Here is a 115,343-nt window from a genome sequence, read left to right on the forward strand (position 1 = left end):
ACGTATGCCCAGTCACCTGCGGCGCATTTAGGAAATACCGCACTGCGCCCATAACATCCCCAGGTCCCAATCCCGGCCCCATGGGTGTCAGGGCCTGGCGGTCGTCAAAATTTTCTTGGGTCTGGTCGCTTGGGAGGATCAGGCCCGGGGCGATCGCGTTCACCCGGATCCCTTTGGGTCCCAGGTCGTAAGCGGCCAACCGGGTTGCTCCTTCTAATGCGTACTTGCCACAGAAATAGCTGAACCGCTCTGGGGCGGCCGACAGCATTTGGGTATCCAGCAAGTTAATGATGGCACCCTTTGACGGTGCAGGATCCTGATTGGCAAAAGCCTGCATAAGAAAGACGGGCGCAGCCGCATTCACGTTCATCAGAAACTGCCAGCTGTCCAAAGTCAGATCCGACAGCTTGTCCGTGTTGAAGGCAGATGCAGAGTTAACCAGAACGGATACCGGCCCTCCTAACGCAGCCGTTGTCTCCGATATCAATGTCCCCGCTATTTCCGGCTGACTCAGATCTTTTTGCAAGAGAATGGCCCGGCCGCCTTGGCTGGTGATCTTGTTGTAAAGATCTTCCGCACCTCCGATAGAAGCGTTGTAATGCAGGCCGACCGCAAATCCATCCTCGGCAAGGCCTTCGGCAATTGCCTTGCCAAGCCGTTTACCAGCACCGGTGACAAGGGCGATTTTCTGATCCGTCATAGTCAATGCTTCCTAGGCTGCTAGAACCCTTTCAATCTTAGGAATAGTCCTGCAAGTTCAAAACCGGCTGGACACGGGGCACTTCGTGGCTGCGCACCAAATTGGCTTTGGACAAAACTGCCAGCGTCGCCGCACTGGTCTGGGCAACACGCACTTCATCGCGAAACAAATAAACATGGCCCGTCAGCTGCACGGTTACCGGCCAGCCGAGTTCGCGCAAGCGGAAGGACTGCAGGATACTGTCGGTCTGATAGCGGATCCGGTCCGGGCCATCCGGCAAGTTCAGCGCAAAACCAAAGCCGGGATCAACCCACAGCCGCTCGATACCGGCGCCCGTTGCCATAGCCACCCGGTCTTTGAAGAACTCCAGCTGATGATCAAAGACCTGATCGACCGGCGGCAAATGATCGCTGGACCGGGCATTGTCGCCGGGCGTGTAACACAGGACCAGGCCAGCTTCATGTTTGGCAATCGCTTGATAAAAACCTGTATCGTCCACACGCCCGGTCAGGTTGACGACACCCGCGCCTGCTTCCAGAAGCGCAATGCCGACTTCGGGATGATAGGTCTCCACCGAAACCAGGATGTTTTCTTCCGAAAGAGCCTTGACGGCAGGCCGCATTCTATCGATTTGCCGCTCGATGGAGACAATGTCTGCGGTTTCGCCCGTGGACTCCGCCCCGATGTCGACCATCGCAGCCCCCTCAAGCGTCATCCGGCGCCCCCTGTAGAGAGCGGCTTCAAGTGTGTGGCAGACGGTTTCCCGGTAGGTGCTGTCTGGAGACAGGTTCAAGACGCCCATCTGGTAGGTTCGGTCTTCAAAGCGCCTCCCGAATTTCGGAAACTCGAAACTGCGGACCGGCGTCTCCAGCGCCTCTCTGTATTTCAGCCAAAGGGGAAGAACGCGGTCTGCAGAAATCATCTAAAACTGTCTCCTAAAAATCTTGGATCAATCCGGCGCATTTGGGCGCACATAGATCAGCGTGCCTTCCGGGCAAGGCTCATCACGAACGGCGGCGGGCAATTTGGATCCCAACTCCGGCAGCGTCTTCAAAAATATCTGGTTTGGTGACTTTCACGATCACCTGTTCCGCGAGAGGGTTCTCGAGGACAAAGGAGGCGACGGCCTCGGCCCATTCTTCCACCAGGTCTATATGCCCACCCGTCGCGGCCTTCTCTTTGATGAAAAAAACCGTATCGGCATAAGACACATAAGACCCCGTCTTGGCGACGATGTCCCGGTAGCCTGGTACGGTTTGAATTTCGACATCAAACCGCAAAGATTGGGTCCGCCCCTTCTCGCTGTCCAACACACCAATTTCGGCCGGAATGTTCAGTCCTTCAATCCGGATTTTGTCCTGACTGTCTTCGACGGTCTTTTGGTTGGATGAAGTGGCTGCGCCCATGATATCTTGGCCTTTGCGATTTGACGTCACACAGGCATGGCGCGTCGATACCACTCCGGTCAAGCTGAGATTTGCTGATTGAACCGCCGTGCGGCGTTCTATTGAGGCCGATCGAGCGCATCAATCGCGCGGGTGACACCGCGCAGTTCTGCCAGCCCCCGCAGCCGGCCGATCGCCGGATAGCCGGGCGTCGAATCTTCTTTCAAATCGCTCAGCATGCGGTGTCCATGATCGGGGCGCATTGGGATCGAAATCTCTGCGTTGCGCTCCAGCCGGCGCAAGGCGCGGATGATCGCCACCATATCAATGTCGCCGTCCAGGTGCGCATCTTCATAAAAGCTGCGTGGATCGGCTTCCCGCTTAGTCGCCCGCAAATGCACAAAATGAATCCGATCGCTGACGGCTTCGATAATTGCCTGTAAATCATTGTCCGGATGAACGCCGAGCGACCCAGCACAGACCGTAAACCCATTTGCCGGCGACGGGTTGAGATCTGCGATCCGGGTCAGGTCCTTTTGTGTGCCGACAATACGCGGCAATCCAAAAAGCGATCTCGGCGGATCGTCCGGATGGATTGCAAGACGGGCACCGGCTTCTTCAGCCGCCGGCACGACAATTTCCAGGAAATTCGCCAGGTTTTGAAAGAGCTGCTCCTGACCAACATCTTTGTAAGCGGCAAGCTGGTCCCGGAATGTGTCGAGCGTATAGCTTTCTTCTGATCCCGGAAGGCCTGCAATAATGTTGCGGACCAATCTTTCCTTCTCTTCCTCAGACCGCTCCGAAAGCCAAACCTCAGCCGCACCAATATCTGCTTGGCTGTAGTCTTTTTCTGCCCCGTCGCGTTTTAAGATAAAGAGATCGAACGCAGCATAGGCTGTAAATTCAAATCTCAGCGCCGTCGCACCACAAGGCAATTCATAGTCGAGATCCGTCCGGGTCCAGTCGAGCACCGGCATGAAGTTGTAACAGATGGTCCGGACATTTTCGCGCGCCAGCGCACGAACGGTTTCGGCCCAATTTTCTGCCCAGCGCTCCCATCCGGGAGCACCCGTCTTTATGTCTTCATGGACCGGGATGCTCTCGCAGACCTGCCAGGTCAGACCTTCCGCCTCAATCATCTGCCGGCGCAGAGCGATTTCTTCTTCCGGCCAGTAGGTGCCATTGGGGATCTGATGCAACGCCGTTACGATACCCGTGGCGCCAGTCTGCCTTACATCGCGCAAAGAAACCGGGTCATCTGGGCCGAACCAGCGCCAACATTCGATCATCGCACCTGTCTTTCTTTTTCTTCTGGGCCAGTCAGCACTGGGTTGTTTTAACTCGATGCCGCAGCAGGCTTGTACAAATATCCATCGAATTCAGGGTCGCCCACATCGGAGAGCTCCAGGAGCGTTTGGCGCACATTTTCAAGGTGCTGCCACATCGCCTTACGGGCCGCTTCCGAATTGCGGTGGCGCAGGGCTTCCAGGATTTCCGCGTGGTCGTCGAGCCATTTTTCCCGATAGCTCAAATCAAATATGCGGTCATGCAAGCGCGCCCACATGGGACTGGTTTCCCGCTTGGTCCAAAGTTCTTCGACCTGCGCCACCAGTGCACTGTTTTGCGTGGCTTCGGCGATTTGGAGGTGAAATTGGCGGTCCGCGGCATAATCTTCTTCGCCATTGTTGATGGCCTTGCGTTCCAACTCCAGTGTTTCGCGCAAGTTGATGATATCGCTCTTTGTAATGGTCTCAGCGGCAAATCCGGCAATTGAACTTTCCAGAAGCTGACGTGCCTGAAGGAGTTCAAACGGTCCAAAGTCCGGCTTCGGATTGTTTAGAGAGATTTTTTCGCCGGCCGCAACATAGCTGCCAGAGCCTTTACGAACATCCAGATATCCCTCGATCTCCAGCATGATGAAGGCTTCGCGCACCAACGACCGGCTGATACCGAGTTCCAGGGAAATCTGCCTCTCGGTTGGAAATTTGTCGCCCGGTTTATAACCTTGGTCTGCAATCCGCTGAACGAGGATCTGGGCGATTTCCTGATACCGGCGTTTTGGCGCGTCGCTGGTCATGAGGCCTTCCTTGTGTTCCCCTGGCCGGCCGCGATTTGACGGTAATAGTCGGCCAGGATGTGGAACGCTTTTTTCTTTGTCTTTTTATCGGCGGCGATAAGCCCCTTGTGATTGTAGCCGTTTTGAAAAATGTTCTGCCGGCGTTCGACGCGGAAATCGTACAAGATCCACGGCGACATACCTTTCACATACGCAAGCTGCCGCAAGGTGGCAATCTGCTTGGTGTAGACTTCCGCCATATAGTCTTCGCTGAAGAGCCCTTTGGTTGGCCCCTTTTCACCGATCACGCCATCAGCCCCGGTTTCGGAAATTACCACTGGCCGGTCCGGATCCGAGTTTTCGCCAATCGCGGCCAGGTCTTCAAAATCTTCTTCGTACCAGCCGTAATATTCATTCAGGCCGATAACATCGATGTGCGCGGCAAGCCGGTCTTCGATCCGGTTTTGCGCGTGATTGACCAGACAGGCGGCCGAAGTCAGCCGGGTCGGATCGAGCCTTTTTGCCGTATCGGCCAGGCCCTTCATAAACTCCAGACGTGCGTCCGTGTCCGGGTTTTCATTGCCGACGGACCAGATCACCACACTTGCCCGGTTCCGGTCGCGTTTGATCAGCTCACAGAGCTGATTTTCAGCGTCCCGGTACGTGGCCGGGTTTTCAAAGTCGATGGCCCAGTAGACAGGGATTTCTTCCCAAAGCAGAAATCCGAGTTCATCGGCGAGTTGGGCCGCCAATTCATGGTGCGGATAATGGGCAAGGCGCAGGTAATTGCAGCCAAGCTCACGGGCATGGTCAAACCGGCGGTGCAGATCCGCTTCGCTGGTGACTTTGCCCAGTACAGCATCGTCTTCGTGAACTGAAATTCCACGCAGAAAGAGCGGTTCGCCGTTGAGGACGATATCGGTACCGCGTCTTTCTATCTGGCGGAAGCCAACCCGGTCGCTGACCTGATCCTCTCCATAGGTGACAGTGACATCGTAAAGCACTGGTGTTTCCGGGCACCACAAGTCAGGCGCAGCGGCAAATTCGATCCGGGCCTTACCGGTTTCATCAAGTAGAACGGCAATGTCGATACCGAGTGACGGGATGTTTAGTTCAACAGCTTCCTCAATCAGAGGACCGTCTATCGTCACTTCGGCACAAAGTTTCGAATATGTGCCATCGGGTACCAAATAGAGGAAAAAATCCTTGATCAGGCTTTTGGGCGTCTGAAAGACAGAGACTTCCCGATACAGACCACCGTAATTGAACCAGTCGGTGTTGCGCATGGGGACCCGGTCTCGGGTCCGGGTGTTGTTGACGCACGCCATTATCCAATTGCGCCCCGGTTTCAGCTTCCCAGTCAGTTCGACGCAGAAGGGCGTTGAGGCACCGTAGTGGTTGCCAACAAATTCCCCGTTTAGGAAAATCTTGCAGTCATAGGCCGCTGCGCCGAAACGAAGAAACGTGCGCTTTGTTTCGGCGATTTCATCGACGTCAAGCGGGCGGGTGTACCAGGTACTGCCTTCAAAGAAATACCACTTCTCTTTCAGCATGGCCCAGTTGGAAGGCACCGGGACGGTGTCACCCATATAAGGGTCATAGTCCCAGGGTTCGGTCCGGTCTTCTGGCGCTTCCGGCAGCATGGCGAACCATTTCTGCCGGAGGCCGGTGTCGAGGAGGTCGACGCAGAAGGTCCACTCTCCATTCAGGCTCTCCGATACCCGGCCACCCATAAATATCAGGCCATCATGATTCAAAGACTGTGTGTTAAAGGGAACGTCATAGTCTTCGTCATGGAGCGCTTGAAGCGCATTGTCGGCCAGTTCAGAGCGTTCGAGCATCGGTTTTTCCCGTTCGTGGATTACTTCGGTGCGATTTCTTTGATGCGCTTGATGAGGTCAGCCACCTTTTCAGATTTCTTTGCAGCTTCCTCGTGCATCGGCAGAACCGCTTCGATGAACGGGCCCTTTTCTACTTCGACGAATTTTACGCCGAGTTCGCTCTTGGCCGTTTCGATGCCTTCAGCAACCATTGCATCCCACTGCTTGCGATGGAAATCCATGGATTCTTTGGCCGCTTTAGTCAAAGCGCCCTTATGCTCATCGCTCAGCTCACCCCAAGATTTGGTCGAAATCATCACAACAGACGGGATCATTGTGTGGCCGTCGTTGGAATAGACCTTGCTGACCTCGCCGTGACGGGCGGACGTCAGAGCCAATGGGTTGTTTTCAGCGCCATCAACAACACCTTGCTGCAGGGCGCTGTAGAGTTCACCCCAGGCGATCGGGGTCGGGTTACCGCCGAGCAACTCAACCATGCGGATCGCGGATGGGCTCGGCTGTACGCGGATCTTCATGCCCTGCAGATCGGCCGGGGAATTGATTTCCTTGTTGGCGTAGAAAGACCGGGCGCCTTCAACGTAGTAGGCAACACCGATGAAGCCCTTGTCTTCGGATGCAGAGAGAATGTCAGCACCGATGTCGCCGCTGAGAACGTCGTAATAGTGATCGTCGTTGACGAAAATATACGGCAGATTCAACGCGCCATAAGATTCTTCAAAAGCTTCCAATTCCGACGCATTGGAGCGCGCCATATCGAGCGCACCATTTTGCATGAGCTCCATGGATTCACGCTGCGTACCCAGCTGCGCATTGGCATAGATGCGGATCTTCAAATCACCACCGGTCATTTCTTCCAGGCGCTCAGCCATGAACTCCATGGACTTGTGCAGCGGATGATCTTCCGGATTGTTGTGATTGAGGCGCAATGTTTTTGCGTGGGCAGCTGAGCCCAGCGCAACGGCACCGACGGCCAAGAGAGCCGCGACCTTGATGAACTTCGACATGAATTCCTCCCAGATGCAGTCCGACCGGGGGGTATTCGCTTCCAATTGGAAGGCCCACGGCCCTGAGTGTCACGGCTGGATGCGCCGTTGAGGCCGAATTGTTCGTCCAATTTTGCAAATCAGTCAACCTTTTTTATAAAATTGGTTGACCAATTTAATTTCATGCCGCAAATGTTAGCGTGCCGAAGTAGCGGTGAAAGACTAAGCCGCACAGGCGCCAATGGGCAGGGAGGATAATCGTGACCGCATTAACCCGGGGAGTGGATTTTGTCCTGCGCCTCGTCATAACAACCGCCTTTGCCATTCTGGTGGTGTGTGTCGTTTGGCAGGTGTTCTCCCGCTATGTTTTGGAAAGCCCGAGCACCGTAACCGACGAAATGGCGCGGTTCCTGTTTATCTGGGTCGCTCTGTTGGGCGGAGCCTATACGCTCGGCCAGCGCCGGCATTTGGCCATCGACCTTCTGCCCGTTGTCACCAAAGGCGCCACCCGAATTGCTGTGAATGCGGGCATTATCGCCGCCATCGCGCTATTCGCGACCCTCATCATGATTTACGGTGGCACCGGATTGGTCAGCCGCACGTTGGAAACCGGCCAGGTGTCTCCGGCCCTACGCATCCCAATGGGCTTCATTTACATCGCGATCCCGTTTTCCGGGATTTGCATCCTCTACTACTGCCTGACCTTCTTTGCCGACCTTCTGCGTGAAGGACGCGGCCCCAATGATCAAGCCGAGACGCCGTCCCGTGGCGGACCGTTAAGCTAGGAGCTTTTCATGGATATCCAAGCTGTTGCGGTCCTGTTCGGGACCTTTGTGCTGCTCATGGTTCTGGGCGTTCCGATCGCCTTTTCCATTGGCCTGTCCGCCTTCGCCACATTCTTATTGTTCATGTCCTTCGACCAGTCGGTCTATATCGTCGCCCAGCAAGTGGCCTCCGGGCTGGACAGTTTCACACTTCTGGCGATTCCCTTCTTCATTCTAGCCGGCAACATCATGAACCGGGGCGGCATCGCGCTCCGCCTGATTGAATTTGCCAAGGTTCTCGGTGGCCGCCTTCCCGGTGCACTCGCTCACTGTAATGTGCTCGCAAATATGATGTTCGGCTCGATTTCCGGGTCTGCTGTGGCTTCGGCGGCGGCAGTCGGTGGTGTCATGTCTCCGCTGCAGAAGAAGGAAGGTTACGATCCGGCCTATAGTGCTGCGGTCAACATCGCCTCCTGCCCGACCGGGCTTTTGATCCCGCCGAGCGCGACCTTCATTGTCTACTCCCTGATCACCAATGGTACGTCGATCGCAGCCCTGTTCGTGGCCGGATATGTGCCTGGCATTCTGATGGGCCTTTGCCTCATGGTCGTGGCCGGCATTATCGCCAAGAAACGCGGCTATCCAATCGCTCCTCGGCCGAGCACGAAGGAAGTCCTCGACAAAACTCTCGGTGCGGTGCTGCCGCTTGGCCTGATCGTCATCGTTATGGGCGGGATTATTGGCGGTATTTTTACCGCAACCGAAGCCTCTGCGGTGGCAGTTGTCTATACTCTGTTTTTGGCCGTGATCTGGTACCGGGAGATCACGTGGCGCCAGCTTCCAAGTATCATCCTGGAGAGCGCGGTGACCACGTCCATCGTGCTTTTGATGATTGGCTGCTCTATCGCCATGTCGAAGGCCATGGCCTTTGCCGATATTCCGTATGCGATTTCAGATATTTTGCTCGGCCTGTCAGACAACCCGCTGGTGCTTTTGCTGATCATCAACATCGCGCTCTTGATCGTCGGCACCTTTATGGACATGACCCCCGCGCTGCTGATCTTTACGCCGATCTTCCTGCCGGTCGTCACAGATCTTGGTATGGATCCGGTGCACTTCGGGGTAATGATGACCTTCAACTTGTGTATCGGCATCTGTACGCCACCTGTGGGATCGGCACTCTTTGTCGGCTGCTCGGTCGGTGGGGTCAAGATCGGCGATGTCATCAAGCCGATGCTTCCCTTCTACGCAGTTCTTGTCGGCCTGCTTTTGGTTGTCACCTATGTGCCTGAAATCAGCCTGTTCCTGCCCCAACTGCTGCTCGGCTATTAGGAGCCCGATTCAGATATGAAAGCTCTGAAAACCTGGGCGCTGACTGAACAGACACCGACCGGTGTCGTTCTTCTGGTCGACGATAAGCATAAATTGGTCATCCGTGTCCTGGAGAACGCTCTTGTCCGTGTTTCGCTTCTCAAGGACGGAGTTCACCGGCTCGACCGGACGTGGGCTGTCGCCCCTGACGGCGACGCTCCCTGGGAAGGGCGCTCCCGGGATGATCTCAGCGGCTTTTCCTGTCCTGAGTTTTCCATTGATCAGCAAGAAAACCGGCTGCAACTCTGGACAGATACGCTTCGCCTAACTGTTGAAACACCCCTGGCTCTAACTTGGGAGTGCAGAGAAAAATCAGACGCCGCGTGGCAGGAAATTACCCGCGACCGGCCGCAGGATGCCTACATGCTCGGCCGGCGGGATCATCGCAAATCCCACTTCATGCGCCGGTTTGATGGCGAGCGCTATTTTGGTCTCGGCGAAAAGTCCGGGTCTTTGGAACGGTCCGGACGGCGCTATGAAATGCGCAATCTCGATGCCATGGGCTACGATGCCCGTACCACGGACCCGCTCTATAAACACGTGCCGTTCACAATTACCGACCGCGGCGCACTCGGCGCCTATGGCCTTTATTACGATACGCTCGCCCATTGCTGGTTCGATCTCGGCAATGAAAAAGACAATTATCACCCGGCCTTCCGCTCGTTCCGGGCCTCAGATGGCGAGCTAGACTATTATTTCTTCTGGGCTCCGTCAGTCCTCGACGTTGTCAAACGCCACCACTCTTTGACCGGCGGCACCGCCTTCATGCCACGCTGGGGGTTTGGTTATTCCGGCTCGACCATGGCCTATACGGATTCAGAAAACGCACAAGAGCGGCTGGAAGAGTTTTTACAAAAACTCTCCGACGAAGACATGCCCTGCGACAGTTTTCAGATGTCGTCGGGCTATACGGCGATCAAAGGCAAACGCTACGTGTTCCATTGGAACACCGACCGCTTTCCCAACATCCCAGCTTTCACCAAGGCGTATCAAGACGCGGACATTCATCTGATCGCAAACATCAAGCCGGTGCTTCTGGACGATCACCCGCTTTATCAAGACGCAGAGACGTCTGGCCTGTTCATCAAAGACAGCGAAACGGGCGCTCCGGAACAATCGCCTTTTTGGGACGGCAGCGGATCGCATCTCGATTTCACCAATCTGGCAACGGTCTCCTGGTGGAAGGCGAACCTTAAAGAGAAACTGTTCGACAAAGGCATTGCCAACACCTGGAACGACAATAACGAATATGAAGTTTGGGACGACGAAGCGGTTTGCGCCGGCTTCGGCAAGGAGATCCCGGTCGGATTGATCCGCCCCTTGCACAGCCAGCTGATGACCCGTGCTTCCTATGATGCGCAGGTTCAGGATCAACCGGACAAGCGGCCATATCTCATTTCCCGTTGTGCAGCTCCAGGAACTCAGCGCTATGCGCAGACCTGGACCGGGGACAATTACACCAGCTGGGAAACTCTGCGCTGGAACATTCCGATGGGCCTCGGGCTCAGCCTTTCCGGCTTTTACAACATCGGCCATGACGTTGGCGGCTTTGCCGGTCCGCGGCCAGAACCGGAACTCTTCCTACGCTGGGTTCAGAACGGGATTTTCCATCCCCGCTTCACCATCCATTCCTGGAATGATGATGGCACCGCCAATGAAGCCTGGATGTACCCGGAAATAACGCCTTTGATCCGTCAGGCTTTGAAATTCCGCGCGCAGCTGATCCCCTATCTCTATACGCTGCTATACCAGTCGGTCACCGACGGTGAACCAATGCTCCGGCCTCTGTGGTTGGACTTTCCGGAAGATCCTTTGGCGCGAACATCCGAGTTCGAATTTCTGCTTGGAAAAGATCTGCTGGTGGCTTCCGTGATCGAGAAAGGTGCGACCACAAGAACAGTGCCCTTGCCCGCATGCCCGGAAGGTTGGTGGGACTTTGACAGAAAATCCTGGTATCCGGGCGGTCAAGAAATCGAAGTTCCCGTCACGCAAGAGAGCATTCCGCTCTTTGTCCGCGGCGGTGCAGTTCTACCGATGGCAGCCCCCAACGCACGCAGTTCAGCCCGGTCTGACACCTACCGCTGCTGGCGCATCTACCCGCAGACAGCCGGCACTGCATCAAGAGAAAGCCTTGCCTATGACGATGACGGTGTCTCCTCGAGCGCTTTGGACATCGACCATTGTCTGACCCATATGACCCTGTCGCATTCCGGCGACTCGGTTATGCTGGATTGGAAGAAGGCTGGTTCCTACCGTCCTGCCTTCGACCAAATTGACCTCTGGCTAGCTGGTTCTGACCAGCTCATTGTCAACGGGTCTCCCGCCGGAACAGAAACACCACTTTCATTCGTTTGAGCATTTGTCATGACCGCAAACATTTCTCGTCCGCCCTATAACCGCGCTTCCTTGAAGGTCCGATTGTTTCATATCGGCTTTGGCGCTTTCGCAAAGGCGCATACCTCAGTCTTTCACGATGAAATGCTACGCCAAACCGGCAGTGATTGGGGCATGGCGGTTGCCCGGCTTAACTCCGGAGAAAGCGGTCTGACAGCCCTCGATGAGGCCGGTCATCTCTTTGCCGTCGGAGAAATGTCGGACGGCGATTTGGATCTTCGTCAGGTTGGTGCAGTAATCAAGACGCTTCACCCGAACCGGGACGGCATTGAAGCACTAATTGCGCAGATCGCAGACCCCGATCTTCAAGTAATCACCCTGACGATTACCGAAAAGGGCTATTGCCTGGCCCGAGAGGTGTTGGACCTTGAAAACCCGGACATTGCGGCAGATTTGGAGAATCCATCTGCTCCAAAATCAGCGATCGGATTGCTGGTCGAAGGGTTGTATCGGCGTAAAGAAGCTGGCTTGCCGGGATTGACGGTCCTGTCTTGCGACAATCTTCCGTCGAACGGCAAGCTCTGCCGGACTGCGGTTTTGGAGTTTGCCGGGCATCGCGATCCAGATCTGAAGACTTGGATCGCAGACACTTGCAGGTTTCCCTGCTCCATGGTCGACCGGATCACACCGGCCATGACCGAAGACTCCTTCAACAAACTTGAAGTGACTTTGGGCGCGCCTGACCCTAACGGCATCCTGTGTGAACCTTTCCGCCAGTGGGTGATCGAAGACAATTTTGCAGGCGCAAAACCGCATTGGGATTTGGCGGGTGCGAGCTTTGTTGACGATGTTGAGCCGTTTGAAGACATCAAACTCCGGATGTTGAACGGCAGTCACTCGTTTCTCGCCTATCTTGGCGCGCTGGCCGGCAAGGAGACGATAGCAGATTGCATGGCGGATCCTGTTTTCAAGAGTGCGGCCCACAAACTGATGATGAGCGAGCAGGCACCATCCCTGACGATCCCGGCAGGGTTCGACATTGAAGATTACGCTGGAATGCTGATTGACCGATACTCCAACCGCGCCCTTCATCACAAAACCACGCAGATCGCAGCGGATGGCAGTCAGAAACTGCCGCAGCGCATCCTGGCTCCAGTTAGGAGCCATCTGGATGCTGGCAGGCCCTGGCCGCTTGCCGCGCTCGCGATCGCCGGATGGATGCACTATTGCCGTGGTGTCTCAGAAGCTGGCACAAAACTTCCGGTCAATGACCCGCATGCAGACCGTGTCGCTGAGCTCGCATCTGGATCCGATGATGACGGCTATGTCTTGAACATGATGCTTCTGGCAGGCATTTTCGGATCTGACCTGCCGGCCAACCCCTCCTTTGTCGGTTTGGTGACCGGTGCCTACGAAACCCTGAAGACTGACGGCGTGAACAAAGCCCTGGCCGCTTGCCTCTAAGGATCTTTTCCAATGACCGCTCCCTTCCTCGGCCCGGATTTTCTGCTTGATACTCCGACTGGCCGTCGGCTGTACGATGAGGTCGCCAAAGATCTGCCGATCGTCGACTTTCATAATCACCTGGATCCAGCAGCCATTGCCGAGAACCGGTCCTGGGAGTCCATTGGTGAGATCTGGCTCGAGGGCGATCACTATAAATGGCGCGCGATGCGCTGGAATGGCATTTCCGAAAGCCTGGTGACGGGCGAAGCGGACTATCATCAGAAATTCAAAGCATTTGCCGAAACAGTCCCCCATTGTCTCGGCAACCCGCTCTACCATTGGACCCATCTGGAACTGCAACGTTATTTCGGCTGGGACGGCATTTTTGGCCCGGACACGGCCGATGAAGTCTGGGAACTCGCCAACGCAAAACTCACCCAGCCAAGCCACAGTGCGCGTGGGTTATTGACTGGAATGAATGTCCAATATGTCGGCACAACAGATGATCCAACCGATACATTGGAGTTTCATTCCGCTGTCCAGGAGGATCCGGATTGCCCGATCCGCATGGCCCCAAGTTTCCGGCCCGATAAGGCATTGGTTCCCACAACGCCGGGGTTTGCCGCCTACTGCCGTCGACTTGGTGAAGCCAGCGGTATTGCTATCGACAGCTATGAGACCCTGATTGCAGCCCTAATAAACCGGCTGGACTTTTTTGTGTCCCTCGGCTGCAAGGCCGCCGACCACGGATTGAACGATCTGCCGGCGTTCGAAAAACGCCCGCCCCGGGAATTGGACATAATCTTGCGCAGCGGGCAGAACGGCTGGCCGATGTCACCGCAAGACGTTGCCGATTTCAAAGCTGCCGTCCTGATCGAACTCGGCGAAGCCTATGCCGAACGTGGCATAGTCATGCAGTATCACGTCGGAGCTCTGCGCAATCAAAACAGCCGACTATACCGGGCTCTAGGGCCTGATGTTGGTGGCGACTGTATGTCAGATGTTGCCATCGGCGCGTCGCTCAATGCGATCCTGGATCAGATCAATTCCCGTAAAGGGCTTCCGCGTACCATTCTTTACGCCCTGAACCCCATTCACAACGAGATGCTGGTAACCATTGCCGGCAACTTCCAGGACGGGTCTGATCCCGGGAAAATCCAGGCTGGTCCGGGCTGGTGGTTCAACGATCAGCTCGACGGTATGGAACGGCAATTGAATCAAGTGGCGCAGATGGGGCTTTTATCCCGCTTCATTGGGATGCTGACCGATTCCCGTTCGTTCCTGTCTTTCCCGCGCCACGAGTACTACCGGCGCCTTGTTTGCCGCATGATCGGTCAATGGGTGGAGGATGGCGCTATTCCCGCAGATCCAAGGCTGAGCGACGGCCTCATCCGCCGCATTTGTTATGAAAACGCCCGGGACTGGTTCCTGCCGGAAAACTGAGACCCATCAGCCGATTTCGGCAGTCGCCTCGATTTCGACCAGCGCTTCATCCTCAATGAGCCCGGCTACCACAACCATGGACATTGCCGGGAAGTGCCGGCCCAGGACTTTGCGGTAGGTCTCGCCGATCTCGCGCTGTCGCGCCAGGTATTCTTTCTTGTCGGTAACAAACCAGGTCAGGCGGACAATATCTTCCGCTGACCCGCCGGCAGCCTCAACAACGCCAAGCACGTTTGTCAGCGCCTGTCCCATCTGGCCGATGAAGTCATGGGTCTCAAAAACCTGATCCTTATTCCAGCCGATCTGACCGCCGATATGCAGTACGCCTTTGCGGCTCAATACGCCATTGGCATAACCCTTTGCCGGGGCCCAACCGTCGGGATGAATAATTTTGTGGCTCATGGTGCGTCTTTCTTTTTTGTCCCGGAAGCAAAGTAAGGTCTTTAGATCCCGAGATATTTTTCTCCGGTCTCAGCATCAAGATCGGCCATTCGGCCCGACCAAACAGTCCGGCCACGTTCCAATATGACGCCCTGATCGGCGACCTGCTGCAGTTCTTTCAAGGACTTGTCGACAAGAAGGATCGACAAACCGCTGCTGTTTTTCAAATGACTGATAGCCGCCCAGATTTCCTGGCGGATGATCGGCGCAAGGCCTTCGGTTGCCTCATCCAGGATCATCAGGATCGGATTGGTCATCAAAGCCCGGCCAATGGCCAGCATCTGCTGCTCTCCGCCCGACAGTGATGCCGCCTTCTGATTCCGCCGTTCCGCGAGACGCGGAAACAGCTCCGCCACCTTGGCGAAGTCCCAAGCTCCGGACCGGGCCGCAGCCATTAGGTTCTCTTCGACTGTCAGGTCGGAAAAACACCGGCGGCCTTCAGGCACGAGGCCAACTCCGAGGCGGGCAACCTTGTGGCTCGGCATCCCGCCGATCACCTTGTCCTTGAACTGGATTTCACCACCTGATGGCAACATGCCGCAGATGGTTTTCACCGTCGTTGACTTGCCCATGCCATTGCGGCCCATCAGTGCTACGACTTCGCCTTGACCAATCGACAGTGAAACATCGAACAAGGCCTGGCTCGGACCATAACTGGCGGTGACATTTTTGAGAGCCAAAAGCGCACTCATGCCTCGTCTCCCAAATAAGCATCACGCACATCTTTGTTGGCGCGGATTTCGTCGACTGTGCCGGTCGCAATCACCTTTCCGTAGACCAGCACGCTGATCCGGTCGGCAAGGGCAAATACGGCATCCATATCGTGTTCCACCAGCAAAATCGGTGCTTGCTGGCGCAATCCGTCCAGGAACTCCGTTAGCCGTTTGGAGCCTTCTGTCCCCAGACCAGCCATAGGCTCGTCCATGACAAAGGCCTTTGGCTTCAACGTCAGCGCAACGGCAACTTCAAGCTGGCGGCGCTGGCCATGACTGAGTTCGGCGGTGCGCGTTTTGGCCTGTTTTTTAAGGCCAACGCGCTCCAGCGCTTCCATCGCCGTATCAAGCAGGTCCTTATCCTTCAGGACCGGTTTGAAGAACCGCCACGGATTTCCCTGTCCGCCCAGCGCGCCGAGGACAGCGTTTTGAAGAACGGTATCTTCCATTGCGAGTGCGGAGATCTGGAAGGTCCGCCCCAGCCCGGCTTGCGCCCGAAGTTCTGTCGGTAGATCGGTAACATCCTTGCCTAGCAGCTTGACGGTTCCGGTATCTGGCCGTAAGCCGCCGCAAATCTGTTTGATTAACGTCGATTTGCCAGCGCCATTCGGACCGATGATTGCGTGGATTTCTCCCGCTCTCAAATCAATGGACACATCATCGCTGGCTTTCAGAGCACCAAAGCTCTTGGAGATACCGTGAGTCGCGAGAATTGCCTCAGTCATGAGCCACCTCCCGGCCAACGAGCATGCCTATGATGCCTCCGCGGGCGAACAGAACCACCAGCAGCAGAAGGATTCCGAGATAGATGTGCCAGAAGTCGGAGAGATCGCCGAGGATATGCTCTAGTGCCACAAAGATCACCGCGCCAACAACCGGGCCATAGAGCCGGGCCACGCCTCCCAGAATGATGAAGATGATGATCTCGCCAGACATCTGCCAGGAGAACATCGTTGGGCTGACAAAGCGGTTGAGGTCGGCAAAGAGCGCTCCCGCCAGTCCTGTGATTGCGCCAGAGAGCACAAAGGCCACCAGCCGCAAACGCATTGGATTGAGCCCAACGGTTTCAACCCGGTCCGGCACCTGCCGCGCCGCGTTGAGCGCCAAGCCAAAGGGCGAGCGCTGCAATTTTGCAGAAAAGAACAGCACCGCGGCCAGGATCACAAAACACAGCCCGTAGAACTGGATCGGCACCAGCGTATTCAAACCCGGAAAGCCGTTGCGGACATAGATCGACAGACCATCCTCGCCGCCATATGCACTCCAGCTGATGGCAAAGAAGAAAAACATCTGCCCAAAAGCCAGCGTGATCATGATGAAATAAACACCGGACGTTCTGAGCGACAATAGGCCGATGAAAAACGCGGCGATTGACGAGAGCACCACCGCCACCAGCCAGATCACCGGCATGGACTTTGTGCCCTCAATGACAAACGGCCATTCCATCACCGGCGTATAGGTCTGCGCATGATGCGCGAGGATGCCCATGGCGTAGCCGCCGATGCCGAAGAACACCGCATGGCCAAGACTGACAAGACCGCCAAAACCAAGCGCAATGTTGAGCCCAACGGCCGCCAGCGCCAGGATGACGGCACGGGTTGCCAGTGTCACGGTGAACGGTTCGCCGGAGAAATGCGCCCAGAGCGGCACAATTGCCAGAGCGGCGAGCGTCACGGAATTGAAGATTGTTTCCCGGGTCATGCGCGCGCTCCGAACAGGCCCGTCGGGCGCAGCACAAGGACTGCGGCCATAAGGATGTAAATAGCCATGGACGCAATTGAAGATCCGATCGACGTCGCGGCGGCCGGGCTGACGAAGAGTTTCATGAGTTCCGGCAGGAAGATGCCGCCAAGGGTGTCGGTGAGGCCAACCAGGATTGCGCCAATGAGCGCTCCCTTGATCGACCCGATACCGCCAATGACGATGACAACGAAGGCAAGGATCAGAACAGGTTCGCCCATGCCGACTTGAACAGACTGGATTGCCCCAACAAGCGCCCCAGCCAAACCGGCCAAAGCAGCCCCAAGCGCAAAGACGATGGTGTAGAGCTTGGCAATGTCGACACCGAGCGCCGCGATCATTTCACGGTCGTTTTCCCCGGCGCGGATTTGGATACCCAGCCGAGTGCGGGAAATCAGGAGGAACAGGCCCGCTGCCACCAGAAGTCCGACAATGATCAACGCCAAACGGTAGAGCGGGTATTCAATGCCGCCTGGCAAGGTCACCGGCCCGGCCAGCGCTGGCGGAATGTCAAGAAAGAGCGGGAAGGATCCGAACACCCATCTTGTGCCTTCGGAAAAGATCAGGATCAGGGCAAATGTCGCCAGCACTTGATCCAGGTGATCCTTGGCATAAAGCCTCCGGATGACAACAAGTTCGACCAAGGCGCCGGCAAGAGCCGCACCGGCCAAGGCTGCGATCAATCCAAAGAAGAACGATCCGGTCGCGCCGGCAACAGCGGCTGCGCAGAACGCTCCAACCATATAGAGCGACCCATGGGCCAAGTTGATCAGCCCCATCACCCCGAATATCAGCGTCAGACCCGCGGCCATCAGGAACAACATGATCCCGAATTGAAGGCCGTTCAAAATCTGCTCGATGAGCAAAATAAAAGTCATGCAATCCCACCCGAAAGCTGACCCCGGTTCTAGAACCGAGGCCAAACAACACCTTACATATTACAGTCGGACCAATAAGCGTCTGAATGGCTGTTCAGAGCCTTGCCGATGATCTTGTTGGTGAAGACATCACCCTCTTTGATGACTTCCCGTACGTAGATATCCTGAATCGGATGGTTGTTGGGACCGAATTTGAATTCACCACGTGTGCTTTTGAAATCGGCGTCCTGAAGAGCGGCCCGGAACGCGTCTGCATCCTTCACATCGGCTTTTGCGATGGCGGACAGGAGCAGGTTAGCCGTGTCAAAGCCTTGTGAGGCATAGAGCGACGGCAAACGGCCGTATTCTGCCTGGAAGCTCTCTACAAAGGCATTGTTGACCGGTGTGTTGATGTCCTTGGACCACTGGCTGGTGTTGCGCACGCCAAGCGCCGCGTCGCCAACGGCCTGCAGAATGCCCTGATCAAACGAGAAAGCCGGACCGACAACCGGCAGATCAATCCCGCTGCCTGCATATTGCTTCAGGAAGGAAATTCCCATGCCGCCAGGCAGGAAGAAATAGACGCTGTCTGCGCCGGAAGCCCGGATTTGTGCCAGCTCAGCGGCATAATCCGTCTGGCCTAGCTTGGTGTAGATCTCGCCAGCAAGGTCCCCTTTATAGAGGCGTTTGTAACCAGTGAGCGCGTCTTTCCCGGCCGGATAGTTCGGTGCGAGAATGAAGCTGTTCTTGTAGCCTTCGACATTGGCAAAGGCACCGGCTGCTTCATGCAGGTTGTCATTCTGCCAGGCGACGTTGAAATAGTTTGGGTGACAGCCCTTACCCGCCAGTATGGATGGGCCAGCGTTCGGCGACAGGTAGAACTTACCCTGAGCTGTTACAGATGGGATCACGGCCATAGCAAGGTTCGACCAGATGATGCCGGTCAGGACATCAACCTTCTCGGACTGCACCAGTTTGTCGGCAAGCTGAACAGCGATGTCCGGTTTGCGCTGATCATCCTCGATGACCACTTCCAGATTATCGTTGCCGGACTGTTTGACCGCCAGCATGAAGCCGTCACGCACATCAATGCCAAGGCCGGCACCACCGCCGGACAAAGTAGTGATCATGCCAACTTTTACCGGTTCGGCTGCGAGCGGCGCTGCGCCAAGTGCCAGCGCGGCAACGGCCGCGAGCAAAATCTGTTTCATATCGGTCCTCCTAAACTACTGATCTGCTGTTCCCAATTCCGTCCGGGTATGGCGCCTTGTTTTTCCGCCTATAACCGATGGGCCATGCTTGTCCGTCTTCTGCAGGGCCCACTTGCAGAAGTATTTATCTGGTTAGTTGAGATCGTCCCGAAGCCGGAACCGCTGCACTTTGCCAGTCGCGGTTTTTGGCAAGGTTTCCGCGAAGATGATCGACCGTGGATATTTGAACGGCGCGATCACTGCCTTCACATGATCCTGCAAGACCTTGACCAGCGAGTCCGATGGTTCTGTGCCTTCAACCAACACGATATGCGCTTGAACGATCGACCCGCGCTCGGGGTTTGGCACACCGATGACGGCGCATTCCAGAACACTTTCGTGGGACAGAAGGGCCGCTTCCACCTCCGGACCGGCGATGTTGTAACCGGAGGAAATGATCATATCGTCGTTGCGCGCGGCAAAATGCAGATGGCCGTCTTCGCTCATGGAAAAACTGTCGCCCGTGATGTTCCAGCCATCGACGACATAGTCCTTTTGCCGTTCGTCTGCGAGATACCGGCATCCGGTCGGGCCACGCACGGCCAGACGTCCAACATCTCCCGGCGCCACCGGTTTTCCGTCCTGACCAACGATCTTGACCTCATAGCCCGAGACCGGTTTGCCGGTACAGGCCGGTTTGTGGTCATCAAACCGGTTAGAGACGAAGATATGCAGCATCTCGGTAGCACCAATGCCGTCGAGCATCGGTTTGCCGGTTTTTTCAATCCAGGCATCATAAACAGGCGACGGCAAGGTTTCACCGGCTGAGACAGCAGCCCGCAAGGAGGACAGATCCGCCCCTTCTTCCATCGCCTGCAACATCACCCGATAGGCGGTTGGCGCTGTGAAGCAAACCGTCGCCTTATAGGTCTGAATGATCTCAATCATATTGGGCGGCGACGCGTTTTCCAGCAAGGTCGCCGCCGCACCAAACCGCAGCGGGAACACTGCCAATCCACCAAGCCCAAAGGTAAAGGCAAGCGGCGGCGAGCCGACAAAGACATCGTCTGGCGTCACGCCCAGCACTTCCTTGGCATAACCATCGGCGATAATCAGAATATCCCGGTGAAAGTGCATGGTCGCCTTGGGCGAACCGGTGGAGCCAGAGGTGAAACCAAGCAGGGCAACATCGTCCCGGCCCGTTTGGACGGACTCAAACAATACGGACTTGGTCAGCGCGAGACGGTCCAGTTCAGCATCGTGATTGGACGTGCCATCAAAGCCAATAACCTTCTTCAGGTACGATGAGGTCTTGGCACAGGCGACCATCTCATCCATCAACCGGGTGTCGCACAGCGCGAATTCGATTTCCGCCTTATCGACGATCTTGCCCAGTTCACCGGCCCGCAACATGGGCATGGTGTTGACCACGACAGCACCGGCCTTGGTCGCCGCCAACCAGCAGGCGACCATTGCCGGATTATTGGCCGACCGGATCAGCACCCGATTGCCCGGTTTGACGCCCAAGTCTTCGACCAGCGCATGCGCCAGGCGGTTGGTCCAGTCGGAGAGTTCCTTGTAGGTCCGGCGGCGGCCATTACCAATTAGGGCCGTATGGTCGCCAAAACCTTTCTCAACCATCTTGTCGGTGAGTTCCACGCCGACGTTGATATGCTCGGGATAGTCGAACCCCTCCAGCAGAAAATCCGGCCATTGGTCTTCTGGTGGAAGATTGTCGCGGGCAAATGTATCGACATGGGCCGAGGGCGATAGTCCGCTAGCCATGGTCGGTCTCCTTATCCGGCGCGAAGCGCCTTAGTCGTTGGCTTCCGGCGGCAGGAAGTCCACATCATGTTCTGCAGAAACACGAACCACGGCTTCGACGTCGGTCATGTCATGCAATTCGTCAAAAAGTTCCTTGAGTTTGCCGGCTGGGGACACCCAGAAAAGCGCTCGGCAAGGTTTGTCCGACTTGTTGAAATATCCATGCGGAATGCCCTTGGGCATACGGACGAGGTCGCCAGCCTTTGCCTTCACCCAATTGCCATCAAGTTTCAGGTCCAACTCACCTTCTTGCACCAGAATGAACTCGTCCTGTGTCGGATGGATGTGCACCGGAACAAATTGGCCGGGCTCGGAATTCGTCTCAAAAGCAAACGTCGTTTCGCACCAGGCTTTCGGATAATAGGTTTGTCCGAGGATATTCAGCTTAACACCGTCAAACCCTTCACCGTTTGGCGTGATGCCACCTTCCAGTTCTTTAGACATGCTCATCCCTCCCTGTTGAATTTGCTTATGAAATTCCCTGGTTCGCGCCAGCGGCAGCAAAGGCACCAAGCGTCTGACGCGCGATGACGATTTTCTGGACGTCCGTGGCGCCCTCATAAATGCGTAGCGCGCGGATCTCGCGGTAGAGCTTTTCAACAGCCTCGCCTGAGCGCACGCCGTCACCCCCGTGTAGCTGAACGGCCTTGTCGATCACCTGCTGTGCCTGTTCGGTGGCAAAAAGCTTGGCCATAGCCGCTTCGCGGGTAACCCGCGGAGCGCCGCTGTCCTTGGCCCAAGCCGCGCGGTAAATCAGCAGGGCGGCAGCATCCACGTCCAGCGCCATATCGGCCAAATGTCCCTGCACCATCTGAAGATCGGCCAAAGGCGCGCCCTGGATCTGGCGCGTGGTGACCCGCTCAAGCGCCTCATCCAACGCCCTGCGGGCAAATCCGAGAGCCGCAGCGGCAACCGTGGAGCGGAAGATATCGAGCACAGACATGGCGATCTTGAAGCCTTCGCCGGGCTTGCCGATAAGGTCCGATTTTTTCACCCGGCAATCAGTGAAGCGCAGAGTCGCGAGCGGATGCGGAGCAATGGTGTCAAGCCGTTCAGCGACCTCAAAACCAGGAAGGTCCGGTGTAACGACAAAAGCAGATAGGCCCTTGGCGCCCGGCGCCTCGCCCGTGCGGGCGAACAGCGTATAGATATCGGCAATGCCACCGTTGGAAATCCAGGTTTTCTCGCCGTTCAGAACATAACTGTCGCCGTCGTCCGTCGCGGTCATAGTCGAGTTGGCGACATCTGATCCCGATTGAGGCTCGGTCAAGGCAAAGGCGGAAATCGCTTCTCCGGACCTTGTCTTCGGCAACCAGGCCGCTTTTTGTTCCGGCGTACCGAACAAGGATAGAGCACCTGTGCCGAGCCCCTGCATGGCAAAGGCGAAGTCGGCCAGCCCGTCATGACGCGCCAGGATCTCTCGTGACAGGCACAGAGTCCGGACATCCAGCGGTGCGCCGTTTTCAGATGCGGTCGGCTGCAGCCACCCGGCTTTACCCAGCTCCTTCACCAGAGACCGGCAGGCCTGATCGGTGTCGGAATGATCAACATGGAGATCGGCGGCAAAGGCCTCAAGCTCCTCTGCCATCTGGCGGTGCCGGTCATCGAGGAACGGCCAGGAAAGAAAGCTTTTGTCTGCCATCAGTTGCCCTCAAACACCGGTTTTTCCTTGTTGACGAAGGCGTTGTAGGCCCGTTCGAAATCACCGGTCTGCATGCAGATCGCCTGTGCCTGAGCTTCCGCCTCAATCGCCTGTTCGATGGACATGGACCATTCCTGAGCGAGCATGGTCTTGGTCATCATGTACGCAAAATTCGGCCCGGCCACGATCCGCTCGGCAAAAGTGACAGCTTCTGTTTCCAAAGCATCGGCAGCGACAAGACGGTTGAAGAAGCCCCAGCGCTCGCCTTCGTCCGCGCTCATGGAGCGGCCAGTATAAAGCAGTTCCGCTGCCCGGCCCTGGCCGATGATCCTGGGCAGGATCGCGCAAGCGCCCATGTCGCAACCGGCAAGGCCAACGCGGGTGAATAGAAATGCGGTCTTGGCTTCGGGCGTACCGATACGCAGATCCGACGCCATGGCAATGATTGCCCCGGCGCCGACACAGACACCGTCAATCGCTGCGATCACCGGTTTGCCGCAATTGATGATGGCTTTCACCAGATCTCCCGTCATCCGGGTAAAGGCGAGCAGCTCTTTCATCGTCATTTTGGTGAGCGGGCCGATGATGTCATGAACGTCGCCGCCGGAGGAGAAATTACCGCCGTTGGGCAGGAACACCACAGCATGAATTTCGTCGTTGTAGACAAGGTCCCGGAACCAGTCACGCAGCTCAGCGTAGCTGTCAAACGTGAGCGGGTTTTTCCGTTCTGGCCTGTTCAAGGACACCCGGGCAATGCCGCCTTCGACGGTCAGATTGAAGTGTTTCGGGGCGTCGGTCATTTGCTCATTGCCTTGTTAGAGGTTGCGCCCGCTTCCACTGACGAACCAAATTGCTCAAAAATGCCGTTGCAAGCGTCAATCGCCGGCCGGTCGAGGCCGCTCATCAACTCGTCGATCCAGCTTTCGTGTTTGGCCGCCAAATCGGCAAACATCGCGTGGCCCTCAGAAGTCAGCTTGACCCGGTTGGCACGTTTGTCGCCGGGAACGGCCAACCGCTCGGCATGACCATCATCCACCAGGCGCTCAACAATACCGGTTACATTGCCATTCGAGACTTTAAGCAAAACTGAGATTTCACTCATTTTCAGGCCGTCTGGATAGCGCGATAACGCAGATAGGACGTCGAAGCGCGGCAAGGTCGTGTCACATTCATCGCGCAGGCGGCGGCGGATTTCCGCTTCGATCCCTGAGGTTGCCTTGAGCAGTCGGAGCCAAAGCCGCAGCCGGGTTTTGGAGATTGGTTCCAGGGAAGTTTCTGTCTCAACCATCAGACTTCTCCCCCTGATAGGCTGAGCGCATGGCCGTTAATGCTGACTGCCCCATCCGAACAAAGCCAGAGAGCAGTCTCAGCAACTTCGCGGGGTTGAACAAAGCGGTTCTGCGGATTGATTTCCCGCAGTTTCCCTGCGGCCGTCTCCTGGTCCATACCCGTCTTTGCCATGATGTTTTCTATGGAGCGGTTCAGCATCGGCGTTTCCAGAAATCCTGGGCAGATTGCATTGACCGTGATGCCGGTGCGGGCCAGCTCCACCGACAAGGACTTTGTCAGACCGACAACACCATGTTTGGCGGCGCAATAACCGGTGACATAGGGATACCCTTTGAGGCCCGCCGTTGAGGCAATCGCGATCATTCGGCCCCAGCCGGCAGATTTCATATCGTTCAAAGCCGCCTGAAAGGAAAAGGCAACGCCAGTCAGATTGACGGCCAAGTTTGCGTTGAACGCTTTCGGCGTCATCTTGGAAAACGGCACACTTTCCGTTGCGCCCGCATTGGCAATGACAACCGAGATCGGGCCTTGTTCTTGGCGGGCCGCGTCAAAGGCCGCGAAGATGGCTGCAGGGTCCGACACATCACAGACCTGATAGGGCAGATTTTGCGCTTCGAGCTTTTCCGCATTCCGGCCCATGATGGTGACTTTCGCCCCGGCCTTGACGAAACCATGCGCGATCTCGGCGCCAGCCCCGGAGCCACCGCCGGTCACAACAACATGTTTGGCCCGCAAGCTCATACTTTACCCACCGTCTCGGCGTTCTTGTCAGCCAGCCGCCAAAGCTGATCGCGGCCCGCGAGATAAGGCAATGGCCAATCCGGCGCGGCCCGGTCACCAATCTTGGCGCCTTCATGCAGCGTCCAATAGGGATTGGTGAGATGCGGACGCCCAACAGCCACCAGATCGGCCCGGCCCGCCATCAGAATCGAGTTGGCGTGATCGGCTTCAAAGATGTTACCGACAGCCATGGTGGTCAGACCAGCTTCGTTGCGGATGCGGTCGGAGAACGGCGTCTGGAACATGCGGCCGTAGACCGGTTTGGCATCAACGGTTGTTTGACCTGCGGACACATCGATCAGATCTGCCCCGGCGTCCGAGAACATACGGGCGATCTCGATGGCTTCGTCCGGTGTGACCCCGTCGTCACCAATCCAGTCGTTGGCGGAAATGCGCACCGACATCGGTTTGTCCTCTGGCCAAACAGCGCGCATGGCTTTCAAGACTTCCAGCGGATAGCGCATGCGGTTTTCCAGGCTGCCGCCATATTCGTCTGTCCGCACGTTGGAGACCGGCGAGATGAAGGAGGACAGAAGATAGCCATGAGCGGCATGCAGTTCGATCATGTCGAAGCCGGCACGATCTGCCATTTGAGCAGACGCCACGAATTGATCGCGGATCTCATCCATTTCGGCGCGGGTAATTTCGCGCGGTGTCGCGTTGCGTGATGACCAGGCAATCGCGGAGGCGGACACAAGATCCCAGTTACCGCTCTCCAGCGGCAAGTCCATGCCTTCCCAGCCGAGATTGGTCGACCCCTTGCGGCCGGAATGGCCGATCTGGCAGGCGATCTTGGCGTCGGTGTGCTCATGGACGAAACCGGTCAATCGCCGCCAAGCGGCTTCATGTTCCGGTGCATAGAGCCCCGGACAGCCCGGCGTGATCCGGCCTTCCGGGCTGACGCAGGTCATTTCGACATAGACCAGACCGGCGCCACCTTTGGCACGCTCGCCGTAATGAGAAAAATGCCAGTCGGTCGGACAGCCGTCGACGGCTTTATATTGCGCCATCGGCGAGACCACGATCCGGCTTTTCAGCTCCATGCCGCGCAGCTTGAAAGGCGCAAACATTGGTGCACGCGGCGGTGTGTTTTCATTGTTCGCCACCGGCAGGTTTGCACCCTTGCGGGCCTGGTCCATAAACCAGCTTTCCGCGGCTTCCAGCCATTTCGGATCGCGCTCACGCAGGTTTTCGTGGCTGATCCGCTGTGAGCGGGTCAGCAGCGAATAGTTCAACTGAACCGGGTCGAGATGGAGATAACGTTCGACATTTTCGAACCACTCGAGCGAATTGCGCGCCGCCGATTGCAAGCGCAGCACTTCCAGGCGGCGCTGGTCTTCGTACTTCGCGAAGGCCGAGGCCAGATCCGGCTCGTTTTCAACGAGGTCGGCCAGCGATATGGCCGATTCCATTGCCAATTTCGAACCTGACCCGATGGAGAAATGGGCTGTGGCCGCCGCATCGCCCATCAGCACAACATTTTCGTGCGACCACTTCTCACAGAGCACACGCGGGAACTGGATCCAGGCAGATCCGCGCACGTGGTTGGCATTGGTCATCAGGCTGTGGCCATCCAGATGATCCTTGAAAATCTCCTCGCAGGTCTTAATGCTTTCCTGCTGGTTCATCTCACCAAAACCGAACGCCTCAAAGGTGTCCGGCATGCATTCAACAATGAATGTCGCCGTATCATCATCGAACTGATAGGCGTGGGCCCAGACCCAGCCGTGTTCGGTCTTTTCGAAGATAAAGGTGAAGGCGTCGGAGAAGGTTTGATGGGTGCCGAGCCAGACGAAGTGACACCTGCGCACATCAATGTCCGGCTTGAAGGTGTCGGCGAAAAGCGTGCGGGTCTTAGAGTTAAGGCCGTCGGCCGCAACAACCAGATCATAGTCCTTACGGTAGTCCTCGGCGCTACCGACTTCGGTTTCGAATTTCAGTTCAATGTCGAGTTCGCGGGCACGCTCCTGGAGCAAGAGGAGCAGTTGCTTGCGGCCAATGCCGCAGAACCCGTGTCCGCTGGAGAGCTGCTTGTCACTGCCGACATGCAGCGCAATATCGTCCCAATAAGCAAAATGCGCGCGAATTTTCTCCGCGCTGACCGGATCGTTGACCGCCAGGTTGTCGAGAGTTTCATCAGACAGCACGACACCCCAGCCAAAGGTGTCGTCCGCCTTGTTGCGTTCGATCACTGTGATCTCGTGAGAGCTGTCCCGCAGCTTCATCGAAATGGCGAAGTATAGACCGGCTGGCCCGCCTCCAAGACATACGATGCGCACGATATCCTCCCCGGATCTGATCTTTCCCAAAACGTGTGATGATGATCCTGCGCCTGTTTTTCAGATATTTCAAGTATGAAATTTTATATTTAAAATATATCGCAGCGCAACATGCGGTGAGATGGGCGTAAGCATGGATATACACGTCTGTGGATAGAGGCCGTACCACAACCCATGCGGTCATCCCCGCCCCCTGCGGGGATCTAAATATTTTCGAAAACTGAGAATAAACACGCTAAGCCTGCAGCAAGCGGACATGAGAGTGGATCCCCGCACAGAGGCGGGGACGACGGTGAGGAATCCTTCGCCCTCTATGGGCATCGTCCACCGGTAGCAGAAGCACCTGCGCCAATAGGCTTAAATACAGCGCCCGCCTTTGCCCATCGACATTGACCGCTTTGACTGGATTCACACGCAGTTCACACTTCCACAACCTCCGGCATTTATAGGACGAAAGACAATTTTTTTGGATTTCTGTATGCCCGTTCATCTATCGCTTGAGTACCAAGAACATACCACGCCCATGTTCGAGTTCGTTTCAGAACCGAAGAATATGGCGCTTATTGGTCTGAGTGTTGGCTATCCGTTAAATGCCGATCGTTTTGCAACGGTTGCCCGGCAACAGAAAAAGAAGAAGATCCACGACGTCTTTCCTCTGCCCGGCGTCAATGCGGTCAGCGAACGGTTCAAGGAAATTGTCGAGTCATACGAACCGGGGGTTCATCAGTTTTTTCCGGTAGAATTGTTCGACAAAGCGGGCAACCGTGTACCGACCAACTATTACATCTTCAATTGTACGGTTTGTGTAGATGCAGTGCTTGTTGAACACTCCGAGGTGCGCTGGAGCCAACGGCGAGTTGAGCCCTATGATCCTTTTCCGCGCATAGATCATTGGGACAAGGAAGTCCTCAGCGCTCAGGCGATTGCCGGACATCATGTCTGGTGCGGCGGCCTCCTTGAAACTGATGGCATCTATGTTTCGGATGCACTCTTTGACGATCTGAAACGCGCCAAGATCAAATACTTCAAGGAAAAGTCTTTGGAGGCGATCGATGTCGCCTGGCGCCCTGAAGACAACATCCAACCGATCCTTGACTGGGTAAAACAGAACGGCCTGCCAACCGAGGGCCGAGTATCCCGGTTTTTGAAAAACTACGTGTAGCGGTAGGCCTAAGCGGGATACCTTTTGATCATTCTCCCAGCAGGCTCTCTAGACCACTCCGCCGCCCTGCTTACTTTGCGGTCCGGTCGCCCTGGCCTTTGCCGATGAAGGTGCCCAGAATGATCTTCAGATCAAACAGCAGCCCACGGCGGGCGATGTACTCGGCATCCTTGCGGGCCAGGCGCACCGGATGGCTCATGTCGATGCCCTGGATCTGGGCAAAGCCGGTGATCCCAGGAAGAACATCCAGAACTCCGCGTTTTTTGCGCTCCTCCACCAGCTCTTCCTGAACCGGCAAGCACGGACGCGGGCCAACCAGGCTGAGTTCGCCTTTCAAGATGTTCCAAACCTGGGGCAGTTCATCGATCTTGGTCTTGCGCAAAAATGCGCCGATCGGCGTCACTGCGCTTTCGGAAATCTCGTGGGTTCCTGCCTGGCGCGTGTCCTTGCCCATGGTGCGGAATTTATAACACGTGAAGACCTTGCCGCCCTTGCCGACCCGCTCCTGCGCAAAGATCCCGGGACCGTCCGACCCGGTTTTAACCAGCATCCAGACGATCAACAGCAGCCACCAGAAAACCAGGATCACCGCAAGCGCAAAACCAACATCGATCAGCTTGCGGCCAAAGCGGTAAAGGCCGTTCTTATCCTGGTCATCGGCCAGCAAGACCGGCTCGTCCTCTGGCAGGTTCTCCTGGTCCTGTGTGACAAAACTCGCAATCCGGTCGGTGTGGACCGTAGGGGCCAGAGCGGACAGGACTTTGAAAAAAAGCGGCCGCAAAAACGCAGGCACCCGGTTTAAAACCGCCAGCTTGCCGGCATAGGAATCTCCATATACGGCTGGCAGATAAAGATTGCAGACGTTGATCCCGTCTCGAGCTGCCAGCGCCTCAGCTCCGGCCCGCTTGCTCGCCGCATAGGCCGTATCCGGACCCCCGTCCAGCGCATGAAAGCTGGAAAAATTGATGAACAGGGGAATACCCGCCGTCTTGGCCTCTTCAGCCAGTTTCACCGGCAGCTCCGCATTGACCTTGAAAAAGGTTTCTCTGCTTTCCTCCGAAGTCGTGTTCACCGCCGCCAAATGCAAAACCCGGTCATATCCACCGGCACTAGCTGGAAGATCCTCATAAGTGGCCCACTGCACCTTTGTGTTTTCAGAACCACGGGCCGGAGCCTTACGGCCGATGGCCAACACCTGGTGACCGGCTTCCGTCAACCGCTTGATAAGCTGACGCCCGACAAATCCGGACGCCCCAGTGAGGACAAGTTTCAAACCACTGCCTTTCCAGCCGCTTGCACTTTACCGAAGGTTTCAGGCACGGCGTTCAATCTCAAAATCAGCTGCTGACTATCAGCTTTCGCCTGTAGCCTCTACGGTTTCCTGCCTGCTTTTTAACTCAATCAGCCAAAGCAGACTCAACAGACCGAGCAGGCACCACCACCAGGCTTGCCAGGCGCCATGACTGACCACAGCCACAGTCCAAACCGCGGTTATGGTGCTGAGCAACGCCGGCAATACTCTGACGGGAACCGTTTTTAAGCCGCGGAAAAACAGGAAGATCAGCGCTGCGATGAGCGCCACGCCAAGCGCGCCAAGCTCGTACCAGACCTGCATCGCAAAATTATGCGGATGGCCCCAGCGGAGAAAGAGCTCAGGTATGTCTGTGTGTTTGTAGTCCTCTGCCGCCATCAAACTGGCGTCGACGCCGTGCCCCAATAGCGGAGCGTTGTGCAACAAGCTCGCGTGAGCCGTCCAGATATCGGCCCGGATACCGACAGACCCATACGGCAAATGTTGTTCGATGGCATCCGGCACCAAGGACATCACATGCGGCACCATAAGCGGCATCAAAACGAAGCTTGCAAGGACCAGGCTGCCCAGAACCCACGTGCCATTGCGTTTCAACAGCCAGAAGATAGGGAAGGAAACCAGCGTCACCATAAACGCCAGCTGCGCGGATTCACTTTCAGAGGAAAAAGCCGCAACTCCGACCACCAAGACCGAAGCAGCGCGCATCACAGCGGCCTGGCCGGATTTCAGGCAAACTAGCGCCAACGGCAAGAATAACACGATTGCAACCGCGGCCCGGTTCATCCGGAAGGCTTCGCTGGCTCCGCCCAAAAGACCTCTGATAGGCGCCTGGAAATAGATTTCTGACACAACAAAACCTGCGGTCGCAATCAAGACAGCGGGCAAAACCACTCTATTGAGACGGCGCGACGGTTCCAGGACCGCAAATGCCGACAAGGAAAGTGCAAACAGCAGCAAGTTTCCAGATAAATGGAGCGTTGAATCAATGCCCCTTTGAACCGAGGTGGTCCAAAGAATGCTCGCAACCATACAGAGAACCAGCAAAAAACAGATCACCGCTGCCTTGCTCGTGGCAATTCTCACCAATGATTGCCAGAGTATGTCCCAACCTTTGTCTTTCCACGCACAAGCAACCAGCAACACTGTGACTGCAACAAAGACAGGCGAGGCAATATTCCGTGACAAGACCATCAAGAACGGGGTCGCCATGATTAACGCGGCAACACTGTTTTGGACTAAATATCTGTCGAAATTCATATATCCGGTTTCAAAATAGTATCAGGGCCCGCGGCCCGATCACGCCTAATAATCCGGCCAACCGGAAAGCCACTCTTGATTAGCAAAATAAGCCGATTACACCAAGGCAAATTGCATTCTTTGCCGTATGGTGTTAGCCGACGCATATCCATTCACCAGTCAATCGCACGCAGGCGGTATGAAGTTTCTGAACAAAAGACTGATCGCAATCATTCATGACGCTTTCATGTCCGGCTTGGCATTGTTCATGGCGATCGTCGCCCGCTATGGAATTGACTATCTGCCGCCGTCACAAACGATCGCGGCCTGGATCGCCATTTTTGTTGTTATCTCCGCGATTGTCTTCAAGTTCATGGGCCTTGGCCGCGGCCTTTGGCGGTTCGCGTCCCTAGCGGATTTGCGCGCGATTGTCATCGCGTCATTGGCCAGCATTGTCATCTTTGTCCTCTGCCTGTTTTTGGTGACCCGGCTAGAAGCTTTGCCGAGATCCGTTCCGGTGATCACCTGGTTCATCATGGTGGTCTTGATCGGCGCCCCGCGCCTTGCCTACCGGGCCCATAAGGACGGTGGTCTGGGGCGGCTCGGCGGCATCGGAAAACCGGCAGAAGGCATCAAGCACGTGCTGCTGGCCGGACACGTGCGCGACGCCGAACAGGCCATTCGAACGCACCACTTGGAACGATCCGGCCTTTATAAGGTGCATGCATTGGTGTGCCCGAATGCTTCCAAGAGCGGCCACAGCATCCGCGGGATCCCGATCCTCGGCAATGTTAACGAACTCGCAGACCTGGCAAAAAGGCTGGAACGCTCCGGTGCAGCCGTTGAAGCGATTTTGTCGGTCACACCCCGCCCGCCGGCGGATTTTACGAAATCGCTCACTCAGTCAGCAGCGGAATTAGGCATTCCAGTGAAACGGGCAACGCCCCGGCCACTGGACCTCAGCGAACCGGATTTTTCCGAACTCACGATTGACGATCTACTCGGCCGACCGCCGGTCAAACTGGATACCAGCCGGATGAGCGATCTCATCAATGGCCGCACCATTTTGGTAACCGGAGCGGGCGGCAGCATCGGATCGGAGGTGGTGCGCCAGATCCTGAAATATAATCCGTCTCGTCTGGTGCTCATCGAAAACTCCGAATTTGCGCTTTACAAAATCGACCAGGAGGTTGAGCGGCGGGCTCCGGGGTTGCACCGCCGCGCTGTAATAGCCGATGTCCGTGACCGCGCCCGCATCCATGAGGTGGTTCAGTTCGAGCAACCAGCGATCATCTTTCATGCAGCCGCGCTCAAACACGTTCCGCTGGTCGAAGACAATCCGCTCGAAGCCATTCAGACAAACCTCATCGGCACCCGCAATGTGGCGGACGCGGCCGTTGCCGCTGGGGCGGAAGGGTTTGTGCTGATTTCCAGCGACAAGGCGGTTAAACCTACCTCCATCATGGGCGCGACCAAACGAGCGGCCGAAGCTTACTGCCAGGCGCTCGATGTCTCAGGTACAGACACCCGGTTCATCACCGTACGGTTTGGCAATGTTTTGGGGTCCAATGGCTCAGTGATCCCGCTGTTCCGACAACAGATTGAGGCCGGCGGCCCGGTGACCATCACCCACCCGGATATGCGCCGTTATTTCATGACCATTCCGGAGGCTTCCGAACTGGTTCTGCAAGCGGCCGCCTTCAGCGTCGACAATTCCAATCAGCGCGGCCGGATTTATGTTTTGGACATGGGCGACCCGGTGAAAATCACGGACCTTGCCAAGATCCTGATTTCGCTTGCTGGTTTGCGTCCGGAGAAGGACATCGAACTATCCTTTACCGGTTTGCGCCCGGGCGAGAAAATGTTCGAAGAACTGTTTGAAAGCGATGAGGAAAACCTGCCCTCAGGCGCCGACGGAGTGATCGTGGCCACCGCGAACCTGATGGAACTGGAGCGGATTGGCCATCTCGTCACGGACCTGCAAGCTTCAACGGCATCCGGCAACGTTCCGCTCAGCATTGCCCATCTGTCGGAAATCGTGCCGACACTGACCAACGAAAAGCTTGAAAAGAAACAGGCTTAGACACGCGGCGAAAGCGCGTTCGCTGTTCATTTGTGTAAGCAGGGTATTCGGAAGCAGGAAACGACGCGCTCTTTGAGAGCTTGGGCACATACGGGCGCTTGTCGAAAAATTAAGATAGCCAACAAAAAACCCATTAGGCATCTGGCCCGAAGGCCAGATGCCTAAGGTATCGTCTGTCTGATGACGTTTATCAGACGAAGTCGACGTAGTAGGCAACGCCTTCATCATTGAACTGCGGCAGAGTGGTGTTGATGCTGTCGCGTTCTTCCGGATTAGCGGTGTAAACATGCCCACCGGTATCCGTGTTGAAGAACCGGAACAGCTCGGTGTTGGCGCCGTTGTCTTCCGCATACGCGTAATATGCAATGCCTTCGTAGTTGAGCGACGGACTGTTTTCGATGAGGTTCAAACGCTCTTCTGCGCTTGCGGTGTAGAAGTGTGTGCCTGAGTCCGAATTGAAGAACCTGTAGACGGCGATGCCGGTATCGGCATTAGCGTTTGTGCTGAAAACGGCGCCTTCAAAGCTCAACAATTCGTTGTTGGCGATCACATTGTCCTTTTCTTCCGCGCTGGCGGTGAAAAAGTGTGTGCCGGTTTCGGTATTGAAGAAGCGGAAGACTTCCGTAGGTCCCGTGTCGGTAACCGGATCACAGCTGTAATCCGCAAGTGCAAACAGGCCATCTTCAAAGTTCACAAACTCGACATCGCGCAGAAGGTCGCGCTCACCGAAATCACCGACTGCAATCAGGTCATTGCATGTGTCGACATAGACGTCATTGACGGACCCTTGGGCGTAATAGATGTCATTGCCTTCACCGCCGACCACATAAGAGGCAACGCCGGTGTCATACAGTTTGTCGTGGCCGTTTGTGCCGGCTTGCTGATTCAAAATGCGCAGGCCGCCTTCGTTCGGAAGAACAACGATGGTGCCGCCAGTAACGCTATCAAGCCCAAGCTGCGTTTCGAACGTGCCGTCGTTATCAAGGTCCATCTCGAGGATTGATCCAGTGCCGTTGGCTGTCAGCTTGACCTGGTTCGCATTCGAGATCCCGCCGATATCGATTTTCTCGCCATATTCATAGTCTGTGATCTTTTCGCCTGCGGCGATATCTCCTGGCGAGAACACAAAGGTGTCGTCTCCTCCGCCGCCGGTCAGCGTATCGGCATCGGCGCCGCCGCGAAGGGTGTCATTGCCGGTGCCGCCGTTCAGCGTATCGGCCCCTTCCTCGCCGGCCAGGTAGTCATTGTCCGCGCCGCCGTTCAAGGTATCGTCGCCATCGCCGCCATGGAGCTGATCATCGCCGGCATCACCATTCAGCGTGTCATTGCCGGTCCCGCCGCTGAGGAGATCCGGTCCGTCGCCACCATTCAAGGTATCGTCACCATCGCCGCCGATGATCGTGTCGGCTCCTCCAGCAGCATAAACGACATCTGCTCCTGCAAGCGCAAAAATGATGTCGAGACCTTCGGTGCCTTCGTGAAAGCCGATATTTTCCAGGTCGATCATCGTCGCACTGGATTGATCAGGTTCGACGAACGTCACACTGGTTTGAGCGGCCTGATTGATCTTGATGGTCGTCGTCGGGGTCGCGCAACAATTGGCATCGACTTGCAGCTGACCGCGCTTGTCTCCGTCAAGAATGATGGTCCGGTCAACCGTCCCGTCTTGGTCGAGGTCAAGCTTGAGCCGTGTCTGATTGTTGGCAGCATCGTATTCAAGCGTAACGTCCCGGGATCCGAGCCGCACGCCAACGATGTCTATCTCCTCCTCAAATTCGTAATCTGTAATCCGGTCGCCATCATCTAGCGTGTCGCGATTAAAGTCATTCGGGTAATCGGTGTGAAATGAGAATTGATCTTTACCTGCCCCACCGGTAAGAACATCCGCACCCTTTGTGCCAGATACATAATCATCTTCATCCGTCGGTGTATTTGTGTTAGGCATTTTCTCCTCACTTTTCCGTAATACATGAAGAGAATACCTGAATACAGGTATAGTTCTGTGCCTTGGATCACGAAATTACTTCACGAAGCACTCGCAATTTTCGCAGAAGTCCTCGCGTTATGAAAACAACATCCGGTCCGATTGAACTGCCAGGCAAGCAATTGGCAGGGGAGGGAGCGATGCCAACAAGCCGCGAAAGCTGTTTGAGATGAACCCAAGCCGGGCCAGCTTACTGCCCGGATTGCTCTGCAACCATCAAGAGACCGAGGGCGGCAACAGTTGCGGCATCTTTGATCTCGCCAGACTGGATCATTCTGGTGATCTCTTCCCGGCTGAAAGCCGCGGTAAGCATGCCTTGCTCACCGGGGTCCCGGTTCACCTGGCCAACCTCAAGCTCAGTCGCCAAAAAGACATGCATTCCCTGGTTTGAATAACCATAGGCCTCAAACAGATGGCCAAGCTTGGTCAGGGACTTAGCCCGATAGCCGGTTTCTTCTTCAAGCTCTCCTAGAGCAACCTTTTCCGGATTCGTTCCCGGTTTCGTTTCCCAGGATCCTTGAGGAAACTCCCAATACCGGGCTTCGACCGGATACCTGTACTGCTGCACGAGTTGATACCGGCCGTCCGCATGACGCGGAATGATCAGCGCAAAATCTTCTTTATCGACGATCCCATAGATGCCGTTGGAACCATCGGGAAACTGAACCTGGTCCTCATGGACCTTCATCCATCTGTTTTCATAGACCGTTCGCCGGGAGAGTTTTTTGATCGTTTCCATCTGAAAACCCTGCCGTTAACCGGCGGAGCTCGTCAGCCGTTGCATCAGTTTCGATGCAGTGACTTCCAACGCAAATTTATCTTCAAACAGCGTGCGGGCCGAACGGCCATAGTCGCTGGCAAGAGCCGGATCGGTCAGAAGCTGTCCCAATGCCTCGGCCAATAGTTCTGGCTGGCGTGGCGGTACAAGACGACCGGTTTTGCCGTCCAGAATGGCTTCCCGGCAACCGTCCGCATCGGTCGAGACAATCGGCATGCCGAATGCCATGGCATTCAAAAGTGCCAGCGGTAGGCATTCCATGGTCGATGACTGCACATAGACAGAGGCAGATGCATAATGAGCGGCCAGCTCATCCGGTGACAGGTTCGGGATCAGCTGAACAGATCCGCGCAGATCGTCCTTCAAAATACGCACCAGAAGATCGCGGCTGAGCGCGTTCATCGCCGGTGGATGGGCGCCGATGATGTGCAGTTCCGCCTCCATCGGGATCCAGCCCTTCTTCCGGCCAAAGGCAAAGGCTTCGATCAGACTGCGCGTGCCTTTGCGCGGGCCGGTCGACTGAACCGACAGGATGACCGGCTTGCCGCCGGGTGCCTTGCCCTCTTCCGATCCCGCGGGACGGCCGCAGGATTTGTCAAATCCGCTCCAATAGAAGACTTCGCCGTCATAACCTTCCTCGGCCCATTTCTGTCGGGTCGCATCGGAGCCGAACAGGAAGGTCAGATTGCCGGCCTTTGCCCGGGCTTCCAATCGCGCCAGCATCTTACCGGAGCGCATAACGAGGGACGGTTCATAGGTCTCGTGGATGTACCAGAAGGCCGGTCCGGACCATTTTTCCAAAAGCGGCAGCGCCAGAGGCCAGCTGGCAAAGGAATTGATCAAAAGAGGGCCCTTGCCAGAGGTCTTGGACCGGTAGTGCCAGAGACGTAGCCGGGAGCCGACACCGGCAGATCCTTTCGCGGCAAATGAGAACAGCGGCTTCATGAAGCCGGGAATCCGGGGATCGCCGGCAAGGCGGGTCAGAAAATTGCCCGCCCGCCCCAAAAGACGCGATACTCGGCCTTCGGTGACAACGGGGCTGTGCATCTTGGTGTAATCATCAACCAAAGGTCCTGCGCCTAGGCTGATCACCCGGGTCGCAACACCCATGCCATGAAGCGCCGAGGCAACGTCTCGCAAAAGTACCGGCGCGCCGGTGCGGCTGAGTTCATGACTGATCAAGGTGACTGCGGATTGTTTCTTGTCGCCTTCGGGAGACAGCGACAGCGCTGGTGCGGACAAGCTCTTATCCGCATTGGCCTTCTGCGCTTCAACAATGTCCTTGTCGTACATCAGGCTCGCCGTTGCCTTTTCCAGATGCGGCGGCCATGGCGTGCTGGCGAGCGAATAACAATCGCGGTCTATAGCTGGAGCAATCGGATTCACCGGAGGATTTTCTGCCGCGTTTTTAAGGTATTTGGCGACAATTCCGGCAACTTCATTGGTAATGCGGTCGTCGCTCTCGCCAATCGTGTTGTTGGCATGCACCCGGTACGCATAGAGCTTGTCACGGATCAGAACCGGTTCTTCCAGAGCACTTGCTCGCAACATGAAGTCGAGATCATGCGCATAGCGGTAGTCCTCGAATGTGCCGATCTCTTCCATCAAGGAGCGATGAAACAGGAAGTTGCCGGTCGAAACGCCGATATTGTAGCGCAGGAGCAGGGACGAGATGTTCGGCGCGAGATCGAGCTCTTGCATCTTCAAATCCGCATACCAGTGCCGCCAGCGGTGATCGGCCGGCAATGGATTGCCATCGTCGTCAATTGGATCGACATAAGTGCAGACGAAACGCGCCTTGCGCGCCATCGCGGTCTCCACGCAGCGGCGGATCCGGCCAGGCAGGAAATAATCGTCCGAATTGAGGATCGCCAGATACTCGCCAGTGGCTTTTTCAAGACCCTCATTGATCGTGTTGTGAGCGCCCTTGTTCTCCCGGCCGCTGACATGGATGGTCAGGCCGTCTTCCTGCGGCAGCTCCGCGACCGTGCGTTTCAGGACTTCTAAGCTGTCATCCTTGGAGCCATCATCAATGACGATGATTTCCAGAGGGCGCCAATCCTGTTTGGCAATCGACAACAAAGCATCCGCCACATAGCGCGCATGGTTGTAGACCGGCATGACAACCGAGACCAAAGGAGTGGCGAAAGTGGAATTCGTCATTGATCGGCTGGGTCCAGCAGAGTTGAAAACAAGGTGGAGGACTGGCGCAAGTCAGACAGCATGCGCGCATATCCTTGGGAGAAAGTGAGGCTTGGTTGCCATTTCAAAACGGATTGTGCCTTGGAGATGTCCAGAACACTGACCGGGATATCGAAGCTGCGGCCGTCCTGATAGGTGACGGCCGGATTGAGATCCAGCTCGTTGCGCAAAACATCCAGGATCTCATTCAGGGACACGCCCGCGCCGCTGCCAATGTTGAATACTGGCTTGGCTAACGCCGAAATCTCTTCTTCAGGCGCATCTGTCAGCGCCACAAGGGCAGCAGTCAAATCAGCGATGTGGATGTAGTCCCGAACGACACTGCCATCCCCCCAGATGGATATCGGAGTTCCTTCCAGCGCCTGAAAAATGAACGTGCTGGCCGCGCCCTGGCGCTTGGCCGGATTTTGACCGGCGCCATAGGGATTGGAAATGCGGGCAATGCGGCAATCGATGCCGTGAGACTTGCGGTAGTAGCAGAGGTAAATCTCCGCCGATGCCTTAGAGACGCCATAAGCATTGGTCGGATTGAAGGGATGGTCTTCATCCACCGGTGTCCGGGTGATTGGACCATAGACCGTGCCGCCAGAAGAGGAGAAGATCACTTGAGCTGGTGTTCCAGCCGCCTTACGGGCACGGAGCACTTCCAGCAAGGACACCATTCCGCGCAAGTTGGCATCGAGATCGGCCACCGGATTGGCATCCGCAGAAGCTGGGACGGTCGTCCAGGCATAGTGATGGATCACATCGATGCCGTCGACCAACGTCGCCCAATCGACAGATCCGCTATCGACCTTGCGAAATTCGACCGGCAGCATTTCCGTTATGGCGCTGTTTGGTTCCACCACATCGGCCAGAACCACTGTATCGCCTCGCCGGTGAAGCGCCAGGGCGACATGGCGGCCAATAAACCCACACCCGCCGAGAACCAGATGCGTGCTCATCGCTGCACCTCAGGCAAATGGGTTGTCGCATAGCCAAAGCCTGCTTGTTCTGCGGCAAACAGCATGACCCGCTCTAGCGTATGGAGAAGCGTGCCGTCTTCCGGCAAAGGTTCAGCCGGATAATCGGCCCAGTCGAGACCAAGATCGAACATGGGTTTCAAGGCCTCCCGGCGGGCCCAGAACATCGTACCAACCGGCCAATCAAAGGCGTTCGGCAATGGTGCCGTCCTGCCCATTTTTGTCGCCAGTTCTTCTGCAATTTCGAGATTTGCATCCCAGCCGATCAGATGCGGGTCTTCAGGGAAGACAAGGCCCAGCTCCGGATCCGCTTTGAAGGCCGCGAGGCAGGCATCTGCAGCTGCATTCTGGCCGCCAATCAGATGCTCCCAAAGGAAAGTGCGCCAAGTGTCGCCCATAGCTGCTTCCACATGCGGCGATTTTTTGCCATGCACATGGCCAATAACGTCATATTGTTGCAGCTGATCCGGGTCGAGGCCGCTCAAGAACGGACCTATGTCCCGCCCGGCGTTGCGGACCACTTCGACTTTGACCGTGCCCGGCAGCACCACCCGGGACAGGGCCTGCATGGCATAATCGGCTTTTTGATCATCCGGGACGGTAATGATCACATCAATTGTGCTGGCGTTCGACTGGAGTTTATCCAAAAACTCATCAATCAGATCGACATAGAAAAAATGCCCGTGCAGCAGAGCCTTGATCTCAACGGGTTCGGATTTCCTGCCGGACAAAGCGATGACGTCATGGGTCCAGCGGCCATCTTTCTTACCGTTTTCCAGCCAATCCGCCAAAGGATCCCGAGCACTGTCCGATGTCATCAGGTCTTCGAAATAGATCAAGGGATTGAAGCCTGCAAGCGGACGGCGCAGATCGGTTGGTATCAGCTTCGATCCGGTGGTGCGGGAAACACGGGACCTCAAGAGATAAGTGTGCAGGAAGTCCTGCGGGTATTTGTCGGCTGAGTTGCTTCCGCCAAACACATTCTCGTTGAACGCAGGTGGTTCTGCAGCGCGGATCAGCTGATAATCATTGCCGATCAACTCAGCATCTTGTTTTGCTAGTGCCCCAATGCAGATCAGATTTTCGACAAAGGCTCCAAGGTCCAGGTGGCTGCTCACCAAGTCCGCGCTTGCTTTGGAGCGCGCTGCATACGCGTCTTTGTCATCGGCAAGCGTATGAATCGACGCCACCATAGGTTCCAGATCCAAGTAAGGTGAAACCAGGGTCTTCAAAGTAGCGTCAACGGCCAGAACGTCGGCAACGCTGCTGCCGTTTTCAAAGCAGAATACCGGTTTCCCGGCAGCGGCAGCTGACACCGCAAACCGGGACATTGCATCGAGCGGCGCGGTCAGAGCAAAAGCATCGGCTAGCCCGATACCTGCTTCAGCCGCGTTGTTTGCACTTACGATCTGGCAGTGGCCCTCGATTCCGGCTCTCCGGATCTGTTCAACGATCAGACGGTGATAGGCGTTTTCATCCCCGCTGTGCACGTCGCTGGTAAGCCAAACAAATTTCAACTGCCGGCCCGATTTCGTCGCAGCACCGGCTTTTACGGCGAGTGCCAGGAATGTCTCGATGCCTGATTGCGGCCCCAGGTCTCCAGCACCGGCTACAACAAAAGCATCTGCATCTCTTTCCGGCCGGATCCGGTTACGAAGCGCCGCATCTGCGATTGGCTCTTGCCCGTCGACATCCCCATAAGCCGGCGGTGCGATGATGTCCTTCTGCCGGCGGGACAGATAAGTATGCTCGGCCTCGAAAGAGGCGGCCACTGTCTGGGATGGGAAGACCAACCTATGCGCCCACGGCAGAAATTCGTAAGCGCTGCCGAACGGACGAACCGCGGAAGAAAACTCATCAACCAGCTGAACGATGCCAAGACCAGCTGCGGCTAGGCCGCGGACATTGATCCGGCTCTTGAGTGACAAGGAGATTGCAAACTCGGGATGAAGTTCGGCAACAATGCGCGCAAGAACTTCATTGCGGTCAATCGCCTCCATGTCGTTTTCATCCGGAAATTCCACGATTGCCGCATCCCGGCTGGTAAACACCTCAGCCTGGGCGTCGCCTGGTTGGAGCAGGACGATCACGTCTTTTGACGCCTGCAACTGCTTTATCACGTTCAACGTGAACGACATTTCCACGGCAGTCAGATCTGGCTCCACCAGGAGCAAAACCCTGGCTTGGTCCGTATCAGCCAGGTCCGGCATGGACATTCGTTTGGCTGGCGTCACGCAGGGCCGGTCTTCGGCTTGGCCGAACAGAATGAAATGGCGCAGAAGACCGAAACCAGACGTGTCCACGTCCGGATTGCGGCGAGCATAATAATCCGGGTCAAATCCGGCGGACGGCGCCTGGCGCTGCGCTTCGCCGGTCTGGAGATAATGCTCAAGCGGATCCTGATTGTCCGCGCGTGCCTGATCCATCAGCGCGTAGACATTTTCATCAAACAGACCACTTGTCCGAATTGCCTCAATGGCAGGATCCGTTTCGACTTCAGGTGCGCCTTTCAGCATCCGAGCCAGCTTCGCCTTGACGCGTTTGCCCGCCCGGGTGGCAAGTTCTTCATATCCGACATCCATTGTGCCGGTTTGTATAAGACTGGCGAACTGCCGCTTGAGCGTTGCCCGATCCTGAAGCGCCTGCGGATTGCCGCTGTTGTAAAGCACGTTCAGAGCTTCGTTGATCTCATCGAGGTCAAGACTGAAGGCACCGCCGGTGTTTACAGCGAGGCGGTCCCATTTCAGGGCCTTTGGCATTAGGCTTTCGCGCTCGTCCAAAAAGGCATCACGCTGCGCTGAGATTGCATCCCGGTCCCGAGTGACTGCACCGAGCTCCAGATTGACCTCGTGCAACCGGCTTAAGATATCCTCGCCCCAGCGTTGTTTATCGCCAAGCTGGACCGCGCGCATATGCGCGTCTCCCAATAGCGAGAAGTAACCCCGCACAGTTGCGACCGTTTCGTCTCCCTTGGCACTGCTGAAAAGAAGCGCCAGCAGTGGATCGAGGTTTTCGATCGGAGCACTGCCGGTGTAAGCGACACCCAGGCCGTTCGAATGAATGAATTCAAATGTTGGATATTTCGCCTTGATCTCCTGGAAGTACTGCCAAACACCAAAGTCTTCCCGGTACACATTGGTGTCATGGAAGAGCACGATGCAGCGGTCGCTCATCTTCGGCAGGTAGGTCTCGAAATCCTCGCGCACTGCCTCATAGGTGTGCAGGCCATCGATGTGCAACAGATCAACGCTGCCATCTTCTATCTGTTGGCGGCCGTCGGCAAAACTCATGCGCATCAGGCGGGAAAAATGGCCAAAACGCGGATCGTGCCAGGATTTCAGGTCCGCATAAACATCTTCGCCATAAAGACCGGCTTGCTCGTCTCCAAACCAATGATCTATGCCGAAACACTCCGTGTTGAGCTGATACTTGGCAACAGCCTGCGCGAAGGTGCAGTAGGAATTGCCAGTGTGAACACCAAGCTCAACAAACCGGCGCGGCTCGGAAACAGCCATAACCCAGGCAGCGAACGGCAAATGTCCGGCCCAGGAATCTGGATGCACAAGGCGGTCCGGGATCGACAGAGCCGGTTCCAATCCGCGTTTGCTGGCGCAAATCGCCTGCCAGAGGGTTGTGCTGTCTTCGGAGATCGGTCCGGCTGGTTTTGTCATTCTTTAGCTCAAATTCCATGCGCTCTGAAAATCCGTGCAAACCACAGCACAGCTTGAGATCTTATGCGCTTTTAAAGACTAATCGCCGGGATTGCCATTGGCAGAGGCCAAAGAAATATCCAGCATTGGAATCCCCATCAGGCCGCTGACAGTCTGGCTTGAGTGCGATTTGAAGATCAGTGCGTCATGCATCCAATGGTGCTGCACGTGTTCTTCTTGCGTTCCATCGGCCACTGCAACGGCAATCACATAAGAGCCCTTCGGCAGCGCCGGCATCGGGAAACGGAACTTTGCGGTAAATGTCGTACCGGCCTTGAAACTGACCTTGGACGTACCATCGTCCTGCGCCGTGGTTAGGTAGGTGTTGTCGCCAAACAGCGCCTGGCCGAGCCGGTCTTTGATGTAGAAACCGACGATGGGCTGATCCAGATCCTGTTCGGCCTTGATATCGCAGGACAGGATTGTCTCCTCACCGCCGACAATCCAACGGTAAGGCTTGCCGTCTGGATCGGTGAACCGGACATTTTTGATCCGGGCGCCACCTGCACCAAAGTCACCACCATTGTTTTCTTTAAAGGCAAAAACCTCAAGATCGTTTCGCAGATTGCTTCCGTTCACCCACTCACGCCGGCCATCAATCCAGTCTTCCGGCGGAACAATAATGCGGTCATCCCCGCCGGAGACGTCCGCTTCTTCGTCCCCCGCCTCTTCGGCGTCCTGGGTGTCGGACGGTTTCACATCATCCTGGAACATCTCGCCGAAATAGAGTTCGCACACCGCCTTGGCGCTGCCTTCAGCCTTGAGTTCACCGCCATCCAGCCATATCGCCCGGTCACACAGGCCGATCACCGCTGCTGTGTCATGGCTGACGAAGAGGATGGTGCCGTTTTCGCGGAATTTTCGCAAATACCGCATGCATTTCTGACCGAAAGCGACATCACCCACAGCAAGTGCTTCGTCGATCACCAGTATGTCGGCGTCCACATGGGCGATCACAGCAAAAGCGAGGCGGACAAACATGCCGCTCGAATAGGTCTTTACCGGCTGGTCGATAAACTGGCCGATATCAGCAAACGCAACGATATCGTCGAACCGCTCGTCGACCTCTGCTTTGCTCAGGCCATAAAGCGCCGCGTTGAGATAGACATTCTCCCGGCCAGTGAAATCCGGATTGAAACCGGCACCGAGCTCCAAAAGAGCAGCCACCCGGCCATGAGTTGTGACGGTGCCTTCGGTTGGTGTGAGCGTGCCGCAGATCAACTGAAGAAGTGTCGATTTCCCCGAGCCGTTTCTGCCGATGATGCCGACAGCTTCGCCTTTGACCACATTAAACGACACGTGATCGAGCGCCGTGAACGGCTGATGATATTGCCGCCTGCCAAAACTCACCAATTCAGCCAAGCGATGGATCTGGCGGTTGAACAGCCTGAATTTCTTCGTCAGACCGGAGACTTCGATGACGTTTGTGTTTTGAGCATCAGAGGACATCGGAAAACCCTCTTCTCATCCGCTGGAACGCAGCAAAACCAGCACCAGCGACCCCAAGCGCAATCACATAATAGATCAGCAACCCGGTCCAATCCGGCGGGTCTGTTGTGAACACGACAACGCGGGATTGCTCAATGATGAAGGTCAGTGGGTTGAACATGAAGACCGGCCACAGATGATCCGGAAGCATCGAGATCGGATAAAACACCGGCGACATGAACAATAGCACGGTCGCCGCCAATCCCATCAACTGGCCGATGTCGCGCAAGTAGACGGACGCACCGGCGATCAACCAGGAAATCCCGCACAGCAGAATGGTGAACGGCAGAATGATGAGCGGCAGCCACAGCGTTCCAATGGAAATCGATCCAGTCACGAACAACTGGAATCCCAGGAAGATAAAAAGACCTACGAAATACTGCAGCAGAGCTGTGGAGACGACCATCACCGGAAAGATTTCAAGCGGGAACACCAGCCGCTTTACCATATTGGCATTGGAAACAATAATGCTTGGCGCGCGGGTAATGACTTCGGAGATGAAGCTGTGCGTGATCAACCCGATAAACAGAGTCAGTGCAAACCCCAGGCTGCCGTTTGTTGCCGGCGCTGCTCCCTTGGCGGCCCATCGCATCTGGAACACAGTGCCGAACATGAAAGTAAAGATCGCCAGCATCAAAAGCGGAACGAAGAACGTCCACGCCAGCCCCATGACAGAGCCACGGTAACGAGCCAGCATATCCCGGCGGAACAAGGGCGCCGCTATGTTCATGTACTGCCCAAATTTGCTCGCTGGTGTGCTCCGATCAGCCAAGGTCATTCACCAGTTCCTGAAGTGCGATCATAATGCTTCATTTCAGACGGTTTTCTTTTCTCATGTTCCGCGCGGAATACGTTATCCAAGGGCCGATCTCAAGCATGTTGCGCCGGCCTGCTCGGTGAAACTGAAGTGCAAGCGCCTTTAGAGTTGCAAAATGGCGGAAGCATGATGCTTCCGCCACTCTGATTATATTGATTTTAGCCTCAGGCCTACTTCACCAATCCGAGGCGTTTACCTGAGTAGACTTTGTTGCGGAGCGGGCCCCACCACCAGTCGTTTTCCAGGTACCACTTGATGGTTTTTTCGATGCCGGTGTCGAAGTTTTCTTCTGCGCGCCAGCCGAGTTCGGTTTCCAGCTTGGTCGCATCGATCGCATAGCGGGCATCATGGCCTGGCCGGTCTTCCACATAGGTGATCAGACGCTCGTGCGGGCCTGTCTTCGGGCTATGCCGGTCGAGGATCGAACAGATCGTCTTGACGACGTCGAGGTTGGTGCGCTCGTTGCGCCCGCCGACATTATATTTCTCGCCGAGGCGGCCCTTGGAGACGATGGTGTAAAGCGCCTTGGCGTGATCATCGACATAGAGCCAGTCGCGCACGTTCATACCCGTGCCATAGATCGGCAGCGGCTGACCATCGAGCGCATTCAGGATCATCAGCGGAATGAGCTTTTCCGGGAAGTGGTACGGGCCATAGTTGTTGGAGCAGTTGGACAGAACCACCGGCAGACCGTAGGTTCGGTACCAGGCAATCGCCAGGTGATCACTGGCAGCCTTGGAAGCAGAATAAGGCGAGGATGGATCGTAAGGCGTCGTTTCCTTGAAGAGGCCCTCATCGCCGAGTGAGCCGTAGACTTCGTCGGTTGAGACATGCAGGAAGCGGAAGGTGTCTTTCTTCTCGCCTTCCAGGCCCGTCCAGTAGGCGCGGGCAGCTTCCAGCATCGCCATGGTGCCGACGACGTTGGTCTGGACGAATTCGGCTGCCCCGGTAATCGACCGGTCGACATGGCTTTCGGCCGCCAGATGCATGATGTAGTCCGGCTGGAACTCGGCCACCGCCTTGATCATCTCCGGCCCGGCGCAGATGTCTTCCTTTAGGAAGCGATGATTGGGTGCGTTGTCGACTTCCTTCAAAGATTCCAGATTGCCGGCATAGGTCAGCTTGTCGATGGTCAGAACATCTGCGCCAACATTGCGGACAAGATGGCGGACCAAAGCCGATCCGATGAAGCCGGCACCGCCGGTGACAATTACACGGGTCATATTGTTACCTGACTGCTTTCAACTTGTGTCTCGGCCTCAAAGGGCGCTCATTCCGTCATCCGCAACCTTCTTCAGGTAACGGCCATAGGCGGTCTTTTTGAACATCTCGGCAAACTTCAGAAGCTCGTCCTTCGACAGCCAGCCGTTGAGGTAGGAGATCTCCTCAATGCAGGCGACATTCATGCCTTGGCGATGCTGGATCGTGCGGACAAATTCGCCCGCTTCCAGAAGGCTGTCATGGGTGCCGGTGTCGAGCCAGGCGTAGCCGCGGGACATGCGCTCCACGAAAAGATTGCCCGCTTCCATGTAGATCCGGTTGAGATCAGTGATCTCATATTCACCGCGTGCAGACGGCTTCAGGTTCTTGGCGTAGTCGACGACCTTGTTGTCGTAGAAATATAGACCTGTCACCGCGAGGCGCGACTTCGGATTGGTCGGCTTTTCTTCCAGTGAGATCGCCCGGCCTTCACTGTCCAGTTCCGCCACGCCGTAGCGCTCCGGATCGTCCACTTCGTAGGCAAAGACAGTTGCGCCCTCTGAGCGGCTGTTCGCGCGCTCCAGAAGATTGGTCAGGCCGGCGCCGTAATAGATGTTGTCACCAAGGATCAGCGCGACATTGTCGTCGCCAATGAACTCTTCGCCCAGTGTAAAGGCCTGGGCCAGGCCATCCGGGCTCGGCTGAACCTTGTAAGAGATCTCCAGGCCAAGCTGGCTGCCATCGCCAAACAGGCGTTTGTAACTGTCGATGAACTCCGGTGAGGAGATGATGAGGATCTCGCGGATTTTTGCCAGCATCAGGACCGACAGCGGATAATAGATCATCGGCTTGTCGTAGATGGTCATCAGCTGCTTGTTGACGGCCAGAGTGGCCGGATGAAGCCGGGTGCCGGACCCGCCTGCCAGAATGATACCCTTCATCACGATACGCCTTTTTCCTGTTCGCCCAGCAATACATCAACGGTGCTGGCCAGTGCGGCGCGCCATTGACAGGGCTCAATACCAAAATCTTGGCTTAACTTGTCTGTATCCAATGCCGAATTGGCCGGACGGCTGGCCGGGGTCGGATAGTTCTTTGTCGGGATCGGCAGCACAGCCGGAACTGCAAGTCCGCGTGCTTTTAGAAGCTCAAAGATCTCCGAGGCAAAGCCGTGCCAGGTCACCGCCTCATCACCGCAAAAGTGATAGACACCACTGGGTGCGTTTTTATCATCAATCTGGCGTAACACGATGGCCTGAGCAGCGCGGGCAATATCAGATGCTGCGGTCGGGCAGCCGGTCTGATCGTCAACCACTTTGAGTTCTGGCCGATCTGCGAGGCGGATCATCGTCTTGACAAAGTTGCCGCCGGTTGCCGAGAACACCCAGGCGGTGCGCAGGATCACATGGCGGCAGCCAGAAGTTTGAATTGCGAGCTCGCCTGTCGCTTTCGAGGCGCCATAAACACCTTGCGGATCGATCGGATCGGTTTCCGCATAGGGCCCGGTTTTGGAACCGTTGAAGACATAATCTGTCGAGATGTGGACCAGCGGGATATCAAGCTCTTTGGCAGCCTCTGCAAAGGCAGCTGGAGCAAGGCCATTCACCTTGAACGCGGTCAGGAGATCGTCTTCAGCCTTGTCGACCGCCGTATAGGCGCCGGAGCTGATGATGGCAGAAAACCCGCCCTCACGGACGTAAGTACCGACCTGGTCCGCATTGCTGAGATCAAGGTCAGACCGCGGAGGGACAACGAGCTCGGTGCCGTCCGGCCACTTCAGACCTGCCAAAGCACTGCCAACCTGGCCCGACCCACCTGTGATGAGAACTCTGGTCATGGCTTACGGCTCGATCTCGACCAGCTTCATCGGATTGCCGTCATAGGCAAAAGGCGAGTCAAACTCTGCAAGCGCCGGATGTTTGGTGTCCTTGCCGCTCAGAACCGGCTCAGCCCCACCTGCCAGCGGCCAGTCAATGCCGATGTCTTTATCGTTCCACATCAGCCCGGCATCATTGTCCGGAGCATAGTAGTTGGAGACCTTGTAGGTGACTTCGGTGTTGTCTTCCAAAGTCACAAAGCCATGGGCGTAACCTGCCGGGACCAGCAGCTGATCGCCGTTTTCGGCAGACAGTTCCACGCCAACCCACTCGCCATAGGTAGGCGAACCCTTGCGGATATCGACAGCGACATCAAAGATTTTGCCGCGGATACAGCGCACCAGCTTGTCTTGCGCAAACGGCGGGGTTTGGAAATGCAGGCCGCGCAACGTGCCGGCTGGCACAGAAAGCGAGTGATTGTCCTGTACGAACTCGCAGTCAATTCCGAGCGGCTCAAACTTCTGTTTGTTGTAGCATTCGGTAAACCAGCCACGGTCATCACCAAATCGACGCGGATGAACTAAAATTACTGTGCCGCTCATATGTGAAGTTGCTCACCTGAATTAGAAAATCAGATTGCCGTTGAGACAAAGTGCTCCAAAGGCCAGCGGCTCCTAGTAAGGACCACACGGACAGACAGGCCGTGGATGCACGCCAACTTTTGCGGCCATCGCATACGATGATACCGGGGGGAGGTCAATGAATTTCGCGGGTCAAGCAGTATAGGACCGGCATTGCCAGCCCTGTTCAACAGACTGCGGCAACTCTCCGCAAGACCGGCAAGAGGCGGTATCGGTATTGCTACTAGGATTGGCCCGTCACACTCAGCTTCGAACTTAACCCCACTTGCTCATCAGTGATTGCAGACTTCAAACCGCCACGAACATAAGCAAGCAGGAACGTCAGCATCACCATTTCGCCACCGTCTTCCAAAATCCCAAGTAGCCCGGCAAACAGACTGCGTGGGGTTGGGAGCTTGTGGTGCAGGACATCCAGAACGACCGCACAAAAGACAACACCGAAGAACAGCAGCATAACTGGGACGATCCGCCGGCACTCCTCCGGCGGGGACATAATCCAGCCAATTGCGAGGCAGGAAACGGACAGAATGCCCAGAAATGTCCAGATCACCAGTTCTCCGGCAACTCCCTGATCCGTACCGAAGAGATCGTACATAGGTGTATTTTCAATCAGCCAAGTGGCGCCACGTTCATGCAACTGAAGGCTGTCGTCAAACAAGGCGATCAAGAAAAATATGGCCAGGCCGAGAAAGACGGGCACACGGCGATGCAGGTAAATTGACATCACCGTAAAGATGATGAGGACCCACTTGATATAGTTCAGGATTTCGCCAGCACTCCAATCCCGTCCGATATTGAAGAAATCCGGCCAAATGGAGACCCATCCTTTCATCACCATGAAGCCCAAGACGATGTGCAAAAAAACAAACAGGAGATCTGCAGAGAGGAAAAATACGAGCGTCTTCTGGTCAAACTTGGTCATCATGCTCCAAACGTCCCCAGCTTTAACAATTTAAAAATTAACAATAGTAAATATGACCTCATTTTACCGCATCTCGTCAATGGATAGCCAGCTGCGCGAACAGCCGCAAATGGGAGATACCGTAAGCTAGATCTCTTGAGCGGATCGTTTCTATGTGAACACGATCGTCTAATAACAGACGGGAGACGCGGGAGAATTCAAATCCCGAGACGCAAACATCTGGTCTATCCGGCCGTGCTGGAAAGGCCTATTTTGTTGTAACCGCCTCACAGCCTTTGCGACCCGCGCCCCTTCTCATCATCAACAACTAGCGCATCTTTTCAGTTTCATGCTGTCACGCCAAATCAACGTAATAGGCGACGCCTTCATAGGTGTAGTGGCCAAGGGTCGCGATGGTGTTGTCGCGTTCAGTTTCCGAGGTCGTATAGAAGTGTGTGCCGTTCTGGGTGTTCAGGAAACGGTAGAGCGCGGTTCCACCGCCGTCGGCCGTCAGGCTGGCGTAATAGACAACACCTTCATCGACAAATTGCGGCAGGTTTGTGCGAATGTTCGAGGCCTCATCTGCACTCGCAGTATAGAAATGAACCCCGCTAGCAGAATTGTAAAACCGGAAAACCGCCGCGCCGCCCCCCGCTTCCGTAGCATTGGAGTCAAACGCATTGCCTTCATAGGTCATCGTTGGGATGTTGGTGATGACAGAATTGCGCTCATCAATGCTGGTCGTGAAAAAATGAGACCCGGTCAAAGTGTTGTAGAACCGGTAAATTTGGAACGGGCTGCTGTCGGCATCCGGTGTATCAACCGGAAGGGTGACAAAGGTTTCAGAGCCGGAATCGGCCACGGACGTATCTATTGTCGGTGTGCCGCCCGGATCCGTCGAGTGACCAAACCAAACATGAGAGACGCCTTTATGGATTGCGACCCCAATGGCTTGCCAATCCTGCAGCCAGGGCGACTGATTGATAATGACCGCGTTATGGCCCGGGGACGATTGCCAACCACTTAGGGCGGTTTGCGGCGTCATGTTTGTGGTTGTTACTGAAGAACCAGTGTAGCCGGTACTAATTTCGTAGCCATTGTCCGTATAAGTGGTTCCGATACGGGTCGGCGCATTCCACATGTTTGAATATGTGCTGGAATCCGCACTGCTATAAGCAGCATCGCTCCAGGAGTGGCCCTCATAAGCGCCCGTATTGTAGACTGTATCAAGAACATGGCGGCCGGCTGTAGCGGTCAGTCCGGCTGACAAGGGAATAGTGCTGAGGCCGACCGACGCCCGGTAGTCCATAATCAAATTGTAAAGCGTCAGCTCATCGCCATCGATGGTATCTTCAGACGTATTGAAGTAATAATTTGTCGCCACGGGAATGCTCCGATATTAGATCACAGACATAAATTCTCGTTTCAATGCCCAAACTTGCGTTTGCTCTTTTTGTTGAAGAGTTACTTACGCTTCAAAGTCCGGTACAGCTGTCATAGAGATCACAGAAAGCCCCAATGTGTTGACCGGCTTTTTAACCTAGCGGGCCATTTTGCCATTTTCAGGTCAATGACCTTGCGGAATTAAGGCATTGTAGGGATTTCACCAAAACCGCTCAAGTCAGTGACTTAATATCGAACCGCATCGGGGCGGGAATTGCCGATGGGCTCTGCAACATCGAAACGTTGACAACTCCCTCACTGGTAAGAATTTATTAACTTACAACCAGTGCAAATAACGGTGGTTCGGGCGTGATAGTGGTTGCAGTTCAACATGTCAGAAACAGTGCTGGCTGTTCATTGCATTGCCACATTTTATCTTATAAGAACGGCGGCAAATTGAGTTCGGCAATTGCGCGCCGAATATGTTACGTTTCCTCACCGAAGAAAACATGGGAAATCAGATGGTATCGAAAACACCGCTCCAGGCCGCGTACGGCAAGTTTCGAGCCATAATTTTCACGACTTTTGTTTTCAGCTTTTCAATCAACATGCTGTTGTTCGCCTCGCCGATCTACATGTTGCAGATCTATGATCGTGTGCTTGGCAGCCGCAACGAAACAACGCTGTTGATGATCTCTCTCATCATTTTGTTTTTGCTGATTATTTACGGCTTCTTGGAATTCATCCGATCCAGGATGCTTGTGCGCGCCGGCCAGCAGTTTGACGATGTCTTGTCGGAATCCCTGTTCAGCCGGGCCGTCAAGCTTCGCCTGTCCAACCCCAAAGCTGGCGCAGAATTTATTCTCGCCGACGGCGACAAGATCCGTGAGTTTCTGACCGGCACTGGTATCCTCGCGTTCTTCGACGCACCTTGGACACCGGTCTTCATTGTGGTGTGTTTCCTGTTCCACCCGTGGCTTGGTTTCCTGGCACTGGGCGGCAGCATCATCATTTTCTCGCTTGCGCTTATCAATGAATTTGCGACCCGGAAGCCGCTGAAAGAAGCCAATACCGCGTCCCAGCACGCAAACCAGTTTGCCGGTGCTGTCCTGCAAAACGCGGAAGTCATCCGGTCGATGGGCATGGAAAAGGCTCTGGGCGACCGCTGGCGGGATCGTCACGGCACAGTTTTGGGCGCCCAAGCGGCGGCCAGTGACAAAGCCGGCGCCATTTTGACATTCCAGAAGTTCTTCCGGATGACCCTGCAGTCGGCAATTCTTGGACTTGGCGCCTATCTTGCCATTCACCAGGAGATTTCCCCGGGCATCATGATTGCTGCTTCGATCATGATGGGCCGCGCGCTACAGCCATTGGAGCAAGGTGTTGCCCAATGGAAAACCTTCGTTGCGGCCCGTCAGGCTCATGCACGCCTAAAAGGTCTTTTTGACAGCGTGCCTGGTGACGAGCAACGCACCGAGCTGCCCGAACCGGAAGGGGTTGTCACCGTCGAGAACCTGTCTTCCGTTCTTCCAGGGACTCGCACAGCGTTTTTGAAAAATCTCAACTTCCAGGTCAATTCCGGTGAGACCGTCGCCGTTATTGGACCATCGGGTTCCGGTAAATCGAGCCTGATCCGCCATCTGGTAGGCGTCTGGCCCGCAGCTGTCGGAACGGTTCGAATTGACGGCGCAGACATTGCGCATTGGAATGCGGATCAGCTTGGCCAGCACCTTGGGTATTTGCCGCAGGAAGTCCGGTTGTTTGCCGGGACGATCGCGGAGAATATCTCCCGCTTCACCGGTGGAGAATCTGAGGCCGTGGTCAAGGCGGCGCAGTTGGCCGGTGTTCACGACATGATCCTGCGGCTGCCGGATGGGTATGAAACCCAGGTGGGCGACAACGGCCAGCAACTCTCTGGCGGTCAGCGCCAACGGGTTGGCCTCGCCCGCGCCATGTACGGCATGCCGCGCATCATGATCCTTGATGAGCCGAATTCCAACTTGGACAGCGACGGTGAAAACGCTCTTCTTGAAGCCATCAAAACGATGAAAGAAGAAAAAGTCACAGTTGTGCTCGTCACACATAAGACCAATTTGCTTGCCATATGTGACCGCGTTCTGGTGATGCGTGAGGGCATGATGCAGGCCTACACGACACCTCAAGAACTCTTTAAACCGGCCGCCGCAGCAGCGCCTGCCCCGGCAACAGCGCCCGCAACCGTGCCGGTCGGTCAAGTCAAAGTTCCAAATCAGCAGCCTGCTTAAGAGTGATGACCATGAAATCGAAACGGAAAGCCAGCGCAAATCCGCGGCCGTTCATCATCGCCGGCTATGCGACGATCCTGCTGACCTTTGGTGTTGTTGGCGCCTGGGCGGCCATCGCCAAACTGGACAAGGCCGTCATTGCGCCGGGCATGGTTGAGGTCGAAGCCAACCGCCGCGAGGTCCAGCATCTGGAAGGCGGCATCATCAAGAAAAAGGACATCAAGGAAGGCCAGGTCGTCAAGGCCGGCGATGTTCTGATTGAATTGAATGACGTTCAGGCACGAGCAAATGTGCAAGTTGTTACAATCCGCCTGCGGATCGCCGAGGCCGTCGAGGCCCGTTTAAAGGCGGAGCGGAACCTCGACGAGAAGATCGAGTTCTCTGCATCCTTGCTCGCCGACAAAACACCGGAAGTGGTCGATGCAGTGGCCGATCAGGAACGCATCTTCAATGACCGCACGTCAATCCTGAAGTCTCAAGCTGATATCCTTACCAACCGCATCGAACAGCTGAAACGCGAAAAGATTGGACTTGGCGAACAAAAGGAAGCTTTCATTCGCCGTGCAGAGATCCTGCTCGGCCGGCTGGATCGCCTGAAAGAAGGTCTGGAAAGCGGATCCATCCAGAAAAACCTCTACGCGACGTATGAAGACGAATACGTCGAAATCAAAGCCAATGTCGCGCGCATGGACACTGAGGAAGCCAAGGTCGAAAAATCGATCGGCGAGACCAAGTTCCAGATGCTGCAGACCCGCCAGGAATTCCGCGAGCGCGCTTCGACTGAATACAAGGAAATCTATGGGCAGATCCAGGAATTCCGCGAGCAGCAGAAAGTTGCCCAGGATGTTCTCGACCGGACAAAGATCCGTGCGCCGATCGACGGGGTGGCCCAGAATATCAAGCTGACCGGCTATGTCATCCAACGCGGCCAGACGCTTCTGGAAATCGTACCAGATACCGATGAGATGATCATCAATGCAAGGGTCCAGCCGCTCGACATCGACAGCGTGACTGAGGGCCTGGAAGCGGAAGTGAAATTCACTTCGTTCCCGTCCCGGTTCATGCCGATCATCACTGGCAAAGTGCAGACGGTTTCCAAAGGCACAATCACTCCAGAAGATACACGCGAAGCACCCTATTATCTCGCGCGGGTCCAGGTCAGCAAAGACGAACTGCCAGAAGATGTGCGCGGGCGCTTGAGCGCTGGTATGCCGGCCGATGTTCTGATCACCAGCGGAGAGCGCACCGTGGTCGACTATATCATTTCACCGCTCACCGATGCAGTCTGGAAGAGCATGCGCGAAGACTGACTTCATCGAACTCTGCTAATCGACAAACGGCGGCCAATGGCCGCCGTTTTTGTGTTTGCTCCTAAGAACCCTGTCACGCCAGGTCGACGTAAAAAGCAACACCTTCATAATTGTAATGCCCGAGCGTGCTGATGATGTTGTCCCGTTCGGCCTCCGAAACGGTGAAAAAATGGCTGCCGTTCTGTGTATTGAAGAACCGGAAAAGTGCAGTGCCGCCATTGCTGGCATCCGCCGAGGCATAATAGGCAATGCCTTCGTCTTGGAAGTTGCTCTGGTTCTGCCGGATGTCAGCTGCCTCAGCCGCATTGGCCGTATAAAAATGAACGCTGTTTGACGTGTTGAAAAAGCGGAACACCGCTGTGCCATTGGCTTCAGTCACGTTTGAATCAAACGCATTGCCTTCATAACTGAGGCCATCAAGCGTTTCGATCACAGTGTTGCGCTCGCTCAAGCTGGTCGTGAAAAAATGTGAGCCGGTTCCAGTGTTGTAGAACCGGTAAACCTGATAGGCGCTGCCATCGGCGTCCGTCGGCTCCACCACCGCTTGTTCGTTGGTGATGGTGGTTCCGTTGAAAGTCAGGTTCTCGACATTGGTCAGAAAATCCTTGCCGTCGCGGCTGGCGGACGTATCCGCGACGACGGTTTGGCCTTGGGACCCGGTAAAGACTGCATAATCCGACCGAGCGCCGGTGAAAATCACCGTATCACTGCCACCACCGCCATCAATCGTGTTGTTGGCCGAATTGCCGGTAATTGTATCCGCCCCACTGCCGCCGGTGGCGTTTTCGATCACAACCCCATTGGCAATGGTAAAGCCGCCCTGAATGCCGGACACCCAGGAAACATAACCACCGGCGTTGGCGCCTGTCAGCGGCGCTGCATTCAAATTGATTGTCAGGCCGGTGGTGGCGGCGGCTCCAGAGATAGTGTCAGTTCCGCCGGTATCCCAGATCGCATCCCAGCCTGTGCCGATCTGATTGACGGTTGCCAATGTGTAGGTGTTGTTTCCAGTTTGGGCTGCCTTGGCCCCATAAAGGTATTGCACGGCAGCAATATCAAACGCCATAGGCCCGATGTTGGTGCCGTAGTCCAGCGTTGTGCGCGGCTCACCCGTCCAGCCAACAGCATAGGACATGGTTGTCCAGATCTGCTGGTTGAGCGCGTTGTCGCCCGTGTCTTGATCGTCATTCAGCGTCACGCCTGGAAACGTGGTGCCACTGTGGGGATGATAGAGCCCAATAACATGGCCTATCTCATGCACCATGGTCTGATATGTGTCACCGCCCGGATTGAAATAGGTCAGTGCATTGTTGAAGACGCTGTATTCAATGGTCGGCGGATTGACACCATCCGCCGGAGCCGTGGTCTGGCCCAGAACGAATTCCGAATTGGTCAGCGTCTGCAGGATATTGGCGTCGGAACGCACCGCCGTTTCTTCAAACGACACATTGGCAACCGCTTCCCATTCGGCAAACGCGGCTAGCGCGGCGGCCTTTTCCGCCGCCGACCAGGCGCGCTCGCCGGTATCGTCGAAAAAGACTTTAAGGGGTGCGGTCGCCGCCCATCGGACCGGATTGGGATTGGCAGGTTCGGTAATGAGCCCCGCAACATAAGCATTGGTCGGGATGGTAGAAACAACCACAAATTCCTGCATGAAAGCCCCCCAAATTCACGCATGACCGCCAGCCCTAGAAATGTATTCGGCTGCGGTCAGATGACCGACAGTCTAAACCAACCTGACGGAAGGGGTCCATCAAAAGCAAGGCACAGACGGTGCTTGGGAACTGTTCAGGGCAGGTTCATCCATTCAAACGCATGATAGGCATGGGCAAACACATCTGAAGCGAGCGCGAAGAAGGATGCTAAACAAAGTTATAAAGATAACAGCTTTGGCCGGGTTTTGCGGATTGCTGGCAAGCGCGGCGCTGCTAGGCCCTCAGTTTCTCAATACGGCAGCCGCTATCACCTGTCCGCCGCACCGGGTGATGATTACCAATCGCTCGTCGAAAGAGATCAAGCTCATGGATATCCGCTGGCTCGATTCTGATGGAACCGCTTGGATTGTTGAGAATTTGGACCCGCAGACCATTGGTCCTGGGGCGGATTGGCAAAAGACGATTTCTCTGACGGGCCTGTCAGCGCCGGAAACGTTTGTCAAAGCCCGCTATCAGATCCTTGGTGGCGCCGGCCCAGAAGATGAATTCACCTCAGAACAGGCTGTCCCATCCTGCCTCTCAGACCGCCACAGCACCCTCAGGATCGTCAACAAACGGCGGTAGGGTTTCAGTTAGAGCTTTTTCTCGCTAACAGGTTCGCTTCTAAGAAACGCAGCGCCGCGCTCTCTTCGGTTATCCCCGCCGAAAGGAATCGATCTGGGCGGGGATCTATTCGCAAAGCCGCTTGCCGCAAGGTCTGAAACCTTATCACAAAGGCTCTGCGAACGAGTGGGGCTCTCCCCGATCAGGTGGGGGACAGGCTCCTCAAGTCGGGGATGACAGCCGAGTGCAGGTTCTGCAGCCCAAAAACAAAAAACCCCTCCGCATAGGAAGGGGCTTTTTCGTCACTTTTAAAAGACTTGAGAGAACTCAGTCTTTCGGCAGCGCCGCAGCGAGGGCCTGGGCGTAGGCGTTGCGCGCGGTCTGATAAATCGCGATCTGCTGCTGCAGCTCGGCGATCTTGCGGTCGACCGTTGTCATGGACGACAGCTGATTCAGCGCGTCCTGCGACAGATCAGAGATCGCATATTCACGGCCATCGATAGTGATGTTGCCTTGGGCTTCAGTCATCAATTACTTCCTTAGTTTAGGACAAGGTTGAACCGGTCTGACGGAGTTCAAATGAAGAGATTGCTTAAGGTACTATATCAGCAAAATCAAATTGATTTACGCATCAGTTTTTTAAAGTTGCGCTTGAGGCGCATCAACCGATAACGCGGCGTACTATCTCGCCTTTTAGCATTTTGTTGTAACCCTATTTCACTTATCAACGTCATATTACTTGAAGCGTAGAGAGTACAGGGAGTGTCTTCTCCTCAAATTCTTTGGCTTGTCTGTTTAATTCAGTGAGATTATCGTCTGGATTTTCTAGCGTTTTTCCTTCCAGTTTTAATTTGTGGCCCTGTGAGTCCAACTTCTCCCAAGTGGAGGCCGCCCAATCAGAAGGCGTTTTCATTCCTTTGATGCGCGCGTTAAGAAATAACTGCTCGATACGATTCACTGCCACGCCACTGCCGGTCACTGGCGACGCCAGGAAGGAAATGTCAGTCCCCCCTTCCGAACGATCAATGAGTGTCCGATTCATCAATTTCGCACTTTCTCGACGTTTTTTTTCATTTTTCGTAGTCAAACAAGGCTGGAGATCGCCAGCACCGACAAGAACGGCGAGCGCCTGCTGGAGTTTTTGCCACCCAAATTCTTCAATTTGTTTATTTTTCAGGATCTCTCTAATGGTCGCCGGACCATTGGAAAATCCATCCAAAATAGGATCGTAGACGTCCTTGTTCAGAGTTACCTCGCCCAATCGACTATTGGAGGTAAGTGGCACGTCCTCTCGGCGCTTAACCAGTGTGAATCGATGGTCGAGCCAAGCTGCACGACTGTCCGCAAGATTGAATTTTTCACCGCCTTTGACAAAAATATCCCGACGGAATTGCTGATTAACAATGTAGTCACGAAGACTTTGTCGACGTAGGGGATCGGGTTCAGACGCCAAAAACTTCTGCTGCTCGCCGGTCAAATTCACCATGTCCACTTGGTCGAGCACATGTGCAGAAGCCAGAAATGATAGCTTTGCCCCAGCCAATTCGTCGGCAACTTGCGAAAAATAAAACGGTGTCCAATCCTTATTAAAATACTCATGTGCCAGATAGTTGCGTGGCATAGGAGCCATTTTTTTCAATCGTTCGATCACTAGATCATTTTTTGAAAAATAGTCGGTGCCAACTGAGTTGAAGTCTTGGGCATAAGACAAAGCCTTGTCTATGCGGGTCGTTATAGGTCCTGTTGACTTGGTCGCATGGTCTACAAGCAGCTGCCGCAATGGCATACTGACAGCCCACCCAGGAAGGGTGTTGTAGCTGATATAGACTAGGCCGCCAGGTTTCAGTTTTTTCTGAAGAAAGCGAACTATGTGAGCTCGGTTTTCGGCACTGATCCAGCTGTAAATTCCATGCAATGAAATAATGTCAAAACTTCTGGGAAGGCTAGGTTCATGCTCAAACTCGTCAAAAGCAGCATCATAAAAATGTAAATTCGACAATCCAGCATCCTCAGCAAGTCTAGAAGCGCTGGTAATCTGTCCGGGATTAAAATCCGTCGCGTAAAACGAAATATGTGGATTGGCTGCTGCAAGGATATTCATTGACACCCCCTGGCCACAGCCGAGTTCGCAGTAATTCAACGCCCTTTCAGGTGAAGGCGTTCGAAATCCCTGTGTCAACGATGCAAATGAAAGATGTGCTGGCGCCAGCTCTCGGTAGAAACCGTGATTGTATTCAATATCGGCTACATAGCCGTCACTCCAATCCTGCACATTCACCTCCAGTTACAAACTCACAAGTCCTTGCTTAACAGAGAGATTTGCAGACGCAAGCCACAAGCGCTTGGAATGGCCCAAAACAACAAAAAAAGCCAGCCCCGTGGGGCTGGCTCATTCGGTTCCGAACGTAGTGTCCGAAAACTATTTTCTGCTTATGCGAATACGAAGTCCGAAGCAGTGATGGTGCCGGTGACACCGGTAACATTGATGAGGAAGTCATCAGTGTTGGATACAGCACCAGTCGCATCGTTGATGTAGAGGTACGTACCGGCAGCTGCACCGCCAGATACGGTAACCAAGACACCATTCAGGGCGCCGCCATCAACAGATGCACCGATAGCAGTGATACCTGCGTAGACGTCTGTCAGGTTTGCGGCAGTAGCAATGGTTTGAGCTGTTTGAAGCGTGATGCCGGTATTCGCACCGCCAGTGTCAACCATTCCGATCTTATCGGTACCAGCAACAAAGTCGGTGATGGATACGATGCCACCAACATCCGAAGAAGTTGCGAGCATAGCCGCAAAGTTAGCACCAGAGAACTTCACGGTGTCAGCGCCATCGCCGATGGTGATCGTGTCGTTAGAGTTGTTTACGTCAACTGTTACAACGTCGTTACCACCTGCAGTGCTGATGGTGTCTTTGCCAGCTGCGCCGTTGACGATATCAACACCAGCACCACCAGTGATGATATCAACCGCGGTACCACCGGTGATGGTGTTTTTGGCAGTGGACGAACCAGTGATCGACTGACCAGATGTATTCTGGTCCATTGTGATGGTGATTTCGTTAGTAGCTGCAGACGCATCAATAGATACTTCCGTACCAATGTCAGCTGCATCTGTAAGAGTAAACTTACTATCGCCTGTAATCGTAACTGTTGAGAGACGATCGTTGGCGCCTGCAAGTTCGAACGTGTTGGTATTGGTACCAGCACCTGAACTGTTGATCTGCAGATTTTCCAAGCCAAGCGAGGTGAAGCCAGCAACGGTTACAGCAGTATCGGCCGTAGTGTGATCCAGCGACAACTTCAAAGTATCTGTTGTACCCGGGTTGGTTGCGTTTTTCACACCAACATTTAGACCAGTTGTTTGAACGCCTGTTACAGCGACGTCGGCAGCAGCTGTGCTGCTAAGGTTTGTTACAACCGCTGACGTTGCAGTATCGATGATCAAACCAGTCAGGCCAGTCAGAGCTTCAAAGTCGAAAGTTTCGGTAGCACCGGATGCCACTTTCAGGATTTCGAAGTTGGAGATGTTAGCCTTAGCGCCAGCTGTGAAGATCGTAGCAGTCGAGTCGCTGATAGACAGGATATCGCCTGTACCGTCACCACCATCAACTTTTGCAGAACCGTCATAAACAAGAGCGCCAATGCCGATTTCGTCGTTGCCAGAACCGCCAGTGATAGCAGTTGTTTTGGCGCCGGAAGTAACCTTGAGTGCGCCCGAGCTGGAAGCAGTCACGGAAGTAACTGTAGCAGCAAGAGCTGTACCTAGGTCGAAGTTGGCAGTGCCGGTACCGGAATGGGTAACGGTTTCCAGAGCAGCAGCGTTAGTGAGATCACCAAAAGTAACATCATTCGAGCCAGAAGTTGTCAGCGTCTTAAGTGCCGCCGCTGCGTTCCAGTCCACAATGTTGACGCTACCACCAGTTGCAGCAAAAGAAGCTGTTGTAACTTCATTTGTGTTAAGCTGTTCCAGTGTACTGTTGCCACTAGAAGTCACGTTCAACGTGGTCACTGCTGTGGAAGCGGCTGTAACACCAAAGTCAACATCATCATTGGCAGCAGCGCCGTTGACGTTGTTCAGCATCAGGTTAACAGTTGTGATTGCACCGGTATCGACGAGGAGGTCGTCTCGGGAACCGTTCATGGACAGGCTAGTTACGCTGGTGCCAACGTTGTCAAGCTCAACTTCTTCAGTGTTGTTCAGCGACTCGAAAGACGTCACAGAGCTGAAGTTACCGAGATCGATGGCGCCATTACCACCAGTGTCAAGTGCAACAGTATTGCGAACCTGAAGGGTCTCAATGTTTGTTACAGTCGCACCAGGAACCGTACCGCCGGTGTCAATGATCAGGCTCAGCGTGTCGTTGCCTGCGCCACCGTCGATTGTGTCTGGAAGCGTGAATGTATCGGTAGTGCCGTTAACACCATTGAAGACATCATCGCCAGAAGTACCGGTCAGGTTGTCGATGTCAGTCGTCAACGTAAAGGTAGAACCTGAGTTCGGGATCGATACGTCCGGAGCACCAGAGCGGCCTTCAAACTGACCATGGATGACGAAGTGCTGGTAAAGAGCTGCATCAGAGGTAATGCCAGCAGCAGCCAGATCCGGGTTTGCAGCAGCATAGTCAGCAGCGACAAAAGAAGATGTCGGGAACGTGCTGTACGGCTGGCGCATTTCCAATGAACCAGAAGCCAGGAAGTGGTCAAACGGGTTGACGCCGGCAGCGGCAACATCCGGGTAAGTCGACAGGTAGTAGCTGGTGCTGAAGGACGCAGACGGGTCAGACCCTTCAAAACGGCCGAAGGTGTTGTAGTGCTGCTGCGCAAATTCAGCCCAGGTCAGGCCGGTGGAGCCAGCGGTCGCGATGAACGCGTTGTATACGTCCGGGCGCTGCGACTGGTAAAAGGTTGCGTCAAATGAAAGAGACATGCTCATTTCTCCTAAGATCTTATTTCTTGTGACGTCACGTCTGGTACGCCGGGTGATCAATCCCGACCACCGCATCTCACCGCCCAGCCAAAAACAGACTGTTCAGTGATTACTGTACAGCTAACACTGTACCGCGCGTCTGACAAGCACTTTCTTGAAGGGAAGTCAAATTTTTTCGAAGTTTTTTAGCAGTCAATTGAATGACTTAGCGTTATTTTTGGGCGCGTGGCAATTATGACGCAAAAACACCTCATCCAGACAGGAACCGAAGCCCAATTCACCGTCTGCTTAAATATTCACACCTGAAACTCTACTGTAAAAAATACCAATCGCAGGAGAATCTCATCCTACTTAAAATTTTAGCATTTTCTTGAGAGGCATGGAAGGTTTTTCAAGGGCCTTAATGACAGTGTGATTTCTTGTTCCGCTACAAATACGGATCAACCCCTAACAGGCATTTTTGAGATTCGCAACCCCGGATGGAATTTCGAATCTCCGCTGATTACTCAGTGCCAGATTTCTGGTTAAAAATTAGTTCATAGGTGGTCGGCTCGTAAAACTCGAGCATCTTGATGGCAAAGTCCCGCTTATCGACACCAAGGGCGCCGGCATAGATCTCATAGCGGTCCGCCGGCAACCGGCCCTTGCCGCTCTCGATCTGGGAAATGAAGGTGTAATAGAGCGCGCCCATCTTGGTGGCCAAGTCCCGCTGGGAAAGGCCTGCTTCTTCGCGCGCCGCCTTGAGCCAGCTCCCGGCCTGAAGACGCAAATCCTGGCGTTTATCGTCGTTTGTTTTCGCACTGGATTGAAACTGCATTTTTTATCGCCACCTTGAGGGGAACCTGCCACACATAAATTTTGTACAGGAAATAGTGTGCAAAATCCAGTGCGAATGTGATATTTATGTCGTGGTTGGCAGATTCCGGGGGTTGCGGCCTGCATTTTGGCTGGACGCAAACACCTTGAAACCATAGTGTGCCGCCGAACGCATATATAGAGAGACGCATATGGTCGAAATCATTGCCTTTCCGGGCAGGTCGTCTTCATCGGTCATTGATACATCCAGGCTCAATTTAGAGGGCACTGTGGACTTGACGCAGGCGCAGGTAACCCCTGTGCCTCAGGTCGGAACGACCGTTGACGGCACACTTGTGGTCAGCGCCCCGGACACGGCAACCGCGTTTCCAGATGGCGACTGGACCAACCAGGAGCTGGCGGATCTCTATAGGGTCGAATCGCTTTTGATCCAGGCCGGCATCAAGATGTCGACCGGCCGCGGTGTCACAGATGAAAACGACCCCTGGTTTGTGTTCTGCCGCGAAGACGGTGATGTGTTTGTTCACCTTGCCCGCGCCGACGGCCGGTATCTGCTGGACAGCCCTGGCCTCTCCGGCCTGCTGGAAGGCCCCGATTTCACCACCCTGATCGACAGGTTCGTTGAACAGCTGGCCGCTTTGCGCCAGCCGGAAGACACTGGCAATGTGGTCAGCTTCCGGCCGAAGATGCTGAAAGACAACACGGTTTATCTGCATCCGTCCGTTCTGCTCGCCGCGCTCATCTGGACGCTGTATCTGGCTTCCGACGATATCGCCAGCGCAACGGAAGCGGCCGGCGACATGGCGGAAGACATGATCCTGCCGGTTGATCAATTGTTGAAGTTTGATCAAGCCGGCGACAGCCAGCTGCCGGACGCAGAGTCTGCACCGTTTGGCAGCGGCGCTGACAACCAAAACACAAAAGCTGGCCAAAACAGTCAATCCGACACCGCGTCGGGCGCGGCCTACCCAGACAGCGACCGTGCAGCACCGGGTTCGGATCGCTTGGTCGCCGGTTTCGGCGCCATGGCAGCAACAGCATCCCCGGCAGCACAAGCGGTGTCCGCCAGCCTTGCCATCATCGCCTTCAGCTACGGCTTTTACGGATCCCAAGCTGGCAAGGATAGCGACGCGACTTCTGGCAATGAGTTTTCGATTGCCGGTCTTCATTTTGCTCTGCGGGAACTTGCTGAAAGCGTTTCTGCTTCGTCGCGGCACGTTGCCGACCAAATCCCAGGTGATATCCAAACCGGGTTTGATGCCACGCCTGTTGTGCTGGAAAGCCTGGAAGGCGCATCCCCGGTCGAAGTGGCCGATGTTGTCGACTTCCAGCTGCATCTTGCAGATTTGGCCGCCGATACGGTTACCAGCGATCTGACGGCCTTAGAGGCTCCAATTGACGAGCCGCGCGCCCGGACAACTGAGGCCGAAAATGCAGGCCATGCGGCTGAGCCCGATGGCGTTAGCGAGGAAACAACTGCTGTTTCCGACGATAACGAAACTGCTTCCGCGGAACCAACACAGCAAGATCCGGCCGTTACGGCTCAACCGGCAGCTACACCGGTCGAAACAGACATTACATCTGACAGTGTTACGACGGCCGCGCTGGACAAGCTCAGCTCCGGGTCCAGCTATACAGTTGGTGTTGCCGCTGTTTCGACGACCATGAACCAAGACGATTTTGATACGTTCACAGGTTTTCTGCAAACCTGGAGGTCAGACACCGACCCTAATGGTCTGGATGACGATGCCGCCGGCACGGATGGTGATCTTGCGGCCGTCTCCGATTTGCTCCCGGGCCTGAGTGACCCGCAAACCGATGGACCCGCTGCCCCGGCTCCAGCAGAACCGGCACCTGGGCTCGGCACGCCAGACCCGAGCGCACCGGAAACACCAAGATTATCTGCGGTGAATGCGGAAATTGAGGAACTTGATATTCGGGTCGACCTCTTCCTTTCAAACGTCATGCATATCATCGACACCGTCGAAATCGTGTTTTTCAATTCCGGTTCCGCGACTGAACTCGTGTTTTACGACAAGTCTGCGGTAGACGATGCTACCGACCGGCCTCATGCCCGCAGCTGGGTCAACGAGGACGGCATGGTGGTCTCGATGGTCGGGCACTATCAAGATTTCGTAGCTTACGGTTTGGTCTAGTTTCATGACTGAGACACCTTCCGCGCCCGGGGCCCAGTCCCGGGTCTGCGGTGTTGTGGTGACGTTCCACCCCGACATTCCTGCGCTCACGCGCCTGCTGGAGCTGATCGCACCGCAGGTCGATAGCCTGGTGATTGTCGACAATGGATCGGACACCGACCTGACTGCGCTTAAAGCGACCTTCCATGCACAGCTGGAATGTCTTGGCGAGAATTTCGGCATCGCACGCGCTCAGAACGTCGGTATCAAGATCGCCCGGGACCTGAACGCCAGCCACGTTTTGCTGCTCGACCAGGACAGCCTTCCGGCACCTGATATGGTTGACCAGCTCATCGCCGCAGAACAAAGCCTCCGGGCGGGCGGCAAGAAAGTTGCCGCGGTTGGTGCCAATTATGTCGACCCGCGCCAAGGCGAGACCGGATCCTTCGTTTACCGGGACGGGTTGAGGTTAAAACGGCGGCCAATGATAGCCCCGGATGCTATTGTCGAAACCGACTTCTTGATCGCCTCCGGCAGCCTCACACCAATCGACGTTTTCGACGAGGTCGGCGACATGGTCGACGAGCTGTTCATTGATTACGTCGACATTGAATGGGGTCTTCGAGCCCGCGCAATGGGGTACCTTAGCTATGGGGTTTTCGGCGCGCACATGGAGCACGCCCTTGGTGATGATCACATCCCGATCCGCGGCCACCGGGTCCCGCTGCACAGCCCTTTGCGTCACTATTATCAGCTGCGCAACGCGGTTTGGCTGATTAGGCAATCCTGGTTGCCAAAAGTGTGGACGGCCCTGTTGGTGTGGCGCATGTTCCGACAGTTTCTCTTTTTCACTGTGGCAGCTCCAAAGGGATTGAAGCACGGCCAGATGATGCTCGCCGGCATAGCCGATGGGTTGCGCGGGCGCATGGGCGCCAAGTAGATGACTGCGGACAAACCAGCTCAGCCTCCCGAGAATATACCGTTGCTGACGGTTTCTCTGGTGGTTTACCAGCCGGATCTGGCGGTTTTCAAAGCCACCTTAAGAAGCCTTTCAACTGCTGTCCAAAAACTTGGCGCGGCCGATACGAAGGTCTTTATTGTCCAGAATTGCAAAACAGAAGCTGTGCCAGACCTCACAGCAGCAGTTTTACAAGACATCCCTTTCGAGATCCTAGAAGGACACGGCAATATCGGTTTTGGCCGGGGCCACAATCTTGTGCTTGCCGACACCGGTCAGATCCATTTGGTGCTCAATCCAGATATTGAAATGGCTGAAGATGCGCTTGTTCAAGCGGTCGATTTTTTCAAAAAACACGATGACTGCGGCTTGCTAACACCTCAAGCCTGCTGGCCCGATGGAACCCGGCAGTTTTTGTGCAAGCGTTATCCAGCGCTCTTCGATTTGCTTTTGCGCGGGTTCGCCCCAGAATTTTTGAAAAAACTATTTGGCAACCGTCTCGCCCGCTATGAAATGAGCGCAGAAACCGGCTTAGAAACTTTTTGGGCTCCGCCGATCGTCAGTGGATGTTTTATGGTGTTCCGCGGCGATGTTTACCGGAAACTCGGTGGATTTGACCCCCGGTTCTTTCTCTATTTTGAAGATTTTGATCTGGCCCTGCGTGCAGGAAAAATCACCCGCATCGCCTATGTGCCAAGCATTCGGGTGATCCATGAAGGCGGCCACGCTGCACGAAAAGGATTTGGCCACATCAAGCTGTTTGCAAGATCCGCATTCCAATTCTACCAGCTTCATGGCCTGAAGGTTTTCTAATCAACCCCTTAGGAACCGGGAGGAGTCGCCGCTATCAATGGCATCATACCAGGATAGCGACAAAGGCTGTGAGTTCGGATCACGTCACATCCCCTTCACTGACGATGATCAGTGGCCGGGCGGACGCTGGCGGATTGAGTTTCTGGAGCGCAGCAAATCCGGCCGCACCTGACGGCGTCGTTGCGGGAATGTCCTGTGCCTTCAGAGTAGCTACGGCTTCCGTCGCCTCGTCATCGCTTACGGTCAAAAAGGTGTTCGCTGCTTCCCGGAGAATTTCGAACGCCAACAAAGACGCTGTCTTACAATCCAGGCGGCCCATGTTCGACGTTGCCCCCTGAACATCAACGACCTTGCCGTCCCGAACGGCCTCCCGAAGACATGGAGCTGCATCCGGCTCCACCACAATGATCTGGGGCTGGACAGACCAGTTTTTGCGGATCATGTAGGCGACCGCGGCGGCCATACCTCCAACACCAGCTTGAAGAAACACATGGCTTGGCCATTCGCCACTGCGTGAATAGGTTGCCCGCAATTCTTCGGCCAACACCGTGTACCCTTCCATAACCAAGCGGGGCGGTTCGGTGTACCCAGGCCACGACCCGTCAGCCAAGTGAACAAAATCGTTGGCTTCTGCGTCCTCAATGGCGGCTTGGATACTGTCTTCGTAGGTGGCACCAGAGCGGATAACCTTCGCGCCGACGGCCTGCAACCGGGCCACGAAGCTTTCGGGTACTGTATCCGCCAAATGGATCCGGGCGTTCGCGCCAAAAATCTGGGCGCCCTTGGCAACGGCCATGCCGTGATTGCCGGCACTTGCGCAAACAAAGGTTTTTCCCTTCGCCTTTTCGCGGATCATGTCCAAGGTAACATTGTCCGGGATCGAAGCGCCGAGACACAGGCGGGCGACAGCATAAATACCGCCGAGTGCCTTGAACGCACCAAGGCCCATGCGCCCGGTCTCATCCTTGATCTGAACGGTCCACGGTTCAAACGTCTGCTCCAGAAGTGGAGTCGCAGCGGTATCTGACCAGAGTGTCATTAGCTGGGCGGGATGCTCGTGATCGAGCTTAAACGATAGCTTTTCCATAAACCGAGACTAGCCAATTACGTTGATCCGAATGTTTCACTGACATAGGTTTTTCGAGAAAATTTCTCAATATTTCGGGAAGATCGTATGAAAATCGATCAAGTTGACGTCACTATCCTCAATACGTTGCAGGACAATGCACGCACCAGCCTTGAGCAATTGGCTCATCTGACCGGCGTGTCGACCGCATCGGTCCAGCGACGCTTGAAGGCCTTGCGGGAATCCGGCCTCATCTTGCGTGAAGTGGCAATTCTGGACGGCACCAAGCTTGGACAGGCCATGAGTTTCATCATCATGGTGGAACTGGAACGGGAGCGGCTGGATCAGATCGATGCCTTTGTAAATCGGGCACGGCAGGAACCCCAAGTGCAGCAATGTTACTATGTCACCGGAGACGCGGATTTCTGTTTGATATGCATGACCAAAGACATGCAGGAATTTGAGGCGCTGACCCATCGCCTGTTCTTCCAGAACGCCAATGTCCGCCGGTTTCGGACATCTGTTGTGATGGGCCGTAAGAAAGTCGGTTTGGAAGTACCGCTGGAAGTATTGTGATACTTGTGTTTCGGTCGTCTCTCACGGCGACTTATTAGCAATAAACTTACTGAGTTATGCTTGCGATCATCACGTTTCAAATGATCGAGCCAAGCACCTACAAAATCGCAATGTTGTGCGCATAAATGGACTATAGTTAACTTTGTAGCGTCAGCTTAAAGACGGAGGAATGGGATGTTAGTTGTTAATACGGCCCCGATTTCTGGAAACATCGTCAGTGAGTTTGTGCTTGATGATCCGCTACACAAATGGGGGACCAGCGGCGCTGCAGGAACCGCTGGCGGTACTGTCACCTATAGCTTTGCCACTTCTGTGATTTCAGGAACCCGAGGCGGTGTCGCTTACTCCTCTGATGCCTTTATCACTGATCCGAATTTCCAGCAGGCCATTCGGCAGGCTTTTGATACCTGGGCAGTGGTTGCAAATATCTCATTCAGTGAAGTAACAGATGCAAGCGATGTTCAAATCCGTTTTGCCATGGATGCCATAGATGGTGCGAGCAACACCCTGGGTTTTGCAGATACCAGCTTTACGTCGATTGACGGAGGCGCCACTTGGACCAATACACGATCCCATATCATTTATGACACCGCTGAAAGCTGGACGACGACGTCCTTCTTAAGCACATCCATCCATGAAATCGGACATAGCTTGGGAATTGACCATAGCGATGTTCCAGGCAGCATCATGCAAGCTGTAACCATCGGGGACAACTATGGGACCGCGCTGACCCAGGATGACATTAACGCTGTTCAAACGCTTTATGGAGCCAACAGCGATCCTCTTGCGGCCGTCGAGAACATCTTCCGGTTTTTCAATCCAACCACGGGTTCCCACTATTTTGCGACCGGTGACACCCAACGCTCAACAATTGCAGCCACAAATCCGAGCTGGTTAAACGAAGGTGCGGCATTCCAAGCCGCAACCACGCAAGAGACGGGAACAATCCCCGTTGTCCGCATGTTCAACGAATCCTCCGGCCGATATCTCTTTACAGCAGACACGACTGAGATTTCGATCATTCAAAACCAAGGCTGGTCCCAACAGCAATCCGGCGTTTGGTTTGTAACGCGTGGGGAAGAAGCCGCTCTTGGTTACACCACAGGGGTGTTCCGGCTCTATGTCCCGGCTTTGCAGGGACATGTCTATTCTTCAAACCAGGCTGAAATCGATATTCTACTGACCACACTCAACGCAACCAATGAAGGGGCGGCCTATTTCCTTAATCCATCCCTGACCGCTTCCGCCGCAATGAGTTTCGAATACGGCTTGGATGACACGATGGACGCAGAGACCGTTGCTGCCCTCGTGGGTCTTCAGGCGCCAGAAAGCAACGTTGAATTCGGATAAAACAGCGGACTTATCGAACCGCTAAGATCAGTCAGTGGGTTCACGCCTATCGTCCCCATGGCCGCGACTAGGCCATGAAAGGGCTGTAGGAATTGCGTGAAAGAACGCCGTTCTTGCAAAGTTGCGATGATTTAAAGGCTTGAAATCACTTATGTCGGCAGGATAGTATCCTTTTTTGGATCCAATATCCTATAACACTCTTGCCGATGTGAAGGTACAACTATAATGAACGGCTTTGCCCATGCTGGTGACGCAAACACGTCGCTTGGCGGCGTCCGCAAAATCTTGTTTGAAAACTATGACCTTCAAGGATCTATCAACGGGCTTCCCGGCGAACACGATCTAAATTTCAAAATCGGCGGCATCGACGGCAAGGACTATCTGTTAAAACTTCATGCCGATGACGACGATGACATTCTGGACATGCAAGTTGCCGTATTGGAACACCTGAACAAGGTTGATCCAGGCTTACCGGTTTCAAGGGCCATTCCAGACCTTGACGGCAATAACATGAGTTCAAACACCTTTGAGGGTCCGCGCAAGGTACGGCTTTTGACTTGGCTGGCCGGAGACGTTTGGGCAAAAGCAGAGAACCGCGGCTCCGAGGCTATAGACACCCTCGGCGCGCTACTCGCCCGGCTAGACAAGAGCCTGGAAAGCTTCCAGCACCCAGGCGCTCAAAGGAGCTATGACTGGGATATTGCCCAAGCCTCAAAGCACCTGACTTATTGCAAATTCATCGATGATGCCGACAAGCGCCAAACGGTTGCGGAGATCCTGAACCGATTTGTATCAGATGTCCTGCCCCGGCTACAAAACTGCCCACGCCAAGTCATTCACAACGACGCCAACGACTACAATGTCCTGCTGGATAAAGCCGGTCGGGTCAGCGGTTTGCTCGACTTCGGCGACATGGTGGAAAGCTATCGGGTGGTCGAGATTGCCGTTGCCAGCGCATATGCTCTGATTGGTACGGAAGACCCCATTGGAACAGCCGCTCGGTTGGCAAAAGCTTATCACCAGATCAATCCGATTACCGAAGACGAATGCGACTTGATCGTCGACCTGATCAAGACACGATATGCAGTCTCTATATGCATGGCAGCCAAACAGATCCGGGAGGCGCCGGAAAACCACTATCTGCTGGTCAGTCAGGAAGATGTGTGGCGCGAGCTCCGGCGTGTTAACACCGAAAACCATCGCTTGGCGGTCTTGCGTCTACGTGCAGCTTGCGGGTTGGCCCCTATTCCAAAAGCCCGGCGGATTATGCGCTGGCTTGAAGAAAACGCCCATACGTTTGCGCCTGTAATCCGGCCAGAAACACCTAAACCAAAAACAATCACTTTCGATTTTACCACGTCGGCACCAGATGCATCGCAAATCTCAGCCTTTTCTGGGATCGAATTTGATGCCTATTGCGATGACAAGATCCTTGAGGCCAAAGCCGACTTTGGCATTGGCCTCTATGGTGAAAACCGGACAATCTACAAAAGCGACGCATTTGAAACTGCCAACACTTCCGCCCGGCGCTCCATTCACCTGGGCATTGATCTGTTTACACCGGCGCTCGAACCAGTTTACGCGCCGTTGAAAGGCACGTGTGCATTCCTTTATGACGATGCTGTCGAAAATGGCTTTGGACCAACTGTGCTCCTTGAGCATAAGACCAAAACGGGAGATGTCTTCTGGACCCTATATGGTCATTTGTCCCGCCAAAGCTTCGCCAAGCTGAAGACAGGGCAGAAAATCTCCCGGGGCCAAGCCTTTGCCGAGATCGGCCGCCGTGAGGAAAACGGAAGCTGGCCGCCGCATTTGCACTTTCAGCTCGTCACTGATCACCTGGGACTGGAAGCGCGAATGCATGGCGTCGGTGTCCGCCAGCAATGGTCTGTCTGGCGCGATATCAGCCCGGATCCAAGTGTCTTTCTAGGTTTGAACGTTCCCGCAGCAACTGTGGTTGCAAGGGACAAAGACAGCCTGATCCACGAGCGTCACGCTCAGCTTGGCCGCGCCTTGAGCATTGCCTACCAAGACGATCCACTGAATATCGTCAGCGGAGACGGTTGTTATCTCATCGATGAAACCGGCAAACGCTGGCTCGATATGGTCAACAACGTCTGCCATGTCGGGCACTGCCATCCACGTGTGGTCAAGGCCGCCCAACAGCAGATCGCTGAGCTGAACACCAATTCCCGCTATCTGCATGATAATCTGGTTGAATACTCCAATCGGTTGGCCAGCCTTTTTCCGGATCCACTGAACGTTTGTTACTTCGTCAACTCCGGCAGCGAGGCCAATGACCTGGCCATCCGGATCGCCCGTGCTCATACTGGCAACCACGATCTTTTGACTGTCGATCACGCCTATCACGGCCACTTGTCCAGCCTGATTGACGTTAGTCCATATAAGTTTGCCGGCAATGGCGGCTCTGGCCGGCCCAAGCATGTTCGAGTCACTGAGTTGCCCGACCTTTACCGGGGCCGCTGGCGTTATGGCGATATGGATGCTGGAAAGAACTATGCAGCCGATGTGCACCGGCAGATCGAGGGGCTTGCCGCAGAAAACAAAAATCCGGCCCTCTTCTTCAGCGAAGGGATCCTGGGCACGGGTGGCCAGCTCACCCTGCCCGACGGTTATCTGAAGGAAGCTTATGCGCATGTTCGGGCCGCAGGCGGTCTGTGCCTAGCAGATGAGGTTCAGGTGGGCTTTGGCCGGGTCGGCTCACACATGTGGGCCTTTGAGGCACAAGATGTCGTGCCGGACATTGTCACGCTCGGAAAACCCATCGGCAACGGTCATCCGATGGCCGCGGTGATCACCACACCAGAAATCGCAGCTTCCTTTGCCAATGGCATGGAGTACTTCAACACCTTCGGCGGCAACCCCGTCTCGGCAGCAACCGGGCTTGCTGTCTTAGATGTCATCAGAGATGAGCGGCTGCAGGACAAATGTCTTGTCACCGGCAATCGGCTTATGGACGGCGCCCGCGAGCTTGCCGAAAAACACCCGCTGATCGGCGATGTCCGCGGGATGGGCCTCTTCATTGGAATTGAGCTGGTCAAAGACCGCAAGACTCTCGAACCTGCCGCAAAAGAATTGGCGAAGATCATCCAGATTTTGAAGGAAGACCACGCGATTCTTCTCTCGAGCGAAGGCCCCTTTGACAATGTCTTGAAAATCAAACCGCCCGCGCAATTTGGCACGGCAGAATGCGATCACTTCCTGAATGCCCTTGATGACACTCTGGGTAAAATCATCTGATACAGCAAGGCTCTGACAAACAGCGCAGTTTTTGTAAGGTCCGCTCTGGACATCTCCTCATCCGGTGAATAACTAATTTCAACGCATCCAAGATGCGAAGCGCCCGCCGGATCTGGAATTCAGAAGAGACAGCATGCTTCCCAAAAAACGCGCGTTTATCACCGGGTCCGCCGGCTTCATCGGATTTCACCTTGCCGAGCTTTTGCTGCAGGACGGCTGGGAGGTCGCCGGTCTCGACGGTATGACGGATTATTATGATGTCCGTTTGAAGGAACGCCGCCACGAGATCCTGCACCAGCATGGCTCGTTTTCGTCAACCATCGCGCGGCTGGAGGACAACGACCGCGTCTCGGACGCGATCTCTGACTTCAGGCCGGATGTGATCATCCATCTGGCTGCTCAAGCCGGCGTTCGCTACAGCCTGGAAAACCCGCGCGCCTATGTTGATGCCAATGTTGTCGGCACTATGAACGTGATGGAGGCAGCCAAGGCGGCGAACGTCCAGCACCTCTTGATGGCCTCGACCAGTTCAGTCTATGGCGCCAACACACAGATGCCGTTTGAAGAAAGCCAAAAAACCGATACACCGCTGACCATCTATGCTGCGACCAAAAAGGCGAATGAAGCGATGGGCCATGCCTGGGCGCACATCCATCAAATCCCGATCACCATGTTCCGCTTTTTCACGGTTTATGGTCCCTGGGGCCGGCCGGATATGGCGCTCTTCAAGTTCACCAAGGGTATTCTGGAAGAGACCCCGATCGATATCTACAATCATGGCGATATGTTTCGGGACTTCACCTATGTAGAAGATCTGGTGCGCGGCATCCGCTGCCTGATGGATGCGATCCCGGGAGCGGGCGACACGGCCTCGGAGAAAGACAATTTGAGCCCGGCCGCGCCCTATCGCGTCGTCAATATCGGCAATTCAGACAAGGTCCGGCTCTTGGATTTCATCGAGGCAATTGAGGCCGAGCTTGGCAAGAAGGCAATCCGTAACCTGATGCCGATGCAGACCGGTGATGTGCCGGCAACCTGGGCCGACGCAACCTTGCTTCAGGACCTGACCGGTTACCGGCCGCAAACCCCGTTCCGTGAAGGCGTTGCCAAATTCGTGCAGTGGTACCGCGACTACTACAAGGTTTAGGTTAGGTTATGTTGCGCCAAACCCCGGACACCGCAAAAATTGCCGTCATCGGCCTTGGGTATGTCGGCCTGCCGCTGGCGAGCGAATTCGGCAAAACACAGTCCGTCACCGGCTTCGACATCAACCCGGAACGCATCGCTCAACTAAAGACCGGCACCGATACCACGCTGGAGGTATCTGAAGACGAGCTTATTGCTGCCCGGCACCTGACTTTTACGAGCGACCCGCAGGATCTTGCCGACTGCAAGACTTTCATCGTTACTGTGCCGACGCCGATTGACGGCTACAAACAGCCGGACCTTGGGCCTCTGCTCCGTGCCAGCGAAACGATCGGTAAGGTTCTAAAAACCGGTGATGTGGTGATTTACGAATCCACCGTTTATCCGGGCGCGACAGAAGAAGATTGTGTTCCTGTGTTGGAACGGGTTTCAGGTCTTACCTTTAACGAGGATTTTTTTGCAGGATACAGTCCCGAGCGGATCAACCCAGGCGACAAGAACCATCGCCTTCCGGATATCTGCAAGGTCACATCCGGCTCGACACCAGAGGTCGCCGATTTCGTGGATAGGCTCTACGCCTCGATCATCAAAGCCGGTACCCACAAAGCTCCATCGGTCCGCGTTGCAGAAGCGGCCAAGGTGATCGAGAACACCCAGCGGGACCTTAATATCGCGCTTATCAACGAGCTGGCGATCATCTTCAACCGGCTGGACATCGACACCAAAGCGGTGTTGGAAGCGGCTGGAACCAAATGGAATTTCCTACCCTTCCGGCCAGGTCTTGTCGGTGGCCACTGCATCGGGGTCGATCCCTATTACCTGACGCACAAGGCCCAGGCGACGGGCTATCACCCGGAAATCATTCTGGCGGGACGCCGGCTCAACGATGGCATGGGATCTTATGTGGTCTCTCAGCTGGTCAAGGCCATGACCCGTAAGAGCTTGCCGATGACCGGCGCAAGAATTCTGGTCATGGGACTGGCATTCAAAGAAAACTGCCCAGACCTCAGAAACACCGGTGTCGTCAGCATCATTGAAGAACTCAAGGATTATAATGTCGATGTAGACGTTTATGACCCGTGGGTGGATGGCGACGACGCCGCAAGCGAATACGGCATACATCCCGTGAGTGACCCCAAGCCCGATGGCTACGATGCGATCGTTGTCGCGGTCGCACACCAACAGTTCAAGGAATTGGGAATCGAAAAAGTCCGTGCCTTCGGCAAGGAAGACCACCTGATTTACGATCTGAAGAACGTTTTTTCGGGCGACGACGTAGATCTGCGGCTGTAGTTTCCTTTCTGCCCCGCGTCAACGGCATAGTCAGAAATCCACGTGGCCGGTCTCAGTCAAACGCGTGTACACAATCGTTCAAGACGTTTGAAAACACCTGAGATAGGTTGTTCCAATCTGAATTCTGTTTTCAAGCGCCCGCACTTTGCGCAAGCGTGGGCGCAACAGACACATTGGACAGGAACCTGATCGAACCATGCAGCCGATAAATCTTTCTGAGAAACTGACCAAATTCGCGACCCACTGGGATCCACATGTTGTTGGCGACTACAACACCAACGATGTCATGGTGGTGAAATTCAAAGGAGAATTTCCGTTTCACCAGCATGAGAACACGGATGATTTTTTCCTCGTTCTTGACGGCGAAATGATCATGGATATCGAAGGCCAAGAGCCGCAGGTGGTCAAAGCCGGTGAGCTTTTCATCGTGCCGAAAGGGGTCGTCCACCGGCCGCGCGCGGAAGAAGAGGTCAAGGTGCTGCTCATTGAGCCAAAAGGCGAACCTAATTCCGGCGATGCCGACCGCGAACCGGCGCCCAAACCAAGAATTTGAGCGCCAGCTCCTAACAGTAAACGGCTAGATGCAGCGGCCGCCGTCGACTTCCATGGCAACGCCGGTGATCATACCGGCTTCATCGGAACAAAGGTAACAGGCGGCATTGCCGAGGTCTTCGGGTGTCGAGAACCGCCCGATTGGAATGGTGGAGAGGAATTTCGCCCGCATTTCTGGGGTGTCCTCACCCATGAAACTTTTCAGGAGCGGGGTTTCTCCGGCGACCGGACAAAGCGCGTTAACGCGCACACCATTCGGAGCCAATTCAACGGCCATGGTCTTGGTCGCGGTCACCATCCAACCCTTGGAGGCGTTGTACCAATTGAGCTTCGGGCGCGGGCTGAGCCCTGCGGTCGAAGCGACATTGAGGATTGCGCCAGAGCCTCGGTCGATCATCGCCGGAACGAAGTGTTTCGCGGTCAGATAAACGGACTTGCAGTTGACGGCCATCACCCGGTCGAACTCATCTTCCGTCACATCCTGCATCAGTTTCGGCAGATGAGTGATGCCGGCGTTGTTTACCAGAATGTCGACGCCGCCGAGTTTTGAGGCCGCGATTTCAGCCAGCTCCGCCACGCTTTCGTTGCTGGCAACATCAGCTTTGGCCGCAAATCCACTGACTTCTGCCGCGACCTCTTCGGCCAAATCCACGTTCAGATCAGCAATCAGGACCTTGGCGCCTTCCGCTGCGAACTTGCGCACGATGCCCGCTCCAAAGCCAGACGCCCCGCCTGTCACGATCGCTGTTTTGCCCTGCAATCTCATGGGTCAAACTCCCTTAAATCAATTATCGTTTTGAAACTCAGCCGTGATAGGCCGCGACGGTCTTAAGTGAGGTGAAGCCGTAGAGTGCTTCAAAGCCCTTTTCCCGGCCGTGGCCAGATTTGCCCATGCCGCCGAAGGGCAGCTCGACACCGCCGCCCGCGCCGTAGTTGTTGATGAAGACCTGACCAGAACGGATTTTCTTCGCCAGCCGCATCTGCCGGGCGCCATCCCGGCTCCAGATGCTGGCAACAAGGCCGTAGTCCGTGCCGTTAGCAATCGCGACCGCTTCATCCTCATCGTCGAACGGAATGATCACTTGCACCGGTCCAAAAATCTCATCCCTGGCGAGGACATGGTCCGGCTTAACCCCAGCGAACAGCGTTGGCGTCACGTAGCTGCCGCCTTCCGGCGCATCCTGCAAAACACTTTCGGCGGCCTTTTCCAGATCCGCACCCCGGTCGATGAAGCTGGAGACGATGCCCTGCTGTTTGGCCGAAATTAGCGGACCGACGTCAAGATCGGAGAGCGCCGGCCCTACCTTCAGATCGCCGTACCGGCCGGCCATGCGCTCAACGACCTGATCATAAAGCCCGCGCTGAACCAGGATACGCGAGGAGGCCGAACAGGTTTGACCCGCATTTTGAATGCCGGCATTCACCAAGAACGGCAGAGCCGCCTCCAGATCAGCATCATCAAAGACAAGCTGCGGTGACTTTCCGCCGAGTTCCAAGGTGACAGGAATGACATTCTTCGCCGCCGCCATCTGCACATGCACGCCTGTCGCGACGGACCCGGTGAAACTGACGTGATGAATCCCCGGATGCGCGGAGAGTGCGGCGCCCGCCTCTGCCCCGAGACCTGGAACCACATTTACCACCCCATCCGGCAGACCGGCTGCCTTAGCAAGATCGGCAAAAGCAAGGGCTGTCAGGCAGGCATCTTCGGCCGGCTTCAGAACACAAGTGTTGCCGGTCGCAAGCGCTGCACCGATGGACCGGCCGATGATCTGCATCGGATAGTTCCAAGGCACGATGTGTCCGGTTACGCCATGCGGCTCGCGCAAAGTATAGACGGTGTAGCCGTCGAGATAAGGTATCGTTTCGCCATGGAGCTTGTCCGCCGCACCGCCGTAAAACTCCAAATAACGCGCAAGGGCAACCGCATCGGCGCGCGCCTGTTTGAGCGGCTTGCCGACATCCATTGCCTCGATCCGCGCCAGATCCTCGACCTTCTCCAGCACCAACTCCCGCAGCTTGAACAGGATCCGGCCGCGCTCCACCGCCGATGTCCTGCCCCAAACGCCGTTCCGAGCGGCTTCCGCAGCAGCAACAGCGGCGTCGATGTCTTCAGATGTACCGCGGGCAATCTCACCGATTTCTTCGCCGGTCGACGGGTTGAACAGCGGCAGCGTTCCGCCGCCTGCAGGCGCCGTCCATTCACCGTTGATCAGGCACTTGGCCGGATCAAACCAGAGATCCAACTCGTTGCGCATCGTTCCTCCTCAGGCCGCATTAATATCGGCCGGAAGAACCGGCGCGGCGGCGACCAATTGTTTGGTGTAATCGTGTTTGGGCGCGTCGAAGACGGCGCCTGTTGGGCCTTCTTCAACGATTTCGCCTGATTTCATCACCATCACCCGGTCGGTGATCGAGCGGACGACAGAAAGGTCATGGCTGATAAAGAGATAGGTGAGATCAAACCGATCACTCAAATCCGCCAGAAGATCCAAAACCTGGGCGCGGACAGAAACGTCAAGCGCGGACACCGCCTCATCCAGGATGATCAGATCCGGTTTGATGATGAGCGCTCGGGCAATCGCGATCCGCTGGCGCTGGCCGCCACTGAATTCATGGATGTATTTATGGCGGTCGTCCGCAGTGAGCCCAACGCTTTCCAACGCCTCGGCAATGGCGGCGTCCCGCTCAGCGCCTTTCGGCGGCGTATCCAGTAAGTGGAACGGTTCGGTGACCAGCCGCTCGACCTTCCAGCGTGGATTGAAACTGCTGTAGGGATCTTGAAACACCACCTGCATCCTGCGGCGGACTGCAATATTGGCATGGTGTTCGGTGAAGACCGGTTGGCCGTCGAACGAGATCTCACCGCCCTGGACGTCCTCTAGCCCCAAAATGGCCCGGGTCAGCGTGGACTTGCCGCAGCCGGATTCCCCAACAAGGCCGAGGCTCTCGCCCTTTTTGATTTCAAAACTGACGTTGTTTACGGCGCGGAAATGAACAGTCTTGCCCCACCAGCCATGGGTGTGGCTGACATAATCGCGGACCACGTTCTGGACTTTCAAAAGCGGCGTCTCTTGAACCAACCCTTCCCGTTCCGGCACATGACCGGACGCCTCCAGAAGGGCTTTGGAATAGGGATGCTGCATGGTGCGGAAAAGCGTTTCTGCTGGACCGCTTTCCACCACTTCACCGTCCTTCATGATCACCAGATCGTCGGCAAGATCGGCGACCACAGCCAGATCATGGCTAATCAGCATCAAGCCCATGCCATCTTCGGACACCAGCTTTTTTAGAAGTTCCAAAATCTGCGCTTGGGTGGTGACGTCGAGTGCGGTCGTTGGCTCATCGGCGATCAACAGCTTCGGCCGCAAGGCTATCGCCATTGCGATCACCACACGCTGACGCTGTCCGCCGGAGAGCTCATGAGGATAGCGGCTGAGCGGAAACTTGTCCTGCGGCAGTTCGGCCCGGCGCAGAGCCTCGGCTGCCCGCGCCATTGCTTCGGATTTGGAGACCTTTTCATGCACCAAAATGGTTTCGGCGACCTGCGCACCGATGGTCTTCAGCGGATTGAGCGCTGTCATCGGCTCCTGGAACACCATGCCGACATCCCGCCCCCGGATACGGCAGAGTTCTGCTTCGCTCAGCGCCAAAATGTCCTGCCCGGCAAGCGTAATCTTGCCCGAACTGGTGGTCCCATTCGGCAAGAGCTGCATGACGCTGAAAGCTGACATGGATTTGCCCGAGCCGCTCTCGCCGATCACACCCAGGATCCGGCCCGGGGCGACCTTCATCGACACGCTTTTAAGGACCGGCTGACCGTGAATTTCCAGCGACAGATTTTCGATCGTCAGAAGGCTCATGTGCGCGCCCTCCTGAGTTTCGGATCGAGAAGATCGCGCAGACCGTCGCCCATAAGATTGAGGCCGAGCACGGTCAAGAGGATCGCCAGGCCAGGGAACAATGCCAGATGCGGGGCGAGCGAAATCATCGTCTGGCTGTCAGCCAACATGCGGCCCCAGCTGGCCGTCGGCGGCTGAGCACCCAAACCAACGTAGCTCAATCCCGCTTCCGCCAGGATACCGAGAGAGAACTGGATCGTGCCCTGAACGATCAGCAAGTTCGCGACATTCGGCAAGATATGTTCCAGGGAGATCCTCGCCGGGCCTTTGCCCGCTACGCGCGCCGCCAGAATGTAATCCCGGTTCCACAGCGACAGCGCCGCACCGCGTGTCAGGCGGGCAAACACCGGAATGTTGAAGATCCCGATCGCGATGATGGCATTGAGCGCGGACGCGCCGAAGACGGCGGTGATCATGACCGCAATCAAAAGACTCGGGAAAGCGAACACCAGGTCATTGGCGCGCATGATGACTTCATCCAGCCAGCCCCCCTTGCGGGCGGCGGCAGCCAATCCGAGCGGCACGCCGATAATCATACCAATGCCCACGGCGACAAGGGCAACGGCAATGGAGGTGCGCGCACCAACCATGATCATACTGAGGATATCCCGGCCGAACTGGTCAGTGCCGAGAAGATGTGCCCAACTCGGCAGCTTCATCCGGTTGGCGATGTTCAGAACGGTTGTGTCGTAGGGCACCCATACGAGACTGATCAGCGCCGCGCTTACAAACAAAACGGTTAGGAGGAGGCCGGGGAGAAGCGTCCGGCTGTGCAGAAAGATGCCCATCAGCGCCGTCTCCTAAGGCGCGGGTCGACCCAGGCGTAGGCCATGTCGACCGCGAAGTTGACGATGATGACCGCAAACACCAGCAGCATGACCACGCTTTCAACGACAATGAGATCGCGGGCGCTGATCGATTGGAACACCAGCCGGCCAAGGCCTGGCAAGAAGAAGACATTTTCGATGATGATCGCGCCAGCGAGCAGGAAGGAAAACTGCAGACCAAGGATGGTCAAAACCGGGATCAGTGCATTACGCACCGCATGGCGCCACAACGCCTGACCTTTGGTGAGGCCTTTGGCCCTGGCTGTCCGAATAAAGTCTTCACCGAGGGTATCGAGCAGGCTGGAACGCATGACGCGTGTCAATATGCTGGCTTGCGGCAATGCCAAGGCAATCGCGGGCAAGGTGAGTGCCTTCATGCCAGCGAAAAAACCGGCATCCCATCCCGGAAACCCACCGGCGGAAAACCAGCGCAGATTGATGGCAAAAACCAGCACCATAAGCATGGCGAACCAGAAATTCGGGATGGCCACACCAAGCTGTGTCACACCCATCACGGATGCATCCACCGCAGTTCCCCTTCGGGACGCGGCCCATATCCCGGCCGGAAAGGCAATCAATGTACTCAAGGTCAATGCATAAAGCGCCAGCGGTAAAGACACCCACAAGCGCTCACCGATCATCTCGGCAACCGGTGTCCGGTAGGTATAAGAAACGCCGAAATCGCCGCTCAAAAGCCCGCCGGCCCAGGACAAATATCGCTCCAGTATCGTTCCATTCAGCCCCAGTTCTTCCCGAAGCGCTGCAAGCGTGTCTTCCTGTGCATTCAGGCCGAGCATGTAAGCAGCTGGGTCTCCCGGCACGACTTCGAGTGCCAGAAAGATCACCGCCGAAGCAGCAACCAGACTCAGCGCAAGAGACAACAGTCGTTTCAGGAAATAATGGAGCATGGACTTTCTGTTGGGCTGCCGGCGGTTTTTGGCGCCCGGCCATGGGCTAGATTCGAATCCGTATCAAGGATGGTCCGGGATATTCAGTGTTGCTTTATTTCAATCACTTTCCGATTGAAAAGGCTTGAAAGGTCGCCTTGAGGGATGACCGGTACGCCCGATGTAACTCCACCCCTCAAGGCTGCAGTTAGCTTCGTGTCCCTGTGGGGAGAGAACTTACCGAAGCTAATTCTTCACGACCGGTTACTTGTCCCAATAAACCGCTGTCAGGTCGGTTGCCTGGGTCGGCTGGTTTTTCCAAAGACCCTGGATCTTGGCGTTGGCGACCGTCGGGAATGCCAGCTGGAACAAATAACCGTTGACGTAGTCGTTGGAGATCATCTCCTGCGCCTGCTTCAACAGACCGGAGCGTTTTTCCAGATCGTTTTCCGCCGTCAGGTCTTCCATCAATTTTTGGAAGTCCTTGTTGTCATATTGGAAATAGTATTCCGGACGGGCATAGATGCCGATGTCCATCGGCTCGGTGTGGCTGACGATGGTCAGGCCATAGTCCTTGCCCTTAAACACCTGCTCCAGCCACTGCGCCCATTCCAGATTGGAGATTTCTGTCTCAATGCCAACGGCGCGCAGCTGTGCGGCAATGATCTCACCGCCGCGGCGGGCATAGGACGGTGGCGGCAGTTTCAGGGTTGTTTTGAACCCATCTGCATGGCCAGCTTCGGCAAGCAGTTTTTTGGAAAGCTCAGGATCGTAAGCGCTGTTGCCGGTCAGATCGATATAGTCCGGATTATGCGGCGCAAAGTGTGACCCAATCGGAGTGCCATACCCGAACATAGCACCATCGATGATGGCTTGCCGGTCGATTGCATGCGCGATGGCCTTGCGGACCTTTACATCATCGAGCGGCGGTTGCTTGTTGTTGGTCGACAGGATGGTTTCACCTTCGGTCGACCCCACCAGCACCTGAAAACGCGGATCGGCTTCAAACTGCGGCAGGTTCTCCGGAGCTGGGAAGCCGACAAAGGCATTGACGTCTTCGGCCATAACGGCGGCAAAGGCCGCGGTCGGATCGGAGATGAACTTAAAGGTCACATTGTCCAGCTTGGCTGGTGTGCCCCAGTAATCGCCATTTTTTTCAAGATCGATCTTGTCGCCCTGAACCCAATTGGAAAATTTGAATGCACCAGTGCCGATTGGATTGGTCTTGATGTTCTCAATGGATTCCGGCGCGACGATCACCGCATCGCCCCAAGCCATGTTGAACAGGAAGCTGCCGTTCGGAGCCGAAAGCATGACTTTCACCGTCTGCGGGTCGACAGCTTCAACAGCCTCAATCCCCGAGAACAGCGCCTTTTGTGCATTCTGGCTATCATCGGACCGGGCCCGGTCGAGGCTGAATTTCACATCTTCGGCGGTCATGTCCGAACCATCGTGGAACTTCACGCCGGACCGCAACTTGAATGTATAGGTCTTGCCGTCATCTGAAATGGTCCAGCTCTCAGCAAGGCCCGGATTGACCGATCCGTCGGGACCAAAGCGGGTCAGACCTTCAAAAACGTTCGAATACAGAACCGAGTCAATTGCACCCGCGGCTGCGCTGGTCGGATCGAGATGCGGTGGCTCCAGCTGCATGGCCACGGTGATGTCGCTTTTTGCATGTGCCAATCCCATACCGGCGGTCAACGCCAGTACGCTGATCAGACCTGTGCCAAGTTTTCCCAAATGCATAGCTACTCCCCTTTGCCGTCTCGTTTACTGCGGCTTTGCCAAGAGCTCGATCAGCGACCGTCCCATCACTTTCGCGGAATCGAGCATGTCATCAACGCCGACATATTCATCTGGTTTGTGCGCCAAATCCAGAATGCCGGGTCCATAGGCAATACAATTTTTGAGTTTGCCGATCCGGTCAATATGCTTTTGATCGTAGGTGCCTGGGCTGACGACATATTCCGCCTGTTTGCCCATGGTTTCTTCAATTGCGTTTGCGACCGTCTTGACCACCGGTGCGTCTCTGTCGGTCATGGTCGGCAACACCCTGTGCAACTCGCGCACATCGTAGCGGAAATCGTCCCTCCGGCTTTCGACGGTTTTCAAGACATCCATGACTTCAGCCTGAACATCTTCGATGTTTTCTTCCATCAGGAAACGGCGGTCGAGAACAACCCGGCAGCTGTCTGGAACACAGGGGCTTGGCAATCCAGTGAAATCCGCTTCACCTTCCGCCTGACCGCCGTGGATCGAATTGATATTCAACGTGGATTGGCGCGCACCTTCCGGAACGACCGGCATTTCGGTGCGTTTTTCCGCAAGTGCCGGAAAGAGCCTCTCTTCCATTTCATCCAAGACGGCCCCCATGTGACGAACCGCGCAGTCTCCCAGGAACGGCATCGATCCATGGGCGATCTCGCCATAGGTTTCGACTTCCGCCCACCAGACGCCCCGGTGACCAAGGCAAATGCGGTCCTTGTTGAGGGGTTCGGGGATGATCACATGATGCACCCGATCCGGGTTGAAATAGCCTTTTTGGGCCAAATAAGCGACACCACCATAACCGCCGGATTCTTCATCCGCTGTGCCGCTGATTTCGATGGCGCCGGAAAAATCAGGACAGACGGCCAGAAAGGCCTCAGCGGCAATGATGCTGGCAGCCAGACCGCCCTTCATGTCGCACGCGCCGCGGCCATATATCTTGCCGTCTTCCAGTTCGCCGCCAAAAGGATCTTTGGTCCAGCCATGACCGACATCGACCACATCGATATGGCTGTTGAAATGCACACATTCACCCGCACGCGTTCCCTCGCGGCGGGCGATGACATTCCAGCGTGGGTATTTGTCGCTGTCTCCCGGGGCGCCATGGGCACGGATCAGCTCAATGCCAAAGCCTTTACCGCCCAGCCGTTTGCCAAGATATTCGCAAATGTCCAGGTAGTTTTCGCCTGGCGGATTGAGCGTTGGAATGCGCAAAAGATCCTGAGTCAGCGCGATGAGATCGTCGCGCCGGCCGTCAATTTCCCGGATCAGTTGGTCAGCTTGCTGCATTCGTAGCGCGCTCATTATTCACATTAGGTGTAATAACTATGCTATGTCCGGTATACGGTGCCTATACCGTATAAACACGGTGACCTATGAACGACTTTGATCAACTGACGTTTGACCACGCCCCAATGGGCCTCGCACTGACGGAACATCGCATCATCCGCAGCTGCAACGCCACGTTTGCGGCGATGTTTGGTTATGAGAAGGCTGATTTGATCGGCCAGAGTTTCCGGCTGTTGTATGGGACGGATCAGGAGTTCCACCAAGTTCGCGATATCGGGCTTGAGCCTTTGCGCCAGTCTTTGCCTTATTCGGATGAACGGCTGATGCGTTGCGCTGATGGGACCCGGATTTGGTGCCGTTTCCGCGCCCGCACCTTGACCCCGGAGGACCCGCTCGCCCAGGCGGTTCTCAGTTTTGCGGTAATTGAAGACAAGAACAGCGGTCCGCAACTGACCAACCGGGAGCGGGAAGTGCTGTTGCTCCTTTCACAGGGCAAAACCAGCAAAGAGATTGCCAGAGATTTGGGTCTCTCCCCACGAACAATCGAGGATGTCCGCGCCCGGCTTTTAAAAAAATTTCAGGTCAAAAACGTCGCGGTTTTACTTGCACGTTTGTCTGGACTTTCTGGGTAGTGGCGAACCGAGATATTTATCTTGTCCCGCGCCCGGCTTTCTCCGTCTCATAGAGCGACAGCACATCCGCCCGGCGGCAGAGTTCTGTGCCGGACGTTAGGGCGGTGGCTGCCCCCGCTGAGACACCAAGCCGGAAAGCCTCTCCAATCGAATTCCCTTCGATCAAGGACCAAACCATCGCACCGACAAAACTGTCGCCAGCGCCGACCGCCGACTTTGCCGACACATGCAGCGCCGGAACCCGCATTGCCTGATTGGCGTTGACCAGCAGCGCACCTTTCGTTCCCAGCGTGACGGCAATGTTTTCCGCAGCGCCCTTGCCGACAAGCTCCTGCGCGAAACTCCGCACACCTTCTTCATCCAGCGACCGGCCAGCCAGTTTTTCAAGCTCTCCGAGGCTGGGTTTGAACAGAAAGACACCGCCCTTATCGAGTGCAGCCTTCAAGGCCGGTCCAGACGTGTCGACAACAAAACGTGCGCCGCGTCCTGCAACGATCGCCCCCATCTTTGCGTAGGTGTCCTCAGCAATTCCTCGCGGCAGAGAACCACTGGCAACCACGTAATCCGCATCCGTTTGCGCTACGAGATCAAACACCGGCTGAAGCTCACCACTCGTCACTTCCGGTCCTTCGGGCACAAACCGGTATTCGATCCCGGAGGTTTCCTCGTGAACGGCAAAGGCCATCCTGACCGGGTATTCTATTGAATAACGATGCAACTTGATCCCGGTCTCATTCAAAAACGCGTCCAGAAGGACACCGGTCGCGCCGCCAGAGAGATAAGCAAGGTCAGGCTTACCGCCGAGTTCCGAAATCACCCGCGCCACATTAACCCCACCACCACCTGGATCCTGCCGCTGATTGGTGGTGCGGGTCTTATGCATCGACTGCACCCGCTCAGCGTCACAGGAGACATCGATTGTCGGATTAAGTGCGATGCAAAGAACTTTGGTCATGGGATCCGTTTCGCTTCTGTCAAATCTGTATTGCAGAAGTTCAAATAGGAACTCAAGTGCGGGGAAACGCGCAAAAGAAAACCCCTCTCCAGGAAGGAGAGGGGTTTAGCACCTCAAAAACTCACCTAGTGCTTCCCCGGCCTCGCGCCGGGGTCACCCTCGATGAGATCCCGGCTCAAGACCGGGACAGCACGTACCCAAGGGCTGAGCACCGGTTATCACCCAGCAGCAGCCACCGCCCGTTTGGCCATGACAGTGACCAGATTGGCGCGATATGCTGCCGAGCCGTGCAGATCAGATAGGAGATCGTCCGCATTCGGCGCAATTCCGGCCACAGCATCAGAAGACCAGTTGCTGGTGAGTGCTGATTCCATATCGTTCATCCGGAACACACCGTCCTGGCCGGCGCCGGTGACCGCTACCTTGACCGAGCCGTCTCCGCCTTTGGCAACAAAAACACCGGCCATGGCATAGCGCGACGCCGGGTTCGGGTATTTGGCATAAGCGCTTTTCTGTGCTGCTGGAAACTTCACCGAGACCACAACTTCATCTTCATCAAGCGCGGTTTCAAACATGCCGGTGAAAAAGTCTTCGGCGGAGAGTTCCCGCTTGCTGGTGACGACGGTCGCGCCCAGAGCCACCAAAGCAGACGGATAGTCAGCCGCCGGATCGTTGTTGGCGATAGAGCCGCCAATGGTGCCCATGTGGCGGACAGCCGGATCACCAATACCGCCTGCAAGCGCAGCAAGCCCTGGAAGTTTTGATTGAACGATGTCGCTGGAGGCGACCTCCGCGTGGGTTGTAGCAGCGCCGACCGCGACACCGTCGCCATCAGCGCAAATGCCGTTCATCTCAGCGATATTGGTCACATCCACCAGATCGGATGGTGCCGCCAAGCGCTGCTTCATGGTCGGCAGCAAGGTCTGGCCGCCACCCAAAATTTTGCCGTCTTTGGCCTTAGCCAGAAGGTCGGCAGCTTCGGCGGCAGAACCGGCCCGGTGATAGGTTGTTTCATACATTTTAGGGTCTCCCCAAAAAATTATCGATTGAGCGGGCGGCACACGCCGCCCGGAATGATTTGCCTTTGAGCCTTATTCGGCCGCCTGCTTCATGCCGGACTGAGCCAGAGCCCAGACCCGCTCCGGCGTTGCCGGCATGGTCAGGTCATTGGACCCCAGCGCGTCCGTGATCGCATTGATCACTGCCGGTGGAGAGCCGATTGCCCCAGCTTCGCCGCAGCCCTTCATGCCTAGCGGGTTGCCCGGGCATTCGGTGACATGGGTTGACAGCTGATAGGACGGCACATCGTCAGCACGCGGCATGGTGTAATCCATGTAGGACGCTGTCAGCAGCTGGCCGGTTTCGTCATAGGCCGCGTTTTCAAGCAACGCCTGACCGATACCTTGCGTGATGCCGCCGTGCACCTGGCCTTCCACGATCATCGGATTGATGATCTTGCCGAAGTCATCGGCAGCGGTGAAGTTGACGATTTCCGTTTTACCGGTATCCGGATCAATCTCCACCTCACAGACATAGGTGCCTGCAGGGAAGGTGAAGTTGGTCGGATCATAGAAAGCGCCTTCCTTCAAACCCGGCTCCATGCCTTCCGGCAGGTTGTGGGCCGTATAAGCGGCTAGCGCCACTTCAGTGAAGGTCAGCTTCTTATCAGTACCAGCAACTTTCAGTTCGCCGCCCTCGATCTGGATATCCCCTTCGGACGCTTCCATCAGATGAGCTGCGATCTTCTTGGCTTTGGATTCGACCTTGTCGAGCGCCTTGACGATCGCCGACATGCCAACCGCGCCGGAACGCGAGCCGTAGGTGCCCATGCCGAACTGAACCTTGTCCGTGTCGCCATGGACAATGGAGACAGCATCGGTGTCGAGACCGAAACGCTCGCTGATCAGCTGGGCAAAGGTTGTTTCATGACCCTGACCGTGACTGTGCGAGCCCGTTAGAACCTCGATTGTGCCAACCGGATTGACGCGCACTTCGGCCGATTCCCAAAGGCCAACACCGGCGCCAAGCGAACCAACGGCCGCAGACGGCGCGATGCCGCAGGCTTCGATGTAACAGGAAAGGCCAATGCCACGCAGCTTGCCACGAGAGGCCGCTTCCGCCTTACGAGCAGCAAAGCCATCGTAATCGGCAGCTTTGAGAGCCGCATCCAGTGTCGCGTCATAATCACCAGCGTCATAACACATGATCACTGGGGTCTGATGCGGGAAGGCACGGATGAAGTTCTTGCGGCGGAACTCTGCCGGGGATAGCCCGACTTCGCGCGCGGCCGTTTCCATCATGCGTTCAACCAGATAGGTCGCTTCCGGACGTCCAGCTCCACGATAGGCATCGACCGGAGTCGTATTTGTATAAACCGCCTTCACGTTGGCGTGGATTGCCGGAATGTTGTACTGGCCCGACAGCAATGTCGCGTAGAGATATGTCGGAACAGATGACGAGAACAGCGACATGTAAGCGCCAAGGTTCGCGACTGTTTTGACGCGGAAACCTGTGATCTTGTTGTCCGCATCGAGCGCCAGTTCGGCTTCCGAGCGGTGATCACGGCCATGCGCATCGGTCAGGAAGGCTTCCGTTCGGTCTGATGTCCATTTCACCGGACGTCCTACCTTCTTGGATGCCCAAAGGCAGACCATCTCTTCCGGATAGATGTAGATCTTGGAGCCGAAGCCGCCGCCAACATCCGGTGCAATTACCCGAAGCTTGTGTTCCGGCGCAACAGCGTAAAACGCCGAGAGCACCAAGCGCGCCACATGGGGGTTCTGGGATGTAGTGTAGAGCGTGTAATGCTCTTCGGCATCGTCGTAGCCAGCCAGGGCAGCGCGCGGCTCCATCGGGTTCGGCACCAGACGGTTGTTATGGATCTCCATCTTGGTGACGTGGGCTGCGCTTTCAAAGGCTGCGTTTGTTGCCGCTTCGTCGCCGATTTCCCAATCGTAGATCAGGTTGCCTTCCGCTTCCGGATGGATTTGCGGCGCGCCATCTTTCAACGCATCCAGCGGATCAACAACGGCGTCGAGTTCTTCGTAATCGACAACAACCGCATCCGCAGCATCGCGGGCTTGCGCCTGCGTATCGGCGACAACCACAGCGACTGCCTGGCCAACATGGCGGACGATTTCCGGCTCTAAAGCGCGCCAACCACCCATTTTCATCGGTGTGCCGTCTTTGGAGTGGATCATCCAACCGCAAATCAGGTTGCCAATCCCATCACCCACCAGCTGATCACCGGTTAGAACCGCATCTACACCCGGCATTGCCAGAGCAGCTTCAGAATCAATGCTTGTTACTTTTGCATGCGCATGCGGCGAGCGCACAAAGGCGGCATAGCCCATTCCCGGCATCGCCATATCATCTGTATACCGGCCCTTACCGGTGATGAAGCGCTTGTCCTCTTTGCGCAAAGCGCGGGCGCCAATCCCCTCTACTGCCATCACTCTCTCCCTCAAAATTTCTGGCTTGCCACGTCCGCTGATGCTGCACTTATCCTCCCGGCAGCACACCAACGGTCAGGCCATGGTCTCTCTCATGCGCATAAAGACGCATGCGAAAACGGTGACTGACTGTGCTTATTCAGCGGCCTGGGCCATACCGGCCATCTGGTCGGAGGCGGATTTGATCGCCTTAACGATGTTTTGATAGCCGGTGCAGCGGCAGATGTTGCCTTCCAGCTCGTGGCGGATGGTTTTTTCATCCAGATTGCCAGCGCCATGCCGGTTGATCATGTCGATTGCGCTCATGATCATGCCCGGAGTGCAAAAGCCGCACTGCAAACCGTGATGTTCGCGGAATGCGGCCTGGACCGGATGCAGATTATCGGCGCTGCCAACACCTTCCAACGTTACAACTTCGGCGCCCTCTGCTTGAGCAGCAAGCATTGTACAGGACTTCACGGCCTTACCGTTCACATGCACCACACAGGCGCCGCACTGCGACGTATCACACCCAACATGAGTTCCTGTCAGGCCGCGCACATCCCTGATAAATCCGACCAGTAGTGTGCGGTCCTCCACATCTGCCGAAACGGACTTGCCGTTCAACACCATCGACACTTTCGCCATGAATTTTTCTCCCTCAGGTATCTCCAGATCCAAGTTCCCGCGTCCAACCGGATTCCCAGACCCAAAATTTCTCCGGCTTTCCGCCGGTTGTATGCCGTTCTCAACCCAGCAACTTCAGATGGTTCCGGGTCCTCCTTGCAAGAACTTTCTAAAACACTGGGCCAAAGGTCAACCGCCGCCTTTGCAGCGGCGGTCAATTTCAGCTGGCCAGGGCCAAAACAATAATCAAACCGGCCAGTGCGACCATGCCCCAGACCATCGGCCCGCCGAAGGCACCGCGGCCGGCCGCCGCTTCAATATTCTCTTCGGCTTTATGGATTTGTTCCTCGACAGCGTGTTCTGCATCCTCCAAGGCATGAACCACTGTGTCAGGCGCATCCTCCATTGCCAAACGCTTGGCCTCTTCCGCAACACCTGGATCAAGCTCCTGGGCATTCCCGGCTGAGGCTTCCGCCACCGTTTCTGCCGGACCGGCAACGGCTTCTGAGAATTTCGTAAAGAACTCTTCAGCCATTTTTTTAGCCGTGGAATCGATCAGCCGACTGCCGAGTTGCGCCAGTTTGCCGCCGACCTGCGCCTTTGCGGTATATTCCAGCAAGGTGCCGCCCTCGGCGTCACTCAGCTTCACATCCGCTGATCCCTTGGCAAAGCCGGCAACGCCGCCCTTACCTTCGCCAACAATCGTGTAGCTTTCCGGTGCATTGATGTTTTCGAGCGTGACCGCGCCTTTGAACTTGGCTTTTACCGGACCGATTTTCGAGGTCACGGCAGCGGTCATTTCCGTGTCAGATGTTTTTTCCAAGGACTCGCAGCCCGGGATACACACCTTCAAAACTTCCGCATCATTCAATGCAGACCAGACAGCATCCCGCGATGCCGGAATCAGTTGACTGCCCGATAACTCCATTGTCTCCCTCCAAAGCCGATCTTTTTTTAAAATCGGAAGCTTATAGAAAAGAACAGTGGCCCGGCCCTGTACACTGTACTTTAGGCCACGACCTCATCAATGAATGAAGGTGCGACCTAAGACGAGTCTCCGCTCTCCTTTACAAGCCTCCCGCTCAACAGCTACAAATTTATTGTGGTGACGGCAATCCCAGAGACAAGAGGAGGCTGGCATCTGGGAGGACAGTTTGGATCAAAAAGCCTGGACGCGATATGGCTGCGGGGTGGTTGCTCTGACAGCCAGCCGGCCAGAAGAAACTTTTTTTTGGACAGAATTGGGCGCTGCTGCGGCCTCCGGCCAGTTCACACTTGGTCTGTTGTTTTTTTCGCAAGACAATTTTTCAGCTGACGTTATTCAAGCGCAGATGGCGCAGTATGCTGCGGAACTTTCCTATGCCGCCTGTTCAACGGCAGGGGAAATAGGCGCCTTGGGCAATGACACCGGCCAATGCCTGGCAATTTTGTTCCCGAAAGACCAGTTTACCATCGAGCCGATCAGGATCGATGGAATCCGGACCATCGGCTTTGACCGGATCGTTGCACAAGTCAAACAAGCCCGGCAGACTTTTGAGAAAGAACATCAACCTTCCGCTCTATATCCAGATATGGGCGAAACCTTCGCAATTTGTCTGATCGACGGGCTGTCCGTTGTGGAAGAAATGGTCACCGCAGCACTTCACTGGGCGCTGGAAGATATTCCGCTTCTTGGCGGTTCATCCGGAGACAGTATGCGGTTTGCAAAAACGTCCCTGATCCTCAACGGTACTGCCGGTGACGATTGCGCATTGGTTCTTTTGTGCCGCAGCAAAGTGCCGTTCAAGATTTTTAAAACCGACCACTTTGTGCCAACGGAACGCAAACTCGTTGTCACCCGGTCGGATCCGGCAAGACGCATCATTTACGAATTTAATGCAGCGGAAGCGGCTTCCGAATATGCCCTGGCGGTGGGTCTTGATCCCTCGTCGCTGTCGGCAATGAGTTTTGCATCCAATCCTCTGGTGGTCCGCGTTGGCGGTGAATACTACTGCCGCTCGGTGCAAAAGGTTAATCCGGACGGGTCCCTGTCCTTCTTTTGTGCCATCGACGATGGCATCGTGCTCACCGTTGCAGAACCGACCGGCATGACCCGCTCAACCCGGGAAGCCTTCGAAAGCGTCGATAAAGAGATCGGCGGGATTGACTTTGTGTTGGGGTTTGATTGCGCGCTGCGCCGGATCGATGCACAAAACCGCCAGGCTACCCAACGCATCAATGCTATCTACGACACGTATAATGTTCTCGGTTTCAACACCTATGGCGAACAATATCTGTCGATGCACCTCAATCACACATTCACCGGGATCGCATTTGCAAGAGCCCCATCTGGTCCGGGAGCACTCTTATGAGCCTTTACGATATTGATGACCCGGCCCGCCTGAAAAAAATCAACGCTGCACTGGTCAACCGGGTCGAACAGGCGATTGATCAGCAGAGAAACGCCTTTTCCCTGTTTCAGACGGCAATATCTTTGGAAGGGCAGATCCGGCGCCGCACGGATGAGCTCACATCCGCCTTGCATAGGGTGGAGGAAATCAATGTTGAGTTGGCGCGGCAAAAGGATATTTCGGAAAAAGCCAACCGGTCAAAAACGCAGTTTCTTGCGGCCGCAAGCCACGACATCCTACAGCCACTCAATGCGGCCCAGCTGACCATTTCTTCGCTCTATGACCTTCAAGAGTCCGACAAAGCCCGGGCGATGGTTGGCCAGGTTGAGCGATCGCTGGACACAATGAACGAGCTCCTGCGCACACTTCTGGATATTTCCCGGCTGGATGCCGGGGTCACGACACCGCGTTTTACCTCCGTTCCGATCCCGCCAATTCTCGACAGCCTGTTGTCGGACCTCCGGCCGATCGCCGAAAAAAAAGGCCTTCGGCTGCGCGTCGCCGTCACCAATGACTGCGTTTACACCGACCGGCTGATGTTGCGACGCGCGCTGCAGAACCTGATTTCAAATGCCATCCGCTACACCGATCAAGGGGGAGTCTTAATCGGCACAAGGCGGCAGGGCGACCGAATTTCCATTGAGGTGATCGACACCGGGCGCGGCATTCCGGAAGACCAGCAGGAAAAGATATTTGAAGAATTTCACCGTGGCCCTCTGGCCGAGGGTGATTTCGATCAGGGAACCGGACTTGGTTTGGGACTTGCCATCGTCAGCCGGCTAGTCACCGCTCTCAATCATGAAGTCTCGGTGAATTCGGCTCCGGGCAAAGGTAGTATTTTCCGCATCAGCGCGCTGCGGGCCTCCGAACCGCCAGCCGTGCGGATAGGAGAGTCGATCCAATCAGCTCCAGCCCCGGCAAATGCAAATCTTGCTGGCAAGAAAATCCTGGTTCTGGAAAATGATCCGGCAGTGCTTGAGGCTATGAAGGGGCTGCTGGCGACCTGGGGCTGCGATTTCAAGATGGCCCGTTCGACCCATCAAGCTCTAACAGCGCTGGATAGCAACAGCTGGATCCCTGACTTGATCATTGCCGACCATCATCTGGATTTCGGCAATCTGGGCACAGATACCCTCGTCCATTTGTTCGGTATTCTTCCGGTCCGAGTTCCGGCGATCCTTGCAACGGCCGATGCCTCTGAAGCCGTTGTCGAACAAGCGGCCAGCCTCGGTGTTGAACATATGCGCAAGCCGGTGAAACCAGCTCAGCTGCGGGCACTGGCAACGCATCTCATCAACGGCGGCGAATAAACTGCCTGCCGATTACTGAAGCGGTGGCGTAGCCTCTGTCGTGGACAAAACATCAAATGGGTCAGCAGTGCCCAATGCTTCCAGCCGTTTTACTTCAATCACCGCCTGGGTCCGGCTGGAAACACTCAGTTTGCGCAGAATTTCGGACACATGCGCTTTGACTGTCGTTTCGCCAACCGAAAGCTCATAGGCGATCTGCTTGTTCAAAAGGCCGTTGCAGATCATCTGCAAAACTCGGATTTGCTGCGGCGTCAAACTGGCGAGCCGTTCAATCATCTTACGGGTTTCATCATCGATCGGCTCATCGGCCGCATCACAATAGTTTTCCGGCACATAGACAGCACCGTTCATCACCTGTTGGATGGCATTAGCGAGCGTGGTTTTCTTCGATGATTTCGGAATAAAGCCGGCCGCTCCATAGGCCATCACCTGCGCGATGATCGGCGGATCTTCAGCTCCGGAAACGACCACGACCGGGAGCCGGGGATAGTGGGTCCTAAGGTGAAGAAGGCCATCCATTCCTTTTACTCCGGGCATGGACAGGTCTAAAAGTGCCAGATCAAAACTGGAATCATCTTTGAGAAGCCTGCTAGCTTCATCAAGTGATGCCGCATCAAGCGTGTCAGAGTTCGGATACGCCAACTCAACCGCGCTGTGCAATGCTTCCCTAAACAGGGGATGATCGTCAATGATCAGGAATTTGCTCGCGCCGTTGCTTTCAATAGACATGGCTGTGGGCCTCCCCTCTCCAATTAGATCCGCACATTTCGGTCTGTATTACGTTTCAAAACCGTAGCTAGGTCATCAGTGTTTCTCGAGAATGATGTCAACTCAACTGTCCTTTAGATGAAAGTCTCGCGGAGATTGCCCTGTCGCAGGAAGCCGCTGCGTCATAAGATTAAAGTTGAAGTTTTGGTTCAGTTTTTTTTGTGGCAGTGGTTCCAATACCGCTCCTTTTTGGTGTAAGGAACGATGAGCCAAGGCATAGTCTCTGACGCAATTCGGAACAGTTTGCCACAGCCACGACAATCAAAATTCCTTTGCAATCTGTAACTTAGATCCGGAACACCGCTGATACGGCCGTGGTAATCCGGTCCTCTATGCGGTGGTACTGCGCCATTTATCGGGCGTCGGTTCATCGGCGGCAAATTCGGCAACCCCGCCAAATACGTTTCCAAAACTGCGAAGGGTGCACCTCCAAGACGCCGGCGCTCCGGCTGGCCAATGACCCTTGTTCGAATGCACAAAGGAGAACGCGGATGAAAAAAATTCTGGTTTCTTGCCTGATTGCCCTTGCTGGTTTGGCGGGCTTAAGTGCGCAAGCTCAATCGGCTGAGGCGATCACCGTGCAGCTGAATACTGCGGAAACAGCCGGTGACGCCTGCCGCCTGACCTTTGTCATCAAGAACGATCTTGCTGCTGGCCTGGACGCGCTCGGATTTGATCTGGTTACGTTCGATCCGTCTGAAGGCGTCTCAGGCTATGCAGCGGTCAACTTCGGCACCATTCCACCGGGAAAGACCGTCGTCCGCCAATATGATGTCGGCAATGGCGCGTGCACCGGAATTTCCCGGGTTCTTCTGAACGAAGTCCGGGTTTGCGAAGCCGATAAGGCGGCCGTTGCAAACTGCCTGTCCAAGCTGAGCATCTCGTCCCGGTCTGACATCGACTTCATCATGTAATGGCGGACCAAATGCCCCAATATCTTGCTGCGGCCCTGCCGTCTTTCCTTGCGCCGCTTACCGGTTTGATCGACCAGGGCGGCCCTGTCGTTCTTCTTCTTTTTTGCCTATCGATTGTAGCGGTTGGCCTCATCTTGGCGAAAGTCCTGCAGTTTTCCTTCCTGGGCGTTGGCCGGCATAACGGTGCGCGCGCGGCATTGGCCCTGTGGCTCGATGGGAAGCACCATGACGCTCAGTCGTTGGCCGAACAAAAGAACTCTGTTTTGGCAAATGTTCTGGTCAAGCTGATGTCCAGTACGCATCTGGCCAATGTCGATCATGTGCTTTTGAAAGAGGACATTGAGCGGATCTGCATCCAGCGCATCAATGTGTTGCGGGCCTATTTGCGTCCGCTGGATATGATCGCACAAACCGCTCCGCTGATTGGCCTGCTTGGAACAGTACTTGGCATGATCGAGGCATTCCAGGCCATGCAAGGAGCTGGCGCTGCGGTCGACCCGTCGGTTCTCGCCGGCGGTATCTGGGTGGCCCTGCTGACAACTGCGGTCGGCTTGGCCGTTGCAATTCCTGTGTCTGCGATTGTCGGCTGGTTCGACAGCCGGGTCGAAGCCGAGCAAGCCGAAATGGAAGCCCTGGTAACGGCCTTCTTCACCGGCGGTGTTGCTGACCGGGGCACTGCCGAAGTGGTGGCGCTGGATATTCCGGAGCCGAGGCATGCGGTTTAAAGCAAGGCAGAAGCGGAAACCGCTTGGCCTGACATCTCTGATTGATGTGATCTTTCTGCTCCTCTTGTTTTTCATGCTGGCATCCAGCTTTACCCGCTACCAGGCCCTTGAGGTTGCCAGCGGCGGGCAAGGCGGTGGTGCCGATGTCAAACCGGCGTTCCTGCGCATTCACAGCGCCGAGCGTATCGACCTCAATGGCAGGCAGCTGCAAAAACCGGAACTAGTGGAGAAATTCGCCGGCCTTATTGGAGATAAACCGGTCGTGGTCGCGATCTGGTCTGGTCCTGAAGCCAACGTTCAAGATGTTGTCGATGTCATGTCTGCTGCCCGTCAAACGGGTCTCAAAACCGTGCTGGTCACCGGAGATTAGGGCCTGCCATGCGCTTTAACCGAACCCAAAAACGACAACCACCGGAAAACACGATTCCTTTAATCAATGTCGTGTTCTTGATGCTGATCTTCTTCCTGTTCGCCGGATCAATCTCCAAGGACGATGCCAGGGAACTTGAGCCGCCACTCAACATCCTTGAAGACGAAACCATCCGCTCGACCGGCGCCCTGATCATCGATCAGGAGGGAAAGACGCACGCGGGCGATCAGGAAATTGGTGTCCTCGATTGGGTCGCGTTGCGCGAGGCTGAAGCCGAAGACGGCGAACCCTTGAAAATCGCCGCAGACGGTACGCTTGGCGCCGATCATTTGGAAAAAGTCCTCCAGGAGCTGAAGACCACAGGCCGAACAGACATTGTTTTGATTACCAGAAGAGGCACACAGTGACGTTTCCGCGTTTCTTAGCTGCTGGATTGGCGCTCTCTTTTCTGTTCCACGGAGCCGGCTCTGCCTATTTTGCCAAGGATCCGAATGAGATCGAAATCGCCGCCTCTCAAGGCGGTGGTGTTTCGGTCATCGGCTCTTTGGAAGATCTGGTAGCTGGCAGTAAAGTCGAAGAAATAACGCCGGAAGAGCCGGTCGAGGAAATAGAGCCGGAAACCGAACCGGTTGAGCTCGTTCAGGCAAAGCCAGTTGAAGTGGCCAAGGTCGAAACCCCGGTTCAAACGCAAACCCAGCCGATTGAAGCACCAGTCACTCCGGTTGTCAGTGAAACGGTCCCCATTGTTGCCGGCGTCACATCCATCGAAGCGGTCACGGCTGAAACGGTAATTCTGCCCACGCCGGAGCCGGAAAAAGCAGAACAGGTCACAACAAAAGAAGTAACGCCTCCCAAACCGGTTGAAAAGGTCGAGACCCTCCAGCAAAAACCGGAAGAGATTGCGGATATCAAACCGGACCTGGAAGAAGCGGTTGAAGTTGCTGAACCGCTCAACCCAATTGTTAAAACGCCGCCGGTCAAACCAGAACCTCTGATCAAAGAAGCCAAACTCGTTGAGAAGGTGAAGCCGGTTCAGGAGATAAAACCGGTCAAACACCTCAAGCCTGTAGAGAAGAAGAAAAACCCGGCCAAAAAGGCCAAGAAAAAGGGCGCCGACAGAAACTCCCAAAAAGGTGGTAGCCAGGTTACCAGCAGGACCGCCAACTCGAATGCGAACGGCCGGGCGAACGCTCGGACCAATGATGGCGGGACCAAAGCGGCGTCAAACTACAAGGGCAAGGTTTTCTCCAAAGTACGCCGCGCCCAGCGCTACCCGCGTAAGGCCGAACGCAAGAAGATCCAAGGAACGGTTCATGTCTCTTTCACGGTGGCAAAAACCGGATCAGTCTCCAACATCCGTGTTGTTCGGTCATCAGGCCATGCCATCTTGGACAAGGCCGCCGCAGACCAGGTCCGGCGGGCGGCGCCCATGCCCAAGTTTCCGAAAAACATCAACAAAACCAAACTCGCATTCAAAGCGCGGATTGCGTTCAAAAGCCGCCGTTAAGCCTTTCCAGATCAAGCCGGTGTGTTGTTCCGGTAACAGCACATTCAATTATGTGAGTTTTTACTCACATTAATACTTGCGCAAAGTACTCAAGATTTATAAAGCTGCGTCATCATAAGATCCGAGCCAGAAGCCAGGATGCATACAGATGGGCAATAGGGCACATGTTGAAATATTCTGGCTTGGTCACAGCCGCACTCCTGGCAGCTGTGCAGGGTGCTGCTGCGCAGGACCTAACACTTGAAGATGAAACCGTCCTCAGCAGCGACGATGCAACGCTTCTGGACGTGATAACCGTTACTTCCGCAACCCGGACAGAAACGCCGATTGATGAAGCAACCGTCTCGGTCTCGGTCGTTACCGAAGACCAGGTCGAGCGCCAGGCCAACGTCAATTCCAACATCGGTCAGATCCTGTCGAAGACCGTTCCTGGCTTCGGGCAATCGACCGAAAACTTGACCGAATATGGTCAGACGCTGCGCGGCCGGAACTTCTTGACCCTGATCGACGGGGTGCCGCAGACTAACAATTTGAACAACAACTACCGCGCGCTGAACAACATCAGCCCGTCTGCCATCGGGCAGATCGAAGTAGTCCGTGGCGCAACGGCGGCGTATGGCTTCGGCGCGCCGGGTGGTCTCGTCAACATCATCACCAAAACGCCGGAAGACGGAGAGTTCAACGCCAACCTCAGCCTCGGCTTCAAGGCATCTCCGTCTAATTTTGGTGAATCGCTCTCCTACATCACAGAAGCTGGGGCATCCAGGGCCAAGAACGGCTTCTTCTATCTTGCCAACGGCAGCTGGGAAGACAGTGGCGTCTCCTTTGCCGCAGATGGCGCACGCCGCCCTCCGGATTCCTTCGGCACCCAGGGCGGGACAGATAATATCGGCGCGTTCAACTTCCTCGGTAAATTGGGATACGAGCACGAGAACCACCGGGTTCTCTTCAGTGCGAACAAGTACCGCTACTGGCAGGACAGCAATTGGGCCGGCATCGTTTCCGGCGGCAGCCGCGCAAACAACACCAGTGCGACCCCATCCCGCGGTAACTTGAACACCCGCACACCAGGAACTGACAATCTGACGCTCAACGCCAACTACACCAATGATGACATCTTGAGTGGTTCGCTGGATCTTCAGGCCTACTACAACGACAACACAACCACCTTCACCCGGACAGAATTCTTCGGCTTCCAATACGATCAGTATGAGACCGAATCCCAGAAACTCGGTGGACGGGCAACGTTCGACACGCCAATGCCCATCGACCAAGTGCCAGTCGATCTCGTCTGGGGTCTCGATGTCTTGAACGACAAGACCAAAACCAACCCGATTGACGGCCCGGTCGACACCCCGGAGTATGATCTCGTTGGTTTGGCTCCATTTGCCCAGCTGCGTGCTGAGCTGTTTGATGACCGGGCCAAACTGACCGCAGGTGTGCGCTACGAACATCTCTCCGTCGACATCAACGATTATGTCAATGAGATCGGCACGTCGGTTACCGGTGGCACGCTGACATTCCGGGAACCGCTGTTCAACATCTCCGGGTCCGTTGACCTCAACGATACTTTCACCGTGTTCGGCGGTTTTTCTCAAGGCTTCCAGCTGGGTGACCTCGGACGGTACCTCTACAATTCCGATTTCACCAATGTGTCGCAGCTATCCGACGATGGACAGAAAACCGACAGCTATGAAGTCGGCCTGCGTGCTGTCGGCAACGCCTGGGATGCGTCGATCACCGGCTTCTATAATAAGTCCAACAATGGCGTGACCTACGACGCCAACCTAGACATTGTTCTGTCACCGGAGCAGATCTGGGGTGTCGAGATTGCAGCCAATTATGATGTTACCGATCAGATCGCTGTCGGCGGTACGCTGACCTGGCTTGAGGGTGAATACGATACGACCGGAGACGGCAAATACGATTCCGATCTCGGGTCAGACCGGATCGCGCCGCTGAAATTGACCGGCTATGTCGAGTATTCACCGCGTGACTGGGCGAACTTCCGCCTGCAGGGCCTTTACTCTGGCCACCGCGACCCGGACAGCACGCAGTTCACCGGCATCGAAACCATCGACTCTTATTTCGTGATGGATGCGTTTGCCGACTTCCAGGTCAACGACACATCCAAACTTTCGTTGGGTGTCGAGAACATGCTCAACGCGGACTATGTCCCCGTCTTGCAGCAGGCCTATTCAGTCCAGTCCTACGGCTATGATGACTATTATTACGTCAAAGCACCGGGAGTGACCTTCTCAGCCAAATACTCTGTGAAGTTCTAACTCCTAAAGCTCCGCCGTCCCCACGCGGCGGAGCTTTTTATGTTTTTCAAATGAAAGACCGGTCCGATGTCCGCCATCGCTGAGCAGCAGAAATCAAGTTCCAGCCCGCTTTTTTCCTGTGTCGACGTGTCTGTAAACGTGGACGGCAAAGAGCTTCTAAAAACGGCTCATCTTGAATTTGCTGCTTCAAAAATCACCGGCCTCATCGGACACAATGGATCTGGCAAGTCCACATTGTTGAAAGTCCTGGCCGGTCAGATGGCGGCATCTGGCCAAGTTCAATTTCAGGGTCAGGACCTTCACAAATGGGGCCGGCGGACCCTTGCCAGGTCCATTGCTTATCTACCGCAAGACCCTCCTGCAACCCGCGGCCTTCTGGTGCGCGAACTGGTGGCGCTCGGACGCTATCCCTGGCATGGCGCCTTCGGCCGGTTCAGCGCCAAGGATGCAGACAAAACCCTTGAAGCCATGGAGCTGACAGATATTGCGCCGCTTGCGGACCGCCTTGTCGATACGCTGTCTGGCGGGGAGCGCCAGCGCGCCTGGATCGCGATGATGGTGGCGCAAGATGCTGAGTGTCTTCTGCTGGACGAACCGATTTCAGCGCTCGATATCGCCCATCAGATCGAAATTCTGAATTTACTGAAGGACCTAAGCCACGACCGGGGCATCGCAGTCATCGTGGTCTTGCATGACATCAACATGGCCGCGCGTTATTGCGACCGGTTGATTGCCCTGAAAAATGGCCGATGCTCAGCTGAAGGGCCGACGGACAAACTACTGACGGCCCCAACACTCAAAGACATCTTTGGCGTCCCAATGACGGTCGCCCCCCATCCGGGCGGTCAGGGAGTATTGGCCTATGCCGATTGACCGGCGGTCCTTTCTGATCGGTGTAAGCGCGCTTTCTGTCGCTTCGTTCCCGGTATTTGCGTCAAGCGCGTCGCGGATTGTCTCGCTGGATTATGCGGCTGCCGAAACGCTGATTTCCCTCGGTCTCCCCCCGGTCGGCGTTCAATCCGCGGACCACTGGAACCGGTGGGTTGTGGAACCAGAGCTTCCCGGTTCAGTCGCCAATGTCGGTCAAGATCTTGCCGTCAATCTGGAGGTGATCGCGGCGCTCAAGCCTGACTTGATCATCACAACACCCTATACGGATATGTTGCGCGGACGCCTGGAACCAATCGCGCCAATTCACATGGTTGCAGTCTACAATCAGACCGGCACACCGCTCAAAAACGCATATGTCGAAACTGAGAACCTTGGCCGCTTGGCCGGCCTTCAAGGCGACGCGGACGCTTTTCTAACATCGGCCGATGCCGAATTTGAGGGCCTGAAAGTCCGGCTTGCAACGAAAAAACGTCCACCTGTTGCGCTGGTCAATTTCATGGATCGACGCCATGTCCGGATCTATGGCGCTAGCAGTCTTTATCAGAACGTCCTGGACCGGATCGGTCTTGAAAATGCCTGGACCCGTCCAACCAACTACTGGGGTTTTGCAACGGTCGGGCTGGAAGAGCTCGCCCGCTTCGCCCCTCAAGACATGCATCTGATCGCCTTTGAGCCGATCGTCGACGAAATCAAGCCGACGCTGGCATCAAGCCCGATCTGGCGGACGATGCCGGTGGTCCAAAACGGCAACTATCAGGTTTTCCCCGCGGTTCTGACCTTTGGCATGGTGCCGTCCGCCTTGCGCTTTGCCCGATTGATCACGGACTACTTGGAAGGGCTCCCGTCATGACTGCTGCCCTTTCCAACCGTGCACCGGTTCTCTCAATCACGCTGATTGTTGGCGCAACTCTTGTGGGCTGGCCGCATGTTGCGACTGTCCTTCTCAGTCTGATGGAGACGCCCGCCGGATATGATGTGGAGCGCATGATCGCCCTTTACTCGACACTGCCCCGCATGGTGACAGCGTTGCTGTGTGGCGCGGCGCTGTCTCTTTCCGGCGCGTTGCTTCAGATCGCCCTCAGAAACCCGCTGGCCTCACCCACCACGCTTGGCGTTTCAGCCGGTGCGCATTTGGCACTGGTCCTGGCGGGCCTGTTCGCCCCCGCACTTATTGCCTTCAGCCGCGATATCGTTGCCTTGATAGGCAGCTTGATAGCCGCGGGCCTCGTTTTCAGCCTTGTATCCCGCCGCGATATTTCTCCCGTAACACTGGTGCTCGGCGGCCTGGTGGTCAGCCTCTATTGCGGTGCGGCAGCAACGCTGCTGGTTCTGCTCAACGACCGATATCTTGCTAGTCTTTTCATTTGGGGGGCAGGATCGCTCTCCCAGCAGGATTGGTCTATCCCGATCGGACTTTTCTGGAAACTGGCCATACCAATTTGCGCCGCCGGGTTGCTTGTTCGTCCGCTGACGCTTTTAAGCGCTGGAGATGAAGCCGCCCAGTCACTCGGCGCCTCCCCTGCACGAATGCGCATGATCACCGTGCTCATCGCCGTTGCACTGGCAGCCATAGTCACCAGCTCGGTCGGAGTGATCGGCTTTATTGGATTGGCCGCACCCGTGATCGCGCGGATGAGCGGGGCCCGCACGGTTCTCAGCCAGATTGTTTGGTCGACGCTCATCGGTGCTTTTCTTTTGTTCCTGACGGACAACGCGATTCAGCTTCTTGCCGGATCGCTGGCCGATTTTGTTCCGACCGGTGCCGCAACGGCTCTTTTCGGCAGCCCGCTGCTTCTGCTGCTGTTGCGCAAAACCAAGTCACTACAAACTCCGAGTTCAAGCCCGGCTGCCGTCAAGCGAGTCTCTATTCCGTTTCCGGTGACGCTGTTGGGTTGCTCGCTCATTCCAGCCATTCTTGTGATCGCCAGCCTTCTCTTTGGCCGCGATACCTCTGGCGAATGGGAGTTCATTTATTCCAACGCCACAGCGGACCTTCTTTTGGAACTCCGGGCACCCCGTGTCTTCAGCGCAGCGGCGGCAGGCAGCTTGCTTGCGGCCGCAGGTGTTATCTTGCAAAGACTGTCGCGCAATGACATGGCAAGCCCGGAAGTTCTCGGCATCAGTTCCGGCGCTATGCTCGGACTGGCTTTTGGCCTGTTTTTCTTGGCCAGCCCGCATACCGGGCCAATGATCTTTTGCGCGGCCATCGGCGCATTTGCGATCATGGGCTTGATCCTTCTGCTCAACCGCAAAAGTGGCTTTCAGGCGGAACGCATGGTTCTCGCCGGGATCGCGTTCACCGCATTGCTCGACGCTTTGGTTGGCGCTCTGGCCGCGACGGGGGATCTACGTTCGCTTCAATTGCTGCGCTGGATGAGCGGCACCACCTACGGCGCTACTTATGACAGCGCAACAGTTCTCTTCGGCCTGGCCATTGCCTTGCCCGGCTTAGCGCTCTTATTGGTGCGCTGGATTGGTGTTCTGGAACTTGGGCCAGGGGCGGCCGGATCGCTCGGCCTACCCGTTTCCCGCGCCCGCGGGTTGCTGTTTTGCCTTGCCGGATTGATGACGGCGGCTGCAACGCTTGCTGTCGGTCCCTTGAGTTTTATTGGCCTGATGACACCGCATATCGCCCGGCATCTTGGGTTTGTCCGGCCAGCAGATCAGCTTCTTGTAGCCGCATCAGCTGGAGCCTGCCTGATGGTGACAGCCGATTGGATCGGCCGCCACGGATATTTTCCTTACGACATGCCCTCCGGCCTCATCTCGGCACTTGTCGGAACCCCCTTCCTGATGGCACTTCTCGGTCGGCACTCACCCAGGTAAGCAACTGAATTTATTGCTCTATATTCACTTCCAATTATGCAGCACCACGTATCACACCGAGAGACTATATGACCTGCAAATCGTCTGCGTATGTGACTTTGAACCAAGCTGAAGGTGTCTTCGCGCGTCTCCTCGATCATGCGCGCGAACATGACGTCGTGCTGGAGCAAACCGGACCAAAAGATTTCAAGATTGTTGTCGGCAGTGGCTTTATTGCGATCGGCACCGATGGCCTTGGACTCATTCTAAATGTTTCGGCGGAATCGGTCAGCATCCTGTATTTCTTGAAGGAAGCGGCCGCCCTGCATCTGGCAGAATATAATGCCGAAGTGGCCGAGGCTCTTCACTGGGAAGATGAGAGTACGCGACCACTCAACCTGAAAGCTCCCCCCAGTTTTCACGAACTGTCCGTTGTTTCCGTTAGCGAACCAATGGACGGTTTGATCCGCCTGCGCTTGTCCGGAACCGACGACCTTTCCGGTCTTGCAGGACCCGGCATTCATGTCAAATTGATGCTGCCAATCAATCCAGAGCGGACACCAGTTTGGCCTCAAGCCTCTAGAAATGGCCTGACAAAATGGCCAAAGGGCGCGGACGAATTACATGTCCGCTATTACACAATAAAATTCATCGATCTAACAGCCGGAGTGCTCGATATCGACATCGTCCGCCATGACGGCGGATTGATCGCAGACTGGGCCGTTGCCGCAAAACCAGGCGCGAAAATCGGACTGCTTGGTCCCGGCGGAGGCGAAACACCGGACAAGGCAAAGCGCGTCCTTCTGTGCGGTGACAAGACCGCGCTGCCCGCTTTGGCTCGCATGCTGGAAGAACTGCCGGACAATGTCGCTGGAGATGTGGTTGCAGAAGCTGCTGACCTAGATTGTTTGACGCATTATCTCCCGTCCACCCACCTAACGTTACACGTTCTCCCGGAAGACCGGTTTCGGAGCGATGTTGAACAGTATTCTGAAAGCCTGACGGTGAACAAGAAACCGGACTTCGCCTGGTTCGCAGGAGAACATCAAAACGCGCAAAGTATGCGGAGATTTTTCAAATCTGATCTTGGCCTTTCCAAGGGCCAGCAATACGCAATTACCTATTGGCGCGACGGCGGGCCGTTGGAAGCCAATTAATCTGGTCCGCTTTTTGAGTGGATGCAGAAATACCGAAGGCCTCTTGCCTGTTGAGGCGATCATTGCAAGAAAGAAGCAGGCATACGAGGGGGAGATATAGAGTGCCAGCCACGACGGCGAAATCCGTTTCTGCGCGAAAGTCCGCTCAGCAGGAACGCTCAAAGGCGAAAATCCAACTGATCCTCGACACCACGCTTGCCATGCTCAACGAGGGGCCCGCGGACAAGATAACAACTAACGAGATCGCCAAACGGGCCGGCATCAGCATTGGCTCGCTTTATCAATATTTTCCGAAAAAAGAGGCAATTTTCTACAGCCTGTTCAGTGAATGGCTGCAGGAGACGCTTGATCGGCTTGATGATGTCGGAGCGCGTTTCAGCGGGTCTGAAAATCTTGATGATCTGTCAGATGCCGTCTTTGAGTGCCTGTCCCGCGACGACAGCATCAACTCAAAAGGCCACTGGCAGCTCCTCAGGGCCATGGGCAGTACCGAAGAACTTGCCGCTTTGGAAGCAGAACATCAAAGAGAAGTCTTCCAGCGTATCGTAGGATTTCAAGAAAAGTTTGGCCGGTCCATTCCTCCCGAAAAGGCCGAAGTCCTGGCAACTCTGCAGCACCATGTGACCGTCGGATGCCTGGCCACTGCCGCCCAAATCGGCGACCACCCGGAACGCGCGGCCGCCCTCGACTGGGGCCGCAAAGCGATGCGGTTCATCTACGACATTGAGAAATTGAACGCCTGATTACGCCAAATTCGGAAGACTCTTACGGAACCTTCGGATCCGGGTTTTCCGTATGACCGTCCACGGCGATCACCTGCCCCGAAACCAGCCGGGCCCCGTCTGAAGCCAGAAACGCTGCCATTTCGGCAATGTCCTCGGGCCACACGAAAGACTTCATCGACACGCCGGAGGTGTAGCCTTCATAGATCGCGTCGCGGGTCGTACCCTTTTCGGCTGCTTCGCGCATCATGACCCCTTCCATGCGCGGCCCTTCGACTCCGCCCGGACAGATGGCGTTGGCGCGGATCCCGAACGGCCCCAGTTCCATCGCCAGGGTTTTCATGAACCCTATCACGCCCCATTTGGCGGCCGCATAAGGCGCGCGGTTCGGATAGCCGAAGATCCCGGCAGTTGAAGACGTCACGATAATCGCGCCGGAGCCGGCAGCCTTCATCAACTGCGCAGCATATTTGGCAAACAGGAACGGGCCATCGAGGTTCACGGACAGGCAACGTCGCCAGTCATCCAGTGCGATGTTTTCGACCTTTGCAGTTGGACCCGCGATGCCGGCATTGGCGCACAGCGTGTCGAGCCCGCCCCATGCGGCCTCGATCCCAGCAAAGAGCGCGCTCACGGCATCTTCATCAGTGACATCGAGACAGGCTTTTTGCCAGTTCTCTGGACAGGCCTGGAGCGCAGCCTCATCGACATCAACGACCCAGACCTGATCCCCATCTGCTGCGAATTTTTCAGCCATCGCCCGGCCGATACCGGAGGCACCAGCCGTGATCAGAACCCGTTTGCTCATATGTCGGCCACCTTAATGACCGTGGTGCCGATCTTGGTTCCCGCTTCCACAAAAGCATGGGCTTCGGCAGTCTGGTCCAGGGAAAAGGTGCGCGCGACCGGGTGCTGCAGATCGTTGTTGGTGAGCCAACCAGTGATATCAACGACACCCGCTGTCCGTGCCGCTTCCGGCAAGATGTAAACCAAAACCATGCGCAGCGTCTGACCGTCGAACATCATCGGATAAAAGGGGAGTTTAGGTTCCGGATCCGCCATGGAACCATAGGCGGCTATGGTGCCGTTTTGCGCCAACACCTTGCGGGAGGTCGCAAGATTGCCGCCGAATTCGACTTCGACGATCCGCTCAACCCCCTTGCCCGAGGTGGCTTCCAGAATGTTTTCCGCAACATCTTCGCTGCGGTAGTTCAGGACAACATCAGCGCCCATTTGCCTCGCATGGGCGGCTTTTTCCTCAGAACTCACGGTGGTGAAAACCCTGGCGCCACGCAGTTTGGCCATCTGGATTGCATAAGAACCAACGGTCCCCGCCCCACCAGTTACAAGAATATCCTGGCCGTCAATCGCACCATCGGCAAAGAGGCAGCGGTGTGCCGTCAAAGCCGGAATGCCAAGGCATGCACCGTCTTCAAAACTTGCTTCTTCAGGCAAATAAACAGCCTGTTCTTCATGCAACGCGATGAGGGTTCCATTCGACCCATGCGCCCGCTTCCAGCCAGCATTCCAGAGCCAGACCCGTTCACCGATCCGTTCTTCATTGACGCTGTCGCCCACGGCCACGATCCGACCGGCGCCATCGCTATGAGGAATAACCCGATCGAAAGCCATCGGGCCACGGACCCCAGCACGGGATTTGGCATCCGATGGATTGACCGCAGAGGTGGCAACCTCGACGAGTACCTCGCCGTGTGCCGGTTTTGGATCGACCAGCTCGCCAACGATAAAGACTTCGCCGGCCGGACCATTGGTTTCGTAATAGGCGGCTTTCATAGCTCTACCCTCAACTTATTGAATGCTTTCGGCTTCAGACTTTCGACGCCGCTGCGCGTTGCTTCAGGAGGTCCGTCAGCCAGTTCGGGTCCATTTCAGGAACCGACGACAACAACAGTTCCGTGTAAGGATCATGCGGCGGGGTAAACATGGCCGATTTCTGCCCTTGTTCGACCACCTTGCCCGATTGCATGACAACCACCTCATCAGCGATTGCCTTCACCGTCGCAAGATCGTGCGTGATGAACATATAGGCCAGGTCAAGCTCGCTTTGCAGACGGTCTAGCAATTTCAAAATGCCTTCGGCCACCAGCTGATCAAGCGCGGACGTGACTTCATCGCAAATGATGAACTTCGGATCCGCCGCAAGCGCTCTGGCAATACCAACCCGCTGTTTCTGGCCGCCGGACAGTTCTGACGGCAACCGGCCGATAAACTCATCCGGCTCCAGTTCGATCATATGTAGAAGTTCACGAACTCGGTCTTTCAGCGCCTTGCCGCGCAGGCCGAGGTAAAATTGCACAGGACGGCCAATGATCTGGCCAATGCTCTGCTTCGGATTAAGGGCCGTATCCGCCATCTGATAGATCATCTGGATCTGGCGCAATTGATCGGGCGTGCGGGCTTTGTAGCCTGCAGGCAGCGGTGCGCCATCAAACAGCACCTCACCTGCCAGCGGCTGCAAAAGACCTGTGATCACGCGGGCCGTGGTCGACTTTCCGCTGCCAGACTCTCCAACAACGGCAACGGTCCGGCGTTTATGAACGTCGAAACTGACGTCATGCAGCACTTTCAACTGCCCGTAGGCCGCTGTCACATTCTTGACCGAGACGATCGGTGTGTCTTCTTTAGCTGCTAACGGCTGCTCTTCACGTGCATGGCTGCGAACCGCCCAAAGAGATTTGGTGTAATCCGCCTTTGGCGTATCCAGCATGGTTTTTGTGTCGGCTTCCTCGACCTCATTGCCGTGTAGCAGCACCTTGATCCGGTCTGCCATCTGGGCAACCACCGCCAGGTCGTGGGTAATGTAGATCGCTGCGGTCTGGAACTGATCAACAATGTCCCGGATCGCGTCCAAAACCTCAATCTGCGTGGTCACATCAAGCGCAGTGGTTGGCTCATCGAAAATGATCAAATCGGGCCGGCAGGACATCGCCATTGCGGTCATCGCCCGCTGCAACTGCCCCCCGGACACTTGGTGCGGATAGCGGAACCCAATGTTTTCCGGATCGGGCAACTGCATTTTCCGGTATAGTTCCACCGCATCGGCCGCCGCATCACTGCGCGAAGACGTGCCGTGCTGAACCGGGGCTTCCGTATATTGATCGATCAACCGGTGTGCCGGATTGAAGCTGGCAGCAGCGGACTGCGCCACATAGGCGATGCGTTTGCCCAAGAGATCGCGCTTTGCCGATGCCGGCGCTTTGACCAAGTCAATGCCATCGAAGGTGATCGATCCGCCGGATATCCGGCAGCCGTCGCGGGTGAATCCCATAGCTGCCAAGCCGAGAGTCGATTTGCCTGCCCCGGATTCACCGATCAAGCCGAGCACTTCACCACGGTGGAGCGTCAGATCGACACCCTTGACGATTTCGCTCCATTTTTCGTCAGACCGGCCTTCAATGCGCAGTCCCTTGATCGTCAGGAGCGGTGTATTTGACGTATCAGTCATATCGGATCCTCACTCCTTCAATCCGCTGGCCCGGTGCAGCATCCAGTCAACGACGAAGTTGACCGCCACGGTCAAAAGCGCAATAGCGCCAGCCGGCAGCAACGGAGTGATGTCACCAAAAGTAATCAAAGTGGCGTTGTCACGCACCATGGATCCCCAGTCCGCAGTCGGCGGTTGAATGCCAAGGCCCAAGAAGGACAAGGCCGATATCGACAGGAACACGAAACAAAACCGGAGGCCGAATTCTGCCACCAGCGGCGCTGCCGCATTCGGCAAGATCTCACGGATGATCAGATAGCCAAGACCTTCACCACGCAGCCGGGCCGCTTCGATGTAGTCCATGACAACAATGTTCATCGCAACCGACCGGGCCAGCCGGAACACCCGGGTGGCGTCAATCATCGCGATTACCAGGATCATATTGACGATCGATGTTCCAAAAATCGTCAGCAACAGAAGCGCGAAGATCAAGGATGGGATTGCCATCAAAATGTCTACGAACCGGCTGAGCAGTTCATCGATCCAGCCGCCGAGAACCGCTGCAAGCAGCCCGAGGATGGAGCCCACGAAAAAGGCCAACAAAGAGGTGGCAAAGGCAATGCCCACCGTGTTGCGCGCGCCGTAAACCAGGCGTGTGAACATATCCCGGCCAATGTTGTCTGTGCCAAGCCAGTGAGCGCTGTCCCAGGGGAGAAACTGTGCGCCAACGACTTCCGTCTCACCGAACGGTGCAATCAACGGTGCGAACACGGCGACCACAAAATAGATCACGATAACCAGCAGGCCAAAACTTGCCGATAGCGGCATAGTCCGGGCAAGTTTTGCGAAGGATCCAGTTCCAGCCGTGATCAGCACAGTGCGGAACACATAGGCACTCGCGGCGGCAAGGCCCAATGCTGCCGCGCAATAGATCAGGGTCATCCAAAGTGGAGTTGAAGATGCCATGCCCGCCTCCTAACGCGAATGAATGAGGCGCGGGTTGGACAAGGTCGCCAGGACATCCGCAGTCAGATTGAGAAGGACATAAGCGCAAGCGAAAATCAGGGCCGCGGCCTGAACAACGGTGAAGTCGCGTTTGGCGACCGAATCCACCATCAGCTGACCAAGGCCCGGATACACAAACACAACCTCGACGACCACAACCCCGGTGATGAGGTAGGCCAAATTGAGGGCGATGACGTTGATAATCGGTGCCAAAGCATTCGGCAAAGCGTGTTTGACGATGATCCGTGCCGGACTAATCCCTTTCAATCGGGCCATCTCGATATAGGGCGATGCCAGTAGGTTGATGATCGCGGCCCGGGTCATACGCATCATGTGTGCAGTCACCACCAAGGTGAGCGTCAGGGCCGGAAGGAATGTCCGGTAGAGTTGTTCACCGAAGGACGTGCCCGGTTTGAGCGTTGCAAGCGATGGGAACATCCCGCTTTGCGCCAGAAGAACAATCAGAATGTAGGCGACAAAAAACTCCGGGAATGAGATCGAGCTCAACGTGACCAGGTTCACTGTCCGGTCAAACAAAGAGTTTCTGTAAAGAGCTGCCAAAATACCTAGGCCGACGGCAAGCGGGATTGAAATTGCCGCTGCATAAAGAGCAAGAAATAGTGTATTGCCAAGGCGACCTGAGATCAGGTCTGCGATTGGCCGGCCATTGGCAAGAGAGTTTCCAAAGTCTCCCTGAAGCACACCGCCTAACCAGCTCAGGTACCGTTGATAGGCCGGGAGGTCCAAACCGAGTTCCCGGCGGAAAGCTGCAACGGTTTCCGGGGTTGCCGATTGTCCGAGGATTTCCTGGGCAATGTCGCCCGGTAACATCTCGACCGCCGCAAAGATCAACAGCGAAATTGCAAACAGGGTCAAAAGGCCAAGCCCAAGGCGCTTGGCAATCATAAGCCAGATTTTACCCACTAAATCTCCCCCAGAGATGGCGCGCGGAAACGCCGGATGTGCCGGTCACATCTTGTTACCGCAAGGCCCGGTGTATTCCGGGCCTTGCAGCAGCGTTTTTAGGCGAACCACCATCTCTCGACAGCGCGGAAACCGTCAAGCGTCCAGTTGGCGCCAACTTTCTCGGGAGTTGCGATGGCCGTCGAATGGGCCATGACATAACTTGCGAACATCGGGATAACCGTGCCGCCTTCGTTGCTGACAATGTTCTGCATCTCGAAGTACATTTCGCGACGCTTTTCTTCGTCAAGCTCGGAACGGGCTTCGACCAGCAGCTTGTTGAACCGCTCATTTTCCCAGTAAGTGTCGTTCCACGGCACACCTGAGGCATATGCGGTAGCAAACATCCAGTCTTCAGTCGGGCGTCCGCCCCAGTAAACCGCGCAGAACGGCTTTTTCATCCAGACGTTTGACCAGTAGCCATCGTTCGGCTCACGCACGATTTCGATGTTGATGCCAGCTGCCTTGGCAGATTCTGAGTAAAGCACACCGGCATCGACAGAACCGGTGAAGGCCGCGTCAGATGCTGACAAGGCAACGTCCAGGCTGTCGAGACCGGCCTGCTTCAGATAATGCTTCGCCTTATCAGGATCGTAAGTGTGCTGCTCGAGTTCTGCTGCGAAGAACCGGTTGGAACGTCCAATCGGATGATCGTTGCCGACTTCACCGAAGCCGTTCAGAACCTTGTTGACCAGTTCCTGGCGGTCGATGGCGTATTTCAACGCCTGACGCACGTTGTTGTCATTGAACGGCGCAGCACGCGTATCCATGGCAAAGGTGTAATGCTGCGTTCCTGTGGTGGTCAGGAGTTTCAGATTTGGCGAACGGCTCAGCATGTGCGCTGTGTTCACATCGACCCGGTCGATTACGTCGGCTTCGCCTGTCACCAAAGCGTTCAAGCGCGCTGCGGAGTCCAGGATTGCGAGAATTTCAACGCCATCGAAATGGGCCCGATCCGACTTCCAATAGTTCGGATTGCGTTTCAGTGTCGCCTGAACGCCCGGCTCATAGGATTCCACAACATAAGCACCACACCCGTCATTGCTGGCCGGGTCGATAGCACCATTAGCTGCCGGCATAACTGGCAGGTGATAATCCGACAGGATGAACGGGAAATCGGAGTTGCCGTTTTCCAACGTCACGACAACCGTGGACGGTCCATCAGACTTGATGTCGGTGATTGGTGCCACGATCGGCTTTGCTGCCGATTTACTGTCTTCACCCCGGTGATGGTTCAATGACGCGATCACGTCTTCAGCTGAAACGGTTTTGCCTGAATGGAACGTAACGCCGTCACGCAGCTTCAGTGTCCAAACCTTGGCGTCCGGGCTTGCTTCCCAGCTTTCAGCGACTTCGCCAACCAGGGATCCATCGGCAGCGATTTCAGTCAGGTAACCGTGACGAGCCGTTGCAAAAACCTGGACGTATGCGTTGTCCCAGGTAGCCGGATCATAGCTGTCGGACGTGTTGCCATGACCCATTGCAAGACGCAATGTGCCGCCTTTTTTCGGCTCGGCGTGCGCACCGCGCGCGCCCATAGCAGACAGTGCTGCCGCACCTCCAAGTGCGGTTGCCCCTTGCAGAATGGTTCTGCGGGAAATTCCCTTGGAAGCAGTTTTTGTTAGATCTTTTATCATTCGATCCTCCTCCGGATATTTTCTGTGCTTGAACTTCGTGACCCACTATATCGCAGATCTTCCCTCTGATTTTTTGTTTTCTGCGCCACCGGAAATTGTTTCGCATGCAAACGATACAAACACCGATATCACACCCACCCGCGACCGCTATCTTTATTTTGATTGATTAGTCAGTCAACGTCTTTCATTGTTAAGGTGCAGTCTGCAGCGCCCCGCTCAAATACGGCGCGCAGTCGTCATGAACCGACATTTTCCCCTTGTCATTTCCTTAAAAGCGTAGTGCTGTTCCGAGAATGGACTGTGCGCAAATGGAATAAGAATATGCCGATCTGGTCGAATCCGGCTCAAAAAACGCGGAAGTTAAATGTTCTGCTGTTCGACAAGTTCTCTAACAATTGCCTGGCCAACGCCATTGAACCCTTTCGAGCCGCCAATGCGATCAGCGGCCAGAGCCTCTATCAATGGAAGTATGTGACACTGGACGGGGCACCCATTCAGTCCTCGAGCGGGCTTCGCATTATACCTGACGGCGCCTTGAGCCACGCAGAGCCCGGATACGCTGTCGTGGTTTTGTGCAGCTATGACTTCGTCTTGCACAGCACGCCAGCGAGCTTTGCAGCGCTGAGGGCCGCTGCAACCCGGCACGACGTGATGATCGCGATGGATGCCGGCAGTTGGCTGTTGGCAAGTGCAGGTCTACTTGATGGCCGCAAGGCCACCATTCATTGGGAAGAGCATACCCATTTCGCGGAAACCTTTCCTGACGTGACGACGTTTCGGGATCGTTATGTCATCGACGGCAACCGGATTACCTGCACCGGCGCCATGGCTGCATACGATCTTTCCTCACACTTGGTTGCTGAACATCATGGGGAAGCGCTGCGCCTGGAAGTCGGGCTGATGCTGATGCACGATGGCTCCTCATCCCAGCTTGCGTTTCCATTGCCTCAAGCGCGCAGCGATGCGGTCAAACGCACCATCAAGGTCATGCTGGAAAACCAGGAAACGCCGCTGCCGATTTCCAAGCTCGCGTCAAAAACCGGCCTGTCGCAGCGCCGTTTGCAAGATCTGTTTTCCCAAGAGTTTGGAACAACACCGTCCGTTGTCTACCGGCGCATTCGCTTGGCAACAGCCAGGCATTTGGCCACTGATGGCTCGCTGACAATCGGGGAAATCGCCTGCCGGTGCGGCTATGCCAACGTCAGTGCAATGATCCGGGCATTTGTGGCTGAATTCGGCATCCCGCCTGGAAAACTTCGCCGAGAGGGTCATCCGGACAACCGGTCGGACCGGGGCGTTGCGTCAAACTCGAGCCTGTAGGCACGTGTCATTGCACTGGCGTTTTGATAACCGCAGCGGATTGCGATTTCGGCAATGGTCAGGTCTGTGTAGCGGATGAGCCGCCGCGCCTCCCGCAGACGGATGGCCTTGTAGATAGCCTTTGGTGTCATGCCAAATTCAGCATTGAACCGGTTTTCCAACAAACGCTGATCGACCTTCAGGCGTCCGGCCACGCTAGGGATGGTCAAGGGGTTTTCAATGTTCCGCCGCATCAAGGCGGTCGCTTCGCGCATCAGCCGATCGGCAGTCCGTTCTTGAAACAGTTCTGACCTTTCACCGGAGCTGCCATGCATGAACAATGTGGCCACTTCCAGAGAAAACAGCGGACTGTGATCCTTCTTGATAATTTCCAACATCAGTTCGAACGTGGTCGAAGCGCCGCCACAGGTCGCAACCGTGTCTTCCAGGACATAGCGGTCCTCAACAACATCAATTTCCGGAAAGGCTTCGGCAAAGCCCGAAAGCTCATCCCAGTGGATGGTTGCTTGTCTGTTATCTATCAAACCGGCCGCAGCCAGCATCCAGCCGCCCGTGTCGAGGCCCCCGAGCAATTTGAACCGCTTTCGTGCCGCGCGTAAAATTTGGTGCAGTTTTGGGGTCGAATACGACTTGAAGCCGTAACTTGGCATAACAAACAGGTAGTCACCGCCTGGCTGCGCGTCGGCCCAACTGAGCGTTTCAACAGGCAATCCGCTTGAAGACACCACTGTACCACCTGCCACACTGACATGTTGCCAGGAATAAAGCCGTTTCCGGGCGATGGTGTTGGCTGCGCGGAATGGTTCGATGGCGTTTGCTAGGCAGTGGTTGGAAAAGTTCTCGAACAGCAGGACGCAGATCGACCGGATCTGTTGCGACGACTGCGGATCAGATTTTTTCAAAAACTGCACAACATCCCACCAAAACTGCACAGAACGAAATTCGAATTCTTCACACTCTCTTGTCAGCAAATCAAGAGGGGCGACGGCGATGCATTTTGGCCTGACCGAAGAACAAGAGATGATCGTCTCCACAGTGCGATCATTCGTAGAGAACGAAATCTACCCGCACGAAGAGATGGTTGAGAAAACCGGTCAGGTGCCGCATGAGCTTGGCGAGAAACTTAAGCAGAAGTGCATCGACCTTGGATTTTATGCCTGTAACTTCCCCGAAAGCGTCGGCGGCGCTGGACTGAGCCATCTGGATTTCACGCTTGTGGAGCGCGAACTTGGCCGCGGTTCGATGGCTCTCAACCACTTCTTCGGCCGGCCGCAGAACATCCTGATGGCCTGTAAAGAAGAGCAGATCGAAAAATACCTTCTG

The 115,343-nt window shown here is 55.6% G+C and carries 96 protein-coding genes (2 of these 96 running past the window's edge); 35 read left to right on the plus strand and 61 right to left on the minus strand.

Features of this window, described 5'->3' with window-relative positions:
• The 7 genes from FJ695_RS02930 to FJ695_RS02960 form a co-directional block, all read right to left on the minus strand.
• Positions 1–700, minus strand: the 5' portion of a protein-coding gene (locus tag FJ695_RS02930; protein ID WP_141184040.1) for an SDR family oxidoreductase. 56 nt of this gene lie to the left of the window's left edge; 700 of the gene's 756 nt are visible here — the first part of the coding sequence; the start codon lies at positions 698–700; its stop codon lies beyond the left edge, outside the window.
• 37 nt (positions 701–737) lie between these two features.
• Positions 738–1,622: a dihydropteroate synthase gene (locus FJ695_RS02935; RefSeq protein WP_141184041.1), complete on the minus strand. Its 885-nt coding sequence runs from the start codon at positions 1,620–1,622 to the stop codon at positions 738–740.
• A gap of 82 nt (positions 1,623–1,704) precedes the next feature.
• Positions 1,705–2,106 (minus strand): dihydroneopterin aldolase, encoded by a 402-nt coding sequence (locus FJ695_RS02940; protein ID WP_141184042.1) that lies wholly within the window; start codon positions 2,104–2,106, stop codon positions 1,705–1,707.
• Between the two features lie 98 nt (positions 2,107–2,204).
• Positions 2,205–3,374, minus strand: coding sequence for a mannonate dehydratase (gene uxuA, locus FJ695_RS02945; RefSeq protein ID WP_141184043.1), 1,170 nt, complete (start codon positions 3,372–3,374; stop codon positions 2,205–2,207).
• Between the two features lie 47 nt (positions 3,375–3,421).
• Positions 3,422–4,162: an FCD domain-containing protein gene (locus FJ695_RS02950; protein ID WP_141184044.1), complete on the minus strand. Its 741-nt coding sequence runs from the start codon at positions 4,160–4,162 to the stop codon at positions 3,422–3,424.
• Entirely contained in the window at positions 4,159–5,982 is a 1,824-nt protein-coding gene (locus tag FJ695_RS02955; RefSeq protein ID WP_141184045.1) for a glycoside hydrolase family 2 protein, read from the minus strand. The genes FJ695_RS02950 and FJ695_RS02955 overlap by 4 nt, the downstream gene beginning before the upstream one ends.
• Positions 5,983–6,002: 20 nt before the next feature.
• A complete protein-coding gene (locus FJ695_RS02960; RefSeq protein WP_141184046.1) occupies positions 6,003–6,986 on the minus strand; it encodes a TRAP transporter substrate-binding protein in 984 nt (327 codons plus the stop codon).
• Between the two features lie 239 nt (positions 6,987–7,225).
• Here FJ695_RS02960 and FJ695_RS02965 point away from each other — a divergent pair, with 239 nt between their 5' ends.
• Genes FJ695_RS02965 through uxaC form a run of 5 tightly spaced genes read left to right on the plus strand, consistent with a single transcriptional unit; the run spans position 7,226 to position 14,323 of the window.
• Entirely contained in the window at positions 7,226–7,750 is a 525-nt protein-coding gene (locus FJ695_RS02965; RefSeq protein WP_141184047.1) for a TRAP transporter small permease, read from the plus strand.
• Positions 7,751–7,759: 9 nt separating this feature from the next.
• Positions 7,760–9,061: a TRAP transporter large permease gene (locus FJ695_RS02970; protein WP_141184048.1), complete on the plus strand. Its 1,302-nt coding sequence runs from the start codon at positions 7,760–7,762 to the stop codon at positions 9,059–9,061.
• A gap of 15 nt (positions 9,062–9,076) precedes the next feature.
• Positions 9,077–11,455, plus strand: a complete 2,379-nt coding sequence (locus FJ695_RS02975; protein ID WP_141184049.1) for a TIM-barrel domain-containing protein — start codon at positions 9,077–9,079, stop codon at positions 11,453–11,455.
• A gap of 9 nt (positions 11,456–11,464) precedes the next feature.
• Positions 11,465–12,898, plus strand: a complete 1,434-nt coding sequence (locus FJ695_RS02980) for a mannitol dehydrogenase family protein (protein WP_141184050.1) — start codon at positions 11,465–11,467, stop codon at positions 12,896–12,898.
• A 12-nt stretch (positions 12,899–12,910) separates the two neighbouring features.
• Entirely contained in the window at positions 12,911–14,323 is a 1,413-nt protein-coding gene (gene uxaC, locus FJ695_RS02985; protein WP_141184051.1) for a glucuronate isomerase, read from the plus strand.
• A 6-nt stretch (positions 14,324–14,329) separates the two neighbouring features.
• On the opposite strand, the gene FJ695_RS02990 is transcribed toward uxaC, so the two are convergent.
• The 13 genes from FJ695_RS02990 to FJ695_RS03050 all read right to left on the minus strand — a co-directional run bounded on the left by FJ695_RS02990 (position 14,330) and on the right by FJ695_RS03050 (position 27,079).
• On the minus strand, positions 14,330–14,725 hold the full coding sequence (locus FJ695_RS02990) for a RidA family protein (protein WP_141184052.1): 396 nt from the start codon (positions 14,723–14,725) through the stop codon (positions 14,330–14,332).
• A 41-nt stretch (positions 14,726–14,766) separates the two neighbouring features.
• A complete protein-coding gene (locus tag FJ695_RS02995; RefSeq protein WP_141184053.1) occupies positions 14,767–15,456 on the minus strand; it encodes an ABC transporter ATP-binding protein in 690 nt (229 codons plus the stop codon).
• Positions 15,453–16,202, minus strand: coding sequence for an ABC transporter ATP-binding protein (locus FJ695_RS03000; protein WP_141184054.1), 750 nt, complete (start codon positions 16,200–16,202; stop codon positions 15,453–15,455). Before FJ695_RS03000 ends, FJ695_RS02995 begins: the two co-directional genes overlap by 4 nt.
• On the minus strand, positions 16,195–17,178 hold the full coding sequence (locus FJ695_RS03005; protein WP_141184055.1) for a branched-chain amino acid ABC transporter permease: 984 nt from the start codon (positions 17,176–17,178) through the stop codon (positions 16,195–16,197). Before FJ695_RS03005 ends, FJ695_RS03000 begins: the two co-directional genes overlap by 8 nt.
• A complete protein-coding gene (locus FJ695_RS03010) occupies positions 17,175–18,095 on the minus strand; it encodes a branched-chain amino acid ABC transporter permease (RefSeq protein WP_141184056.1) in 921 nt (306 codons plus the stop codon). Before FJ695_RS03010 ends, FJ695_RS03005 begins: the two co-directional genes overlap by 4 nt.
• A gap of 53 nt (positions 18,096–18,148) precedes the next feature.
• Positions 18,149–19,285: an ABC transporter substrate-binding protein gene (locus tag FJ695_RS03015; RefSeq protein WP_141184057.1), complete on the minus strand. Its 1,137-nt coding sequence runs from the start codon at positions 19,283–19,285 to the stop codon at positions 18,149–18,151.
• 132 nt (positions 19,286–19,417) lie between these two features.
• Entirely contained in the window at positions 19,418–21,049 is a 1,632-nt protein-coding gene (locus FJ695_RS03020; protein ID WP_141184058.1) for an AMP-binding protein, read from the minus strand.
• A gap of 30 nt (positions 21,050–21,079) precedes the next feature.
• Positions 21,080–21,532, minus strand: coding sequence for a cupin domain-containing protein (locus FJ695_RS03025; RefSeq protein WP_141184059.1), 453 nt, complete (start codon positions 21,530–21,532; stop codon positions 21,080–21,082).
• Between the two features lie 25 nt (positions 21,533–21,557).
• Positions 21,558–22,730 (minus strand): acyl-CoA dehydrogenase family protein, encoded by a 1,173-nt coding sequence (locus FJ695_RS03030; protein WP_141184060.1) that lies wholly within the window; start codon positions 22,728–22,730, stop codon positions 21,558–21,560.
• Positions 22,730–23,530, minus strand: coding sequence for an enoyl-CoA hydratase family protein (locus FJ695_RS03035; protein WP_141184061.1), 801 nt, complete (start codon positions 23,528–23,530; stop codon positions 22,730–22,732). The genes FJ695_RS03030 and FJ695_RS03035 overlap by 1 nt, the downstream gene beginning before the upstream one ends.
• The gene (locus FJ695_RS03040) at positions 23,527–24,018 is read right to left on the minus strand and encodes a MarR family winged helix-turn-helix transcriptional regulator (protein ID WP_141184062.1); all 492 of its coding nucleotides are present in this window, start codon (positions 24,016–24,018) and stop codon (positions 23,527–23,529) included. Before FJ695_RS03040 ends, FJ695_RS03035 begins: the two co-directional genes overlap by 4 nt.
• On the minus strand, positions 24,018–24,761 hold the full coding sequence (locus FJ695_RS03045; RefSeq protein ID WP_141184063.1) for an SDR family NAD(P)-dependent oxidoreductase: 744 nt from the start codon (positions 24,759–24,761) through the stop codon (positions 24,018–24,020). The genes FJ695_RS03040 and FJ695_RS03045 overlap by 1 nt, the downstream gene beginning before the upstream one ends.
• Complete coding sequence (locus FJ695_RS03050) at positions 24,758–27,079, minus strand: bifunctional salicylyl-CoA 5-hydroxylase/oxidoreductase (protein WP_141184064.1); 2,322 nt, start codon at positions 27,077–27,079, stop codon at positions 24,758–24,760. Before FJ695_RS03050 ends, FJ695_RS03045 begins: the two co-directional genes overlap by 4 nt.
• A gap of 478 nt (positions 27,080–27,557) precedes the next feature.
• Here FJ695_RS03050 and FJ695_RS03055 point away from each other — a divergent pair, with 478 nt between their 5' ends.
• On the plus strand, positions 27,558–28,241 hold the full coding sequence (locus FJ695_RS03055; protein WP_141184065.1) for an imm11 family protein: 684 nt from the start codon (positions 27,558–27,560) through the stop codon (positions 28,239–28,241).
• A gap of 70 nt (positions 28,242–28,311) precedes the next feature.
• On the opposite strand, the gene FJ695_RS03060 is transcribed toward FJ695_RS03055, so the two are convergent.
• A complete protein-coding gene (locus FJ695_RS03060) occupies positions 28,312–29,514 on the minus strand; it encodes a hybrid nucleoside-diphosphate sugar epimerase/sugar transferase (RefSeq protein ID WP_141184066.1) in 1,203 nt (400 codons plus the stop codon).
• Positions 29,515–29,592: 78 nt separating this feature from the next.
• Entirely contained in the window at positions 29,593–30,762 is a 1,170-nt protein-coding gene (locus FJ695_RS03065) for an O-antigen ligase (RefSeq protein ID WP_168206243.1), read from the minus strand.
• 226 nt (positions 30,763–30,988) lie between these two features.
• On the opposite strand from FJ695_RS03065, the gene FJ695_RS03070 reads away from it, so the two are divergent.
• A complete protein-coding gene (locus FJ695_RS03070; protein ID WP_141184068.1) occupies positions 30,989–32,872 on the plus strand; it encodes a nucleoside-diphosphate sugar epimerase/dehydratase in 1,884 nt (627 codons plus the stop codon).
• 190 nt (positions 32,873–33,062) lie between these two features.
• On the opposite strand, the gene FJ695_RS03075 is transcribed toward FJ695_RS03070, so the two are convergent.
• The 13 genes from FJ695_RS03075 to FJ695_RS03135 all read right to left on the minus strand — a co-directional run bounded on the left by FJ695_RS03075 (position 33,063) and on the right by FJ695_RS03135 (position 50,756).
• Complete coding sequence (locus FJ695_RS03075) at positions 33,063–34,817, minus strand: calcium-binding protein (protein ID WP_141184069.1); 1,755 nt, start codon at positions 34,815–34,817, stop codon at positions 33,063–33,065.
• A gap of 229 nt (positions 34,818–35,046) precedes the next feature.
• On the minus strand, positions 35,047–35,595 hold the full coding sequence (locus FJ695_RS03080) for an NUDIX hydrolase (RefSeq protein ID WP_141184070.1): 549 nt from the start codon (positions 35,593–35,595) through the stop codon (positions 35,047–35,049).
• Between the two features lie 15 nt (positions 35,596–35,610).
• The gene (locus FJ695_RS03085; protein WP_141184071.1) at positions 35,611–37,797 is read right to left on the minus strand and encodes a glycosyltransferase; all 2,187 of its coding nucleotides are present in this window, start codon (positions 37,795–37,797) and stop codon (positions 35,611–35,613) included.
• Positions 37,794–38,780, minus strand: coding sequence for an NAD-dependent epimerase/dehydratase family protein (locus FJ695_RS03090; protein ID WP_141184072.1), 987 nt, complete (start codon positions 38,778–38,780; stop codon positions 37,794–37,796). The genes FJ695_RS03085 and FJ695_RS03090 overlap by 4 nt, the downstream gene beginning before the upstream one ends.
• Complete coding sequence (locus tag FJ695_RS03095; protein ID WP_141184073.1) at positions 38,777–42,469, minus strand: rhamnan synthesis F family protein; 3,693 nt, start codon at positions 42,467–42,469, stop codon at positions 38,777–38,779. The genes FJ695_RS03090 and FJ695_RS03095 overlap by 4 nt, the downstream gene beginning before the upstream one ends.
• 78 nt (positions 42,470–42,547) lie before the next feature.
• Positions 42,548–43,957 carry an ABC transporter ATP-binding protein gene (locus FJ695_RS03100; RefSeq protein ID WP_141184074.1) on the minus strand — a complete coding sequence of 470 codons (1,410 nt, stop codon included), beginning with the start codon at positions 43,955–43,957 and terminating at the stop codon, positions 42,548–42,550.
• Positions 43,947–44,774, minus strand: coding sequence for an ABC transporter permease (locus FJ695_RS03105; protein WP_209010899.1), 828 nt, complete (start codon positions 44,772–44,774; stop codon positions 43,947–43,949). Before FJ695_RS03105 ends, FJ695_RS03100 begins: the two co-directional genes overlap by 11 nt.
• A gap of 209 nt (positions 44,775–44,983) precedes the next feature.
• Entirely contained in the window at positions 44,984–46,036 is a 1,053-nt protein-coding gene (gene rfbB, locus FJ695_RS03110; protein WP_141184075.1) for a dTDP-glucose 4,6-dehydratase, read from the minus strand.
• Positions 46,037–46,072: 36 nt separating this feature from the next.
• Entirely contained in the window at positions 46,073–46,954 is an 882-nt protein-coding gene (gene rfbA / locus FJ695_RS03115) for a glucose-1-phosphate thymidylyltransferase RfbA (RefSeq protein ID WP_141184076.1), read from the minus strand.
• The gene (rfbD, locus tag FJ695_RS03120) at positions 46,954–47,850 is read right to left on the minus strand and encodes a dTDP-4-dehydrorhamnose reductase (protein ID WP_141184077.1); all 897 of its coding nucleotides are present in this window, start codon (positions 47,848–47,850) and stop codon (positions 46,954–46,956) included. Before rfbD ends, rfbA begins: the two co-directional genes overlap by 1 nt.
• A 3-nt stretch (positions 47,851–47,853) precedes the next feature.
• Positions 47,854–48,432, minus strand: a complete 579-nt coding sequence (rfbC, locus tag FJ695_RS03125; protein ID WP_141184078.1) for a dTDP-4-dehydrorhamnose 3,5-epimerase — start codon at positions 48,430–48,432, stop codon at positions 47,854–47,856.
• A gap of 262 nt (positions 48,433–48,694) precedes the next feature.
• A complete protein-coding gene (locus FJ695_RS03130) occupies positions 48,695–49,396 on the minus strand; it encodes a hypothetical protein (protein WP_141184079.1) in 702 nt (233 codons plus the stop codon).
• 331 nt (positions 49,397–49,727) lie between these two features.
• Positions 49,728–50,756, minus strand: coding sequence for a hypothetical protein (locus FJ695_RS03135; RefSeq protein ID WP_141184080.1), 1,029 nt, complete (start codon positions 50,754–50,756; stop codon positions 49,728–49,730).
• 508 nt (positions 50,757–51,264) lie between these two features.
• Between FJ695_RS03135 and FJ695_RS03140 the strand changes: the two genes are divergently transcribed.
• Positions 51,265–53,019, plus strand: coding sequence for a type I secretion system permease/ATPase (locus tag FJ695_RS03140; protein ID WP_247653783.1), 1,755 nt, complete (start codon positions 51,265–51,267; stop codon positions 53,017–53,019).
• A gap of 11 nt (positions 53,020–53,030) precedes the next feature.
• Positions 53,031–54,329, plus strand: coding sequence for an HlyD family type I secretion periplasmic adaptor subunit (locus FJ695_RS03145; protein ID WP_168206244.1), 1,299 nt, complete (start codon positions 53,031–53,033; stop codon positions 54,327–54,329).
• Positions 54,330–54,402: 73 nt separating this feature from the next.
• Here FJ695_RS03145 and FJ695_RS03150 read toward each other — a convergent pair whose 3' ends face one another.
• On the minus strand, positions 54,403–55,983 hold the full coding sequence (locus FJ695_RS03150) for a M10 family metallopeptidase C-terminal domain-containing protein (protein WP_141184082.1): 1,581 nt from the start codon (positions 55,981–55,983) through the stop codon (positions 54,403–54,405).
• A 253-nt stretch (positions 55,984–56,236) separates the two neighbouring features.
• Between FJ695_RS03150 and FJ695_RS03155 the strand changes: the two genes are divergently transcribed.
• Positions 56,237–56,608 carry a hypothetical protein gene (locus FJ695_RS03155; RefSeq protein WP_168206245.1) on the plus strand — a complete coding sequence of 124 codons (372 nt, stop codon included), beginning with the start codon at positions 56,237–56,239 and terminating at the stop codon, positions 56,606–56,608.
• Between the two features lie 306 nt (positions 56,609–56,914).
• Here the strand turns inward: FJ695_RS03155 and FJ695_RS03160 are convergent, their stop codons facing one another.
• The 4 genes from FJ695_RS03160 to FJ695_RS03175 form a co-directional block, all read right to left on the minus strand.
• Complete coding sequence (locus tag FJ695_RS03160) at positions 56,915–57,115, minus strand: DUF6447 family protein (protein WP_141184084.1); 201 nt, start codon at positions 57,113–57,115, stop codon at positions 56,915–56,917.
• A gap of 202 nt (positions 57,116–57,317) precedes the next feature.
• Positions 57,318–58,859 carry a class I SAM-dependent methyltransferase gene (locus FJ695_RS03165; protein WP_141184085.1) on the minus strand — a complete coding sequence of 514 codons (1,542 nt, stop codon included), beginning with the start codon at positions 58,857–58,859 and terminating at the stop codon, positions 57,318–57,320.
• Positions 58,860–59,017: 158 nt separating this feature from the next.
• Complete coding sequence (locus FJ695_RS03170) at positions 59,018–61,519, minus strand: calcium-binding protein (protein ID WP_141184086.1); 2,502 nt, start codon at positions 61,517–61,519, stop codon at positions 59,018–59,020.
• 502 nt (positions 61,520–62,021) lie between these two features.
• Positions 62,022–62,336, minus strand: coding sequence for a helix-turn-helix transcriptional regulator (locus FJ695_RS03175; RefSeq protein ID WP_141184087.1), 315 nt, complete (start codon positions 62,334–62,336; stop codon positions 62,022–62,024).
• 268 nt (positions 62,337–62,604) lie between these two features.
• On the opposite strand from FJ695_RS03175, the gene FJ695_RS03180 reads away from it, so the two are divergent.
• The 3 genes from FJ695_RS03180 to FJ695_RS03190 are packed head-to-tail and all read left to right on the plus strand — an operon-like array spanning position 62,605 to position 66,241.
• Positions 62,605–64,491, plus strand: a complete 1,887-nt coding sequence (locus tag FJ695_RS03180) for a hypothetical protein (protein WP_141184088.1) — start codon at positions 62,605–62,607, stop codon at positions 64,489–64,491.
• A gap of 4 nt (positions 64,492–64,495) precedes the next feature.
• Positions 64,496–65,410 carry a glycosyltransferase family 2 protein gene (locus FJ695_RS03185; protein ID WP_141184089.1) on the plus strand — a complete coding sequence of 305 codons (915 nt, stop codon included), beginning with the start codon at positions 64,496–64,498 and terminating at the stop codon, positions 65,408–65,410.
• The gene (locus FJ695_RS03190; protein WP_141184090.1) at positions 65,411–66,241 is read left to right on the plus strand and encodes a glycosyltransferase; all 831 of its coding nucleotides are present in this window, start codon (positions 65,411–65,413) and stop codon (positions 66,239–66,241) included.
• A 79-nt stretch (positions 66,242–66,320) separates the two neighbouring features.
• Here the strand turns inward: FJ695_RS03190 and FJ695_RS03195 are convergent, their stop codons facing one another.
• Complete coding sequence (locus FJ695_RS03195; protein WP_209010900.1) at positions 66,321–67,280, minus strand: pyridoxal-phosphate dependent enzyme; 960 nt, start codon at positions 67,278–67,280, stop codon at positions 66,321–66,323.
• A gap of 135 nt (positions 67,281–67,415) precedes the next feature.
• On the opposite strand from FJ695_RS03195, the gene FJ695_RS03200 reads away from it, so the two are divergent.
• From FJ695_RS03200 to FJ695_RS03225, 6 genes are all read left to right on the plus strand, one after another.
• Positions 67,416–67,883, plus strand: coding sequence for an Lrp/AsnC family transcriptional regulator (locus FJ695_RS03200; protein ID WP_141184092.1), 468 nt, complete (start codon positions 67,416–67,418; stop codon positions 67,881–67,883).
• Between the two features lie 174 nt (positions 67,884–68,057).
• Complete coding sequence (locus FJ695_RS03205) at positions 68,058–69,233, plus strand: matrixin family metalloprotease (RefSeq protein WP_141184093.1); 1,176 nt, start codon at positions 68,058–68,060, stop codon at positions 69,231–69,233.
• Positions 69,234–69,458: 225 nt separating this feature from the next.
• Positions 69,459–72,494: an aminotransferase class III-fold pyridoxal phosphate-dependent enzyme gene (locus tag FJ695_RS03210; RefSeq protein ID WP_141184094.1), complete on the plus strand. Its 3,036-nt coding sequence runs from the start codon at positions 69,459–69,461 to the stop codon at positions 72,492–72,494.
• 133 nt (positions 72,495–72,627) lie between these two features.
• Positions 72,628–73,641, plus strand: a complete 1,014-nt coding sequence (locus tag FJ695_RS03215; protein ID WP_141184095.1) for an NAD-dependent epimerase/dehydratase family protein — start codon at positions 72,628–72,630, stop codon at positions 73,639–73,641.
• An 8-nt stretch (positions 73,642–73,649) separates the two neighbouring features.
• Positions 73,650–74,933, plus strand: a complete 1,284-nt coding sequence (tviB, locus tag FJ695_RS03220; RefSeq protein ID WP_141184096.1) for a Vi polysaccharide biosynthesis UDP-N-acetylglucosamine C-6 dehydrogenase TviB — start codon at positions 73,650–73,652, stop codon at positions 74,931–74,933.
• Between the two features lie 196 nt (positions 74,934–75,129).
• Positions 75,130–75,486 (plus strand): cupin domain-containing protein, encoded by a 357-nt coding sequence (locus FJ695_RS03225; RefSeq protein ID WP_141184097.1) that lies wholly within the window; start codon positions 75,130–75,132, stop codon positions 75,484–75,486.
• A 24-nt stretch (positions 75,487–75,510) separates the two neighbouring features.
• On the opposite strand, the gene FJ695_RS03230 is transcribed toward FJ695_RS03225, so the two are convergent.
• The 7 genes from FJ695_RS03230 to FJ695_RS03260 all read right to left on the minus strand — a co-directional run bounded on the left by FJ695_RS03230 (position 75,511) and on the right by FJ695_RS03260 (position 84,161).
• Entirely contained in the window at positions 75,511–76,251 is a 741-nt protein-coding gene (locus tag FJ695_RS03230; RefSeq protein WP_141184098.1) for an SDR family oxidoreductase, read from the minus strand.
• Between the two features lie 37 nt (positions 76,252–76,288).
• The gene (locus FJ695_RS03235) at positions 76,289–77,743 is read right to left on the minus strand and encodes an aldehyde dehydrogenase family protein (protein ID WP_141184099.1); all 1,455 of its coding nucleotides are present in this window, start codon (positions 77,741–77,743) and stop codon (positions 76,289–76,291) included.
• A 9-nt stretch (positions 77,744–77,752) separates the two neighbouring features.
• Entirely contained in the window at positions 77,753–79,348 is a 1,596-nt protein-coding gene (locus tag FJ695_RS03240) for an ABC transporter ATP-binding protein (RefSeq protein ID WP_141184100.1), read from the minus strand.
• Entirely contained in the window at positions 79,345–80,175 is an 831-nt protein-coding gene (locus FJ695_RS03245; protein WP_141184101.1) for an ABC transporter permease, read from the minus strand. The genes FJ695_RS03240 and FJ695_RS03245 overlap by 4 nt, the downstream gene beginning before the upstream one ends.
• Complete coding sequence (locus FJ695_RS03250) at positions 80,175–81,122, minus strand: ABC transporter permease (protein ID WP_141184102.1); 948 nt, start codon at positions 81,120–81,122, stop codon at positions 80,175–80,177. The genes FJ695_RS03245 and FJ695_RS03250 overlap by 1 nt, the downstream gene beginning before the upstream one ends.
• A gap of 243 nt (positions 81,123–81,365) precedes the next feature.
• The gene (locus tag FJ695_RS03255; RefSeq protein ID WP_141184103.1) at positions 81,366–82,850 is read right to left on the minus strand and encodes an ABC transporter substrate-binding protein; all 1,485 of its coding nucleotides are present in this window, start codon (positions 82,848–82,850) and stop codon (positions 81,366–81,368) included.
• 24 nt (positions 82,851–82,874) lie between these two features.
• Positions 82,875–84,161 carry an acetylornithine deacetylase/succinyl-diaminopimelate desuccinylase family protein gene (locus FJ695_RS03260; RefSeq protein ID WP_141184104.1) on the minus strand — a complete coding sequence of 429 codons (1,287 nt, stop codon included), beginning with the start codon at positions 84,159–84,161 and terminating at the stop codon, positions 82,875–82,877.
• Between the two features lie 86 nt (positions 84,162–84,247).
• Between FJ695_RS03260 and FJ695_RS28225 the strand changes: the two genes are divergently transcribed.
• Positions 84,248–84,793 carry a PAS and helix-turn-helix domain-containing protein gene (locus FJ695_RS28225; protein WP_141184105.1) on the plus strand — a complete coding sequence of 182 codons (546 nt, stop codon included), beginning with the start codon at positions 84,248–84,250 and terminating at the stop codon, positions 84,791–84,793.
• Between the two features lie 16 nt (positions 84,794–84,809).
• Here FJ695_RS28225 and FJ695_RS03270 read toward each other — a convergent pair whose 3' ends face one another.
• From FJ695_RS03270 to FJ695_RS03290, 5 genes are all read right to left on the minus strand, one after another.
• The gene (locus FJ695_RS03270; protein ID WP_141184106.1) at positions 84,810–85,748 is read right to left on the minus strand and encodes a 1-phosphofructokinase family hexose kinase; all 939 of its coding nucleotides are present in this window, start codon (positions 85,746–85,748) and stop codon (positions 84,810–84,812) included.
• A gap of 218 nt (positions 85,749–85,966) precedes the next feature.
• The gene (locus FJ695_RS03275) at positions 85,967–86,767 is read right to left on the minus strand and encodes a xanthine dehydrogenase family protein subunit M (protein WP_141184107.1); all 801 of its coding nucleotides are present in this window, start codon (positions 86,765–86,767) and stop codon (positions 85,967–85,969) included.
• 72 nt (positions 86,768–86,839) lie between these two features.
• Positions 86,840–89,200, minus strand: a complete 2,361-nt coding sequence (locus tag FJ695_RS03280; RefSeq protein WP_141184108.1) for a xanthine dehydrogenase family protein molybdopterin-binding subunit — start codon at positions 89,198–89,200, stop codon at positions 86,840–86,842.
• 135 nt (positions 89,201–89,335) lie between these two features.
• Positions 89,336–89,827, minus strand: coding sequence for a (2Fe-2S)-binding protein (locus FJ695_RS03285; protein WP_141184109.1), 492 nt, complete (start codon positions 89,825–89,827; stop codon positions 89,336–89,338).
• Between the two features lie 199 nt (positions 89,828–90,026).
• Positions 90,027–90,734, minus strand: coding sequence for a carbon monoxide dehydrogenase subunit G (locus FJ695_RS03290; protein ID WP_141184110.1), 708 nt, complete (start codon positions 90,732–90,734; stop codon positions 90,027–90,029).
• A gap of 226 nt (positions 90,735–90,960) precedes the next feature.
• Between FJ695_RS03290 and FJ695_RS03295 the strand changes: the two genes are divergently transcribed.
• Positions 90,961–92,157, plus strand: coding sequence for an FIST N-terminal domain-containing protein (locus FJ695_RS03295; RefSeq protein WP_141184111.1), 1,197 nt, complete (start codon positions 90,961–90,963; stop codon positions 92,155–92,157).
• A complete protein-coding gene (locus tag FJ695_RS03300) occupies positions 92,154–93,506 on the plus strand; it encodes a hybrid sensor histidine kinase/response regulator (RefSeq protein ID WP_141184112.1) in 1,353 nt (450 codons plus the stop codon). Before FJ695_RS03295 ends, FJ695_RS03300 begins: the two co-directional genes overlap by 4 nt.
• A 12-nt stretch (positions 93,507–93,518) precedes the next feature.
• Here the strand turns inward: FJ695_RS03300 and FJ695_RS03305 are convergent, their stop codons facing one another.
• Positions 93,519–94,235 carry a response regulator transcription factor gene (locus tag FJ695_RS03305; RefSeq protein ID WP_141184113.1) on the minus strand — a complete coding sequence of 239 codons (717 nt, stop codon included), beginning with the start codon at positions 94,233–94,235 and terminating at the stop codon, positions 93,519–93,521.
• Between the two features lie 530 nt (positions 94,236–94,765).
• Between FJ695_RS03305 and FJ695_RS03310 the strand changes: the two genes are divergently transcribed.
• The 11 genes from FJ695_RS03310 to FJ695_RS03360 all read left to right on the plus strand — a co-directional run bounded on the left by FJ695_RS03310 (position 94,766) and on the right by FJ695_RS03360 (position 105,671).
• Complete coding sequence (locus tag FJ695_RS03310; protein WP_141184114.1) at positions 94,766–95,188, plus strand: hypothetical protein; 423 nt, start codon at positions 94,766–94,768, stop codon at positions 95,186–95,188.
• Positions 95,189–95,199: 11 nt separating this feature from the next.
• Positions 95,200–95,913 carry a MotA/TolQ/ExbB proton channel family protein gene (locus FJ695_RS03315; RefSeq protein ID WP_141184115.1) on the plus strand — a complete coding sequence of 238 codons (714 nt, stop codon included), beginning with the start codon at positions 95,200–95,202 and terminating at the stop codon, positions 95,911–95,913.
• Complete coding sequence (locus FJ695_RS03320) at positions 95,903–96,283, plus strand: biopolymer transporter ExbD (RefSeq protein WP_141184116.1); 381 nt, start codon at positions 95,903–95,905, stop codon at positions 96,281–96,283. The genes FJ695_RS03315 and FJ695_RS03320 overlap by 11 nt, the downstream gene beginning before the upstream one ends.
• 8 nt (positions 96,284–96,291) lie before the next feature.
• Positions 96,292–96,690, plus strand: a complete 399-nt coding sequence (locus FJ695_RS03325; protein ID WP_141184117.1) for a biopolymer transporter ExbD — start codon at positions 96,292–96,294, stop codon at positions 96,688–96,690.
• Positions 96,687–97,790 carry an energy transducer TonB gene (locus tag FJ695_RS03330; protein ID WP_141184118.1) on the plus strand — a complete coding sequence of 368 codons (1,104 nt, stop codon included), beginning with the start codon at positions 96,687–96,689 and terminating at the stop codon, positions 97,788–97,790. The genes FJ695_RS03325 and FJ695_RS03330 overlap by 4 nt, the downstream gene beginning before the upstream one ends.
• Before the next feature lie 164 nt (positions 97,791–97,954).
• A complete protein-coding gene (locus FJ695_RS03335; RefSeq protein WP_141184119.1) occupies positions 97,955–100,075 on the plus strand; it encodes a TonB-dependent receptor in 2,121 nt (706 codons plus the stop codon).
• Between the two features lie 66 nt (positions 100,076–100,141).
• Positions 100,142–100,948: an ABC transporter ATP-binding protein gene (locus tag FJ695_RS03340; RefSeq protein ID WP_141184120.1), complete on the plus strand. Its 807-nt coding sequence runs from the start codon at positions 100,142–100,144 to the stop codon at positions 100,946–100,948.
• The gene (locus FJ695_RS03345) at positions 100,938–101,816 is read left to right on the plus strand and encodes an ABC transporter substrate-binding protein (protein ID WP_141184121.1); all 879 of its coding nucleotides are present in this window, start codon (positions 100,938–100,940) and stop codon (positions 101,814–101,816) included. The genes FJ695_RS03340 and FJ695_RS03345 overlap by 11 nt, the downstream gene beginning before the upstream one ends.
• On the plus strand, positions 101,813–103,792 hold the full coding sequence (gene fhuB, locus FJ695_RS03350; RefSeq protein WP_141184122.1) for a Fe(3+)-hydroxamate ABC transporter permease FhuB: 1,980 nt from the start codon (positions 101,813–101,815) through the stop codon (positions 103,790–103,792). Before FJ695_RS03345 ends, fhuB begins: the two co-directional genes overlap by 4 nt.
• A gap of 68 nt (positions 103,793–103,860) precedes the next feature.
• Entirely contained in the window at positions 103,861–104,928 is a 1,068-nt protein-coding gene (locus FJ695_RS03355) for a siderophore-interacting protein (protein ID WP_141184123.1), read from the plus strand.
• A 101-nt stretch (positions 104,929–105,029) separates the two neighbouring features.
• Complete coding sequence (locus tag FJ695_RS03360; protein WP_141184124.1) at positions 105,030–105,671, plus strand: TetR/AcrR family transcriptional regulator; 642 nt, start codon at positions 105,030–105,032, stop codon at positions 105,669–105,671.
• Positions 105,672–105,693: 22 nt separating this feature from the next.
• Here FJ695_RS03360 and FJ695_RS03365 read toward each other — a convergent pair whose 3' ends face one another.
• The 6 genes from FJ695_RS03365 to FJ695_RS03390 form a co-directional block, all read right to left on the minus strand.
• Positions 105,694–106,458 carry an SDR family oxidoreductase gene (locus FJ695_RS03365; protein ID WP_141184125.1) on the minus strand — a complete coding sequence of 255 codons (765 nt, stop codon included), beginning with the start codon at positions 106,456–106,458 and terminating at the stop codon, positions 105,694–105,696.
• Entirely contained in the window at positions 106,455–107,444 is a 990-nt protein-coding gene (locus tag FJ695_RS03370; RefSeq protein ID WP_141184126.1) for an NADPH:quinone reductase, read from the minus strand. Before FJ695_RS03370 ends, FJ695_RS03365 begins: the two co-directional genes overlap by 4 nt.
• A gap of 34 nt (positions 107,445–107,478) precedes the next feature.
• Positions 107,479–109,116, minus strand: coding sequence for an ABC transporter ATP-binding protein (locus tag FJ695_RS03375; protein ID WP_141184127.1), 1,638 nt, complete (start codon positions 109,114–109,116; stop codon positions 107,479–107,481).
• Between the two features lie 9 nt (positions 109,117–109,125).
• Positions 109,126–109,923, minus strand: coding sequence for an ABC transporter permease (locus tag FJ695_RS03380; protein ID WP_209011063.1), 798 nt, complete (start codon positions 109,921–109,923; stop codon positions 109,126–109,128).
• Between the two features lie 147 nt (positions 109,924–110,070).
• Positions 110,071–111,024: an ABC transporter permease gene (locus FJ695_RS03385; RefSeq protein ID WP_247653784.1), complete on the minus strand. Its 954-nt coding sequence runs from the start codon at positions 111,022–111,024 to the stop codon at positions 110,071–110,073.
• A gap of 98 nt (positions 111,025–111,122) precedes the next feature.
• Positions 111,123–112,700 carry an ABC transporter substrate-binding protein gene (locus FJ695_RS03390; protein WP_141184128.1) on the minus strand — a complete coding sequence of 526 codons (1,578 nt, stop codon included), beginning with the start codon at positions 112,698–112,700 and terminating at the stop codon, positions 111,123–111,125.
• A 321-nt stretch (positions 112,701–113,021) separates the two neighbouring features.
• Between FJ695_RS03390 and FJ695_RS03395 the strand changes: the two genes are divergently transcribed.
• Entirely contained in the window at positions 113,022–114,020 is a 999-nt protein-coding gene (locus tag FJ695_RS03395) for a GlxA family transcriptional regulator (protein WP_141184129.1), read from the plus strand.
• On the opposite strand, the gene FJ695_RS03400 is transcribed toward FJ695_RS03395, so the two are convergent.
• A complete protein-coding gene (locus FJ695_RS03400) occupies positions 113,969–114,931 on the minus strand; it encodes a GlxA family transcriptional regulator (RefSeq protein ID WP_141184130.1) in 963 nt (320 codons plus the stop codon). The genes FJ695_RS03395 and FJ695_RS03400 overlap by 52 nt on opposite strands.
• A gap of 79 nt (positions 114,932–115,010) precedes the next feature.
• Between FJ695_RS03400 and FJ695_RS03405 the strand changes: the two genes are divergently transcribed.
• A protein-coding gene (locus FJ695_RS03405; RefSeq protein WP_141184131.1) for an acyl-CoA dehydrogenase family protein crosses the window boundary here: on the plus strand, positions 115,011–115,343 show its start. It continues 828 nt past the right edge of the window; the window shows 333 of its 1,161 coding nt (coding positions 1–333); its start codon is at positions 115,011–115,013; the stop codon falls past the right edge of the window.

Origin of the sequence: Labrenzia sp. PHM005 (genome assembly GCF_006517275.1) — a bacterium.
GTDB lineage: Bacteria > Pseudomonadota > Alphaproteobacteria > Rhizobiales > Stappiaceae > Roseibium.

Excerpts from the sequence above, each read along its gene's own strand:
- FJ695_RS02935 (WP_141184041.1), bottom strand. The coding sequence starts at position 1,622 with ATGATTTCTGCAGACCGCGTTCTTCCCCTTTGGCTGAAATACAGAGAG.
- FJ695_RS02940 (WP_141184042.1), bottom strand. The coding sequence starts at position 2,106 with ATGGGCGCAGCCACTTCATCCAACCAAAAGACCGTCGAAGACAGTCAG.
- uxuA (WP_141184043.1), bottom strand. The coding sequence starts at position 3,374 with ATGATCGAATGTTGGCGCTGGTTCGGCCCAGATGACCCGGTTTCTTTG.
- FJ695_RS02950 (WP_141184044.1), bottom strand. The coding sequence starts at position 4,162 with ATGACCAGCGACGCGCCAAAACGCCGGTATCAGGAAATCGCCCAGATC.
- FJ695_RS02955 (WP_141184045.1), bottom strand. The coding sequence starts at position 5,982 with ATGCTCGAACGCTCTGAACTGGCCGACAATGCGCTTCAAGCGCTCCAT.
- FJ695_RS02960 (WP_141184046.1), bottom strand. The coding sequence starts at position 6,986 with ATGTCGAAGTTCATCAAGGTCGCGGCTCTCTTGGCCGTCGGTGCCGTT.
- FJ695_RS02970 (WP_141184048.1), top strand. The coding sequence starts at position 7,760 with ATGGATATCCAAGCTGTTGCGGTCCTGTTCGGGACCTTTGTGCTGCTC.
- FJ695_RS02975 (WP_141184049.1), top strand. The coding sequence starts at position 9,077 with ATGAAAGCTCTGAAAACCTGGGCGCTGACTGAACAGACACCGACCGGT.
- FJ695_RS02980 (WP_141184050.1), top strand. The coding sequence starts at position 11,465 with ATGACCGCAAACATTTCTCGTCCGCCCTATAACCGCGCTTCCTTGAAG.
- uxaC (WP_141184051.1), top strand. The coding sequence starts at position 12,911 with ATGACCGCTCCCTTCCTCGGCCCGGATTTTCTGCTTGATACTCCGACT.
- FJ695_RS02990 (WP_141184052.1), bottom strand. The coding sequence starts at position 14,725 with ATGAGCCACAAAATTATTCATCCCGACGGTTGGGCCCCGGCAAAGGGT.
- FJ695_RS02995 (WP_141184053.1), bottom strand. The coding sequence starts at position 15,456 with ATGAGTGCGCTTTTGGCTCTCAAAAATGTCACCGCCAGTTATGGTCCG.
- FJ695_RS03000 (WP_141184054.1), bottom strand. The coding sequence starts at position 16,202 with ATGACTGAGGCAATTCTCGCGACTCACGGTATCTCCAAGAGCTTTGGT.
- FJ695_RS03005 (WP_141184055.1), bottom strand. The coding sequence starts at position 17,178 with ATGACCCGGGAAACAATCTTCAATTCCGTGACGCTCGCCGCTCTGGCA.
- FJ695_RS03010 (WP_141184056.1), bottom strand. The coding sequence starts at position 18,095 with ATGACTTTTATTTTGCTCATCGAGCAGATTTTGAACGGCCTTCAATTC.
- FJ695_RS03015 (WP_141184057.1), bottom strand. The coding sequence starts at position 19,285 with ATGAAACAGATTTTGCTCGCGGCCGTTGCCGCGCTGGCACTTGGCGCA.
- FJ695_RS03020 (WP_141184058.1), bottom strand. The coding sequence starts at position 21,049 with ATGGCTAGCGGACTATCGCCCTCGGCCCATGTCGATACATTTGCCCGC.
- FJ695_RS03025 (WP_141184059.1), bottom strand. The coding sequence starts at position 21,532 with ATGTCTAAAGAACTGGAAGGTGGCATCACGCCAAACGGTGAAGGGTTT.
- FJ695_RS03030 (WP_141184060.1), bottom strand. The coding sequence starts at position 22,730 with ATGGCAGACAAAAGCTTTCTTTCCTGGCCGTTCCTCGATGACCGGCAC.
- FJ695_RS03035 (WP_141184061.1), bottom strand. The coding sequence starts at position 23,530 with ATGACCGACGCCCCGAAACACTTCAATCTGACCGTCGAAGGCGGCATT.
- FJ695_RS03040 (WP_141184062.1), bottom strand. The coding sequence starts at position 24,018 with ATGGTTGAGACAGAAACTTCCCTGGAACCAATCTCCAAAACCCGGCTG.
- FJ695_RS03045 (WP_141184063.1), bottom strand. The coding sequence starts at position 24,761 with ATGAGCTTGCGGGCCAAACATGTTGTTGTGACCGGCGGTGGCTCCGGG.
- FJ695_RS03055 (WP_141184065.1), top strand. The coding sequence starts at position 27,558 with ATGCCCGTTCATCTATCGCTTGAGTACCAAGAACATACCACGCCCATG.
- FJ695_RS03065 (WP_168206243.1), bottom strand. The coding sequence starts at position 30,762 with ATGGCGACCCCGTTCTTGATGGTCTTGTCACGGAATATTGCCTCGCCT.
- FJ695_RS03070 (WP_141184068.1), top strand. The coding sequence starts at position 30,989 with ATGAAGTTTCTGAACAAAAGACTGATCGCAATCATTCATGACGCTTTC.
- FJ695_RS03075 (WP_141184069.1), bottom strand. The coding sequence starts at position 34,817 with ATGCCTAACACAAATACACCGACGGATGAAGATGATTATGTATCTGGC.
- FJ695_RS03080 (WP_141184070.1), bottom strand. The coding sequence starts at position 35,595 with ATGGAAACGATCAAAAAACTCTCCCGGCGAACGGTCTATGAAAACAGA.
- FJ695_RS03085 (WP_141184071.1), bottom strand. The coding sequence starts at position 37,797 with ATGACGAATTCCACTTTCGCCACTCCTTTGGTCTCGGTTGTCATGCCG.
- FJ695_RS03090 (WP_141184072.1), bottom strand. The coding sequence starts at position 38,780 with ATGAGCACGCATCTGGTTCTCGGCGGGTGTGGGTTTATTGGCCGCCAT.
- FJ695_RS03095 (WP_141184073.1), bottom strand. The coding sequence starts at position 42,469 with ATGACAAAACCAGCCGGACCGATCTCCGAAGACAGCACAACCCTCTGG.
- FJ695_RS03100 (WP_141184074.1), bottom strand. The coding sequence starts at position 43,957 with ATGTCCTCTGATGCTCAAAACACAAACGTCATCGAAGTCTCCGGTCTG.
- FJ695_RS03105 (WP_209010899.1), bottom strand. The coding sequence starts at position 44,774 with ATGACCTTGGCTGATCGGAGCACACCAGCGAGCAAATTTGGGCAGTAC.
- rfbB (WP_141184075.1), bottom strand. The coding sequence starts at position 46,036 with ATGACCCGTGTAATTGTCACCGGCGGTGCCGGCTTCATCGGATCGGCT.
- rfbA (WP_141184076.1), bottom strand. The coding sequence starts at position 46,954 with ATGAAGGGTATCATTCTGGCAGGCGGGTCCGGCACCCGGCTTCATCCG.
- rfbD (WP_141184077.1), bottom strand. The coding sequence starts at position 47,850 with ATGACCAGAGTTCTCATCACAGGTGGGTCGGGCCAGGTTGGCAGTGCT.
- rfbC (WP_141184078.1), bottom strand. The coding sequence starts at position 48,432 with ATGAGCGGCACAGTAATTTTAGTTCATCCGCGTCGATTTGGTGATGAC.
- FJ695_RS03130 (WP_141184079.1), bottom strand. The coding sequence starts at position 49,396 with ATGATGACCAAGTTTGACCAGAAGACGCTCGTATTTTTCCTCTCTGCA.
- FJ695_RS03140 (WP_247653783.1), top strand. The coding sequence starts at position 51,265 with ATGGGAAATCAGATGGTATCGAAAACACCGCTCCAGGCCGCGTACGGC.
- FJ695_RS03145 (WP_168206244.1), top strand. The coding sequence starts at position 53,031 with ATGAAATCGAAACGGAAAGCCAGCGCAAATCCGCGGCCGTTCATCATC.
- FJ695_RS03150 (WP_141184082.1), bottom strand. The coding sequence starts at position 55,983 with ATGCAGGAATTTGTGGTTGTTTCTACCATCCCGACCAATGCTTATGTT.
- FJ695_RS03160 (WP_141184084.1), bottom strand. The coding sequence starts at position 57,115 with ATGACTGAAGCCCAAGGCAACATCACTATCGATGGCCGTGAATATGCG.
- FJ695_RS03170 (WP_141184086.1), bottom strand. The coding sequence starts at position 61,519 with ATGTCTCTTTCATTTGACGCAACCTTTTACCAGTCGCAGCGCCCGGAC.
- FJ695_RS03175 (WP_141184087.1), bottom strand. The coding sequence starts at position 62,336 with ATGCAGTTTCAATCCAGTGCGAAAACAAACGACGATAAACGCCAGGAT.
- FJ695_RS03185 (WP_141184089.1), top strand. The coding sequence starts at position 64,496 with ATGACTGAGACACCTTCCGCGCCCGGGGCCCAGTCCCGGGTCTGCGGT.
- FJ695_RS03190 (WP_141184090.1), top strand. The coding sequence starts at position 65,411 with ATGACTGCGGACAAACCAGCTCAGCCTCCCGAGAATATACCGTTGCTG.
- FJ695_RS03195 (WP_209010900.1), bottom strand. The coding sequence starts at position 67,280 with ATGACACTCTGGTCAGATACCGCTGCGACTCCACTTCTGGAGCAGACG.
- FJ695_RS03200 (WP_141184092.1), top strand. The coding sequence starts at position 67,416 with ATGAAAATCGATCAAGTTGACGTCACTATCCTCAATACGTTGCAGGAC.
- FJ695_RS03205 (WP_141184093.1), top strand. The coding sequence starts at position 68,058 with ATGTTAGTTGTTAATACGGCCCCGATTTCTGGAAACATCGTCAGTGAG.
- FJ695_RS03210 (WP_141184094.1), top strand. The coding sequence starts at position 69,459 with ATGAACGGCTTTGCCCATGCTGGTGACGCAAACACGTCGCTTGGCGGC.
- FJ695_RS03215 (WP_141184095.1), top strand. The coding sequence starts at position 72,628 with ATGCTTCCCAAAAAACGCGCGTTTATCACCGGGTCCGCCGGCTTCATC.
- tviB (WP_141184096.1), top strand. The coding sequence starts at position 73,650 with ATGTTGCGCCAAACCCCGGACACCGCAAAAATTGCCGTCATCGGCCTT.
- FJ695_RS03225 (WP_141184097.1), top strand. The coding sequence starts at position 75,130 with ATGCAGCCGATAAATCTTTCTGAGAAACTGACCAAATTCGCGACCCAC.
- FJ695_RS03230 (WP_141184098.1), bottom strand. The coding sequence starts at position 76,251 with ATGAGATTGCAGGGCAAAACAGCGATCGTGACAGGCGGGGCGTCTGGC.
- FJ695_RS03235 (WP_141184099.1), bottom strand. The coding sequence starts at position 77,743 with ATGCGCAACGAGTTGGATCTCTGGTTTGATCCGGCCAAGTGCCTGATC.
- FJ695_RS03240 (WP_141184100.1), bottom strand. The coding sequence starts at position 79,348 with ATGAGCCTTCTGACGATCGAAAATCTGTCGCTGGAAATTCACGGTCAG.
- FJ695_RS03245 (WP_141184101.1), bottom strand. The coding sequence starts at position 80,175 with ATGGGCATCTTTCTGCACAGCCGGACGCTTCTCCCCGGCCTCCTCCTA.
- FJ695_RS03250 (WP_141184102.1), bottom strand. The coding sequence starts at position 81,122 with ATGCTCCATTATTTCCTGAAACGACTGTTGTCTCTTGCGCTGAGTCTG.
- FJ695_RS03255 (WP_141184103.1), bottom strand. The coding sequence starts at position 82,850 with ATGCATTTGGGAAAACTTGGCACAGGTCTGATCAGCGTACTGGCGTTG.
- FJ695_RS03260 (WP_141184104.1), bottom strand. The coding sequence starts at position 84,161 with ATGCAGCAAGCTGACCAACTGATCCGGGAAATTGACGGCCGGCGCGAC.
- FJ695_RS28225 (WP_141184105.1), top strand. The coding sequence starts at position 84,248 with ATGAACGACTTTGATCAACTGACGTTTGACCACGCCCCAATGGGCCTC.
- FJ695_RS03270 (WP_141184106.1), bottom strand. The coding sequence starts at position 85,748 with ATGACCAAAGTTCTTTGCATCGCACTTAATCCGACAATCGATGTCTCC.
- FJ695_RS03275 (WP_141184107.1), bottom strand. The coding sequence starts at position 86,767 with ATGTATGAAACAACCTATCACCGGGCCGGTTCTGCCGCCGAAGCTGCC.
- FJ695_RS03280 (WP_141184108.1), bottom strand. The coding sequence starts at position 89,200 with ATGGCAGTAGAGGGGATTGGCGCCCGCGCTTTGCGCAAAGAGGACAAG.
- FJ695_RS03285 (WP_141184109.1), bottom strand. The coding sequence starts at position 89,827 with ATGGCGAAAGTGTCGATGGTGTTGAACGGCAAGTCCGTTTCGGCAGAT.
- FJ695_RS03290 (WP_141184110.1), bottom strand. The coding sequence starts at position 90,734 with ATGGAGTTATCGGGCAGTCAACTGATTCCGGCATCGCGGGATGCTGTC.
- FJ695_RS03300 (WP_141184112.1), top strand. The coding sequence starts at position 92,154 with ATGAGCCTTTACGATATTGATGACCCGGCCCGCCTGAAAAAAATCAAC.
- FJ695_RS03305 (WP_141184113.1), bottom strand. The coding sequence starts at position 94,235 with ATGTCTATTGAAAGCAACGGCGCGAGCAAATTCCTGATCATTGACGAT.
- FJ695_RS03310 (WP_141184114.1), top strand. The coding sequence starts at position 94,766 with ATGAAAAAAATTCTGGTTTCTTGCCTGATTGCCCTTGCTGGTTTGGCG.
- FJ695_RS03315 (WP_141184115.1), top strand. The coding sequence starts at position 95,200 with ATGCCCCAATATCTTGCTGCGGCCCTGCCGTCTTTCCTTGCGCCGCTT.
- FJ695_RS03320 (WP_141184116.1), top strand. The coding sequence starts at position 95,903 with ATGCGGTTTAAAGCAAGGCAGAAGCGGAAACCGCTTGGCCTGACATCT.
- FJ695_RS03325 (WP_141184117.1), top strand. The coding sequence starts at position 96,292 with ATGCGCTTTAACCGAACCCAAAAACGACAACCACCGGAAAACACGATT.
- FJ695_RS03335 (WP_141184119.1), top strand. The coding sequence starts at position 97,955 with ATGTTGAAATATTCTGGCTTGGTCACAGCCGCACTCCTGGCAGCTGTG.
- FJ695_RS03340 (WP_141184120.1), top strand. The coding sequence starts at position 100,142 with ATGTCCGCCATCGCTGAGCAGCAGAAATCAAGTTCCAGCCCGCTTTTT.
- FJ695_RS03345 (WP_141184121.1), top strand. The coding sequence starts at position 100,938 with ATGCCGATTGACCGGCGGTCCTTTCTGATCGGTGTAAGCGCGCTTTCT.
- fhuB (WP_141184122.1), top strand. The coding sequence starts at position 101,813 with ATGACTGCTGCCCTTTCCAACCGTGCACCGGTTCTCTCAATCACGCTG.
- FJ695_RS03355 (WP_141184123.1), top strand. The coding sequence starts at position 103,861 with ATGACCTGCAAATCGTCTGCGTATGTGACTTTGAACCAAGCTGAAGGT.
- FJ695_RS03365 (WP_141184125.1), bottom strand. The coding sequence starts at position 106,458 with ATGAGCAAACGGGTTCTGATCACGGCTGGTGCCTCCGGTATCGGCCGG.
- FJ695_RS03370 (WP_141184126.1), bottom strand. The coding sequence starts at position 107,444 with ATGAAAGCCGCCTATTACGAAACCAATGGTCCGGCCGGCGAAGTCTTT.
- FJ695_RS03375 (WP_141184127.1), bottom strand. The coding sequence starts at position 109,116 with ATGACTGATACGTCAAATACACCGCTCCTGACGATCAAGGGACTGCGC.
- FJ695_RS03380 (WP_209011063.1), bottom strand. The coding sequence starts at position 109,923 with ATGCCGCTATCGGCAAGTTTTGGCCTGCTGGTTATCGTGATCTATTTT.
- FJ695_RS03390 (WP_141184128.1), bottom strand. The coding sequence starts at position 112,700 with ATGATAAAAGATCTAACAAAAACTGCTTCCAAGGGAATTTCCCGCAGA.
- FJ695_RS03395 (WP_141184129.1), top strand. The coding sequence starts at position 113,022 with ATGCCGATCTGGTCGAATCCGGCTCAAAAAACGCGGAAGTTAAATGTT.